General features: G+C 63.9%; 103 protein-coding genes (2 of these 103 cut by a window edge). 53 read left to right on the top strand and 50 right to left on the bottom strand.

Annotated elements, in window-relative coordinates; genetic code table 11:
• The 8 genes from F3J43_RS05165 to F3J43_RS05130 all read left to right on the top strand — a co-directional run.
• A protein-coding gene (locus F3J43_RS05165) for a RodZ domain-containing protein (protein WP_166883747.1) crosses the window boundary here: on the top strand, positions 1-956 show its 3' portion. Its footprint begins 58 nt before the window's first position; 956 of the gene's 1014 nt are visible here — the last part of the coding sequence; the start codon falls outside the window, past its left edge; it ends in the stop codon at positions 954-956.
• Between the two features lie 3 nt (positions 957-959).
• Entirely contained in the window at positions 960-2069 is a 1110-nt protein-coding gene (ispG, locus tag F3J43_RS05160; protein ID WP_166883746.1) for a flavodoxin-dependent (E)-4-hydroxy-3-methylbut-2-enyl-diphosphate synthase, read from the top strand.
• A 23-nt stretch (positions 2070-2092) separates the two neighbouring features.
• On the top strand, positions 2093-3382 hold the full coding sequence (hisS, locus tag F3J43_RS05155; RefSeq protein WP_166883745.1) for a histidine--tRNA ligase: 1290 nt from the start codon (positions 2093-2095) through the stop codon (positions 3380-3382).
• Between the two features lie 39 nt (positions 3383-3421).
• Complete coding sequence (locus F3J43_RS05150; protein ID WP_166883744.1) at positions 3422-4063, top strand: tetratricopeptide repeat protein; 642 nt, start codon at positions 3422-3424, stop codon at positions 4061-4063.
• Between the two features lie 25 nt (positions 4064-4088).
• Positions 4089-5207: an outer membrane protein assembly factor BamB gene (gene bamB / locus F3J43_RS05145; RefSeq protein WP_205297649.1), complete on the top strand. Its 1119-nt coding sequence runs from the start codon at positions 4089-4091 to the stop codon at positions 5205-5207.
• A gap of 117 nt (positions 5208-5324) precedes the next feature.
• The gene (gene der, locus F3J43_RS05140; RefSeq protein ID WP_166883742.1) at positions 5325-6788 is read left to right on the top strand and encodes a ribosome biogenesis GTPase Der; all 1464 of its coding nucleotides are present in this window, start codon (positions 5325-5327) and stop codon (positions 6786-6788) included.
• Between the two features lie 224 nt (positions 6789-7012).
• Entirely contained in the window at positions 7013-8161 is a 1149-nt protein-coding gene (locus tag F3J43_RS05135) for a pyridoxal phosphate-dependent aminotransferase (RefSeq protein ID WP_166883741.1), read from the top strand.
• On the top strand, positions 8149-8940 hold the full coding sequence (locus F3J43_RS05130; protein WP_166883740.1) for an amidohydrolase: 792 nt from the start codon (positions 8149-8151) through the stop codon (positions 8938-8940). The genes F3J43_RS05135 and F3J43_RS05130 overlap by 13 nt, the downstream gene beginning before the upstream one ends.
• A 77-nt stretch (positions 8941-9017) precedes the next feature.
• Here F3J43_RS05130 and F3J43_RS05125 read toward each other — a convergent pair whose 3' ends face one another.
• Entirely contained in the window at positions 9018-11570 is a 2553-nt protein-coding gene (locus F3J43_RS05125) for a PepSY domain-containing protein (RefSeq protein WP_205297648.1), read from the bottom strand.
• Positions 11571-11674: 104 nt separating this feature from the next.
• Positions 11675-13930, bottom strand: a complete 2256-nt coding sequence (locus F3J43_RS05120) for a TonB-dependent receptor (RefSeq protein WP_205297647.1) — start codon at positions 13928-13930, stop codon at positions 11675-11677.
• 246 nt (positions 13931-14176) lie between these two features.
• On the opposite strand from F3J43_RS05120, the gene F3J43_RS05115 reads away from it, so the two are divergent.
• The 3 genes from F3J43_RS05115 to F3J43_RS05105 all read left to right on the top strand — a co-directional run bounded on the left by F3J43_RS05115 (position 14177) and on the right by F3J43_RS05105 (position 16881).
• Positions 14177-14857: a Fe2+-dependent dioxygenase gene (locus tag F3J43_RS05115; protein WP_166883737.1), complete on the top strand. Its 681-nt coding sequence runs from the start codon at positions 14177-14179 to the stop codon at positions 14855-14857.
• A 3-nt stretch (positions 14858-14860) separates the two neighbouring features.
• Positions 14861-15631, top strand: a complete 771-nt coding sequence (locus F3J43_RS05110) for a tetratricopeptide repeat protein (RefSeq protein WP_166883736.1) — start codon at positions 14861-14863, stop codon at positions 15629-15631.
• An 887-nt stretch (positions 15632-16518) separates the two neighbouring features.
• On the top strand, positions 16519-16881 hold the full coding sequence (locus tag F3J43_RS05105; protein ID WP_166883735.1) for a hypothetical protein: 363 nt from the start codon (positions 16519-16521) through the stop codon (positions 16879-16881).
• Between the two features lie 88 nt (positions 16882-16969).
• Here the strand turns inward: F3J43_RS05105 and F3J43_RS05100 are convergent, their stop codons facing one another.
• Complete coding sequence (locus tag F3J43_RS05100; protein WP_166883734.1) at positions 16970-18133, bottom strand: type III PLP-dependent enzyme; 1164 nt, start codon at positions 18131-18133, stop codon at positions 16970-16972.
• A 651-nt stretch (positions 18134-18784) separates the two neighbouring features.
• Here F3J43_RS05100 and F3J43_RS05095 point away from each other — a divergent pair.
• The 3 genes from F3J43_RS05095 (at position 18785) to F3J43_RS05085 (ending at position 22779) form a co-directional block, all read left to right on the top strand.
• Complete coding sequence (locus F3J43_RS05095; RefSeq protein ID WP_166883733.1) at positions 18785-19273, top strand: RNA polymerase sigma factor; 489 nt, start codon at positions 18785-18787, stop codon at positions 19271-19273.
• A gap of 17 nt (positions 19274-19290) precedes the next feature.
• Positions 19291-20253 carry a FecR family protein gene (locus F3J43_RS05090; RefSeq protein WP_166883732.1) on the top strand — a complete coding sequence of 321 codons (963 nt, stop codon included), beginning with the start codon at positions 19291-19293 and terminating at the stop codon, positions 20251-20253.
• A gap of 108 nt (positions 20254-20361) precedes the next feature.
• A complete protein-coding gene (locus F3J43_RS05085; protein WP_166883731.1) occupies positions 20362-22779 on the top strand; it encodes a TonB-dependent siderophore receptor in 2418 nt (805 codons plus the stop codon).
• A gap of 98 nt (positions 22780-22877) precedes the next feature.
• Here the strand turns inward: F3J43_RS05085 and F3J43_RS05080 are convergent, their stop codons facing one another.
• Genes F3J43_RS05080 through F3J43_RS05065 form a run of 4 tightly spaced genes read right to left on the bottom strand, consistent with a single transcriptional unit; the run spans position 22878 to position 26320 of the window.
• Positions 22878-24032: an osmoprotectant ABC transporter ATP-binding protein OsmV gene (locus F3J43_RS05080; protein WP_166883730.1), complete on the bottom strand. Its 1155-nt coding sequence runs from the start codon at positions 24030-24032 to the stop codon at positions 22878-22880.
• Entirely contained in the window at positions 24029-24682 is a 654-nt protein-coding gene (locus tag F3J43_RS05075; RefSeq protein ID WP_166883729.1) for an ABC transporter permease, read from the bottom strand. Before F3J43_RS05075 ends, F3J43_RS05080 begins: the two co-directional genes overlap by 4 nt.
• Positions 24679-25593, bottom strand: coding sequence for a glycine betaine ABC transporter substrate-binding protein (locus F3J43_RS05070; protein ID WP_166883728.1), 915 nt, complete (start codon positions 25591-25593; stop codon positions 24679-24681). Before F3J43_RS05070 ends, F3J43_RS05075 begins: the two co-directional genes overlap by 4 nt.
• Positions 25594-25606: 13 nt before the next feature.
• Positions 25607-26320: an ABC transporter permease gene (locus F3J43_RS05065; protein ID WP_166883727.1), complete on the bottom strand. Its 714-nt coding sequence runs from the start codon at positions 26318-26320 to the stop codon at positions 25607-25609.
• A 654-nt stretch (positions 26321-26974) separates the two neighbouring features.
• Here F3J43_RS05065 and F3J43_RS05060 point away from each other — a divergent pair.
• Positions 26975-28558, top strand: coding sequence for a peptide chain release factor 3 (locus F3J43_RS05060; protein ID WP_166883726.1), 1584 nt, complete (start codon positions 26975-26977; stop codon positions 28556-28558).
• Between the two features lie 120 nt (positions 28559-28678).
• Here the strand turns inward: F3J43_RS05060 and F3J43_RS05055 are convergent, their stop codons facing one another.
• The 4 genes from F3J43_RS05055 to F3J43_RS05040 all read right to left on the bottom strand — a co-directional run bounded on the left by F3J43_RS05055 (position 28679) and on the right by F3J43_RS05040 (position 32456).
• The gene (locus tag F3J43_RS05055) at positions 28679-29758 is read right to left on the bottom strand and encodes a polyamine ABC transporter substrate-binding protein (protein ID WP_166883725.1); all 1080 of its coding nucleotides are present in this window, start codon (positions 29756-29758) and stop codon (positions 28679-28681) included.
• 52 nt (positions 29759-29810) lie between these two features.
• Positions 29811-30152 (bottom strand): cupin domain-containing protein, encoded by a 342-nt coding sequence (locus tag F3J43_RS05050; protein WP_166883724.1) that lies wholly within the window; start codon positions 30150-30152, stop codon positions 29811-29813.
• Positions 30153-30185: 33 nt separating this feature from the next.
• Positions 30186-31592, bottom strand: coding sequence for an NAD(P)/FAD-dependent oxidoreductase (locus F3J43_RS05045; protein WP_166883723.1), 1407 nt, complete (start codon positions 31590-31592; stop codon positions 30186-30188).
• Between the two features lie 63 nt (positions 31593-31655).
• Complete coding sequence (locus F3J43_RS05040) at positions 31656-32456, bottom strand: helix-turn-helix domain-containing protein (RefSeq protein WP_166883722.1); 801 nt, start codon at positions 32454-32456, stop codon at positions 31656-31658.
• Between the two features lie 51 nt (positions 32457-32507).
• Between F3J43_RS05040 and F3J43_RS05035 the strand changes: the two genes are divergently transcribed.
• The 4 genes from F3J43_RS05035 to F3J43_RS05020 all read left to right on the top strand — a co-directional run bounded on the left by F3J43_RS05035 (position 32508) and on the right by F3J43_RS05020 (position 39644).
• Entirely contained in the window at positions 32508-33572 is a 1065-nt protein-coding gene (locus tag F3J43_RS05035) for a hypothetical protein (protein ID WP_286184343.1), read from the top strand.
• A gap of 458 nt (positions 33573-34030) precedes the next feature.
• Positions 34031-38701, top strand: coding sequence for an RHS repeat-associated core domain-containing protein (locus F3J43_RS05030; protein ID WP_205297646.1), 4671 nt, complete (start codon positions 34031-34033; stop codon positions 38699-38701).
• Positions 38694-39023 (top strand): hypothetical protein, encoded by a 330-nt coding sequence (locus F3J43_RS05025; RefSeq protein ID WP_166883721.1) that lies wholly within the window; start codon positions 38694-38696, stop codon positions 39021-39023. The genes F3J43_RS05030 and F3J43_RS05025 overlap by 8 nt, the downstream gene beginning before the upstream one ends.
• Positions 39024-39428: 405 nt before the next feature.
• A complete protein-coding gene (locus F3J43_RS05020; RefSeq protein WP_166883720.1) occupies positions 39429-39644 on the top strand; it encodes a hypothetical protein in 216 nt (71 codons plus the stop codon).
• Positions 39645-39890: 246 nt separating this feature from the next.
• Here the strand turns inward: F3J43_RS05020 and F3J43_RS05015 are convergent, their stop codons facing one another.
• The 9 genes from F3J43_RS05015 to F3J43_RS04975 all read right to left on the bottom strand — a co-directional run bounded on the left by F3J43_RS05015 (position 39891) and on the right by F3J43_RS04975 (position 51543).
• Entirely contained in the window at positions 39891-40859 is a 969-nt protein-coding gene (locus tag F3J43_RS05015) for a peptide ABC transporter ATP-binding protein (protein ID WP_166883719.1), read from the bottom strand.
• Positions 40859-41827, bottom strand: coding sequence for an ABC transporter ATP-binding protein (locus F3J43_RS05010; RefSeq protein ID WP_166883718.1), 969 nt, complete (start codon positions 41825-41827; stop codon positions 40859-40861). Before F3J43_RS05010 ends, F3J43_RS05015 begins: the two co-directional genes overlap by 1 nt.
• Before the next feature lie 10 nt (positions 41828-41837).
• Complete coding sequence (locus tag F3J43_RS05005) at positions 41838-42764, bottom strand: ABC transporter permease subunit (protein ID WP_166883717.1); 927 nt, start codon at positions 42762-42764, stop codon at positions 41838-41840.
• A 10-nt stretch (positions 42765-42774) separates the two neighbouring features.
• A complete protein-coding gene (locus F3J43_RS05000; protein ID WP_166883716.1) occupies positions 42775-43785 on the bottom strand; it encodes an ABC transporter permease subunit in 1011 nt (336 codons plus the stop codon).
• Positions 43786-43861: 76 nt separating this feature from the next.
• A complete protein-coding gene (locus F3J43_RS04995; RefSeq protein WP_166883715.1) occupies positions 43862-45457 on the bottom strand; it encodes an ABC transporter substrate-binding protein in 1596 nt (531 codons plus the stop codon).
• Positions 45458-45529: 72 nt separating this feature from the next.
• Positions 45530-46912 carry an OprD family porin gene (locus F3J43_RS04990; RefSeq protein WP_166883714.1) on the bottom strand — a complete coding sequence of 461 codons (1383 nt, stop codon included), beginning with the start codon at positions 46910-46912 and terminating at the stop codon, positions 45530-45532.
• Between the two features lie 161 nt (positions 46913-47073).
• The gene (locus tag F3J43_RS04985; protein WP_166883713.1) at positions 47074-48666 is read right to left on the bottom strand and encodes an ABC transporter substrate-binding protein; all 1593 of its coding nucleotides are present in this window, start codon (positions 48664-48666) and stop codon (positions 47074-47076) included.
• A gap of 223 nt (positions 48667-48889) precedes the next feature.
• Positions 48890-50515 carry an ABC transporter substrate-binding protein gene (locus F3J43_RS04980; RefSeq protein WP_166883712.1) on the bottom strand — a complete coding sequence of 542 codons (1626 nt, stop codon included), beginning with the start codon at positions 50513-50515 and terminating at the stop codon, positions 48890-48892.
• A 311-nt stretch (positions 50516-50826) separates the two neighbouring features.
• Positions 50827-51543 carry an SIMPL domain-containing protein gene (locus tag F3J43_RS04975; protein WP_166883711.1) on the bottom strand — a complete coding sequence of 239 codons (717 nt, stop codon included), beginning with the start codon at positions 51541-51543 and terminating at the stop codon, positions 50827-50829.
• A 199-nt stretch (positions 51544-51742) separates the two neighbouring features.
• Between F3J43_RS04975 and F3J43_RS04970 the strand changes: the two genes are divergently transcribed.
• On the top strand, positions 51743-52999 hold the full coding sequence (locus F3J43_RS04970; RefSeq protein ID WP_166883710.1) for an ATP-binding protein: 1257 nt from the start codon (positions 51743-51745) through the stop codon (positions 52997-52999).
• Positions 52999-53559, top strand: coding sequence for a response regulator transcription factor (locus F3J43_RS04965; RefSeq protein WP_166883709.1), 561 nt, complete (start codon positions 52999-53001; stop codon positions 53557-53559). Before F3J43_RS04970 ends, F3J43_RS04965 begins: the two co-directional genes overlap by 1 nt.
• An 82-nt stretch (positions 53560-53641) precedes the next feature.
• Here F3J43_RS04965 and F3J43_RS04960 read toward each other — a convergent pair whose 3' ends face one another.
• Positions 53642-53833 (bottom strand): hypothetical protein, encoded by a 192-nt coding sequence (locus tag F3J43_RS04960; RefSeq protein WP_166883708.1) that lies wholly within the window; start codon positions 53831-53833, stop codon positions 53642-53644.
• 14 nt (positions 53834-53847) lie between these two features.
• A complete protein-coding gene (locus tag F3J43_RS04955; RefSeq protein WP_166883707.1) occupies positions 53848-55482 on the bottom strand; it encodes a phospholipase in 1635 nt (544 codons plus the stop codon).
• Between the two features lie 189 nt (positions 55483-55671).
• Here F3J43_RS04955 and F3J43_RS04950 point away from each other — a divergent pair, with 189 nt between their 5' ends.
• Both F3J43_RS04950 and F3J43_RS04945 read left to right on the top strand, forming a co-directional pair.
• A complete protein-coding gene (locus F3J43_RS04950; protein WP_166883706.1) occupies positions 55672-56613 on the top strand; it encodes an AEC family transporter in 942 nt (313 codons plus the stop codon).
• 52 nt (positions 56614-56665) lie between these two features.
• A complete protein-coding gene (locus F3J43_RS04945; RefSeq protein ID WP_166883705.1) occupies positions 56666-58021 on the top strand; it encodes an amino acid permease in 1356 nt (451 codons plus the stop codon).
• A gap of 55 nt (positions 58022-58076) precedes the next feature.
• On the opposite strand, the gene F3J43_RS04940 is transcribed toward F3J43_RS04945, so the two are convergent.
• From F3J43_RS04940 to gatC, 6 genes are all read right to left on the bottom strand, one after another.
• Complete coding sequence (locus F3J43_RS04940; protein ID WP_166883704.1) at positions 58077-58454, bottom strand: carboxymuconolactone decarboxylase family protein; 378 nt, start codon at positions 58452-58454, stop codon at positions 58077-58079.
• 10 nt (positions 58455-58464) lie between these two features.
• Positions 58465-59508: a calcium/sodium antiporter gene (locus F3J43_RS04935; protein ID WP_166883935.1), complete on the bottom strand. Its 1044-nt coding sequence runs from the start codon at positions 59506-59508 to the stop codon at positions 58465-58467.
• A 61-nt stretch (positions 59509-59569) separates the two neighbouring features.
• Positions 59570-59944 (bottom strand): septal ring lytic transglycosylase RlpA family protein, encoded by a 375-nt coding sequence (locus tag F3J43_RS04930; RefSeq protein ID WP_205297644.1) that lies wholly within the window; start codon positions 59942-59944, stop codon positions 59570-59572.
• A gap of 86 nt (positions 59945-60030) precedes the next feature.
• Positions 60031-61476, bottom strand: coding sequence for an Asp-tRNA(Asn)/Glu-tRNA(Gln) amidotransferase subunit GatB (gene gatB / locus F3J43_RS04925; protein WP_166883702.1), 1446 nt, complete (start codon positions 61474-61476; stop codon positions 60031-60033).
• 11 nt (positions 61477-61487) lie between these two features.
• Positions 61488-62939: an Asp-tRNA(Asn)/Glu-tRNA(Gln) amidotransferase subunit GatA gene (gene gatA, locus F3J43_RS04920; RefSeq protein ID WP_166883701.1), complete on the bottom strand. Its 1452-nt coding sequence runs from the start codon at positions 62937-62939 to the stop codon at positions 61488-61490.
• Between the two features lie 15 nt (positions 62940-62954).
• Positions 62955-63242 carry an Asp-tRNA(Asn)/Glu-tRNA(Gln) amidotransferase subunit GatC gene (gatC, locus tag F3J43_RS04915; protein WP_166883700.1) on the bottom strand — a complete coding sequence of 96 codons (288 nt, stop codon included), beginning with the start codon at positions 63240-63242 and terminating at the stop codon, positions 62955-62957.
• 205 nt (positions 63243-63447) lie between these two features.
• On the opposite strand from gatC, the gene mreB reads away from it, so the two are divergent.
• The 8 genes from mreB to tldD all read left to right on the top strand — a co-directional run bounded on the left by mreB (position 63448) and on the right by tldD (position 74535).
• Positions 63448-64485, top strand: a complete 1038-nt coding sequence (gene mreB, locus F3J43_RS04910) for a rod shape-determining protein MreB (RefSeq protein WP_003255163.1) — start codon at positions 63448-63450, stop codon at positions 64483-64485.
• A 146-nt stretch (positions 64486-64631) separates the two neighbouring features.
• On the top strand, positions 64632-65696 hold the full coding sequence (gene mreC, locus F3J43_RS04905) for a rod shape-determining protein MreC (protein ID WP_353618204.1): 1065 nt from the start codon (positions 64632-64634) through the stop codon (positions 65694-65696).
• On the top strand, positions 65697-66185 hold the full coding sequence (mreD, locus tag F3J43_RS04900; protein ID WP_166883699.1) for a rod shape-determining protein MreD: 489 nt from the start codon (positions 65697-65699) through the stop codon (positions 66183-66185).
• 33 nt (positions 66186-66218) lie between these two features.
• Complete coding sequence (locus F3J43_RS04895; RefSeq protein WP_166883698.1) at positions 66219-66818, top strand: Maf family protein; 600 nt, start codon at positions 66219-66221, stop codon at positions 66816-66818.
• Positions 66819-66872: 54 nt separating this feature from the next.
• Positions 66873-68330 (top strand): ribonuclease G, encoded by a 1458-nt coding sequence (rng, locus tag F3J43_RS04890; protein ID WP_166883697.1) that lies wholly within the window; start codon positions 66873-66875, stop codon positions 68328-68330.
• 88 nt (positions 68331-68418) lie between these two features.
• Positions 68419-72228, top strand: a complete 3810-nt coding sequence (locus tag F3J43_RS04885) for a YhdP family protein (RefSeq protein ID WP_205297642.1) — start codon at positions 68419-68421, stop codon at positions 72226-72228.
• Between the two features lie 13 nt (positions 72229-72241).
• The gene (locus F3J43_RS04880) at positions 72242-73093 is read left to right on the top strand and encodes a carbon-nitrogen hydrolase family protein (RefSeq protein ID WP_166883695.1); all 852 of its coding nucleotides are present in this window, start codon (positions 72242-72244) and stop codon (positions 73091-73093) included.
• A 2-nt stretch (positions 73094-73095) separates the two neighbouring features.
• Positions 73096-74535, top strand: a complete 1440-nt coding sequence (gene tldD, locus F3J43_RS04875; RefSeq protein WP_166883694.1) for a metalloprotease TldD — start codon at positions 73096-73098, stop codon at positions 74533-74535.
• Positions 74536-74609: 74 nt separating this feature from the next.
• On the opposite strand, the gene yjgA is transcribed toward tldD, so the two are convergent.
• Complete coding sequence (yjgA, locus tag F3J43_RS04870; protein WP_166883693.1) at positions 74610-75131, bottom strand: ribosome biogenesis factor YjgA; 522 nt, start codon at positions 75129-75131, stop codon at positions 74610-74612.
• 109 nt (positions 75132-75240) lie between these two features.
• On the opposite strand from yjgA, the gene pmbA reads away from it, so the two are divergent.
• The 6 genes from pmbA to F3J43_RS04840 all read left to right on the top strand — a co-directional run bounded on the left by pmbA (position 75241) and on the right by F3J43_RS04840 (position 80491).
• Positions 75241-76587, top strand: coding sequence for a metalloprotease PmbA (gene pmbA, locus F3J43_RS04865; RefSeq protein ID WP_166883692.1), 1347 nt, complete (start codon positions 75241-75243; stop codon positions 76585-76587).
• 137 nt (positions 76588-76724) lie between these two features.
• Entirely contained in the window at positions 76725-77117 is a 393-nt protein-coding gene (locus F3J43_RS04860) for a FagA protein (protein WP_166883691.1), read from the top strand.
• Complete coding sequence (locus F3J43_RS04855; RefSeq protein ID WP_166883690.1) at positions 77110-78486, top strand: class II fumarate hydratase; 1377 nt, start codon at positions 77110-77112, stop codon at positions 78484-78486. Before F3J43_RS04860 ends, F3J43_RS04855 begins: the two co-directional genes overlap by 8 nt.
• Positions 78487-78511: 25 nt before the next feature.
• Positions 78512-78973 carry a DUF2753 family protein gene (locus F3J43_RS04850; RefSeq protein ID WP_166883689.1) on the top strand — a complete coding sequence of 154 codons (462 nt, stop codon included), beginning with the start codon at positions 78512-78514 and terminating at the stop codon, positions 78971-78973.
• A 1-nt stretch (position 78974) separates the two neighbouring features.
• A complete protein-coding gene (locus F3J43_RS04845; RefSeq protein ID WP_166883688.1) occupies positions 78975-79586 on the top strand; it encodes a superoxide dismutase in 612 nt (203 codons plus the stop codon).
• Between the two features lie 26 nt (positions 79587-79612).
• Positions 79613-80491, top strand: a complete 879-nt coding sequence (locus F3J43_RS04840) for a ZIP family metal transporter (protein ID WP_205297641.1) — start codon at positions 79613-79615, stop codon at positions 80489-80491.
• A gap of 59 nt (positions 80492-80550) precedes the next feature.
• On the opposite strand, the gene F3J43_RS04835 is transcribed toward F3J43_RS04840, so the two are convergent.
• The 10 genes from F3J43_RS04835 to F3J43_RS04790 all read right to left on the bottom strand — a co-directional run bounded on the left by F3J43_RS04835 (position 80551) and on the right by F3J43_RS04790 (position 87550).
• The gene (locus tag F3J43_RS04835) at positions 80551-80823 is read right to left on the bottom strand and encodes an HPr family phosphocarrier protein (RefSeq protein WP_166883687.1); all 273 of its coding nucleotides are present in this window, start codon (positions 80821-80823) and stop codon (positions 80551-80553) included.
• Between the two features lie 20 nt (positions 80824-80843).
• Positions 80844-81698: an RNase adapter RapZ gene (rapZ, locus tag F3J43_RS04830; RefSeq protein WP_166883686.1), complete on the bottom strand. Its 855-nt coding sequence runs from the start codon at positions 81696-81698 to the stop codon at positions 80844-80846.
• 2 nt (positions 81699-81700) lie between these two features.
• On the bottom strand, positions 81701-82165 hold the full coding sequence (ptsN, locus tag F3J43_RS04825) for a PTS IIA-like nitrogen regulatory protein PtsN (protein WP_166883685.1): 465 nt from the start codon (positions 82163-82165) through the stop codon (positions 81701-81703).
• Positions 82166-82177: 12 nt separating this feature from the next.
• On the bottom strand, positions 82178-82486 hold the full coding sequence (hpf, locus tag F3J43_RS04820) for a ribosome hibernation-promoting factor, HPF/YfiA family (protein WP_166883684.1): 309 nt from the start codon (positions 82484-82486) through the stop codon (positions 82178-82180).
• 78 nt (positions 82487-82564) lie between these two features.
• Complete coding sequence (locus tag F3J43_RS04815) at positions 82565-84058, bottom strand: RNA polymerase factor sigma-54 (protein ID WP_166883683.1); 1494 nt, start codon at positions 84056-84058, stop codon at positions 82565-82567.
• Between the two features lie 174 nt (positions 84059-84232).
• Positions 84233-84958 (bottom strand): LPS export ABC transporter ATP-binding protein, encoded by a 726-nt coding sequence (gene lptB / locus F3J43_RS04810; RefSeq protein ID WP_166883682.1) that lies wholly within the window; start codon positions 84956-84958, stop codon positions 84233-84235.
• Positions 84959-85483 (bottom strand): lipopolysaccharide transport periplasmic protein LptA, encoded by a 525-nt coding sequence (gene lptA, locus F3J43_RS04805; RefSeq protein ID WP_166883681.1) that lies wholly within the window; start codon positions 85481-85483, stop codon positions 84959-84961.
• On the bottom strand, positions 85470-86042 hold the full coding sequence (gene lptC / locus F3J43_RS04800; RefSeq protein ID WP_166883680.1) for an LPS export ABC transporter periplasmic protein LptC: 573 nt from the start codon (positions 86040-86042) through the stop codon (positions 85470-85472). The genes lptA and lptC overlap by 14 nt, the downstream gene beginning before the upstream one ends.
• 8 nt (positions 86043-86050) lie before the next feature.
• Positions 86051-86575, bottom strand: a complete 525-nt coding sequence (locus F3J43_RS04795; RefSeq protein WP_166883679.1) for a KdsC family phosphatase — start codon at positions 86573-86575, stop codon at positions 86051-86053.
• Positions 86576-87550: a KpsF/GutQ family sugar-phosphate isomerase gene (locus tag F3J43_RS04790; protein WP_166883678.1), complete on the bottom strand. Its 975-nt coding sequence runs from the start codon at positions 87548-87550 to the stop codon at positions 86576-86578.
• Positions 87551-87794: 244 nt separating this feature from the next.
• On the opposite strand from F3J43_RS04790, the gene F3J43_RS04785 reads away from it, so the two are divergent.
• From F3J43_RS04785 to F3J43_RS23985, 13 genes are all read left to right on the top strand, one after another.
• Positions 87795-88604, top strand: a complete 810-nt coding sequence (locus F3J43_RS04785; protein ID WP_166883677.1) for an ATP-binding cassette domain-containing protein — start codon at positions 87795-87797, stop codon at positions 88602-88604.
• Positions 88604-89401, top strand: coding sequence for a lipid asymmetry maintenance ABC transporter permease subunit MlaE (mlaE, locus tag F3J43_RS04780; protein ID WP_166883676.1), 798 nt, complete (start codon positions 88604-88606; stop codon positions 89399-89401). Before F3J43_RS04785 ends, mlaE begins: the two co-directional genes overlap by 1 nt.
• Entirely contained in the window at positions 89401-89886 is a 486-nt protein-coding gene (gene mlaD, locus F3J43_RS04775; protein ID WP_166883675.1) for an outer membrane lipid asymmetry maintenance protein MlaD, read from the top strand. The genes mlaE and mlaD overlap by 1 nt, the downstream gene beginning before the upstream one ends.
• A gap of 9 nt (positions 89887-89895) precedes the next feature.
• Positions 89896-90549: an MlaC/ttg2D family ABC transporter substrate-binding protein gene (locus F3J43_RS04770; RefSeq protein WP_166883674.1), complete on the top strand. Its 654-nt coding sequence runs from the start codon at positions 89896-89898 to the stop codon at positions 90547-90549.
• Complete coding sequence (locus F3J43_RS04765) at positions 90546-90848, top strand: STAS domain-containing protein (protein WP_166883673.1); 303 nt, start codon at positions 90546-90548, stop codon at positions 90846-90848. Before F3J43_RS04770 ends, F3J43_RS04765 begins: the two co-directional genes overlap by 4 nt.
• A gap of 118 nt (positions 90849-90966) precedes the next feature.
• On the top strand, positions 90967-91206 hold the full coding sequence (locus F3J43_RS04760; RefSeq protein WP_003255121.1) for a BolA family protein: 240 nt from the start codon (positions 90967-90969) through the stop codon (positions 91204-91206).
• 23 nt (positions 91207-91229) lie between these two features.
• Positions 91230-92495 (top strand): UDP-N-acetylglucosamine 1-carboxyvinyltransferase, encoded by a 1266-nt coding sequence (murA, locus tag F3J43_RS04755; protein WP_166883672.1) that lies wholly within the window; start codon positions 91230-91232, stop codon positions 92493-92495.
• A 90-nt stretch (positions 92496-92585) separates the two neighbouring features.
• Positions 92586-93221, top strand: coding sequence for an ATP phosphoribosyltransferase (gene hisG, locus F3J43_RS04750; protein ID WP_166883671.1), 636 nt, complete (start codon positions 92586-92588; stop codon positions 93219-93221).
• Positions 93222-93346: 125 nt separating this feature from the next.
• A complete protein-coding gene (hisD, locus tag F3J43_RS04745) occupies positions 93347-94669 on the top strand; it encodes a histidinol dehydrogenase (protein ID WP_166883670.1) in 1323 nt (440 codons plus the stop codon).
• Between the two features lie 2 nt (positions 94670-94671).
• On the top strand, positions 94672-95721 hold the full coding sequence (hisC, locus tag F3J43_RS04740; RefSeq protein WP_166883669.1) for a histidinol-phosphate transaminase: 1050 nt from the start codon (positions 94672-94674) through the stop codon (positions 95719-95721).
• Positions 95722-95906: 185 nt separating this feature from the next.
• The gene (locus F3J43_RS04735) at positions 95907-97187 is read left to right on the top strand and encodes a CynX/NimT family MFS transporter (protein WP_166883668.1); all 1281 of its coding nucleotides are present in this window, start codon (positions 95907-95909) and stop codon (positions 97185-97187) included.
• Between the two features lie 107 nt (positions 97188-97294).
• Positions 97295-97765: a nuclear transport factor 2 family protein gene (locus tag F3J43_RS23990; RefSeq protein WP_166883667.1), complete on the top strand. Its 471-nt coding sequence runs from the start codon at positions 97295-97297 to the stop codon at positions 97763-97765.
• 43 nt (positions 97766-97808) lie between these two features.
• On the top strand, positions 97809-98099 hold the full coding sequence (locus tag F3J43_RS23985; protein WP_166883666.1) for a GIY-YIG nuclease family protein: 291 nt from the start codon (positions 97809-97811) through the stop codon (positions 98097-98099).
• A 42-nt stretch (positions 98100-98141) separates the two neighbouring features.
• On the opposite strand, the gene yejK is transcribed toward F3J43_RS23985, so the two are convergent.
• Positions 98142-99149 (bottom strand): nucleoid-associated protein YejK, encoded by a 1008-nt coding sequence (gene yejK / locus F3J43_RS04720; RefSeq protein ID WP_166883665.1) that lies wholly within the window; start codon positions 99147-99149, stop codon positions 98142-98144.
• A gap of 390 nt (positions 99150-99539) precedes the next feature.
• On the opposite strand from yejK, the gene F3J43_RS04715 reads away from it, so the two are divergent.
• A complete protein-coding gene (locus F3J43_RS04715; RefSeq protein ID WP_166883664.1) occupies positions 99540-99821 on the top strand; it encodes an HU family DNA-binding protein in 282 nt (93 codons plus the stop codon).
• A 96-nt stretch (positions 99822-99917) separates the two neighbouring features.
• On the opposite strand, the gene rlmF is transcribed toward F3J43_RS04715, so the two are convergent.
• The 5 genes from rlmF to F3J43_RS04690 all read right to left on the bottom strand — a co-directional run bounded on the left by rlmF (position 99918) and on the right by F3J43_RS04690 (position 106324).
• Entirely contained in the window at positions 99918-100853 is a 936-nt protein-coding gene (rlmF, locus tag F3J43_RS04710) for a 23S rRNA (adenine(1618)-N(6))-methyltransferase RlmF (RefSeq protein ID WP_166883663.1), read from the bottom strand.
• 108 nt (positions 100854-100961) lie between these two features.
• The gene (locus F3J43_RS04705) at positions 100962-103808 is read right to left on the bottom strand and encodes a valine--tRNA ligase (protein ID WP_166883662.1); all 2847 of its coding nucleotides are present in this window, start codon (positions 103806-103808) and stop codon (positions 100962-100964) included.
• Positions 103809-103958: 150 nt separating this feature from the next.
• Positions 103959-104345 carry a DNA polymerase III subunit chi gene (locus F3J43_RS04700; RefSeq protein ID WP_166883661.1) on the bottom strand — a complete coding sequence of 129 codons (387 nt, stop codon included), beginning with the start codon at positions 104343-104345 and terminating at the stop codon, positions 103959-103961.
• A 5-nt stretch (positions 104346-104350) separates the two neighbouring features.
• Positions 104351-104779 (bottom strand): DNA polymerase III subunit chi, encoded by a 429-nt coding sequence (locus F3J43_RS04695; protein ID WP_166883660.1) that lies wholly within the window; start codon positions 104777-104779, stop codon positions 104351-104353.
• A 51-nt stretch (positions 104780-104830) separates the two neighbouring features.
• Positions 104831-106324, bottom strand: a complete 1494-nt coding sequence (locus F3J43_RS04690; protein ID WP_166883659.1) for a leucyl aminopeptidase — start codon at positions 106322-106324, stop codon at positions 104831-104833.
• 291 nt (positions 106325-106615) lie between these two features.
• Here F3J43_RS04690 and lptF point away from each other — a divergent pair, with 291 nt between their 5' ends.
• Positions 106616-107731, top strand: a complete 1116-nt coding sequence (gene lptF / locus F3J43_RS04685) for an LPS export ABC transporter permease LptF (protein WP_166883658.1) — start codon at positions 106616-106618, stop codon at positions 107729-107731.
• Positions 107724-108785 carry an LPS export ABC transporter permease LptG gene (gene lptG, locus F3J43_RS04680; protein ID WP_166883657.1) on the top strand — a complete coding sequence of 354 codons (1062 nt, stop codon included), beginning with the start codon at positions 107724-107726 and terminating at the stop codon, positions 108783-108785. Before lptF ends, lptG begins: the two co-directional genes overlap by 8 nt.
• 95 nt (positions 108786-108880) lie before the next feature.
• On the opposite strand, the gene F3J43_RS04675 is transcribed toward lptG, so the two are convergent.
• The 5 genes from F3J43_RS04675 to gcvP all read right to left on the bottom strand — a co-directional run.
• Positions 108881-109369, bottom strand: a complete 489-nt coding sequence (locus F3J43_RS04675) for an RDD family protein (RefSeq protein WP_166883656.1) — start codon at positions 109367-109369, stop codon at positions 108881-108883.
• 92 nt (positions 109370-109461) lie between these two features.
• Positions 109462-109674, bottom strand: coding sequence for a cold-shock protein (locus F3J43_RS04670; RefSeq protein WP_166883655.1), 213 nt, complete (start codon positions 109672-109674; stop codon positions 109462-109464).
• A gap of 348 nt (positions 109675-110022) precedes the next feature.
• Positions 110023-111144: a glycine cleavage system aminomethyltransferase GcvT gene (gcvT, locus tag F3J43_RS04665; RefSeq protein WP_166883654.1), complete on the bottom strand. Its 1122-nt coding sequence runs from the start codon at positions 111142-111144 to the stop codon at positions 110023-110025.
• A gap of 26 nt (positions 111145-111170) precedes the next feature.
• Entirely contained in the window at positions 111171-112547 is a 1377-nt protein-coding gene (locus F3J43_RS04660) for an L-serine ammonia-lyase (protein ID WP_166883653.1), read from the bottom strand.
• Between the two features lie 177 nt (positions 112548-112724).
• Positions 112725-114557, bottom strand: partial view of an aminomethyl-transferring glycine dehydrogenase gene (gcvP, locus tag F3J43_RS04655; RefSeq protein ID WP_166883652.1) — the 3' portion only. The gene runs 1023 nt beyond the window's last position; only the last 1833 of its 2856 coding nucleotides appear in the window; the start codon falls outside the window, past its right edge; it ends in the stop codon at positions 112725-112727.

Below are 114557 nucleotides of genomic sequence, written 5' to 3'. Positions count from 1 at the left end.
TGCGCCAGGCCCGCGAGAAACGGGACTGGAGCCAGGCCGAGGTCGCTAAAAAGCTCAATCTCACGGTATCTTCGCTGAACCACCTGGAAAATGGCGCCTTCGACAAGCTGCCAGGGCACACTTTCGCCCGCGGCTACATCCGTGCCTACGCCAAACTCATGGACATGGACCAGGCGCCCCTGGTCGAGGCGTTCGACCAGATCACCGGCAGCCACGCCCAGGGCAGCGAAGTGCATGCGCTCGGCCGGATCGAGGAGCCGGTGCGCCTGTCGCACAACATCCTGCGCGTGGTCAGCCTGCTGCTGCTGGTGGCGGTGGTCGGGGGTGGCTTCGTCTGGTGGCAGGACCAGAGCAGCCAGCATGGCAAGGACCTGGCCAAGATCGCCCTGGAGCACGTCGAGGTCGAGAGCGCCGACGGCACCACCCAGATTCACCCGTTGGACGAGCCGGAAGATCAGGCAGTGAGTGAAGGGCAGCAGCCTGAAGGCGAGGCCTTGCCACTGCCATCGGCGCCTGCCGAACAGGCGCCGGCCAGCACCGAGGCAGCGACCGCACCTGCCGCCCCGGTGGCTCCGGCTAGCGAGCAGCAAGCGCCAGTGGCCGCTGCAGCACCGGCCGCGTCGGCGGCACCGGTAGCGCCCGCCGCGCAGGTGGTGCCAGTCGCCCCGGTGGCCACGCCGGCCCCTGCTGCCGAAGCGACGCCAGCCCCGGCCGGCAGCGCCAACGTACACATCCAGTTCACCGCCGATTGCTGGACCCAGGTCACCGATGGCAACGGCAAGGTGCTGTTCAGCGCCATCAAGCGCAAGGGCGATAGCCTGGAACTGACCGGCAAGCCACCGTTCGCGGTGCGCCTGGGCTTCGCCCGCGGCGCCCAGGTGAGCTACAACGGCCAGGCGGTCGATGTCGCTCCGTTCACCAGTGGCGAAACCGCTCGCCTGAAGTTGGGACAGTAAGTCATGCACGGCGAATCTCCGATCAAACGTCGCGAATCCCGCAAAATCTGGGTCGGCAATGTACCGGTGGGTGGCGATGCCCCCATCGCGGTGCAGAGCATGACCAATACCGACACCAATGATGTCGCCGCCACCGTGGCGCAGATCCAGCGCCTGGTCGATGCCGGCGTGGACATCGTCCGCGTCTCGGTGCCGGACATGGACGCCGCCGAGGCGTTCGGCCGCATCAAGCAGCAGGTCAGCGTGCCGCTGGTCGCCGACATCCACTTCGACTACAAGATCGCCCTGCGGGTGGCCGAACTGGGCGTCGATTGCCTGCGCATCAACCCGGGCAACATCGGTCGCGAAGACCGTGTTCGCGCCGTGGTCGATGCCGCCCGCGACCGTGGTATCCCGATCCGCATCGGCGTCAACGCCGGCTCCCTGGAAAAGGACCTGCAGAAGAAGTACGGCGAGCCGACCCCGGCCGCGTTGGTCGAGTCGGCGCTGCGTCATGTCGAGCACCTCGATCGTCTGGACTTCCAGGACTTCAAGGTCAGCGTCAAGGCCTCCGACGTGTTCATGGCCGTCGAGGCCTACCGCCTGCTGGCCAGGCAGATCGTCCAGCCACTGCACCTGGGTATCACCGAAGCCGGTGGCTTGCGTTCGGGGACGGTGAAATCCGCCGTCGGCCTCGGTATGCTGCTGGCCGAGGGCATCGGCGATACCATCCGGATCTCGCTGGCGGCCGATCCGGTCGAGGAAGTGAAGGTCGGCTATGACATCCTCAAGTCGCTGCACCTGCGCTCGCGTGGCATCAACTTCATCGCCTGCCCGAGCTGCTCGCGGCAGAACTTCGATGTGGTCAAGACCATGAACGAGCTGGAGGGGCGCCTTGAAGACCTGCTGGTACCGCTGGACGTGGCGGTGATCGGTTGCGTGGTCAACGGCCCGGGTGAAGCCAAGGAGTCGCACGTCGGCCTGACCGGCGGCACGCCCAACCTGGTCTACATCGATGGCAAGCCATCGCAGAAGCTGAACAACGACAACCTGGTCGACGAGCTGGAAAAGCTCATCCGCCAGAAAGCGGCCGAGAAGGCCGAGGCCGACGCGGCGCTGATCGCCCGCGGCTGAGCACAGATTCGTAAGGACTATTCGTGAGCAAATCGCTGCAAGCCATCCGTGGCATGAACGACATCCTGCCCGACCAGTCGCCGCTGTGGCGCTACTTCGAGGGCACCGTGGCCGGCTTGCTGGACACCTACGGCTACAGCCAGATCCGTACGCCGATCGTCGAGTTTACCGAGCTGTTCAAGCGCTCCATCGGTGAAGTCACCGATATCGTCGAGAAAGAGATGTACACCTTCGAGGACCGCAACGGCGATTCGCTGACCCTGCGCCCCGAAGGTACCGCCGCCTGCGTGCGTGCCGTGCTCGAGCATGGCATCACCGGCAACGGCCAGGTGCAGAAACTCTGGTACATCGGCCAGATGTTCCGCCACGAGCGTCCGCAGAAGGGCCGCTATCGCCAGTTCCACCAGATCGGCGTGGAGGTGTTCAACCTCGACGGTCCGGACGTCGATGCCGAGCTGATCATGCTGACCTGGCGCCTGTGGGGCCTGCTGGGCATCCAGGACGCAGTCGAACTGCAGCTCAACAGCCTTGGTACCAGTGAAGCCCGCGCGCGCTATCGTGACGCGCTGGTCGACTACCTCAGCGCCCGTCTCGAGCAACTGGACGAGGACAGCCAGCGCCGCCTGAAGAGCAACCCGCTGCGCATCCTCGACAGCAAGGACCAGAACACCCAGGCGGTACTGGTCGGTGCGCCGAAGCTGGAGGAGTACCTGGACGAAGAATCCCGCGTGCACTTCGAAGGCCTGAAGGCCCGCCTCGACGCCGCCGGCATTCCGTTCGTGATCAACACCAAGCTGGTCCGCGGCCTGGACTACTACAGCAAGACCGTGTTCGAGTGGGTCACCGACAAGCTCGGCGCCCAGGGCACCGTCTGCGCCGGTGGCCGCTATGACGGCCTGGTCGAGCAGATGGGCGGCAAGCCGACCCCGGGCGTCGGCTTTGCCATGGGCATCGAGCGCCTGATCCTGTTGCTGGAGACCCTGGGCAAGGTGCCCGAGTCGATCAGCCGCACCCTCGACGTCTACCTGTGCGCCTTCGGCGAGCAGGCGGAACTGGCCGGCCTGCGCCTGAGCGAGCAACTGCGCGATCGTCTGCCGGGCCTGCGCCTGGCGGTCAACGCCGGTGGCGGCAGCTTCAAGAGCCAGTTCAAGAAAGCCGACAAGAGCGGCGCGCTGTTCGCCCTGATCCTCGGTGACGACGAACTGGCCCAGCGGACCATTGGCTTCAAGCCCCTGCGTGGCCAGGGCGAACAACAGAACATTGCCTGGGATGCTCTTGCCGAGCACCTGGAAACCGCGATCGCTCAGGCGTGACGCGGTCCGACAACGAATAGGCGAATAGGAGTATTTGGGGTGTCGAGTACCGAAGATGAAGGCCTGGCAGCGGCCAAGGACTGGTGGAATCGCAACGGCAAGCCGCTGCTGACCGGCGCCCTGCTGGCTGGCGTGGTGGTGATGGGCTGGCAGACCTGGCACAAGTACCAGGCCAACCAGTCCCAGGGCGCCTCGGCGCTGTACCAGGCTCTGCTGGAAACTTCGCTGACGCCGGACGGCAAGCCTGACGCGACCAAGGTCGCCGAACTGTCCGGCAAGCTCAAGAGCGAGTTCGGTGGCACCGCCTACGCCCAGTACGGCAGCCTGTTCGTCGCCAAGGTGGCGGTCGACAGCGGCAAGCTGGACGATGCGGCCAGCGAGCTCAAGGGCGTGCTGGACAAGCCGGCCGACGCCACCCTGGGCGAGATCTCGCGCCAGCGCCTGGCCCGTGTGCTCGCGGCCCAGGACAAGGCCGAGGACGCGCTCAAGCTGCTCGACGGCGACGCCGACAAGGCCTTCCTGGCCAGCCGCGAGGAACTCAAGGGCGACCTGCTGGTTCAACTGGGGCGCTCCGACGACGCACACAGTGCTTACGAAAAAGCCAAGGCCGCGTTGTCCGACGACGCCGCGATCGGTGGCCTGCAACTGAAGCTGGATGACCTGGCCAAAGGGGACGCCTGAAGTGAAGGGTTGGAAACAAGCAGCAGTGCTCACCCTCGCCGTACTGGCAGCGGGTTGCAGCAGCAACAGCAAGAAGGAACTGCCCCCGGCCGAGCTGACCAAGTTCACCGAGGAAGTGGTGCTGAAGAAGCAGTGGAGCCGTTCGATCGGTGACGGTCAGGGTGAGACCTACAACACCCTGGTCCCGGCCATCGAGAACGACCGCATCTACGCCGCCGACGTCAATGGCAAGGTGTTCGCACTGAATCGCCTGAATGGCGACGTGGTGTGGAAGAAGGACCTCGAGCTGCCGGTTTCCGGTGCCGTTGGCGTGGGCTACGGCCTGGTCATGCTGGGCACGCTCAAGGGTGAAGTGGTTGCCCTGGACGCCAGCACTGGCGAAGAGCGTTGGCGCGCACGCGTCACCAGCGAGGTGCTGGCACCGCCAGCCAACAACGGTGACGTGGTGGTGGTGCAGACCCAGGACGACCGTCTGGTCGGCCTCGATGCCGCCACCGGCGACCGTCGCTGGATCTACGAGAACAGCCCGGCAGTCCTGACCCTGCGCGGTACCGGCGCTCCAGTGGTGACCAACCGCCTGGCCGTCGCCGGCCTGTCCACCGGCAAGGTGGTGGCGGTGGATATCAGCAACGGCGTGCCAGTATGGGAAAGCCGCGTGGCCATCCCGCAGGGCCGTTCCGAGCTGGATCGCGTGGTGGACATCGACGGCGGCTTGCTGCTGACCGGTGGCACCCTGTACGTCAGCACCTACCAGGGGCGTGTCGCCGGCCTGGACCTGGAAAGCGGCCGCGTGCTGTGGCAGCGCGATGCCTCCAGCTACGTGGGTGTCGCCCAGGGCTTCGGCAACGTCTATGTCAGCGAAGCGTCGGGCACCGTGGAGAGCGTCGACGAGCGTTCCTCCAGCGCCCTGTGGAGCAACGACTCGATGGCTCGCCGTCAGCTGACCGCGCCGGAAGTGTTCTCCAGCTACGTGGCGGTGGGTGACTTCGAGGGCTACCTGCACCTGCTGAGCCAGGTCGACGGCCGTTTCGTCGGCCGTGAGCGTATCGACAGCGATGGCCTGCGCGCCCGACCCCTGGTGGTCGGCGACACCATCTATGTCTTCGGCAACAGCGGCAAGCTCGAGGCACTGACCATCCGCTGAAGCTATGCTCAAGACCGCTGACGGTCTTGGGTCGCGGCGCATGATGCGCCGCCCGAACTCCGGCCGCTGCCTTGCAGCGGCCTTTGCATTTTCAAGAATTCAAGAGTGGAGAGCCGCATGGTTCCCGTAATCGCCCTGGTGGGCCGGCCGAACGTCGGCAAATCCACCATGTTCAACCGCCTGACCAAGACCCGCGATGCCATCGTCGGCGACCTGTCGGGCCTGACCCGTGACCGTCAGTACGGCGATGCCAGCTGGCAGGGTCGTTCCTACATCCTCATCGACACCGGTGGTATCACCGGTGATGAAGTGGGCATGGACGAGAAGATGGCCGAGCAGTCGCTGATGGCCATCGAAGAAGCCGACTATGTGCTGTTCCTGGTCGATGCCCGCGCCGGCATGACCGCCGCCGACCAGATGATTGCCGACCACCTGCGCAAGCGCAACAAGGAAGCGGTGCTGGTCGCCAACAAGATCGACAACATCGACCCCGATATCGCCCGCGCCGAGTTCTCGCCGCTGGGCATGGGCAACGCCATCCCGGTGGCGGGCTCCCAGGGACGTGGTATCAACGCCCTGATGGAGTCGCTGCTCGGTCACATTCCACGTGATCCTGAGGAAGAAGCGCTCGACGAGGACGTCGCCGAAGGCGAGGAAGCCACGCGCATCCCTGGCCCGAGCGAGAAGGATGGCATCAAGATCGCCATCATCGGCCGCCCCAACGTCGGCAAGTCGACCCTGGTCAACCGCATGCTCGGCGAAGAGCGCGTGGTGGTATACGACCAGCCGGGCACCACCCGCGACAGTATCTACATCCCGTTCGAGCGCGATGGCGAGAAGTACACCTTCATCGACACCGCTGGCGTGCGCAAGCGCGGCAAGATCCACGAGGAAGTCGAGAAGTTCTCGGTGGTCAAGACACTGCAGGCGATCAAGGACGCCAACGTGGTGATCTTCGTCATGGACGCCCGCGAAGGCGTGGTCGACCACGACCTCAACCTGCTGGGCTTCGCCCTGGACGCCGGCCGTGCCGTGGTCATCGCCCTGAACAAGTGGGACGGCATGGAGCCTGGCGAGCGCGACTACGTGAAGACCGAGCTGGAGCGCCGGCTGTTCTTCGTCGACTTCGCCGACATCCACTTCATCTCGGCGCTGCACGGCACCGGCGTGGGCCACCTGTACAAGTCGGTGCAGGCCGCGTTCAAGTCGGCGGTCACCCGCTGGCCGACCAGTCGCCTGACGCAGATCCTCGAAGATGCCATCAGCGTGCACCAGCCGCCGCTGGTCAACGGTCGTCGGATCAAGCTGCGCTACGCCCACCTTGGTGGCGCCAACCCGCCGCTGATCGTGATCCACGGCAACCAGACCGACAAGATCCCCAACTCCTACTCGCGTTACCTGGAAAACACCTACCGCCGGGTGCTCAAGCTGGTCGGCACGCCGATCCGTATCGAGTACAAGGGTAGCGACAACCCGTTCGAGGGCAAGAAGAACACCCTCACCGATCGCCAGGTCAACAAGAAGCGTCGCCTGATGTCGCACCACAAGAAGGCCGAGAAGAAGCGCCGCGACAAGCGCTAGTACTCGCGGGAGCCGCTTTGCGGCTCATCGCAGGCTTTGCCAGCTCCCACAGGCACAGCGCAGGCTTCAATGTTTGCGTCACCCTGCGGGAACTGGCGACAGCCTGCGATAGGGCCCGTTGACCCAGCGCAATCCCCCTATTGTTTCAGCCTTTTTCCTGACTGCTCGATCCGCTATGCTCGGACTCTACCCCGTGCCGGACAAACCCCAGGAAAGAGGGCCTCATGATCCGCAGCAAACTGCCGAACGTCGGCACGACCATCTTCACCACGATGTCGCAACTGGCCGCGCAGACCGGTGCGCTCAACCTCTCCCAGGGCTTCCCTGACTTCAACGGCCCCCAGGCCCTGCTCGATGCCGTTGGCCGCCATGTGGCCGCCGGGCACAACCAGTATTCGCCGATGACCGGCTTGCCGGCCCTGCGCCAGCAGGTGGCGGCGAAGATCGCCCGGCTGTATGGCGCGAGCGTGGATGCCGACCAGGAAGTCACCATCACTCCGGGTGCCACCGAGGCCATCTTCTGCGCTATCCAGGCAGTGATCCATCCTGGCGACGAGGTGATCGTGTTCGACCCCAGCTACGACAGCTATGAGCCGTCGGTGGAGCTGGCAGGCGGGCGTTGCGTGCATGTGCCTCTGCGCGACGGCACGTTCAGCATCGACTGGCAGGCGTTCAGCGATGCCCTGAGTCCGCGCACGCGCCTGGTCATTCTCAACTCGCCGCACAACCCCAGCGGCGCGCTGATCAGCCGCGACGACCTGGACCAGTTGGCACGGCTGATCGAAAACCGCGACATCCACCTGATCAGCGACGAGGTCTACGAACACCTGATCTACGACGGGGTGCGCCATGCCAGCGTGCTGGCGCATGCCCAACTCTACCAGCGGGCCTTCGTCATCAGCTCGTTCGGCAAGACCTACCATGTCACCGGCTGGAAGACCGGCTATGTGGTGGCGCCACCAGCGCTCAGCGCCGAGCTGCGCAAGGTGCACCAGTACGTCAACTTCTGCGGCGTTACTCCGTTGCAGTGCGCACTGGCCGATTTCATGGCCGAGCACCCGGAGCATATCGATGAGTTGCCCGGTTTCTACCAGGCCAAGCGGGACCTGTTCTGCGACCTGCTGCAGGCGTCGCGCTTTACCTTCACCCGCACCCCGGGCACCTATTTCCAACTGGTGGACTATTCGCAGATTCGCCCCGACCTCAATGATGTCGACATGGCCCTGTGGCTGACCCGGGAGCATGGCGTGGCCAGCATCCCGGTGTCGGTGTTCTACCAGCAACCCATCCCCGAGCAACGCCTGGTACGCCTGTGCTTTGCCAAACGTGAGGAGACGCTGCGACAGGCGGCGGAAAGACTATGCGCGATCTGAGTAAGTTGCCGAACCTGAAAATCGCCCTGGTGCAGACCACCCTGGCCTGGCACGACCGTGAGACGAACTTCGCGCATTTCGAAGAGATGATCGGACAGGCCGGCGAGGTCGACCTGGTGATCCTGCCGGAGATGTTCACCACCGGTTTTTCCATGCAGTCCGAGAGCCTTGCCGAGCCGGAGAACGGGCCGACCTACAAGTGGCTCAAGGCCCAGGCGAAAAAGGCCAACGCGGTGATCACCGGCAGCGTGATCATCCAGGCTGCCGATGGCAGTCATCGCAACCGCTTGCTGTGGGCGCGGCCAGACGGCGAGATCCTGCACTACGACAAGCGTCACCTGTTCCGCATGGCCGGAGAGCACAAGCACTACACCCCCGGCGAGCGCCAGGTGCAGTTCGAACTCAAGGGCTGGCGCGTGCGTCCGCTGATCTGCTACGACCTGCGCTTCCCGGTCTGGAGCTGCGACGCCCAGGACACCGACCTGCTGCTGTACACCGCCAATTGGCCAGCGGCGCGGCGCCTGCACTGGAACCGCCTGCTGCCGGCACGGGGTATCGAGAACCTGTGCTTCGTCGCGGCGGTGAACCGGGTAGGCACCGACGGCAAGGGCTTTGCCTATTCAGGGGACAGCCAGGTGCTGGACTTCCAGGGCGAGAGCCTGCTCAGTGCCGGGGAGGCCGATGGGGTGTTCACGGTGGTGCTCAGCGCGGCGGAGTTGGCGGCATATCGTGCCCGCTTCCCGGCCAACCTGGATGCCGACACCTTCGAACTGCACTGAGGCTGTTCGCCGGCAAGGCCGGCTCCTACAGGGCCAGAGGCTTCTGCAGGAGCCGGCCTTGCCGGCGAAACGGTGCTTCAGTAGACATCGCGCCGGTAGCGCCCATCCTCGATCAACTGCTGCACGGTCACTTCCCCGAGAATGCCCTGCAATGCCGCATCCACTCCCGCGGCCATCCCTTGCAGGCTGCCGCAGACATACACGCACGCGCCTTCGTCGATCCAGCGCCGCAACTCGGCGGCCTGCTGCAGCAGCACATCCTGCACGTACACCTTCTCGGCCTGGTCGCGCGAGAACGCCAGGTCCAGGCGTTGCAGATCGCCGCTGTCCAACCAGCCCTGCAACTCGTCGCCACACAACAGGTCGTGAGCCCTGTTGCGCTCGCCGAACAGCAGCCAGTTGCGCTGCTCGCCAGCGGCGATACGCGCCCTGAGCAGGCTGCGCAGACCGGCCAGGCCGGTGCCGTTGCCGATCAAAACCAGGGGCACAGGCGCTTCGGGCAGGTGGAAGCTGCTGTTGCGTCGCAGGCGGCCGCTGACCATTGCGTCCATCGGCAGATACTCGGTCAGCCATCCGGAGCCGAGGCCCAGGCTGCCGTCGGGGTGACGTTCCTGACGCACGATGAGCTCCAAGACACCGTCACTGGCGATGGAGGCGATCGAGTATTCACGACTGCCCAGTGGCACCAGCGCATCGACCAGCGCCTGGGCGTGCAGGCCGACCAGATGTTCGCGCCTGGCTGGCAACTGACGGCTGGCCAGTGCCTGCTCCAGGGTTTCGTCCAGGCCTTCGACCTGAACCGGGCTGTCAGGGGCAAGCGCGAGGCCGGCGAGCAGGGCGTCGACCTTTGCCTTGTCTTGTCGGGGAAGGATTTCTATCAGGTCACCTGCTTCCCAGCGCGTCGGTGCTTGCGCCTGCAGGCCGAGCAGGTACACCGGCGCGCCCTGGCTGCCCGGATTGAGCAGGTCGCGACGGACCAGGCGCCAGTTGGCGAAGCTCGGCGGCTGCCAGGTCGTCACCGGGCGGGCACCGGTCAGCTGGGCCAGCTCCTGCTGCCACAGTTGCAGGGCGCCAGGGTCGGCGTTGTCGACTTCGATCGGGCTGAAGGCGCTGCGGGCGCCGCGTTCGCCGAGCCAGGCCTGGAGCCGGCGGGCGAAGCCGCAGAAGTGCGGGTACTGGCGGTCGCCTAGGGCGAGCAGGGCATAGTCCAGGTGATCGAGTGGCCAGGCCTGGCCCAGCACCTTGCGTTCGAAGCCGCGGGCACTGTCGGGCGCTTCGCCGTCACCGAAGGTGCTGACCACGAACAGCGCGCGGCGCGCCTGGCGCAGCTCGGCCTCGCCCAGTTCGGCCAGCGGGCGGACCTGCACTGGCAGGCCGGCTGCCTGCAACTGGGCGGCGCTCTGCCAGGCCAGTTGTTCGGCAAAGCCGCTCTGGCTGGCGAAACCGACCAGCCAGCTGTCGGTGCCGGCCTGGGTGCTGTCGACGTTGCCACGGGCGGCACGCACCTGACGCTTCTTGCGGCGGCGGTCGAGGTACAGCAGCCAGCCGGTGACGAAGAACAGTGGCATGGTCAGGCTGGCGAGGGTGAGGATGATCCGCCCGGGCAGGCCGAAGTACTCGCCAACGTGCAGGGCATAGACGCTTTGCAGCAGTTGCGCCTTGAACGACTTGTCGGTGTAGCGCTCGTGGCGTCTCACCTGGCCGGTAGCGGGGTCGAGCACCAGGGTGTTGAAGGCGCGCGGGTGCGCGGCGCCCTCGAGCAGGTAGAACAGGTTGGCTGGCTGGCCACCTGCTGGCGGCAGGCGCAAGTTGTACATGGCCAGCTCGGGGCCCGCGGCCTGCTTGAGGTTGCTCCAGATGGCCTGGTAATCGACCTGTAGCGGCGGCGCGTGCTGGGCGGCCGGCGGTGGTCCATGGCGACCACGGCCTTCACCGCGTTTTTGCTGTTGGCCCGCTGCGGGCGCGTCGGCCAGCAGGGTGTTCAGGCCTGAGCGGTACCAGTCGTAGGACCAGAACAGGCCCGTCAGGGCGAACAGCAGGTAGAACAGCAGGCACCAGGTCCCCGCCACGGCGTGCAGGTCCCAGTTGAAGGCGCGGCCTTTCTTGGCCCACTCGAAGGTCAGCCAGGTGCGCCAGTCCAGGGCCTTGCGCGGCCAGCGCAGGTACAGCCCGGACAGACAGAAGAAGATCAGCATCAAGGTGCAGGCGCCGGTGATCTGCCGGCCGGTGTCGCCCATGGCCAGGAAGCGGTGCAGGTTGAGCATCAGGTTGAAGAAGCCCTGACCGGCGGCATCGTCCTTGAGCTCACCGGTGTACGGGTCGGCGTAGCGCAGCGCGCCGCGGCGTTCGCCCGGGGCTGGGGTGAAGAAGATCCGCGCGGCATTGCCGTCCCGCACATCCACCCACAACATCGACACCTTGTCGCCTTGCGCGGCCTCGACCCGGCGCACCAGCTCGGCTGGCGGCAGCACGCCCTCGGCACGGACCTCGACCTTGAGCACATCGGCGTTCAGCGCGCGCAGCAGTTCTTCCTGGAACGAATAGAGCGCCCCGGTGATGCCCATCAGCGCCAGCACCAGGCCAGCGCTGATGCCAAAGAACCAGTGCAGTTGGAACAGTGTCTTCTTCACCACTTCGATCACCTTGTCTTGCCGCTGGACGCCCTGCGGCGCGCATTATGCCTTGATACGCAAAAGCCCCGTTCATGGAATGAACGGGGCTCGAGGTCAGATCATCAGAAGTGGAAGTTGGTGCTGAACAGCACGGTCCTTCCAGCAGCCTGCGAGGCATAGTGGGCAGCATAGGCCTTGTCGAAGTACTTCTTGTCGAAGACGTTCTGCACGTTCAACTGGAAGTCGACATTCTTGTTCAGGCGGTAGCTGGCCATGGCGTCATAGCGCCAGTAGTCCGGTACGTATACGGTGTTGCCGACATCGCCGTAGACCTTGTCGACGTAGAACGCACCGCCGCCGATGGTCGCTTTTGGCAGTATCTGGTAAGTGCTCCAGAAGCTGAAGCTGTTGCGTGGGGTATTGGGCATGACGTTCCCATCGTTGGAGACCGCCGCGCCGTTCACCACGCCATTGCGACCGGAACGCCCTGCCTTGACCAGTTCGCTGTCGAGGTAGCTGTAGCCGGCGAATACTTGCCACTTGTCGGTCAGCTTGCCGCTGGCACTCAACTCGACACCGTCGACCCGAGACTGGCCGGCGTTGTCGTAAGTCTGGTTCGAGACCAGCACCCGGGTGTTGTCCTTGTCGGTGCGGAAGATCGCTGCAGTCAGGGACAGGCGCTCGTCCAGCAGATCCCACTTGGTACCGATTTCGTAGTTGGTGGTTTCTTCGGGCTTGAGGTTGTTGGACAGGGCGAAGTCGTCCACGGCGTTGGAGGTGTCGCCGTTGTCCAGCATGCTGCCTGGCGGAGTGGCCGAGGTGGCGTAGGACGCATAGATACTGCCGTTCGGCAGGGGTTTCCAGACCACGCCGGCTTGCCAGTTCCAGAAGTTCGAGGTGTCACTGCGTTTGGCCGATGGGCTCTTCGAGTGATCCTTGACCGACGTTTCGAAGCTGTCGAAGCGGGCGCCAAGGTTGACTTGCCACTGCTCGTTCAGGTCGATGGTGTCGAAGCCGTAAATCGCCTTGGTGGTACCGACTGTGTTGAGCGGCTTGTAGTTGCGGGTGATGCTGCCGTTCCACGGATCATGGGCGTTCGGGTTGGTCAGGCTGGTGCAGTTGTAACCGCTTGGCGCACCGATCAGCGATGGGGTGCAACGGTTGTTCTGCGCACCCAGGCCAGTCTTGGTATCGATGGTGTAGCCGTCGCGGGTGCTGTCTTCCCGGCTGAACTCGACACCGGTGCTGAAGGCGTTGCGCAGCCCACCCAGGTAGAACTCACCGAACAGGTCGGTCTGGTTGATCGCCGTGGTGGTCGTGCCAATCCGGTTGTTGTTCCGGCGCCACACCGAGCCATTGTTGATGTTGCCCTGGCTGTCATCTGGCTGGGTCCAGATGTAGTCGATGTGGCTGGTGCCGTAGCGGGTGGTGTTGCGAACGCTGAGGTTCTCGTTGAAATCGTGTTCGAAGGTGATGGTGCTGGTATCGACACGGCTTTTCTGGAAGTCACGGTTTTCCAGGCCGTAGTAGGTACCACGGCTGACATTCACCGGCTTGTCCGGGTTGTGCTTGCTGCGATCGGCGCTCTTGGCATAGGGAATGCCCGAGTCCGGGGTGTCGTCGCTTTCCAGGTGGTAGTGGCTGACGGTCAGGCGGGTGGGGCCGTTGAGACCGAAGGTCAGCGAGGGTGCAATGCCCCAGCGGCTGGCATCGACATTGTCGCGGCCAGCGACGTTGTTGTCATGGCTGAGCAGGTTGAGGCGGAAAGCGGCATTGCCGTCGAGGAATTCCTGGTTGGTGTCCAGGGTGTAGCGTCGCGTCTGATCGGAGCCGTAGGTGAAGCCGCCATTGGTGAAGTTGCCGGCCTTGGCCTGCTTGCTTACCAGGTTCAGGCTGCCACCCGCCGAGCCGCGTCCGCCAAAGGCCGAGTTCGGACCTTTGCTGACCTCGATCTGTTCGAGGTTGAAGATCTCGCGGCTCTGGGCGCCGGTATCGCGGATACCGTCGACATAGGTGTCGCTCTGTGCGTCGAAGCCCCGGATGAAGGGACGGTCGCCGGTGGGATTGCCACCTTCGCCGGCACCCATGGTGATACCTGGCACGGTACGCAGGGCGTCCTGCAGGTTCAGGGCGTTGGTGTCCTTGATCACCTGTTGCGGGATCACGGTGACCGAGCGCGGGGTGTCCACCAGCGGCGCGGTGTACTTCTGCGAGGAGGCCTTCTCGACCTTGTAGTCGGTGCTCGCCTGTTCGGCCTTGCCGTTGATGCTGGTGGCATCGAGAGTGACGGCATTGCTGGCGACAGGGTCCGCGGCATAGGCGGAGGTGGCGGTGATCGCCATGCCGATGGCGGAAACGAGAAGACGTGGTGAACTCACAGCGGTTGGCACGTGACGCATTGTTATGGACCTTCCCCAAGGTATGAAGGCCGCGAATGTTAATGTAAGCGGATGTAAGGAACAATTGAGAATCGTTACTATTCGAAAGAAATTTACATTCTTTACAATTTCACCTTACGGTTTTTGCGGGCTCATACGTCCTGGGTCAATGACGGGTGCTTGCCCTGCGTAAAAGGTAATCAATATCATTGAGGCCTCTTTCTCTGCGCATCAGGTGCCGCTGTCATGCTGCTTCATATTCCCGGGCTGTTCGACGCCGACGAGACCTCGCGCATCCGCGAGGCCCTGGAGCAGGCCGACTGGGCCGATGGTAAGGTCACTGCGGGTTATCAATCGGCCAAGGCCAAGCACAACCTGCAGTTGCCCGAGGGGCATGCGCTGGCCAAGGAGATCGGTGCGGCATTGATCGATCGCCTGTGGCGCAACCCGCTGTTCATGTCGGCCGCCCTGCCGCACAAGGTGTTCCCGCCGCTGGTCAACTGTTATCGCGAAGGCGGCAGTTTCGATTTCCATATCGACAACGCCCTGCGCCAGCCCCAAGGCAGCCCGGAGCGGGTGCGCACCGATCTGTCCTCGACCCTGTTCCTGAGCGAGCCGGACAGCTACGACGGTGGCGAGCTGGTGATCCAGGACACTTATGGCACGCAGCAGGTGAAGCTGGCCGCGGGCGACCTGGTGCTGTACCCGGGCACCAGCCTGCACAAGGTCAACCCGGTCACCCGCGGGGCGCGCTACGCGGCGTTCTTCTGGACCCAGAGCCTGGTGCGCGAGGACAGCCAGCGGACCCTGCTGTTCGAGATGGACAACGCGATCCGCCAGCTTGGCGCCGATGTGCCTGACCACCCATCGCTGCTGCAACTGACCGGCACCTATCACAACCTGCTGCGCCGCTGGGCCGAGGTCTGAGCCGTGTCCTATTCATTGCGCCGTGAAGAAGTGGTGGATGTCGCCGGTTTGCGCGCCATGCTCGAGCACAGTCCGGGCCAGGCCGCCCAGGCGATCCTGGCAGCCGCAGGGCAGGGGGCGGTCGAGGCGCAGTTGCTGCTGGGGCAGATCCTGCTCGACGGGCGCGGCATCGAGGAAGACGCCCGCGTCGCCCGGCGCTGGTTCGGCATCGCCGCCCAGGGCGGCAACGCCATGGCCCACAACATGCTCGGGCGTTGCCTGGAACACGGCTGGGGAGGCGATGTGGAACTGACCCAGGCCGCCATCCACTATGCCCAGGCTGCCGACGCCGGCCTGGACTGGGGGATGTACAACCTTGGCAACCTGCTGGCCACCGGGCGCGGGGTGCCGGTCAACCAGGTCGAGGCGCTGGCCTGCTACGAGAAGGCTGCGCAACTGGGCCATGCCAAGTCGATGAACTTGTATGGGCGCTATCTGGAACAGGGTATTGCCACGACAGCGAGTCCGGCACGGGCCGTGCGCTGGTATCGGCGCTCGGCCGAGGCGGGGGATTTTCGCGGGATGTTCAGTCTGGCGCTGGTGTTGGTCGAGCGGGGGCAGGCGGACGAAGCGCAATCGTGGTTTGAACGGGCCTGTGCCGAGGGCAACCTGAACTTCTTGCGCAGTAGTCTGGCAACCTTGCTGGCGGCCGGGCCGCTGTTGGCCGCGCAGGCGGCCGGTTATGCCGAGGTGCTTGCGCAGCGGGAAGCAGCAGGGGAAGGTCTTCTGTCTTAAGCAGACGTGGGAGGGCGGGCAGGCTGAGGTGAAAATCCCACAGGAGTTGCACCGTATCTGAACCCTACGTTACCGAAAAATCCTTCATGGCCTGCCTCAATGTGCGGGACACCAAGTACCGGGGCCTGTAGGGCGTTGGGAATATAGCCCAGGGTACAACGGTAGCGTTCGCTGGCATCAGAGTACTTGGCTGACGACTTCCCGCCAGGACCGTGACGCGTTGCTACTGTGGTTCGGTGCAGTGGAGCACGACGTTGGAACCTATGTGTACGAAGTCCGTCCGTGGACTGGCAACAGTACGCACTCGATGTACAACCAGCGGGTCGAGACCAACTGTAACGTATACCTTGGCTTCCATGAGCTGACCCCAATCGTGGGCCCTCTATGGCGTTTGGAGCCTGGCAAGAATGACACCGTGCGCATGACCACCCTGGATGGCAAAGAGGTCGGTGTGTACTGGGACAAGGCCGCTTGGACCACTGGGCCCAGGGGCCGCTATTTGTGTATGGATGGAGGCCGCTACCACATTGGATATATATGATTCGACAAGTGGTGCTTTAATTTTTCATGTGGCGGAATATTGCTCCTGAGGGGGTAGGGAAAAAATTCATGGTTAACTAATACTTTCCGATTTCGCATGATGAGTATGTGCTTTTCCTACGCATGAATATTGATGCGGCGTAGGATTTTAAAACTCATGATGTTGGAGATTGGTTGTGGAAAATAATCGATTTGTAAAGTCTTTCATTGCACCGCTGTATTGTCTGGAAAATGGAGTGCCTAAGTCGTTAAAGGTGACTACCTGGGCACCAGGTTTTTTCTCCCACTCAGGTGAAATCATCCTTGGTGAGAATTCATACCCGGGTTGGCGGGTAAGGGAGGTTGACATGAAATTCCATATTTCAAATAGCTTGACAGAGCATTCGATCTTTCGCGTGAGCTGCGCTACGGATATTGATGGCCTTCTGTATGACGTGCTCTACGCCGATCATACGGGAGCCTTCTGGTTTGCTAATGACATGTGGAGCAATCCTGAAGACTTTGATCTCGGCGCTGCTTGGGAGAGGCATGGGACAGGGGATGTCGTACAGTTTAATGGTAAAGCCCGCAAGGTGTTTGCAATGAAAAACATCGGGTATGAAAGGTGGGTCACGCAGGTTAACGACCGTTTAAAGAGTCTGCATACGGAAAAAGACGGAAAACCAGCCCTTTTCATCATCGGCGATCCCAGAGACATCGAGTATTACTGATAGTCACGGGCCTGCCCCATGATCCCTTGAATGGCTACTGCTGTATTCGCCAGTCGCGGAAGGCGACTTCCGCGACTGGCTTCGCGTATTACAGGTAGTACGCCTTCAATGGCGGGAAACCATTGAACTCCACCGCGCTGTAGCTGGTGGTGTAGGCACCGGTGGACAGCCAGTACAAACGGTCGCCGATGGCCAGGTTCAGCGGCAGGCCATATTTGTAGTTTTCGTACATGATGTCGGCGCTGTCGCAGGTCGGGCCGGCGATCACCACTTCCTCGGTTTCACCCTTCTTCTCGGTCCAGATCGGGAACTTGATCGCCTCGTCCATGGTTTCGATCAGGCCGGAGAACTTGCCCACGTCGGTGTAGATCCAGCGCTCGACCGCAGTGCGCGACTTGCGCGCCACCAGCACCACTTCGCTGACCAGGATGCCGGCGTTGGCGATCAGCGAACGGCCTGGCTCGAGGATGATTTCCGGCAGGTCGTCGCCGAAGTCTTCCTTGAGGAAGCGGATGATCTCCTCGGCGTAGGTCTCGAGGCTGTTGGTGCGGGTAATGTAGTTGGCCGGGAAGCCGCCGCCCATGTTGATCAGCTTCAGCTCGATGCCGTCTTCATCCTTCAGGCGCTCGAAGATCACCTTGACCTTGGCGATGGCCGCGTCCCACACGCTGATGTCACGCTGCTGCGAGCCGACGTGGAAGGAGATGCCGTAGGGCACCAGGCCCAGGTCGCGGGCGAGGATCAGCAGGTCCATGGCCATGTCGGTCTGGCAGCCGAACTTGCGCGACAGCGGCCAGTCGGCAGTGGTAGAGCCCTCGGTGAGGATACGCACGTAGACCTTCGAGCCCGGCGCGGCCTTGGCGATGTTGCGCAGGTCGGCTTCCGAGTCGGTGGCATACAGGCGCACGCCCTTGTCAAAGAAGTAGCGGATGTCCTTGGACTTCTTGATGGTGTTGCCGTAGCTGATGCGCTCGGCGCTCACGCCACGACCGAGCACCTTGTCCAGTTCGTAGATCGAGGCGATGTCGAAGTTCGAGCCTTTGTCCTTGAGCAGGTCGATGATTTCGACCGCCGGGTTGGCCTTGACCGCGTAGTAGACCTTGGCGAACTCGAAGCCGGCGCGCAGGTCGTCGTAGGCCTGGCTGATCATCTGGGTATCGATGAGTACGAACGGGGTTTCCTGCTTGTCGGCGAACGCCTTCATCTTCTGGAAGGTGTCGCGTGCGAAATAGTCTTCGACCTGGATCGACATGCTCAAGGGCTCCATGGGCAAACTGAAAAGGTAAGTGGCAGCAAACTGAACGTCCTCCGTATCCCCACTTTGGTTCGCCTACTTCCCAAGGCATGTCGCCGAAAGCAAAAAGGCCAACCGTGCCAGGGAAGGGCGGCGGGTGACCTTGCTGTCTCGTCGTCAGTACTTGAGCCGGATGGATCGTTTCCAGCATGGACGTTCGGCGCGCACTGTAGGACGTGAAACCGGCAATTTCAACAGGCAGTCCCGGGGTGTTTCCGCGAGATCGCCGCCCTGTCGTTGCAATAACCGACCGATGTGGGCCGAGGATGTTCCGTGAAAGGCCACAAGCGTAAAAAATTGTGGAACAGGTGGCGATCTGGCTGCGATTGGCTGAAAGCTGCGTTCTTTGGCCAATGTCCGGACTTTTGCCGCGAACATGCAAAAGAACGGGATGACGACCTTTTGTCGGGGGTGTTGCAGAGGGTGTTTCGACAGCGTCGGTGTTCATATTTATGGCCACCGCATCAGCTGGATGGGCAGGGTGAAATTGCCGATAAATTTTTTGTTACCTGGAACCCGAATAGCCCTCATCGGACGAATGACGGGACGATTGCCGCTGTTTATGAGAAGTATTACTATTCGCGACCCTGCCGCCCTGACGAACCTATCGTGTCCGGACACAAAGGCTTCCTCGACCATTACCACGAGCTGATCGGCACCTGGACGCGCAAGCTGCGCAGTCGCCAGCAGGCCGAGGATCTCACTCACGATGCCTTCGTCCGGGTGCTGGAGAACCCTCGCGAGCAGGTCGAGCAACCACGCGCCTACCTGCACCAGACCGCCCGCAACATCGCCGTCGACGGCTACCGCCGTGAAGACCGGCGCCAGGCGCTGGAGCAGGAGACCCTCATTGAAGGCTTCGCCAGCGGCGATGACCCGGAAGCCTACATGCACGCCCTGGAACTGGCCGACAGCGTCGAGCGGGCACTGGCCGAGCTGCCGGTCAATTGCCGGCGGGTATTCGTCTGGCAGAAGCTCGAGGGCCTGACCCAGGCCGAGATCGCCGAGCGCATGGGGCTGACCAGGAACATGGTCGAAAAGTATATGATCCGCACGCTCCGACATCTGCGAGAGCACCTGGATGTGTCGGCCAGATGAGTCAGGAGACCTTATCGATGAAGCAGCAGTTGCCCGATCCGGTACCCGAGCAGGCGGCCACCTGGTTCGCCCGGGTCCAGGATGCGCCGGGCGATGAAGCCGTGCGGGCAGCCTTGGCGCAGTGGCTCGGGCAACACCCGCGGCACCGTGAGGAATATCAGCGCCTGGCCGTCTTGTGGCGAGCTGCCGACCTGATCCCGGCGCAGCGTCTGGCGGCCCTTTGCGAGCCTGCGCCGGTGCGGCAGTTGCCTCGCCGGCGCCTGTTGCGCCAGGCGTTGGCTGCTGGGGTCGCGCTTGCTGCGCTGGGCCTGGGCTGGCGCGCTTGGGAGTCCCCACGGTTGCATCACCAGGCGGAACTGCAGACCGTGCTGGGGGAGCGACGCCAGGTCGATCTGCCGGACGGTTCGCATCTGCAACTGAACAGCGCGACCCGGTTGCAGGTGGCGTTCACGCCGCAACGGCGCGAGGTGCGTCTGCTCCAGGGGGAAGCGATGTTCAGCGTCGCCCACGACAGCAGTCGTCCCTTCGTGGTCAGCACGGCCCAGGGAGAGGTGACGGTCACCGGCACCCGCTTCGATGTACGCCAGGACCCGGACCGCACCCGCGTGGTGGTGGAGCAGGGTTCGGTGCGCGTCCAGGGGGCCAGTGATTCACGGGCACAACTGACGGCCGGCCAGGGTTCGCATATCGACCCGCAAGGCAAGGTCGCCGCGCCCTATGCCATCGATGCTGATGCGCTTACCGCCTGGCGCCACGGCAAGCTGGTGTTCGACAACGCCCCGCTCAGCGAGGTGGTGCGCGAAGTTTCGCGCTACCGGGTCCAGCCGCTGCGCGTCGCACCAGGCAAGGTGGCGAGCCTGCGGCTGTCGAGCACCTTCAGCAGCGACGATCCAGATGCCTTGCTGCGGGCCTTGCCGAACATCCTGCCGGTGGTCGTCCGGCAGCTCGCCGATGGCTCCAGCGAAATAATCGCGAAATAGATTCAGGTTTTTTTTCGTTCGTTCGTCTTCCTCGCCAGCTGCAACTGCCAAGCATTTCCATTTGCATGCGGTTGGCGTTTATCCCGAATCTCAGGACCTCTCGAAGACGTGAACAACAACAAGCCCCTTCTCCAGCTTCGTCGTCTGGCCCTGGCCCTGGCGGTCAGTGCCGCAGCCGGCCACAGTTACGCCGATACCTTGCAGATCCCGGCGCAATCGCTGGCTGGCGCCCTCAAGCAACTGGGCCAGCAGAGCAACCTGCAGCTGTTCTTCAGCCCGGAACTGGTGGCCGGCAAGCAGGCCCCGGCAGTGTCCGGCGACTTGTCCCCGACGCAGGCGCTGCAGCACCTGTTGCGAGACAGCGGGCTGACCTTCGAGCAGTCCGCCGATACCGTGGTGCTCAAGCCGGCCGAAAGCGCCGGCACCCTGAGCGTCGGTAGCCTGGAGCTGGCCCCCACCGATATCAAGGTGGTCGGCGACTGGTTGGGCGACGCCGACCAGCGCGTGGTGCAGAACCACCCTGGCGCGCGCACCGTGGTGCGACGCGAGGCGATGGTCGAGCAGGGCGCGATGAACGTGCGCGACGTGCTGCGCGGTATTCCGGGGGTGCAGGTGCAGGACTCCAATGGCACCGGCGGCAGCGACCTGTCGCTGAACGTCGGGGTACGCGGCCTGACCTCGCGCCTGTCGCCACGCTCAACGGTGCTGATCGACGGCATTCCGGCGGCCTTCGCCCCGTATGGCCAGCCGCAGCTGTCGATGGCGCCGATTTCCTCGGGCAACCTCGACAGCATCGACGTGGTGCGTGGCGCAGGTTCGGTGCGTTATGGCCCGCAGAACGTTGGCGGGGTGATCAACTTCGTCACCCGGGCGATTCCCGAGAAGGCCTCCGGCGAGCTGTCCACCACGCTGGAAACTTCGCGCCACGGCGGCTGGAAGCACACCGAGTCGGCCTTCGTCGGTGGCACCGCCGATAACGGCATGGGCGTGGCATTGCTGTACACCGGGGTCAACGGTAACGGTTACCGGGAAAGCAACAATGGCAACGACATCGATGACGTGATCCTCAAGACCCACTGGGCACCGACCGATGTCGATGAGTTCTGGCTGAACTTCCACTATTACGATGGCCGCGCCGACATGCCCGGCGGCCTGACCCAGGCGCAGTACGATCACAACCCGTACCAGTCGCTGCGTGACCACGACTATTTCAGCGGCCGGCGCAAGGATGTGTCGTTCAAGTGGCAGCGCCAGCTCGACGACGCCACCCAGTTCGAAGTGCTGACCTACTACACCGACAGTTTCCGTGGCAGCGCCATCGCCGCCCGCGACATGAAGACCCTGTCGTCGTACCCGCGCAACTACCACACCTTTGCCATCGAGCCGCGCTTGTCGCGGGTATTCTTCGTCGGCCCGACCACCCAGGAAGTCAGTGTTGGCTACCGCTACCTGAAAGAGGCGATGCGCGAGCAGTCCACCCGCCTGGCACTGATCGACAATGTGCCGACCGCGACCCCGACCTCCGACGGCCATGTGTTCCAGGACCGCAGCGGCGGCACCGAGGCCAGCGCCTACTACATCGATGACAAGATCGACGTCGGCAACTGGACCATCACTCCAGGCATCCGCTTCGAGCACATCAACACCGACTGGCGCGACCGCCCGGTGCTGGACGCCAACTACCGCCCGGTGCCGGAGAAGAACCGCAGCATCACCAGCAACGAGCCACTGCCGGCACTGAGCGTGATGTACCACCTGTCCGACGCCTGGAAGCTGTTCGCCAACTACGAGACCTCGTTCGGCAGCCTGCAGTACTTCCAGCTCGGTCAGGGTGGCGTTGGCGACAACACCGCCAACGGCCTGGAGCCGGAGAAGGCCAAGACCTACGAGCTCGGCACGCGCTATGACAATGGCCACTGGGCCGGCGAGCTGACGGCGTTCTACATCGATTTCGACGACGAACTGCAGTACATCAGCAACGATGTCGGCTGGACCAACCTCGGTGCCACCAAGCACCAGGGCATCGAGGCGTCGGCGCGCTATGACCTGTCCGGCCTCGACCCTCGTCTGCAAGGGTTGTCGGTGAATGCCGGGTACACCTACACCCGCGCCACCTACGAGGGCGACATTCCGGGCTTCAAGGGCCGCGACCTGCCGTTCTATTCGCGCCAGGTGGCCACCGCCGGGTTGCGCTACGAGGTCGACCGCTGGACCTGGAACCTCGATGCCTACGCGCAATCGAAGCAGCGGGCACCGGGTACCGGGATGAATGCCAATGGCAGCTTCACCGGCAACTACATCACCGAGCCGAGCGCCGACGGCCAGTATGGCGACATTCCGGGCTACGTGACCTGGCATGTGCGGGGCGGGTATGCGTTCGGGCCGCAACTGTCGAACCTGAAGCTGGCGGCGGGGGTGAAGAACCTGTTCGACAAGCAGTACTTCACCCGCTCCAGCGACAACAATGCGGGGATCTACGTGGGTGAGCCCCGCACCTTCTATGTGCAGGCCAGCGTAGGGTTTTGACCTGCGATAACCGGGGCCGCGCCGCTCCTACAGGGGAATCGCTTGCCTGTAGGAGCGGCCTTGTGTCGCGAAGGGGCGCAGAGCGCCCCCAGCGATCATCAAACCACCGCCTCGGCCGGCGAGACGATGCTGGTCTTGGCCCCGCGCGAACGCCCCGAACTCAGGTACGCGGCAATCGATTCCTGGGTCACCTCGCCTAGGAACGCCTGCTCGGCGTCCAGTACCGGCAACCAGGCCCGGTTGAACTCGTACATCCGCGACAGCAGGATGCGCAAATGCTCGTCATGCGCAGCCGTGGCGTTGAACGGCCGCAGGAAGTCGCCGCAGGTGCCTTGCTGGCGATGCATGTCGCGCCGGCGTACGTAGCCCAAGGCCTTGTTCTGCGCGTCGGTGACCACCACGTAACGCCGATCGTGCTCGTCCAGCAGTTCCAGCGCTTCGCTCACCAGCGTCTGCGGGTTCACCGCCGGCGCGTTGTCCGCCGCGTCCTCGGCTCGTACCAGCAGCAGGCGCTTGAGGGTGCTGTCCTGGCCGACGAAGTTGCTCACGAAGTCGTCCACTGGATGTGCCAGCAGGGTGTCCGGGTGGTCCAGCTGCAGCAGCTTGCCCGCGCGGAAGATGGCGATCTTGTCGCCCAGCTTGATCGCCTCGTCGATGTCGTGGCTGACCATGATCACGGTCTTGTTCAGCGCCCGCTGCATTTCGAAGAACTCGTTCTGGATCATCTCGCGGTTGATCGGGTCGACCGCGCCGAACGGCTCGTCCATCAGCAATACCGGGGCGTCGGCGGCCAGCGCGCGGATCACCCCGATGCGCTGCTGCTGGCCCCCGGACAGCTCGCGCGGGTAGCGCTGCAGGTACTGCTTGGGCTCGAGCTTGATCATGCTCATCAGCTCGCGGGCGCGGTCGTGGCAGCGCTGCTTGTCCCAGCCCAGCAGGCGCGGGACCACGGTGATGTTCTCCTCGATGGTCATGTTGGGGAACAGGCCGATCTGCTGGATCACATAGCCGATATGCCGGCGCAGGGTCACCTCGTCCAGCTCGGTGGTGTCTTCGCCATTGATGAACACCTGGCCGGAGGTCGGCGTGATCAGGCGGTTGATCATCTTCAACGTGGTGCTCTTGCCGCAGCCCGAGGGGCCGAGGAACACGCAGATTTCGCCTTCGTTGACGGTGAGGCTTACCGCGTCGACGGCTTTGACGTCCTTGCCGTTGACGTTGAAGGTCTTGCTGAGGTTCTTCAGTTCGATCATGAGCGCAGTCCTTCTGGGGTCAGGGCACGTTGCAGGGTTTGCAGGAGCAGGTCGGCGATGATCGCCAGCAGGCTGACCAGCACGGCGCCGACCAGCAGCATCGACATGTCGCTGCGGCTGATGGAGGTGAGGATGAGCACGCCCAGGCCGCCGGCGCCGATGGTCGCGGCGATGGTCATCACGCCGATGTTCATCACCACGGCGGTGCGAACGCCGGCGAGGATCACCGGTACCGCGATGGGCAGCTCGACCATGCGCAGGCGCTGGCCGAAGGTCATGCCGATGCCGCGCGCGGCCTCGCGGATGCCAGGTTCGACGTTGGTCAGGGCCAGGTAGGTGTTGCGCAGGATCGGCAGCAGCGAATAGAGGAACACCGCGGTGATCGCCGGCAGCGGGCCGAGGCCCTGGCCGAACTTCGAGTAGAACGGCAGCAGCAGGCCGAACAGGGCGATGGATGGAATGGTCAGCAGTACCGTGGCACTGGCCTGCAAGGGGCCGGCGAACACTGGGAAGCGGGTCATCAGGATCCCCAGCGGCACGCCGACGACGATGGCCAGGCCCACGGCGATACCGACCAGGGCGATGTGCTGTCCGGTCAGTTGCAGGACCAAGGCCCAGTCCAGGTGGGCGAAGGTGTCGAGCAGGCTCATGGCTGTACCTCGCTGTGCAGGGGATGCTCGCGCAGGAACGCCGCGGCGACCAGGCTCGGGCTCTGGTGCTCGACGTCGACCTTGGCGTTGAGCTGGCGCATGGTCTGGTCATCCAGTTGCGCGGCCAGTGGCTCGAGCAGGCCGGCCAGTTGCGGGTGGGCGTCGAGCACGGCCTGGCGCAGCACGGGGGCGGCGGTGTAGTCGGGGAAGTAGTGCTTGTCGTCCTCCAGCAGCTTGAGGTCGAAGGCGCTCAGGCGGCCGTCGGTGGTGTAGACCAGGCCGGCGAACACCTGGTTGTTGCGCATCGCGGTGTACACCAGGCCACCATCCATCTGGCGGATGTTGCGGCGGTCCAGCGGCAGGTCGTACAGCTCGCGCAAGCCGACCAGGCCATCGGGGCGGTTGGCGAACTCGGTGTCCAGGGCCACCAGGTGCAGTTTGTCGTGCTCGTCGCGCAGCACCTGGTTGAGGTCGCTGATCGAGTTGACCTGTGGGTAGGCCTCGGCGACCTGCTTCGGCAGGCCGAGGGCATAGGTGTTGCTGAACTTCGACGGGGCCAGCCAGACCAGGCCTTTCTTCGCGTCGAGCGCTTTCACACGGGCATAGGTGGCCTCGGCGCTGGGCATGCGTTCGTCGATATGGTTGTAGGAGACCAGCGACACGCCGGTGTATTCCCACATCAGGTCGAGCTGACCGGTTTCCTGGGCCTGGCGCGCGATATTGCTGCCGAGCCCGGTGGTCACCCGTACCTCGAAGCCGTTGGCGCGCAGGTACTGGGCGGTGATTTCGGCGAGCACGGTCTGTTCGGTGAACACCCGGGCGCCGATACGGATCAGCGGTTTTTCCGCGGCCTGGGCAAATCCTGCGCAAAGCAGGGCCGCGCCCAGGAGCAAGGCGATTGTCTTTTTCATCGGTTGCCTCTTGTCAGTGGGCCAGGCCACGTTCCAGCCAGCGTTTGCTGGAGAAACTCACCAGCGCGTCGAGCGCCAGGGCCAGCAGCGCCGTGCAGGCGGCGCCGAGCAGTAGCTGCGGCTGGTTGTTCAGGGCGATGCCGGGGAATATCAGGCTGCCCAGGCTGTTGGCGCCAATCAGGAACGCCAGCGGCGCGGTGCCCACGTTAAGTGCCAGGGCCACGCGCACGCCGCCGACGATGATCGGCACGGCGTTGGGCAGCTCGACCTGCCACAACTGCTGGCGCGGGGTCATGCCGATGCCGGTGGCGGCTTCCTTGAGCGAGGCGGGGACGTTTTTCAAGCCTTCGTAGGTGTTGCGCACGATAGGCAGGAGGGAGGCGAGGAACAGTGCGAGGATCGCGGGACCGGCGCCGATGCCCAGGATACTGAGGGCGATGGCCAGGACGGCGAGGGGAGGGATGGTGTTGCCTACGTTGAAGAACTGCATGAAGCGCTCGGCCTTGTCGACCCTGTGCGGTCGACTCAAGGCAATGCCGGCGGGGATGCCCACGGCCAGTGCCGCCGCCATCGAAGCCAGCACCAGGATCAGGTGCGCTTGCAGGTAGAACCCAAGATCGTCGCGATAGCGGGCGATCGTGTCGATGCCGATCCAGTGGACCAGCAGGGCCAGGATGACGAGCACGGCGGCCCATCCCGACAGCCCTTTTCCGTAGCGTGCAGCCACAGGCGGACTCCTTTTTTATAGTCGGCGATCACTCCCCCGTGCGGCCGGCCATTCCTGGCGGCGGGTGGTGTGCTCGCGAGTAGCAGCCCGGTCCGCACAGAAGGCGGCGACCAGGCCATGAGCCGAACCCCGTCGGGCTCGTGAAGCAGGTGAAACCAGCCCTGAACCGAAGCGGGTTGCAGGGGAGTGGACGTCTCCGTGGGGGCAAAGGTTCCCATCTGGGGCGGCATTTGGCCAGTGCTAATCACTGGCAGGCAGGAATTTATCCGCGAAAAAAAAGCGTGAATATGACGTGGAGGCGTTGAAGTACCTGCTTTCGAGGCGATAGGGCGTTTATCGCCAGAGCGTAACGCGAAGGGGAAGGCGCGCAGTCGTGGATTGCTCCGGGAAGAAAAGATGCTGGAGGTGTTGCAAAGGCACCTGGCGGGTGAGCTTGGCAATGAAAGAGACGCTGGGATGCAGTTTGTCGAGCGCTGTCCGGGCATGCTGGAGCTGACGGTTCATTGGCCTGGAGGGCGGCGTGTCGCGTTGCCAGGGTTCGACTGAGCTGCCGCTGCGATGAGGGCGCCGCAACCGATGAGTCGGGCTTTGGCCGATCGCCCGACTTCGGGTATGATATCGCCCCTTTTTGAATCCCCAGTCAGGCGATTTCCCATGACCAACCAGGCCGCCGAAGTCGCGAAGCGCCGCACTTTCGCAATCATTTCCCACCCCGACGCCGGTAAGACCACCATCACCGAGAAACTCCTGCTGATGGGCAAGGCAATCTCCGTCGCGGGTACCGTGAAGTCGCGCAAGTCCGACCGCCACGCCACCTCCGACTGGATGGAAATGGAGAAGCAGCGCGGCATCTCCATCACCACCTCGGTGATGCAGTTCCCCTACCGCGAGCACATGATCAACCTGCTCGACACCCCCGGCCACGAAGACTTCTCCGAGGACACCTACCGCACCCTGACCGCGGTGGACTCGGCGCTGATGGTGCTCGACGGCGGCAAGGGCGTCGAGCCGCGGACCATCGCCCTGATGGACGTCTGCCGCCTGCGTGATACGCCGATCGTCAGTTTCATCAACAAACTCGACCGTGACATCCGCGACCCGATCGAACTGCTCGACGAGATCGAGGCGGTGCTGAAGATCAAGGCCGCGCCGATCACCTGGCCGATCGGTTGCTACCGCGACTTCAAGGGCGTGTACCACCTGACCGGCGACTACATCATCGTCTACACCCCGGGCCATGGCCACGAGCGTACCGAGGCCAAGATCATCCAGAAGCTGGACTCGGACGAAGCCCGTGCCCACCTGGGTGACCAGTACGATTCGTTCGTCGAGCAGCTGGAGCTGGTGCAGGGCGCCTGCCACGAGTTCGACCAGGACGAGTTCATCAACGGCCAGCTGACCCCGGTGTTCTTCGGTACCGCGCTGGGCAACTTCGGTGTCGACCATGTGCTCGACGCCGTCGTCGACTGGGCACCGCGCCCGCTGGGCCGTGTCGCCCACGAGCGGACCGTGGAACCGGTGGAAGAGAAGTTCACCGGCTTCGTGTTCAAGATCCAGGCGAACATGGACCCGAAACACCGCGACCGCATCGCCTTCATGCGCATCTGCTCGGGCAAGTACGAGAAGGGCATGAAGATGCGTCACGTGCGCTTGAACAAGGACCTGCGCATCGGCGATGCGCTGACCTTCTTCTCTTCCGAGCGCGAGCAACTGGAAGAGGCCTTTGCCGGCGACATCATCGGCCTGCACAACCATGGCACCATCCAGATCGGCGACACCTTCACCGAAGGCGAGGCGCTGGGCTTCACCGGTATCCCGCACTTCGCCCCGGAACTGTTCCGCCGCGTGCGCCTGAAGGATCCGCTGAAATCCAAGCAACTGCGCCAGGGCCTGCAGCAGTTGGCCGAAGAGGGTGCGACCCAGGTGTTCTTCCCCGAGCGCAGCAACGACATCATTCTCGGCGCGGTCGGCGTGCTGCAGTTCGATGTGGTCGCCAGCCGCTTGAAGGAAGAGTACAAGGTCGAGTGCGCCTATGAGCCGATCACCGTCTGGTCGGCGCGCTGGATCGCCTGTGACGACAAGAAGAAGCTCGAGGAATTCCAGAACAAGGCCATGGAGAACCTGGCCATCGACGGTGGCGGTCACCTGACCTACCTGGCCCCGACCCGGGTCAACCTGTCGCTGATGGAAGAGCGCTGGCCGGACATCAAGTTCCGTGCGACCCGCGAGCATCACTGAGTACTGAAGGCCCAGGCCTGATTCTGTGGAAGCGGGCTTGCCCCGCGATAGCGTCGATCCAGGCAGAGGTAATGCCTGACCGGACGCTATCGCGGGGCAAGCCCGCTCCCACGAATGTTTCTAGTTCCCGGCTTTTATGCTGGTCCAGATTCGCGTCCTGATCCGGTCGATCTTCGCCGGCATCGCCTCCAGGGCATACAGCTTGCCCATCACGTCGTCGCTCGGGTAGATCATCGTGTTGCCCTTCATCGCCGGGTCCACCAGCCCATCGGCCTGCTGGTTGCCGTTGGCGTACTGCACGAAGTTGCTGATCTGCGCCATCACTTCAGGCTGCAACAGGTAGTTCATGTAGGCATACCCGGCTTTCTCGTCGGGGGCGTCGGCCGGCATGGCGACCATGTCGAACCACATCGGCGCACCTTCCCTGGGAATCGAGTAGCCCACCTTCACCCCGTTCTTCGCTTCGTCGGCGCGGTTCTTCGCCTGCAGCACATCGCCCGAGAACCCGACCACCACGCACACGTCGCCATTGGCCAGGTCGCCGGTGTACTTCGAGGAGTGGAAGTAGCTGATGTACGGCCGCACCTTCATCAACAAGGCCTTGGCCTTGTCGTAGTCCGCCGGGTTCTGGCTGTGGTGCGGCAGGCCCAGGTAGTGCAGGGCGATCGGCAACAGCTCCGGGCCGTTATCCAGTACCGCCACGCCGCAGGCCTTGAGCTTGCCGAGGTACTCGGGCTTGAAGATCAGGTCCCAGGAGTCGACGGGGGCGTTGTCGCCGAGCACCGCCTTGACCTTGTCGATGTTGTAGCCGATGCCGGTACTACCCCACAGGTACGGGAAGCCGTACTGGTTGCCCGGGTCGTTGACCTCCAGGGCCTTGAGCAGCACCGGGTTGAGGTTCTTCCAGTTGGGCAGTTGCGCCTTGTCCAGTTTCTTCAGGGCCTTGCCCTGGATCTGCCGGGCCATGAAGTGGTTGGAGGGGAACACCACGTCATAGCCGGAGTTGCCGGTCATCAGCTTGCCGTCGAGGGTCTCGTTGCTGTCGAACACGTCGTAGGTGGGGACAATGCCGGTGGCTTGCTGGAACTGTTTCAAGGTGTCGGGGGCGATATAGCTCGACCAGTTGTAGATCTTCACCGAATCGGCGGCGCCGGCCACGCCGGCGGCGAGCATCAAGGGAGCGAGAAGGAGCGTGCGCATGTCGGGTTTACCTTGCTTTGTCTGTTGTTATCGAAGGCAGGCGATCAGCGGATCAGAAGATCAGTACGTAGGTCTTGCGCACGGTCTCCTGGATATCCCAGGTGCCGAGGCTGTTGGCCGGTAGCATCAGGGCGTCGCCGGCTTCTATGGTCAGTGGCTCGCCCCCGTCGGGGGTGAAGGTGCAGCGGCCCTTGATGAAATGGCAGAACTCCTGTTGCACGATCTGCCGCCGCCAACGGCCAGGGGTGCATTCCCAGATGCCGGTTTCGACGCCGTCGTTGCGCTCGACGCAACTGACCGAGGTGATCGCGACCGGATCGCCAAGGGGCACGGCGACCGGGGTGGAGGTGTCCAGGGGAGCGCTGTCGGTGCGCTTGAACTGGGTGATGCTCATGACCGGTGAATCCTCTGTGATGATGAAGGGAAGTCAGTGCATGAAGCCTTCCATGAAGTCGGCCAGCCCGCTGGCCAGGCGCCGCCGCCAGGGGGCGCTGGCCGGGTTGGCGAGGGTCCGGTCCTCGTTGACGAAACTCTGGATGATCGCGTTGTAGCCCAGCCAGCGGCACGGCTCGGGCGGCCAGCTGGCCAGGCTCGACAGCGGCCGGTTGTCGTGCACCCAGGGCTGGGCGGTGAGGGCGTTGTGCTGGCCGAGGATCAATGCGGCGAGGGTGCGTCCGCCAAGGTTGGTGGCGCCGACACCCTCGCCACCGTAGCCGCCGGACAGGGCGATGCCGCGTTGGCGGTCGCACAGCATGTGCGGTCGGAAGCGTCGGGCCATGCCCAGGTTGCCGCCCCAGGAGTGGGTGATGCGCACATGCTTGAGCTGCGGGAACAGCTCGCCGAACAGGTAGCGGCGCAGTTCGACTTCGTTGGCGGTGAGGGTGAAGTCCTCGCGCAGCCGGCCGCCGAAGCGGTAGCCGCCGCGGGCACCGAACACCAGGCGATCGTCGGCGCTGCGCTGGCCGTAGGTGACCTGGCGGCTGCTCTCGCTGAAGGCCTGGCCCTGGCTCAGGCCGATCTGTTCCCAGGTCGATTCCGGCAGTGGCTCGGTGGCTACCAGCAGACTTTGCACCGGCAGTTGATGACGGCCCAGTGGCGGCAGGCTGGCGGCATAGCCCTCGACGGCAGGGACAACCCACTGGCTGCGGATACGCGCCAGCGGGGTGCGCACCTCACCGGCCTGCCAGTCGGTCGCCGGGGTGTTCTCGTAGATCGGCACCCCCAGGCTTTCGACCACCCGCGCCAGGCCACGCACCAGTTTCGCCGGCTGGATGGTCGCGGTGTGTGGGCTGTGGACCGCACCGTACGGGTTGCTGATACGCAACTGCGCATCCAGTTGCTCCGGGCGTAGCCAGCGGTAGTCATCCTCGTTCATGCCCTGGCGGTACAGGTCGTCGAGCCAGGCACGCAGGCTGCGTTCCTGCTCGGGGTAGCGGGCCGCGCAATAGAGCACGCCAGCCTTGCGGTAGTCGCAGTCGATGCCTTCGCGCTGGAGCACCGCGTGGACTTCGTCGGGGATGCCGTGCAGCAGGTCGACGCTGGCACGGCGCTGTTGCGGCGAGAGTGTCGCCAGCAGACGGTCCTCGCCCAGCAGGTTGCCCATCAGCCAGCCACCGTTGCGTCCGGAGGCGCCGAAACCGGCGATGTTGGCCTCGATCAGCGCGATGTTCAGCTGCGGTGCCTGGCGCTTGAGGTAGTAGGCGGTCCACAGGCCGGTGAAGCCGGCGCCGATGATGCAGACGTCGAGGTCCAGGTCCTGGCTCAGGGCCGGGCGCGCGCTCAGCGGCTCATCGAGCTGGTCCATCCACAGGCTGATCGTGCGCAAGGGTTGCATCGGGCGGGCTCCACATCCGTCAAGGTCTGTGGGCGATCCTAGTGAAGCGTCGGGTGGGCTGTCTTACGTGCGTGCACGCAGAGAAATCTGCTTGAGGTAGGCCTTGGGCGACAGCCCGGTGTGGTTGCGAAAGCACTTGTAGAACGCCGACAGTGAATTGAAGCCGGCGTCGAATGCCAGCTCATCGATGGGCGCGGTGGCGCTGGCGTTGTCCAGCTTGGCCATCAGGTGCTGCAGGCGTGCCTGGTTGACGTAGCGGTAGAAGCTCTGGCCGAGCACCTGGTTGAGCAGGTAGGAAATCTGGTTGCGGCTGTAGCCACTGTCGTCGGCGACTTGCTGCAGGTCCAGTTCCGGGTCCAGGTAGGGGCGCTGGGCCTGGAAGTAGTGCTCCAGGTCCTGGGCCATGGTCGACAGCTGGCGTGCCGACAAGCCGAGGCGACTGGTGGCCGGGCGTGGGCCGCTGGCCTGGCTGTCCCGGGGCGTTCGGCGCAGCAGGGTGGCATATTCGTTGATGCGCCAGATCAGGCCGTCCTTGACGGTGATGGCTTCGCTGGACTGGAAGGCGACCAGTCCGTCGCCGCCTTGTACCGTGACCTGGTACTGGATGAACGCGGTGCAGCCATCGACGCGGATGCGGTCGCAGTGGACGATGTCTTCGCCGGCCTGGTGGGGCAGGCTGGCACGCACGTAGTCACGTAGCTCGTCGTAGCCGAGCACGCGGTTCTGGAAGTAGTCGTGGTACTGGATGTCCGGGTGATAGAGCGCCATCACCCCGTCCAGGTCGCGATGCTTCCAGCACAGGTGGTAGCGCATGACGGTGTCGGCGGTCAGGGGCGTCTGGGCGGGGCTGTCGGGGAGCGTCATGGTCGAATCATGCCTCGGCCCCGGATCGCCTTCAAGAATGCAGAACACCTGATGCAGATCGGCGATTCGCGCATTTTGCACGGTCGCAACCTTGCACCGAAAGCTAACCCATTGATTTTCAATGGAGACATTTTTTGTCACAACTGGCATGGCCGCTGCAAAGGTTACCGCGCGAATGGAATTCTCGCTAACAACCTTTCTAAAGGCGAACACATCATGATCCCCTCTGCCGACTACCCCGTTGTCGATACCCAAAGCCGCTCAGGCGTGTCCTGGGCGGCGATCTTCGCTGGCGCCGCCGCTGCCGCTGCCTTGTCCCTGATCCTCGTGGTCCTGGGGGCGGGGTTGGGCTTTGCAGCCACTTCACCCTGGGCTGACGAGGGGGCGAGTGCGAAAGCGCTGGGCATTTCCACCATCGTCTGGCTGCTGCTCACACAGATCATCGCCTCCGGCCTTGGCGGTTACCTCGCCGGCCGGCTGCGCGTGAAGTGGGCCAACCTGCATGGTGACGAAGTGTATTTCCGCGATACCGCGCATGGCTTCCTGTCCTGGGCGGTAGCGACCCTGGTCGCGGCCATGCTGGTGCTGGGCGCCGCGGGCAATCTGGTCGGCGTGGGCACCAGTGCGGCGTCGCAGGCAGCGACCGTGACAGCCGCCGCAGGGGGCGCTGCAGCTGCTGACAAGAACAGCAACTCGATGGGGTATTTCGTCGACAGCCTGTTCCGTGGCGAGGGGCCTGCACCGGTCAGCGAAGATGCGGCCAACGGTGTAGCGGCGCGCATTCTGGCCAAGGGCATTGCCAGTGACGGTGCCCTGCCAGCCGAGGATCGGGCTTATCTGGCGCAACTGGTGGCACAGCGCACCCGCCTGACACAGCCGGAGGCCGAGGCGCGTGTCGACCAGGTGATGGCGCAGGTGCAGCAGCTGAAAGTGGATGCCAAGCAAGCGGCCGACAAAGCGGCCAAGGTGGCGGCGTGGACCGCCCTGTGGACCTTCGTCGCGCTGTTGTGCGGCGCGTTCTTCGCCAGCCTTGCAGCGCTGTACGGTGGCCGTCGCCGCGACCATGTGCAGTGGCTGGAAGGGGAATACGTGACTCACCGTACCGTTCAACGTTAAGCCAGGAGAACCGACATGCGCTCATTACTGCTGTGGATGCTTGGGGTACCGATTCCCGTGATCATCCTGATTGCACTGTTCATGCACTGAAATACCGGGGCCGCTTTGCGGCCCTTCGCGGGCTTGCCCCGCGAACACGGGCGTAGCCCGTGCCATCCCACGCGCCATCTGGAGCGCGTCTGAAGAATTTTCCTGCGCAAGCTGTCCCCTCGCGTCCTACATGCACGGGCAACTCTTTCCCCTAGGTTGTGGCCATCTGCTAGCAGCCACTGAATGAACGTACACGCACTAACCGCATGGATGCCGGGTAGTTGCCGCTGCATGAAACCTACAAAAGTCCAGGCACGACATTGTCTTGCCGCGCTCCCGAGGAGGACACGGATGTTTGCCGCCGCAAACCAGCCCCACTTCAGCTTTTACACCCGCATCCCGACCCAGCACCCGAGCGAGGTGCTGGCATGACCGACGAAACCAAGCCGCGCGAACCGCAAGTCGCCATAGCCCCCCTCAACACCATCGACAGCAAGGACGTCGGCCGCGGCGCCGCCGCCTTCGACGCCTGGCTGCAATCGGTCAGCAGCGGCTATGTCACCCTCGAACGCATCAAGACCGTGGCCGGCGCCTTGCCCGTGGTGGGCAACATCATGGCCCTGGTCGATGCCCTGGGCGATGTGGTCACCCTGGTCAAGAGCAAGAACCGCCAGGTGCTCGACTGGGTGAGCCTGGGCATCAACCTGATCGGCGTGCTGCCGGCACCACCGACCATGGCGGCGGCGCGCATGAGCCTGCGGCCGACGTTGTTCCTGGTGCGCCAGGAGCTGCGCAACAGCACCAGGATGCTGCTGGGGGATTCGCTGATCACCGTCCTGATGGGGCATCTCAATGCAACCATCGCTGGCACCCTCGATGACTTCGTGATCCAGGCCCAGCCGAAGATTGCTGGCATCCTCAAGGATGCGGGTGACCTCGGTATCAAGATGACTGACGAGATCGCCGGTGGCCTGGAGAAAGTCGTGCTGGGCCAGCTCGACGCCAAGGGCGACCAAGCAGCGGTGAGCCGGCAGATGGCGGCGGCGGGCGACCAGTTGCTCAACAACCCTAAAGCCGCGATCAGCAACTTCTTCGGTGCAGTGCATAGTGCCTACAAGGCGGCAGGTAAGGGGCTGGCCAACAGCGTTACCAGCAACCTGCTGCCCGACGAGATCAAGAAGACCGTGCTGGCCAACACCGGACAGCTGCGTGCGCTGAGTGGGGAAATGGCCACCCAGTTGAACAAGCTGGCGGACCCTGCAATGCAAATGAGCATCGGCTGGATGCTGACAGTGCTTGATGGGGTGGTGAAGGGCTATCGCAAGCGCAACAGGCATGGGCAGCCCGCCGTTGCCAAGCCAGACAAAGTGACCCGGGTGGAGCGCGAGCAGAGCAGGGGAGAACTGGCTGTCAGCCAGTCCCAGGCCAAGGCTCAAGGGACCTCCAGCCCGCTCATAGACGGCTGCCCGAAAGGCCCCAAGGCGAAATCGGACTTCAGTATCGACTTCGCCCTCGGTTCCGAATTCCTCATCCACACCGACTTCAGTTTGCCTGGCGCCTTCCCTCTGGAATGGCAGCGTGTCTACCACTCGCGCTTGGCCGAGTACGACCAGGGCAACCTGGGCGCCCGCTGGGTGACCGAGTTCACGACCTGCATCGATGTGGTCGGCAAGGGCCTGCTGTTCCATGACTTCGACGGTCGCAGCCACGCCTTCGAGCTGCCGAAAGTGGACAAGGCGCTGTTCAATGGCATTGAAGACCTGCTGCTGGTGCGCAGCCGTGAAAACGAGCTGGTCATCTGCCGTGGCTTCAACCGCAAGGAGCACTACCTGCGGGTTGGCGAGCGCTATTACCTGCACAAGATCACCCTGGAGACTGGCGCCGGCTGCATGCTGCATTACGAGCATCGTCACAATGATCGCCCCGTGCTGTCGGACATCGTCACCTACCTCGGCGATGTGAAAAATGTGCATCGCCACCTCGGCACCCTGATCGACGAGCATGGCCATATCGCCGGCCTGTGGGAAATGCGCGATGGCCAGCCCGTTCGCCAGCTGTGCGCCTACCACTACGACGAGCAGGGCGACCTGATCGCTGCCCAGGATGAATACGGTGCCGCCTGGCACTACCAGTATCAGCATCACCTGGTCACCCGTTACACCGACCGCACCGGCCGCGGCATGAACCTGAAGTGGGAAGGCAGCAGCGCTCACGCCAAGGCCATCCGCGAGTGGGCCGACGACGGCAGTTTCGACACCCGCCTGGAGTGGGACGAGCACATCCGCCTGACCTACGTCACTGACGCCCACGGCCAGGAGACCTGGTACTACTACGACATCCTCGGTTACCTGTACCGCATCCGCCATCCGGACGAGCGTTCGGAGTGGATCTTTCGCGACGAGCGCAAGCACATCGTGCGCCACGTGCACGCCGACGGTAGCGAAGACCGCTACGACTTCGACGACCAAGGCAGTGTGATCCGCCATATCCGCCCGGACCATAGCCAGACGAACTTCGCCTACGACGGTCGCCGTCACCTGATCAAGATGCGTGACGCCGAGGGCGGCTTGTGGCTGCGTGATTACGACCAGAAGGGCAATCTGGTCGAGACCGTCGACCCATTGGGCAACAAGACCGAATATGCCTACACGCCTTCGGGCCTCGTCAAGGCGATCAAGGATGCCAACGGCAACGAGAAAAAGCTGGCGTACAACGCAGCGGATCAACTGATCGAGTACAGCGACTGCTCGGGCAAGATCAGCCAGTGGGTCTATGACGATTTCGGCCATCTGGTGGCGTTCATCGATGCCGCTGGCAACAAGACGGCCTATGAACACAAGGCCGGCCAACTGTCGAAGATCACTCATCCGGACAACACCGAAGAGCGCTTCGAACGCGATGCCGAAGGCCGCCTGCTGGCCCACGTCGATGCGCTGGATCGCTGCACTACCTGGAGCTACAACGTCGCCGGCATGCTGGTCGAACGCATGGACGCCAGCGAACGGACCCTGCGCTACCGCTGGGACAAGCTGGGTCGCCTGATCGGGCTGGAGAACCAGAACGACAGCAAGGCCACCTTCCTCTACGACCCCTTGGGGCGCCTGCTGGAAGAGAAAGGCTTCGACGGCTTGGTGACGCGCTATCGCTACGACCCGAACACCGGTCGCCTGGCCAGCACGTATGTGGGCCAACGCTGCATGGACTTCTCCTTCGATGCCGTGGGCCGCCTGACGTCACGCGTGGCCGCCCTGGGAGACCAGCGCCAGGAAGAGACCTTTGCCTATGACGGCAACGGCAAGCTGATCCAGGCGGTCAACGCCGAAAGCAAGCTGCAATGGTTCTTCGATGAGGCGGGCAACCTGACTCGCGAGCATCAGTACTACCTGAAGACCGATGTACCGATGGTCGCGGTGTGGAAGCATGAATACGACGCGCTGAACCTGCGCACGTCCACCATTCGCCCCGACGGCCACAAGGTCAGCACGCTCACCTACGGCAGCGGTCATGTGCTGGGCATGACCCTCGACCAGCATGAGCTGTTGGCCTTCGAGCGCGATGACCTGCACCGCGAAGTGGTGCGGCATCAGGGCAACAAGCTGATGCAGACCCAGGCCTGGGACCCGGCAGGGCGCCTGCAGGAGCAATTGCTGGGCAGCCATGATGGCACGTCCACGATGCTCAAGCGTCAGTATCAATACGATGCTGTGGGCCAACTGACCGATATCCAGGACAGCCGCCGTGGTCATCTGGCCTATCAGTACGACCCGGTTGGCCGCCTGCTGCAAGCCACCAGCCGTTTGGGCGTCGAGACGTTTGACTTCGATCCGGCGGGTAACCTTCTCGACGAGAAGACCCAAGAGCTCAACCGTCCGCTGGAAAGCGACCCGCGCCGTAACAAGCTGATGGACAACCTGCTGCGCGAGTACGCCGGGACCCACTACAAGTACGACGAACGCGGCAACCTGATCCATCGCCTGCACAACGGCGCGCATGCCCAATTCACCTGGGATCTGTTCGACCGTCTGGTCAGCTACAACGACGACAAGCTCAAAGTCGATTACAGCTACGACGCCTTGGGTCGGCGCTTACAGAAGGCGTCCGTCGCACATTTCTGGGACAGGCCCGAAGCCGGCACGGGTTGGAACCAGATGCAGCGTGCCAAGCGCCAGCGTGAGCTCGGTTGTGGCTTCACCCTTTTCGGTTGGGATGGCGATAACCTCGCCTGGGAAAGCTCCCCGCCGCAGGATGAAGGCGATACCGGGCGCACGGTGCACTACCTGTACGAGCCGGGCAGCTTTGTGCCGGTTGTCCAGGCGCTGCGCAAGGAACCGATTCGTTTGCTGCGCCAGCCGGACTGGCGTGGTCGCGAATACGACATAGACCAGGACCCGCTGTGGCTACACGAGGTCAAGCCGCTTCCGATTGATGCGATTGCCTGGTACCAGTGCGATCACCTCGGCACACCGATGGAGTTCACCGACCACAACGGTGAGGCAGCGTGGGTTGCGCTGTACAAGGCCTGGGGTGAAATGCGCGAGGCACGGTCGGAATGGGCCAAGCAGGTCGGGATGACCAACCCGATTCGATTCCAGGGTCAATACCACGAACATGAGACAGGGCTGCATTACAACCGCTATCGGTACTATGATCCGAAGGTTGGGCGGTTTGTCAGCCAGGATCCTATCAGCTATCTGGGCGGCTTCAACCTCTATCAGTATGTGCCGAACCCGACTGATTGGATTGATCCGTGGGGGTTGGAGCGGATCAAGAACGCGGTTGAGGGAGATCGTCGTCACCAGGAATTTAATGCAGAGATTAAAACGAAGCATCCGAATGCGACGATACAAAGTGAGTGCTACTTGCGAGATGCGAGCGGGAAATCTGCCAAAGATCCAAAAACAGGTGAGCGGCGTAGGGTTGATACAGCTGTTATTGAAAATGGGCAGGCAACGACTTACGAAGTGACGAGCTTGACTGCATCTAAGATTGAGCAGCAACAGAAAGAAAGTCGAATTCTCGGAAAAGGTGGGACGTTTGTTAAAGATAGGTCTACTGGGGAGCTGGGTTGTCTAAAGTCGAAAGGAGGTTGTGATGACTGATGATTATCCCGTTTGGGATATAGATATGCTAGTGGCGTCGTATGAAAGTGCTCCGGATTGGCAAAAGAGCATAAAAATTGCGATGGAAAGCCTGTTCGTTTTTCTCGAGCGTAATAATTTGTTGACATGCCGAGTTACAGATGAGGATGGGCGGGTAGTGAAACGAATTATTATGAATAGTGAGATAACTGAAGAGGGCAATAAACTGGTTGATGGGCCAAGGAGTGCTGTGCATAGGTGGGCCAAGTCAAAAAAAATAATTAATGACCCTACCAATCTCAGCTTGCTAGAAAAAGCGTTAGCTGAGATAAGAAAAGTTTAACGACTAAGGAAGGCAGCCTATTGTGGTTGTAATCAATATGTGGTTCGCTTTTCTGAATTGCGCATACTTTCTCAGGGCCGTCAGTTGGAAAGCGCCCGGCGTCGTAACAACCTACTGCGCGAGTATACCGGTGTCCATTAATCCAGAGTGAGTGTTACTTGCGCGGATCTGACAGAAGGTCGGTTGTCGATACTGATGTGAAAGAACGCCGGTGTGCGGATATTGTAGTGATTGAAAGTAGGCAGGCCACTGCGTATGAGGTTGCCAGCATGGCCGCTGACAAACAGGCGCATATTTAGAAAGGAATTAGGATTAGAGCCAAAGGTGGAACGTTTGTGAAAGACAGGGCCACAGGGGATCTGGTGACAGTTGTCGGGATTTCTGAACTTGTGAGGAGGCCGTAATATGGATGATTATATTCTTTGGAATGTAGATGAAATAGTTGGTGCCTACTCAGAAATGCCAGCGTGGCAGCTGCGTGCAGAGGAAGGTTTTCGATATCTTTTCAAATTTCTACAAGATAATGGATTGGTTGTGTGTGAGCTGGTTGATGACAAGCTCTCTTTCATCAATAGAACCGTAAAGATCAGCGAGGTGACGGATGAGGGCAGAAATTGGTAAGCGGTGCACGGTGAGACAACCTTGGGGAAAGGTCGCTATACGGAAAAATATTATGAAGATAACAATGTCAGGATGAGCGTAGAGTCGTAGGAGCTAAGAGAGAAATGCATGCGTGGCAGCACTGAAATACCGGGGCCGCTTTGCGGCCCTTCGCGGGTAAACCCGCTCCCACAGGGACTGCACAGATTTCGAATGCTGCGCAAGACCTGTGGGAGCGGGTTTACCCGCGAAGAAGCTCACGCCGATCTAGAGGAACTGCTCGGCATAATGGCAAGCCACCTGCCGGGTACTCACCTGACGCAACGCCGGCACCTCCGTGGCACAGCGCTCTGTCGCATGCGGGCAACGTTTGTGAAACGCACACCCATCCGGTGGATTCAGTGGGTTGGGCAGCTCACCGGCAATGCGGATCTTCGGCTTCAGCGGGTCCGGGTGAATCGCCGGTGTCGCCGACAGCAGCGCTTGGGTATAGGGGTGCAGCGGCTTCTCGTAGATATCCTCCTTCGGCCCCATCTCCGCAGGGCGCCCCAGGTACATCACCAGCACCTGGTCGGCCACATGGCGCACCACCGCCAGGTTGTGGGAGATGAACACGTAGGCGGTGTTGAACTCCTTCTGCAGGTCCATGAACAGGTTCAGCACCTGGGCCTGGATCGACACGTCCAGCGCCGAAGTCGGTTCGTCCGCCACCAGCACCTTGGGTTGCAGCATCATCGCCCGGGCCAGGGCGATGCGCTGACGCTGACCGCCGGAGAACATGTGCGGATAACGCTGGTAGTGCTCGGGGCGCAGGCCCACCTGCTCCATCATCTTCTGCACTTTCTCGCGGCGCTCGGCCTTGCTCAGCGAAGTGTTGATCAGCAGCGGCTCGGCCAGTTGGTCGCCGATCTTCTGCCGTGGATTGAGCGAGGCGTAGGGGCTCTGGAACACCATCTGCACGTCGCGGCGCAACTGCTTGCGCTGCTCCTTGCTGGCGCCCTTGACCTCATGGCCGGCGATTTGCAGCGAGCCGGAGGACGGGTCCTCGATCAGGGTCAGGGCGCGGGCCAGGGTGGACTTGCCACAGCCGGACTCGCCCACCACGGCCAGGGTCTTGCCGGCCTCCAGTTCGAACGACACGCCGTTGAGCGCACGGACCAGCGCGTGGCCCTTGAACAGGCCGCGGGAGACTTCGTAGTGGCGGGTCAGCTCGCGGGCGGAAAGAACGACGGCCATCACGCCACCTCCTGGTTCAGCGGATAGAAGCAACGCACCAGGCTGTGAGCCTGCGGGTCGAGGGTTGGACGCTGCCGGCGGCAGCTCTCCTGCACATAGGGGCAGCGTGGCGACAGCAGGCAGCCCTGCGGCCGGTCATAGCGGCCGGGGACGATGCCGGGCAGGGTGGCCAGGCGCTCGGCGCCGATGCTGTGCTCGGGAATCGCCGCCAGCAGCGCTTCGCTGTAGGGATGGGCAGGAATGTCGAACAACTCCGGCACCTGGCCCACTTCGACGGCCTGGCCGGCATACATCACGCACACACGCTTGGCGGTTTCGGCGACCACGGCCAGGTCGTGGGTGATCAGGATGAGCGCCATGTTGCGCTCCTTCTGCAGGTTGACCAGCAGTTCCATGATCTGCGCCTGGATGGTCACGTCCAGCGCGGTGGTCGGTTCGTCGGCGATCAGCAGCTTGGGCTCGCCGGCGATGGCCATGGCGATCGCCACGCGCTGGCTCATGCCACCGGACAACTGGTGCGGATAGGCGTCCAGGCGGCTTTCGGCGGCCGGGATCTCGACCTTCTTCAGCAGCTCCAGCGCGCGCTGGCGCGCGGCCTTGCCCTTGAGACCAAGGTGCTGGCGCAGCACCTCCTCGATCTGGTAGCCGACGGTATAGCTGGGGTTGAGCGCGGTCATCGGGTCCTGGAAGACCATGGCGATGTCCTTGCCCACCACTTTGCGCCGTTGCCGGCCGCTGAGCTTGAGCATGTCGGTGCCGTCGAAGTTGAGCGCATCGGCGGTGATGCGTCCGGGCGCATCGATCAGGCCCATCAGGGCCATCATGGTGACTGACTTGCCGGAGCCGGATTCGCCGACGATGGCGAGGATCTCGCCGGCGTCCACCGCCAGGTCCAGGCCATCGACCACGGGTACCGCGTTGGCGTCGCCGAAGCGCACGTTCAGGTTGTTGATCTGCAACAGTGACATGGCGATCTCCTCAGGCGGCATTCTTGAGTTTCGGGTCCAGCGCGTCGCGCAGTCCGTCACCCATCAGGTTGATTGCCAGCACACTGAGCAAAATGGTCAGGCCGGGCAGGCTCACCACCCACCAGGCGCGTTCGATGTAGTCGCGGGCCGAGGCCAGCATGGTGCCCCACTCCGGGGTCGGCGGTTGCACGCCGAGGCCGAGGAAGCCCAGGGCCGCGGCATCGAGAATCGCCGAGGAGAAGCTCAAGGTGGCCTGGACGATCAGCGGCGCCATGCAGTTGGGCAGCACGGTGATGAACATCAGCCGTGGCAGGCTGGCACCGGCGAGGCGCGCGGCGGTCACGTAGTCGCGGTTCAGCTCGCCCATCACCGCGGCGCGGGTCAGGCGTACGTACGACGGCAGCGAGACGATGGCGATGGCGATCACCGTGTTGATCAGGCCTGGGCCGAGGATGGCGACGATGGCGACGGCCAGCAGCAGCGAAGGCAGCGCCAGCATCACGTCCATCAGGCGCATGATCGAGGGGCCGATGAGCCGTGGGAAGAAGCCGGCGAGCAGGCCGAGGAAGATACCGGGGATCAGCGATATCACCACCGACGACAGGCCGATCAGCATCGACAGGCGTGCGCCCTGAATCAAGCGGGAAAGCAGGTCGCGGCCCAGTTCGTCAGTGCCGAGGATGAACTGCCAGGTGCCACCTTCCAGCCACGCCGGCGGGGTGAGCAGGAAATCGCGGTATTGCTCGCTGGGGTTGTGCGGCGTGATCCACGGGGCGAACAAGGCGCAGAACACCACCAGGCACATGAACAGCAGGCCCACGACTGCGCCTTTGTTGCGCGAGAAGGCCTGCCAGAACTCTTTGTACGGCGAAGGGTAGAGCAAACTTTGGTCAACCGCGCTGGACGGGGTGACTGACTTCGGGATCGGGCTGGTCATGATGGAATCCTCAGCGCTGATGGCGAATGCGTGGGTTGACCAGGCCGTAGAGGATGTCCACGACGAAGTTGACCAGGATCACCATGCAGGCGATCAACAGGATGCCGTTCTGCACCACGGGGTAGTCGCGTGCACCGATGGCTTCGATCAGCCATTTGCCGATGCCCGGCCAGGAGAAGATGGTTTCGGTGAGCACGGCGCCGGCCAGCAACGTGCCGACCTGCAGGCCGACCACCGTGAGCACCGGGATCAGCGCGTTGCGCAGGCCATGGATGAAGATCACACGGGCGGGCGAAAGGCCCTTGGCGCGGGCGGTACGGATGTAGTCCTCGCGCAGCACTTCGAGCATCGACGAGCGGGTCATGCGGGCGATCACCGCCAGCGGGATGGTGCCCAGGACGATGGCCGGCAGGATGAGGTGCTTCAGCGCGTCCTTGAATGCCCCTTCCTCATCGCTGAGCAGGCTGTCGATGAGCATGAAGCCGGTCTTCGGCTCGATATCCATGAGCGCGTCGATGCGCCCGGTGACAGGGGTCCAGCCCAGGCTCACGGAGAAGAACATGATCAGGATCAGGCCCCACCAGAAGATGGGCATTGAATAGCCCGCCAACGAGATGCCCATCACCCCGTGGTCGAACAGCGAGCCACGCTTGAGCGCGGCGATCACGCCGGCCAGCAGGCCGACGACGCCGGCGAACAGCAGGGCGGCCATGGACAGTTCGAGGGTGGCCGGGAACAGCGTGGAGAATTCGCCCCAGACACTTTCACGCGAGCGCAGCGACTCGCCGAGGTCACCGTGGGCGAGCTTGCCGATGTAGTCCAGGTACTGGACCGGCAAGGGTTTGTTCAGGCCTAGGCGCTCCATGGCCTGGGCGTGCATTTCGGGGTCGACCCTGCGTTCGCCCATCATCACTTCCACCGGGTCGCCGGGGATCAGGCGTATGAGCGCGAAGGTCAGCAGGGTGATGCCGAAGAAGGTCGGAATCAACAAGCCCAGGCGCCGGGCAATAAAACTCAACATTTTCGTGGGTACCTCATCCAGCCGGTAAAGGCAGTGCCGCCGGCTCCCGTGCAGGCTGCCGGCGGTCGTTGTTGTTCTACTTCACCTTGGTGGTGGCGAAGTTGTTGTTGGTCAGTGGGTTGATCACATACCCCTCCACGTTCTCGCGCATGGCGGTGAACATCTTCGGGTGGGCCATGCTGATCCAGGGCTGGTCCTCATCGTACACCGCCAAAGCCTCGTTATAGAGCTTGGCGCGCTCGTCGTTGTCGATCACCTCGCGGGCCCGGGTGATCAGGTCCTGGAATTTCGGGTTGCACCAGCGTGCGTAGTTCTCGCCGCTCTTTGCCGCATCGCAGCTGAGCATGGGAGTGAGGAAGTTGTCCGGGTCGCCGTTGTCGCCGGCCCAGCCCGCCGAGACCAGGTCGGCCTCGCCCTTCTTGGCGCGACGCAGCATTTCGGCCCACTCCATCACGCGGATGTCGAGCTTGATGCCGATCTTGGCGAGGTCGGACTGCAGCATTTCGGCGGACAGGCGCGGGTTGGGGTTGGTCGGGCCGCCGCCGTTGCGGGTGAACAGGGTGATCACCGTGCCTTCCGGCACGCCGGCTTCCTTGAGCAGGGCGCGGGCCTTGTCCAGGTCATGGGGCGGGTTCTTGTTGTCGGTGTTGTAGCCGATCAGGGTCGGCGGATAGGGGTTGACCCCGACCAGGGCATTGCCCTTGCCGAACAGCTGGTCGACGTGGGTCTGGCGGTCGAAGGCCATGTCGATCGCCTTGCGCACGCGCACGTCGCTCAGGTACTTGTGCTCGGTGTTCATCGAGATGTAGGCGGTGACCAGCGCCTCGATCTCGGCGACCTTGAGCTTGGGATCGGTCTTGATGCCCGGTACGTCGTCAGGCTTGGGGTACAGGGCGATCTGGCATTCATTGGCGCGCAGCTTCTGCAGGCGCACGTTGCTGTCGGTGGCGATGACGAAGATCAGCCCGTCGCTCGGCGGCTTGCCGCGGAAGTAGTCCGGGTTGGGCTTGTAGCGGACCTGGGCATCCTTGCTGTAGCGCTGGAACACGAACGGCCCGGTGCCGATCGGCTTGCTGTTGAGGTCGCCGGTCTTGCCAGCCTTGAGCAACTGGTCGCCGTATTCGGCGGAGTAGATCGAGGTGAAGGCCATGGCCAGGTCGCGCAGGAAGGGCGCCTCGGGCCGATTGAGGGTGATCACCACGGTGTGGTCGTCGGTCTTTTCCACCGACTTGAGCAGTTCCTTGAAGGCCATGCTCTCGAAATAGGGGTAGCCGATGCTGGTCTTGTCGTGCCAGGGGTGATCCGGCCGAAGCTGGCGATTGAGACTCCACAGCACGTCGTCGGCGTTGAAGTCGCGAGTCGGGGTGAAATAGTCGGTGGTGTGGAACTTGACCCCTTCACGCAGGTGGAAGGTGTAGACCCGCCCGTCCGGGCTGATGTCCCAGCGCTCGGCCAGGGCCGGCTGGATCTCGGTGGTCCCGGGCTTGAAGTCGACCAGGCGATTGAAGAGGGCCTCGGCCGAGGCATCGGCGGTGACGGCGGTGGTGTACTGGACGGTGTCGAAGCCTTCCGGGCTTGCCTCGGTGCACACCACCAGTGGCTTGGCCGCCAGGTTCGACGCTGCGCCCAGGATGACCGCTGCCAGGGCAGCGCGTAGCGGTAACGATTTCATGGAACCTCCCTGCAGTCATTGTTCCAGCGTAGCCGCCACGGCCCGTGGGGAGTCGGGCCGTGGCGGCAGCGGTCAGAGAATGTTGAACGGAATGGTGGTGACGAGGCGGAACTCGTCGAGGCTGCCGTCGGCCTGGGCCTTGCTGGCACGGTGCGCGGTGTAGGTGGCGCGGATGCTGGTGTCCTTCAGCGGGCCGCTCTGTACCGCGTAGCTGGTGCCGATGCCCCACTCGTAGTGGGTTTCGCCGTCCATGCCGCGCACGTCATAGGCGGTGCCTTTGTAATGGGTACCGTCGATACCCCAGCCGCGGGCGTTGTAGAGGTTGAACTTCAGGCCTGGCACGCCGTAGGGCGCCATGTTCAGCACGTAGCTGATCTGCAGCGACTTCTCGTTGGGGCCGTTGAAGTCCGACAGCAGGGAGTTGGCCAGGTAGATGCCGTTGGTCTCGTGCAGGTAGTCGAAGTACTCGTTGCCGTTGACCTGCTGCCAGGAGGCGGACAGCGTGTGGGCCTGGTGGGTCAGGCCGAACGACAGGCTGTAGGTGTCGTTGTCGATCTCGCCCATCTTCTTGCGGCCTTCGTCCACGGTCTTGTAGTAGTTCAGACCGGTGGTCAGGCTCAGCACCGAGCTGTCGCCCAGCACATGGTTGGCGCCGACGTAGTACTGGTTCCAGAAGTCCTCGACCTTGGTGGCGTAGAAGCTGGTGGTCAGGCTCTTGAGCGGCTGGTAGTTGATACCGGCGGTGCTGACGCGGTCGGTCTCGACGCCGGCGGCGCCATACTCGCTGCGGAACTTGCTCAGGCTTTGCTCGGTACGCGGCGAGACACGGTCGAAGGTGCCCAGGTCGAAGGACAGGTTGTCGAACTCGGCGCTGTGCAGGAACGCGCCCTGGAAGCTCGAGGGCAGGGCGCGGTTGCCGATGTAGGCGACCATCGGCGTATCTACCGACTGGCGGCCGAGGGTCAGGGTGGTGTTGGACACCCGGGCCTTGACGTTGCCCAGGCCCATCTTGCTCCACTGGCCGATCACATCGCCGTCGCTGTGGGTCAGGGTGCGGTTGTTGGGGCCGGCCACGTCGCCACGGCCACGTTCGAGGGCGATGGCGTTGTAGGCCGCGGCCTCGACGGCGAAGCCCACGGTGCCTTCGGTGAAGCCCGAGCTGTAGTTGAGGATGGTGCCCTGCACCCAGTTGTTACGACTGTGGGTCGGGTGGCGGCTGCCGTCGCCCTTGTAGTACTTCCACAGTGGCGCGCGGGTGGCGCGTTCGTGGGCGTACCAGTTGCGGGTGGTGCCGGACAGGCTCTGGCCGTCGAGGAAGCCCTTGGCCTCGGCCTGTTCGCTGGTCGATTTCACGGTGACCGGGACAAAGTCCTGGCTGGCGGGTTCGGCCTGGGCGAGGGCGCAAAAGGCGCCGACGGACAAGGCCAGTGCGGTGGTTGTGGTGGTACGTCTCAAGATGAAAGCTCCCTTTATATTTTTTTAGTTATCCCCCGGCCTTGTGGGCCGGGTGTGCTGCGGTAACGCGGTGTTGCTGTCATCTGCCATGGGGTCGCCAGGCAAATCCGGGCTGCACGCGGTCGCGGGAGTGGGTCGCACTCCCGGCCCGCGATGCAGGGTCAATCGATGCTGACGCCGGAAAAAACGTTGCGTCCGAAGGGGCTGACCTTGAAGTCCTTGACGTTGGCACTGAGGGGCTGGTTGACCGTGGAATGGGCCACCGGGGTGATCGGCACCTGTTGCTTGAGGCGTTGCTGGGCTTGTTGGTAGAGGGCGATGCGCTGGTCGCGATCGGTGACTTGCTTGGCTTTGTTCACCAGGGTGTCGTATTGCGCGTCGCACCACAGCGAGTAGTTGTTGCTGCCGATGGCGCCGCAGCTGAACAGGGTGCCGAGCCAGTTGTCCGGGTCGCCGTTGTCGCCGGTCCAGCCGATCAGGGCGATGTCGTGCTCGCCGCTTTTCATGCGCTTGAGGTACTCGCCCCACTCGTAGCTGACGATGCGCACCTTGAAGCCGAGCTTGTTCCAGTCGGCCTGGAGCATCTCGGCCATCAACTTGGCGTTGGGGTTGTAGGGGCGTTGGACCGGCATGGCCCACAGGGTGATCTCGGTGCCTTCCTTGACGCCGGCCTGCTTGAGCATCTGCCTGGCCTTTGCCGGATCGAAGGGCGCGTCCTTGAGCGACGTGTCATATGACCATTGGGTCGGCGGCATGGCGTTGACCGCCACCTGGCCGGCATCCTGGTAGACGGCCTGGATGATCGCCTGCTTGTTCACCGCCATGTCCATGGCCTGGCGCACGTCGAGCCGGTCGAAGGGCGGATGCTGGGTGTTGTAGGCAATGTAGCCGAGGTTGAAACCGGGCTGCTGCAGGACCTGCAGCTTGTCGTCCTGCCTGAGCGCCGGCAGGTCGGCGGGGCGCGGGTGCAGGGTGACCTGGCATTCGTTCTTGCGCAGTTTCTGGATGCGTACCGATGGGTCGACGTTGATGGAGAAGATCAGGTTGTCGATCTTCACGCGCTCCGGCGCCCAGTACTCCTTGTTGCCCTTGTAGCGGATCTGCGCATCCTTCTGATAACGCTGGAACACGAACGGCCCGGTGCCGATCGGCTTCTGGTTGATGTCACTGGGCTTGCCGCTGGTCAGCAGGTGTTCGGCATATTCGGCGGAGAGGATCGAGGCGAAGGCCATGGCGATGTTCTGGATGAACGCGGCATCGACGCTGTTGAGGGTGAACACCACGGTCAGCGGGTCGGTCTTCTCGACCTTGGCGATGTTCTTGTCCAGTCCCATGCTGATGAAGTATGGGAATTCGGTGGGGTAGGCCTTACGGAAAGGGTGGTTCTTGTCGAGCATGCGGTTGAAGGTGAACAGCACGTCGTCGGCATTGAAGTCGCGGGTCGGCTTGAAGGTCTTGTTGCCGTGGAACTTCACGCCAGGGCGCAAGTGGAAGGTGTAGGCGAGGCCGTCTTCCGAGACCTGCCAGTCGGTGGCCAGGCCGGGCTGCACGGCGGTGCCGCCGCGTTCGAACTCGACGAGGCGGTTGTAGATCGGTTCGGCGGCGTCGTTGTCGGTGGCCGCGGTGTACTGGGCGGTGTCGAACCCGGCCGGACTGCCTTCGGAGCAGAACACCAGGTTGTTGGCCAGGCTGGTCGGCGCCTGGCTCAGCAGGCCAAGGGCGATCAGGGTGGGACTCAGCAGGTGGAGGCGCATGGCAGATCCTTTGTCCGTTGTCCGTGTAAGTTCTGGCCGCGCAGGCAATACGCGGCTGTGGCATCCCGTTCCTGACGATAGGGGCGTCAGGATGTGGGAGCCAGGGTTCGGATACTGGTTCGGGTGCGGGTAAGTTCTGGCGAGCGTGAGGGAATTACCCTACGTATCGCCCGACCCTGTCATCGTCCTGTCGCCAGCCGTAGCGACAGGACGGACACAGTCGTTACTTGTCCACGCTGACCCCGTAGAAGGAGTTCAGGCCGAAGGGGCTGATCTTGAAGTCCTTCACGGACGTGCTCATGGGTTGATACACGGTGGAGTGGGCGATCGGGGTGATCGGCAACTGTTCCTTGAGGATGTGCTGCGCCTGCTTGTATAGCTCGGTGCGCTTGGCCTGGTCGGGCGTGGCCTTGGCCTGCTTGATCAGGTCGTCGTAGGGTTTGTAGCACCACTTGGAGAAGTTGTTGCCGTCCATGGCGTCGCAGCCATAAAGGGTGCCCAGCCAGTTGTCCGGGTCACCGTTGTCGCCGCTCCAGCCGATCAGCATGGCGCCTTGTTCGCCGCCCTTGGAGCGCTTGATGTACTCACCCCACTCGTAGCTGACGATCTTGGCCTTGATGCCGATCTTGGCCCAGTCCGATTGCAGCATCTCGGCCATCAGCTTGGCGTTGGGGTTGTAAGGGCGCTGCACCGGCATGGCCCACAAGGTGATCTCGGTGCCTTCCTTGATGCCGGCTTCCTTGAGCAGTTGCCGGGCCTTTTCCGGATCGTACTTGGCGTCCTTGATGGTGGTGTCGTAGGACCACTGGGTCGGCGGCATGGCGTTGACCGCCAGCTGGCCGGCGCCCTGATACACCGACTCGATGATCTGCGGCTTGTTCACGGCCATGTCGAGGGCCTGGCGCACCTTGAGCTGGGCCAGCGGGTTGGGCTGATCGCTGCCCTTGAGCTTGTCCATCACGTTGTAGGCGATGTAGCCGAGGTTGAAGCCCGCCTGCTCAGGCATCTGCAGCTTCGGGTCCTGCTTGAGCGGGGCGATGTCGGCCGGGCGCGGGAACAGGGTGACCTGGCACTCGTTCTTCTTGAGCTTCTGCATGCGCACCGAGGCGTCGGTGCTGATGGCGAAGATCAGGTTGTCGATCTTCACGTCCTCGGGCTTCCAGTAGTCCTTGTTGCCCTTGTAACGGATCAGCGCGTCCTTCTGGTACTTGTTGAACACGAACGGCCCGGTGCCGATGGGCTTCTGGTTGATCTCGGCGGCCTTGCCCTGCTTGAGCAACTGGTCGGCGTATTCGGCGGACTGGATGGAGGCGAAGCTCATGGCCAGGTTCTGGATGAACGCGGCGTCGACCTGGTTGAGGGTGAAGCGGACGGTATGGTCGTCGACCTTCTCCACCTTGGCGATGTTCTTGTCCATGCCCATGTCGGTGAAGTAAGGGAATTCGGTGGGGTAGGCCTTACGGAAAGGGTGGTCCTTGTCGAGCATGCGGTTGAAGGTGAACAGCACGTCGTCGGCGTTGAAGGTGCGGCTGGGCTTGAAGTAATCGGTGGTGTGGAACTTGACGCCGTCGCGCAGGTGGAAGGTGTAGGTCTTGCCGTCGTCTGAGACGTCCCAACTGGTGGCCAGGCCCGGGATGACCTTGGTGCCGCCGCGCTCGAACTGGGTCAGGCGGTTGAACATGGTCTCGGCGGAGGCATCGAAGTCGGTTCCGGTGGTGTACTGCCCAGGGTCGAACCCGGCCGGGCTGCCTTCGGAGCAGAACACCAGATTGGTAGCGGCGAGGGCGGAGGGAGCGCCGGCTAGCAAGCCTGCGCCGACCAGAAACGGAATGACTGCGTGTTTAAGCATGGTGGCCTCATTGTTGTCATTTTTCGAATTGAGGCGGCCTCGTGAGCCGACCTGCGGATACTTATGCAGGGGCTATTCCCAATGCAACACTCAGAGGGATGGTTGGCGTCAAATAGGTGGTACGGACGTACATGGATGTCGCATCCGTATAATTTTGGCGAATGTTGATCGTTTGCGAGGGTCGTGGATGGGCTTTTTGCGGGATTTTTCAGGTGGGAAGTAGCAAGAGGATGCACCCATTTGGGGCGTAGGAAGAGTCTGAAACTGCTGTCCGAGACGGTTTTGACCGCCTCGGACATTCAATCGAGGGTTCAGGGCATCAGCACTTCGATCTGGCCATCGGCGCTCATGTTCACTTCGCTGGTGCCGGCTTCGATATCCGGCGCCGGCGCGGCTTCGTCGGCGACCTTGGCCATCATCGCCATGGGTGCGCTGCGCAGGTAGGGGCGTGGGTAGCCACTGCTGTTGAGGTTCAGGCTGATCACCTTGTAGCCCTTGCCGCCGAGAGCCTCGGTGGCGAGCTGGGCGCGGGCCTTGAACGCGGCCACGGCGTCCTTGAGCAAGGCGTCCTCGCTGGTCTTGCGGGTAGCCGGGGCGATGGAGAAGTCCATGCCGCCCATCTTGAGGTCTTGCAGCAACTCGCCGGTGAGCTTGGACAGGGCCGGGAAGTCGGCGCTTTCCAGGCGCAGTTCGGCGCGTTCGCGCCAACCGGTGATCTTCTGGCCCTTGCTGTCGTATACCGGGTAGCTGTTGCGGCTGCCCTGGCTGATCTTCACTTCCTTGACCTGACGGGCCTGTTGCACCGCCTTGTTCATGGTCTCGGTGATCTCCTTGGCCAGTTTGCCCGGGTCGCTGTTCTGGGCTTCGCTGTACAGCGTCACGACCATCAGGTCACGCGCCACTTCCTTGCTGACTTCGGCGCGCAGCGACACCTGGTTGTAGCGCGGCTCGTCGGCGGCCAGTGCCGGCAGGCTGGCGAGCATGCCGCAGGACAGGGCGAACGCGGCGCCGCGACGGGAAATGTGCATGGGGAGCTCCTTGGCAATGAAAGGCATGGAAGGACATCCGTTCCACGCATGGTCGATAGGACCGGAGAGAGTGTAGTGGGTTCAAAAGTGCCATCATGAACTTGTGACAAAGTGTGGCGCTTTGCCGCATGACTGCAGCGAGACGCCTGGCTTCGGTATACTCCAGCCGATTTTCCTGGAGCACTCATCGGGAGAGCTCATGCTCGCCGCCGTACATCCGCTGTCCGCTACACGTCAGAACCTCTGGCGCCTGACCTTCATCCGCATCCTCGTCCTGGCGGCCCAGGCCGGCTCGGTGGGCGTGGCCTACTGGACCGAACTGCTGCCCCTGCCGTGGTTTTCGCTGGCGGTGACGCTGGCACTGTCCTCGCTGCTGTGCGCCTTCACCGCCTTGCGCCTGCGCCTGTCGCTGCCGGTCACCGAGCTGGAGTACGCGATGCAGCTGGCCTGTGACCTGCTGATCCACAGTGCCCTGCTTTATTACTCGGGTGGCTCGACCAACCCCTTCGTCTCCTATTACCTGGTGCCGCTGGCGATTGCCGCGGTGACGCTGCCGTGGATCTACTCGCTGGTGCTCTCAGGCATTGCCCTGGTGGCCTACAGCCTGCTGCTGGTGCAGTTCTATCCGTTGGAAACCCTGCCGCTGGCGCGAGACACCATGCAGGTCTATGGCATGTGGCTGAGCATCGCCTTGGCCGCCGGGGTGATCACCTTCTTCGCCGCGCGCATGGCCGAGGAACTGCGCCGTCAGGAGCACCTGCGTGCCGAGCGCCGTGAAGAGAGCCTGCGCGACGAGCAACTGCTGGCCGTGGCCACCCAGGCCGCCGGTGCCGCCCATGAGCTGGGCACGCCGTTGGCGACCATGAGCGTGCTGCTCAACGAAATGCGCCAGGATCATGCCGACCCCCTGTTGCAGGAAGACCTGCAGATCCTTCAGGACCAGGTCAAGCTGTGCAAGGAAACCCTGCAGCAGTTGGTGCGCGCCGCCGAGGCCAACCGGCGTCTGGCGATCGTCGAACAGGACGTCACCGCCTGGCTCGACGAGGCGCTCAACCGCTGGCACCTGATGCGCCCCGAGGCGAGCTACCGCTTCCAGCGTCTGCGCGACGGCGTGGTGCCGCGACTGACGCCGCCACCGGACCTGACCCAGGCCCTGCTGAACCTGTTGAACAATGCCGCCGATGCCTGCCCCGACGACCTGGAGGTACGCCTGGACTGGGATGCCCAGGACATCGTCATCAGCATCCGCGATCATGGCCCTGGCGTACCGCCGGCCATCGCCGAGGCCATCGGCAAGCCTTTCATTACCACCAAGGGCAAAGGCTTCGGCCTGGGCCTGTTCTTGAGCAAGGCCAGCGTCACGCGTGCGGGCGGTTCGGTGAAACTCTATAGTCATGAGCAGGGTGGCACCCTGACCGAATTGCGCCTGCCCCATGGCAAGCGAGGAGATCAATGATGAGCGAAGAAAACCAGGTCGAAGGCGAAGAGCTGCCGCATCTGTTGCTGGTGGACGACGACGCCACCTTTACCCGGGTCATGGCCCGGGCCATGAGCCGTCGCGGCTTTCGCGTGAGCACGGCGTCGAGCGCCGAGGAAGGATTGGTGCTGGCCCAGCAGGATGTGCCGGACTACGCCACGCTGGACCTGAAGATGGACGGAGACTCCGGGCTGGTGCTGCTGCCCAAGCTGCTGGAGCTGGACCCGGAAATGCGCGTGGTGATCCTGACCGGTTACTCGAGCATCGCCACGGCGGTCGAGGCGGTCAAGCGAGGAGCCTGCAACTATCTGTGCAAACCGGCTGACGCCGACGATGTACTGGCGGCGCTGCTCTCCGAGCATGCCGACCTGGACAGCCTGGTGCCGGAGAACCCGATGTCGGTGGACCGCTTGCAGTGGGAGCACATCCAGCGCGTGCTGACCGAGCACGACGGCAATATCTCCGCCACCGCGCGGGCGCTGGGCATGCACCGGCGCACCTTGCAGCGCAAGCTGCAGAAGCGCCCGGTACGGCGCTGACCTCGAAACGCCTGCGCCTGCCCCCACTGGGTCCGAGAACCCTCGTGGGAGCGGGCTTGCCCAGCGACAGCGGCACTGGGCGTTAAGCTGTTTTCGCCCCCGAGCGGTCAACGCGCACCGCCAGCTGGCCTGTCCCCGACGGTGCCTCGAAGGTCACCAGTCCTTGCGCCGGCACCTTCGTCCGGCCGATGACCTTGCCGCCTTGCAGCAGCTCCAGAGGCATACCTTCCATCGACTGGCCCGAAGCCAGCTCCAGCTTGATCCTGATGTTCATCGGTGACCTCCTTGTCACGCGTTGCGATCGATATAAGTGGTGTTCTTGCCATCCAGGCTGGCGATCAGCTCCGGTGAACCGCCGCGGAACTGGCGGAACAGGTTGCGTCCACGCTGCTTGCCGTCCAGGGGCACCTGCACGCTTGGGTGGAACTGGTCGGTCAGCTCGGCGTAGGTGCTCCACGGACCGATGTACGATTCGTTGAGCTGCTCGGTCACGCTGAAGGCGTAACGCACGGCATTGCCTCGTTGCCAGTTGAGACCATCCGGCTCATGACGCTGCCAGCCGCTGATCGTGGGCGAACCGTTGGGCGCTTCGATATAGCCGGTGGGCTTGTTCGGTTTGTAGTCCTTGAGCAGCAGGTAGGTGCTCCAACCCCACCAGTCGGCGGTGCGCTGACGATCATTGAGGTCATTGACGTCCTTGCGTCGCAGCACGGTCTTGGCGTCCTTCACGTAGAGCGGGGCGAAGTTGCCCGGCACCAGGTCCTGCTCGGCGGCTTGCAGGTCCGGGACCAGGCGCAGCGCGGCGTAGTCCGTGCTGGCTGGCACGCGACCGTCGGCGAAAGCCTGGAATACCTCGTCGGCCGAACGTTGCACGGCGCGACCCACCTGACGGCGGTTGGCCACATCGACGCTGTCGAAGTAGCGCTTGTCGCCATAGGCGCGCCATTGTTCGCCCTCGGCATTGCGCACGGCCAGGCCATACTGGCTGTCCTCGTCATGCATGAAGCGCGAGATCAGCGAGCCGACATCGCTCGGGGTGACCGTGTCGGCCAGCGCCTTGCGTGGCACCCGCAGGTGGCCGGCGGAGAACAGGTCGGTAAGGAAGTGGTCGGCGAAGGCGTTCATCGCATAGGCCTCCTGCAGGTCGCGTTCGCTGCCACTGGCACGGGCCTTCACGGCTTGCTGCAGGGCGGCGGCGTGACCAGCCTGGTAGGCCAGCAGCGCCCAGCGGCCGAAGTGATCCCAGTTGCTGGCGGCCAACTTCAGGTAGCGGCCCAAGGGGAAGAAGTCCGAGGCGAAGCTGCCGCCTCCGGTGATGCGGTTCCAGCGTCCCGACAGGCTGTCGCCCAGGGCGTCATAGGCCTCATGGGGCTGTCGCCCGTCCTTGATGGCCTGGTTTGCCGCGCCGACCTCCTCCTGCATGACCGCGAGGATCTGCTCGGCTTCAGCCTTGGCGGCCGGTAGGCGGGCCAGCGAGTCGAAGGCCTGGGCGAAACGAGCGATACGTTCGGCTTCGCTGGCGCCATCGGCGATGGGGCGCTCGGGCAGGCCGTAGAAATCGCCGCCCAGGGCAATCACCTGGCCGTAGGTCAGGGTCAGGCCATTGGGAAGTGGCAGCGGCGCCTGATGCGCGGGGATGCCAGGCTGGCCTGCAACGAAGCGCAACAGTGTGTTGTCGCCGATGGCGGTGTGCTCGGCGCCCTCGAAGTACAGCTCGGGCCCTCGTCCAGTTGGCTTGCCAGCGTTCGCTGGCACGGCAAGACGGTGATACTTGATGGTGTGGTGGCCATGCATGACCAGCACCAGGTGGCTGTCCGGGCCGGGGAGGGCGACACCTTGTGGTTCGAACAGTTGGTCGAGGTCGGCGACGACCAGGGTAGCCTGGGCCTGGGCGGCCGTGGGCGTAGTGTGCATTCCTGACATGATTTGCTCCTTGCAATGTCTGGATAATCCATTTTGATACTGTATGCATATACAGTATTCGTCATCATATTCAGGAAATTTCTTACGTCAAGAGCTCTTTGTGCAGACAACTGCAACCTGTGGCGGGCGTAGCTCCGGGCACTGACGTATGATTGGCCCCCTAACGGCAAACCCTCAGGATCGCGTTGCATGCTTGCCCTTCTCATCCAGACACTGAACATCACGGCCCCCGTGTTCGCCATGCTGTTCATGGGCGTGCTGCTCAGGCGTATCCGGCTGATCGACGAGCACTTCAACAAGGTCGCCTCGTCGCTGGTGTTCAACGTGTGCATGCCGGCGCTGCTGTTCCTCGGCATCTACCATGCCGACCTGGCGACGGCGGTGAAGCCTGGGGTAATCCTCTATTTCATCGCCGCGACCCTGGTCTGTTTCGGGTTGGCCTGGGGCCTGGCGATCTGGCGCTGTCCGCCGGCGGACCGGGGCGTCTACACCCAGGGCGCGTTTCGCGGCAACAATGGCGTGATCGGCCTGGCACTGGCGGCCAGCCTGTATGGCGACTACGGTATATCCCTCGGCGCGGTGCTGGCCGGGCTGGTGATCCTCATGTACAACTCGCTGTCGACGGTGGTGCTGGCGGTGTACAGCCCGGATCTGAAGTCCGATCCGTGGAGTATCGGCAAAAGTATCCTCGGCAATCCGTTGATCATCAGTGTGCTGCTGGCCGCACCCATGGCCTACGGCCAGGTGCCGTTGCCCAACTGGTTGCTGACCAGCGGCGACTACCTGGCGCAGATGACCTTGCCGCTGGCGCTGATCTGCATCGGTGGCACCCTGTCGATGGCGGCATTGCGCGACAGTGGCCGGCTGGCGCTGGACGTGAGTCTGGCGAAGATGGTCTGGCTGCCGCTGCTGGGTACCCTGGGCGCCTGGTTGTGCGGCTTTCGTGGCGCCGAACTGGGGATCCTGTTCCTTTACATCGGCAGCCCGACGGCGGCGGCCAGCTATGTGATGGCGCGGGCGGCCAATGGTAACCACGAGCTGGCGGCGTCGATCATCGTGATCACTACACTGATGGCGGCGCTCACCACCAACGTCGGTATTTTCATCTTGCAATGGGGTGGATGGATCTAGCCCGTTCAACGCAAGCAAAACCTATAACACTGCCTCACCTTAAGGACATTTCATGCAAGACCAGAGCACGCCCGAGCGGTTGCAGCGCGGGCTGAAGAATCGCCATATCCAGCTCATCGCGCTGGGCGGTGCCATTGGCACCGGGCTGTTCCTGGGCATCGCCCAGACCATCCAGCTGGCCGGCCCCTCGGTGTTGCTGGGTTATGCCGTCGCCGGCCTGATGGCCTTCCTGATCATGCGCCAGCTCGGCGAGATGGTGGTCGAGGAGCCGGTCGCCGGCAGCTTCAGCCACTTCGCCCACCAGTACTGGAGCGAGTTCGCCGGGTTCGTCTCGGGCTGGAACTACTGGGTGGTGTACGTGCTGGTAGGCATGGCCGAGCTCACCGCGGTGGGTATCTACGTGCAGTACTGGTGGCCGGACTTCCCCACCTGGGCCACGGCGGCGATCTTCTTCGTGGTGATCAACGCGATCAACCTGACCCAGGTGAAGGTGTACGGGGAGATGGAGTTCTGGTTCGCCCTGATCAAGGTGGTGGCGATCGTCAGCATGATCGCCTTCGGCGTCTGGCTGCTCGGCAGTGGTGAAGGCGGGCCCGACGCGAGCGTGGCCAACCTGTGGCAGTACGGTGGTTTCTTCCCCAACGGCGTCGGTGGCCTGATCATGGCGCTGGCGGTGATCATGTTCTCGTTCGGTGGGCTGGAGCTGGTCGGCATCACCGCCGCCGAGGCGGCCAACCCGCGCGAGAGCATCCCCAAGGCCACCAACCAGGTGGTCTACCGCATCCTGATCTTCTACATCGGGGCCCTGGCGGTGCTGCTGTCGCTGTATCCGTGGCAGAAGGTGGTACAGGGCGGTAGTCCGTTCGTGATGATCTTCCACAACCTCGACAGTGACCTGGTGGCGACCATCCTCAACATCGTGGTGCTGACTGCGGCGCTGTCGGTGTACAACAGTTGCGTCTACGCCAACAGCCGCATGCTGTTCGGCCTGGCCTCCCAGGGCGATGCGCCACGCCAGTTGCTCAAGGTCAGCCGTCGCGGCGTACCGCTGACCGCGCTGGCGGTGTCGGCGTTCGCCACCGGCCTGTGCGTGCTGATCAACTACCTGATGCCGGGCGAGGCCTTCGGCTTGCTGATGGCGTTGGCGGTCTCGGCGCTGGTGATCAACTGGGCGAGCATCAGCATCACCCATCTGAAGTTCCGCCGCGCCAAGCTGGCGGCGGGCATCACGCCGTTCTACCGCAGCTGGGGGCACCCGCTGAGCAACTACCTGTGCCTGGCGTTCATCGGGTTGATCCTGGTGGTGATGTACCTCACGCCGCCGATCCGCATCTCGGTGTTGCTGATCCCAGCGTGGATCGCGGTGCTGTGGGTGGCCTTCCGCATGAAGAAGGCACGTCAGGCCTGACCGTGCGGCAAGCGCGCCCACGCATGCGGGGAGCGCGCTTGTCCGGCGATGCCTTTCAATCGCCCTGGTAGCTGTCGATCACTTCCTGTGCGGCGCGGAATGCGTCGATCGCAGCCGGAACTCCGGCATAGACCGCGCAGTGCAGCAGCGCCTCGCGGATCTCCTCCACCGTGCAGCCATTGTTCAGCGCTCCGCGCACATGCCCCTTGAGTTCCTGTGGGCACTTGAGCGCGGTCAGGGTCGCCAGGGTGATCAGGCTGCGGGTCTTCAGCGGTAGCCCATCGCGGGCCCAGACACTGCCCCAGGCATGCTCGTTGACGAAGTCCTGCAGTGGTTGGGTGAATGCGCTGGCGTTGGCAAGGGCGCGGTCGACGAAGGCATCCCCCATCACCTGGCGGCGAATGCCTTCGCCGGTCTGTTTCGAATCGGCCATGTTGTTTTCCTTAGTGTTGGCGACGCCAGGCACGGGCGGTCGTGAACAGCAACACGACACCGAGCACCGGCAGGACGTAGAACAGCATCAGGCGCTCCAGTCGCTCGGCCAGCGGCAAACCGGTGGTGAAGGCCACCACGTGCAGGCCGTAGGCCAGGTACAGGCACAGGAACACCAGGCCTTCGGCGCGGGTGACCCGGTAGCCGGAGTAGAACACTGGCAGGCACAGCGCGGCGACGCCGAGCATCACCGGCAGGTCGAAGTCCAGCGCGTTGGGCGAGATGGATAGTGGCTCGGGGGTGACTAGCGCGGTCAGCCCGAGGACCGCCAGCAGGTTGAACAGGTTGCTGCCGATCACCGTGCCCACGGCGATTTCCCGCTCGCCACGCAGGGCAGCGATCAGTGCGGCGGCCAGTTCCGGCAGCGAGGTGCAGACGGCGACCACGGTCAGGCCCATGATCCGTTCGGACAACCCCAGGTCGGTGGCGACCTCGATTGCCGCTTCCAGCAGCAGGTGCCCTGCCAGGCTGAGCAGGCCCAGGCCAAACAGGACCTGCAGCACGATGGCGCTCCAGAAGCGTGCGCGGCTGGTGTGGGCCACCCTGGGCGCAGGATAGGTGCGGGCGTAATGGCGGGACTGGTGCCAGAGCATCAACAGATACACCAGCAAGCCCAGCAACAGCGCCAGGCCTTCGATCCGGTCGAGCTGGCCGTTGCGCGCCAGCAGGTAGACCAGCCCGCTGGCGATGATCATCAACGGGATGTCCAGGCGTACCAGTTGGCGTGACACCCGCAGGGGGATGATCAGCGCGGCCAGGCCGAGAATCACCAGCACATTGAAGATGTTGCTGCCGATCACGCTGCCGACTGCAACATCCGGCGCGCCCTGGTAGGCGGCTTGCAGGCTGACGGTCAGCTGTGGCGCGGTGCTGCCGAAGGCTACCAGGCTCAGGCCGATGATCAGTGGCCGCACATGCAGGCGCGCGGCCAGGCGCAAGGCGGCGCGGACCATCAGCTCGGCGCCGATGATCAACAGCACCAGGCCCAGGCCCAGTTGCAGGAGGCTGAAGGTGGGGAGGGTGGCCAGGTCGAAAATGGCGAGGGCTCCTGTCAGGTCAATCGCTCAGACCTTGTACCCGGACTCGCGCCGTTCCGCTACGGAGCATGCCGATTTTTTCTGCCGCTGCGCGTGACAGGTCGATCAGGCGTCCACGGGTATGCGGCCCACGGTCGTTGACGCGGACGACCACGCTGCGCTGGTTGGCGAGGTTGGTGACCAGTAGCCGGCTGCCGAACGGCAGGCTGCGGTGGGCAGCAGTGAGACCATGCTGGTTGAAGGGTTCGCCGCTGGCGGTGCGTTTGCCGTGATGGCGCGAGCCGTAGTAGGAGGCGGTGCCGCTTTCGTCATAGCCGCGAGGGTCTATGTCATGGCTGGCGCAGCCGGCGAGCAGGGAAAACAGGGCAAGCGTGGTGAGGGAACGCTTCGGCAATTCGGCGGCTCCGCGGTTGCTGCGAATCATCGCAGGACGACCCACTCCCACATCAGCTGTGGGAGCGGGCCGCCCTGAGATCGGGATTACCCTTCGAGCTTGGCCTTGAGCAATTGGTTCACTTGCCCCGGGTTGGCCTTGCCTTTCGACGCCTTCATCGCCTGGCCGACGAAGAAGCCGAACATCTTGCCGCGCTTGGCCTCGTCGGCGGCGCGGTACTGTTCGACCTGCTCGGCGTTGGCGGCGAGCATCTCGTCGAGCATCTTGTCGATCGCACCGGTGTCGGTGACCTGCTTGAGGCCTTTGCTCTCGATGATGGCGTCGGCGTCGCCCTCGCCGGCGGCCATGGCTTCGAACACGGTCTTGGCGATCTTGCCGCTGATGGTGTTGTCGCGGATGCGCAGCAGCATGCCGCCGAGCTGCTCGGCGCTGACCGGCGACTGGTCGATTTCCACGCCCAGCTTGTTCAGCAGGCTGCCCAGCTCGACCATGACCCAGTTGGCGGCCAGCTTGGCGTCACCGCCGATCTTCACCACCTGCTCGAAGTACTCGGCCTGTTCGCGGCTGGAGGCCAGCACGTTGGCGTCGTAGGCCGACAGCGCGTACTGGCTCTGGAAGCGCTCGACTTTCTGCGTGGGCAGCTCCGGCAGGGCGGCGCGCACGCTGTCGAGGAAGCTCGGCTCGATGACCACCGGCAGCAGGTCCGGATCGGGGAAGTAACGGTAGTCGTTGGCTTCCTCCTTGCTGCGCATGGAGCGGGTCTCGTCCTTGTTCGGGTCGTACAGGCGGGTTTCCTGGACTACCTTGCCACCGTCCTCGATCAGGTCGATCTGGCGCTGGATCTCGCTGTTGATCGCGCGCTCGATGAAGCGGAACGAGTTGACGTTCTTGATTTCGCAGCGAGTGCCGAACTCGACCTGGCCCTTCGGTCGTACCGACACGTTGCAGTCGCAGCGCAGCGAGCCTTCGGCCATGTTGCCGTCGCAGATGCCCAGGTAGCGAACGAGCGCGTGGATCGCCTTGACGTAGGCCACGGCCTCCTTGGCGCTGCGCATGTCCGGCTCGGAGACGATCTCCAGCAGCGGCGTGCCGGCACGGTTCAGGTCGATGCCGGTGGCGCCGTTGAAGTCTTCGTGCAGGCTCTTGCCGGCGTCTTCCTCAAGGTGCGCGCGGGTCACGCCGATGCGCTTGATGGTGCCGTCTTCCAGGGCGATGTCCAGGTGGCCCTTGCCGACGATCGGCAGGTCCATCTGGCTGATCTGGTAGCCCTTGGGCAGGTCGGGGTAGAAGTAGTTCTTGCGGGCGAACACGTTGCGCGGCCCGATCTGGGCATCGATCGCCAGGCCGAACATGCACGCCATGCGCACGGCTTCCTGGTTGAGCACCGGCAGTACGCCGGGCATGCCCAGGTCGACCAGGCTGGCCTGGGTGTTCGGCTCGGAGCCGAAGGTGGTGGCGCTGCCGGAGAAAATCTTCGACTGGGTGGCGAGCTGGGTATGAATTTCCAGCCCGATCACAACTTCCCATTGCATGTGTGAATTCCTCAGAAGCCGTTGGGGGCGCGGGTGTGCCAGTCGGTGACTTGCTGGTACCGGTGCGCGACGTTGAGCAGGCGGCCTTCCTGGAAGTACGGGGCCAGCAGTTGCACGCCCACCGGCAGGCCATCGACGAAGCCGGCCGGCATCGACAGGCCGGGCAGGCCCGCCAGGTTGGCGGTGATGGTGTAGACGTCCTCGAGGTAGGCGGCGACCGGGTCGGCGCTCTTGGCCCCGAGCTTCCAGGCCGGGTTCGGCGTGGTTGGGCCGAGGATCACGTCGACATCGTTGAACGCGGCCATGAAGTCGTTCTTGATCAGGCGGCGGATCTGCTGCGCCTTGACGTAGTAGGCGTCGTAGTAGCCGGCCGACAGGGCGTAGGTGCCGACCATGATGCGCCGCTGCACTTCAACGCCGAAACCTTCGCCGCGGGAGCGCTTGTACAGGTCGGTGAGGTCCTTGGGCTCCGCGCAGCGGTGGCCGAAGCGCACGCCGTCGAAACGCGACAGGTTCGAGGAGGCTTCGGCCGGGGCGATCACGTAGTACGCCGGGATGGCGTGCTGCATGTTCGGCAGGCTGATTTCCTTGACCACCGCGCCGAGCTTTTCCAGCTCCTTGACGCTGGCCTGGACCAGGTCGGCGATGCGCGGGTCGAGGCCGGCGCCGAAGTATTCCTTCGGCAGGCCGATGCGCAGGCCCTGCAGCGAGCCATTGAGGCTGGCGCTGAAGTCCGGTACCGGCTCGTCGACCGAGGTCGAGTCCTTGGCGTCGAAGCCGGCCATGCCTTGCAGCAGCAGGGCGCAGTCTTCGGCGGTACGGGCCATCGGGCCGCCCTGGTCGAGGCTCGAGGCGTAGGCGATCATGCCCCAGCGCGAGACGCGGCCGTAGGTCGGCTTGAGGCCGGTGAGGTTGGTCAGCGCGGCCGGCTGGCGGATCGAGCCGCCGGTGTCGGTGCCGGTGGCGGCCGGCAGCAGGCGTGCGGCGACGGCGGCGGCGGAACCGCCGGACGAGCCGCCAGGCACGTGCTCGAGGTTCCATGGGTTCTTCACCGCGCCGTAGTGGCTGGACTCGTTGGCCGAGCCCATGGCGAACTCATCCATGTTGGTCTTGCCCAGGGTGACCATGCCGGCTTCGGCCAGCTTGGCGACCACGGTGGCGTCGTACGGCGCGGTGAAGTTGTCGAGCATCTTCGAGCCGCAGCTGGTGCGTACGCCGTTGGTGCAGAACAGGTCCTTGTGGGCGATCGGCGCGCCGAGCAGCGCGCCGGTTTCGCCAGCGGCGCGACGGGCGTCGGCGGCGCGGGCCTGGTCCAGGGCCTGGGCCTCGGTGACGGTGATGAAGCTGTTGATCTGCGGGTCGAGCTGCTTGATGCGCGACAGCAGGGCGCCGGTCAGTTCTTCCGAGGAGAACGACTTGTCGGCCAGGCCACGGGCGATCTCGGCCAGGGTGAATTGATGCATGGCAGGCGCTTTCCCTTAATCGATGACTTTCGGAACCAGGTACAGACCGTTCTCGGTCGAGGGGGCGACGGCCTGGTAGCGGTCGCGCTGGTTGCTTTCGGTGACCTGGTCGGGGCGCAGGCGCTGGGTGGTTTCCAGCGGGTGCGCGAGTGGCTCGATGCCTTGGGTGTCGACGGCCTGCATCTGGTCGACCAGCCCGAGAATACTGTTCAAGGCATCGGTGATGCGTGGCAGTTCGCCTTCATTCAGGCCCAGGCGGGCCAGATGGGCGATCTTTTCCACGTCGGAGCGTTGCAGCGCCATGGGGATCTCCAGGAGAAACGAAACAGCGCAATGACTGCGCAATTGAGGAACATGTCGGGATTCTGGCGGTCAAAGGGCCGCGATCATCGGCTGGCATGCTCGGAAAAACAGCCAATTTAACATATTGGCTCCTTGCCCAAAATCCCTGCCATTGTTAGAGTTTGCCGCACTTTTTTACCCACGCTTTCCCCAGGGTCACTTTCCCATGTTCAAGAAACTGCGTGGCATGTTCTCCAGCGATCTGTCCATCGACCTGGGTACTGCCAACACCCTTATTTACGTGCGTGAGCGCGGTATCGTCCTGAATGAGCCCTCGGTTGTTGCCATCCGTACCCACGGCAACCAGAAAAGCGTCGTCGCAGTCGGTACCGAGGCCAAGCGCATGCTGGGCCGTACGCCTGGCAACATCGCCGCCATTCGTCCGATGAAGGACGGCGTGATCGCCGACTTCAGCGTTTGCGAAAAAATGTTGCAGTACTTCATCAACAAGGTGCACGAAAACAGCTTCCTGCAGCCCAGCCCGCGCGTGCTGATCTGCGTGCCGTGCAAATCGACCCAGGTCGAGCGCCGTGCCATCCGTGAATCGGCCCTCGGCGCCGGTGCCCGCGAAGTGTTCCTGATCGAAGAGCCGATGGCTGCAGCCATCGGTGCCGGCCTGCCGGTCGAAGAGGCGCGTGGCTCGATGGTCGTCGATATCGGTGGCGGTACCACCGAGATCGCCCTGATCTCGCTCAACGGCGTGGTCTACGCCGAATCCGTCCGCGTTGGCGGCGACCGCTTCGACGAAGCCATCGTCACCTACGTGCGCCGCAACTACGGCAGCCTGATCGGTGAATCCACCGCCGAGCGCATCAAGCAGGAAATCGGTACCGCCTATCCGGGCGGCGAAGTGCGCGAAGTCGACGTCCGTGGCCGCAACCTGGCCGAGGGCGTGCCACGTGCCTTCACCCTGAACTCCAACGAGGTCCTCGAGGCCCTGCAGGAGTCGCTGGCAACCATCGTCCAGGCGGTCAAGAGCGCCCTGGAACAGTCGCCGCCGGAGCTGGCCTCGGATATCGCCGAGCGTGGCCTGGTACTGACCGGTGGTGGCGCCCTGCTGCGCGACCTGGACAAGCTGCTGGCCCAGGAAACCGGCCTGCCGGTGATCGTCGCCGAAGACCCGCTGACCTGCGTCGCCCGTGGCGGTGGTCGTGCACTGGAGATGATGGACAAGCACGCCATGGACCTGCTCTCCAGCGAGTGATCGCTGCAGCAGCAGAGAGCACCCTGGTTTACAGGTAGCACGCACAGTGCTACCTGTATGCGCTGTGCTGGCGCCCCTCTTGGGGCGCCGATTCCGTCAATCCGCAAGCAGGCCGGTGCGTTGCCCCATGTCCTATGACCTCCTGAATCGTCGTCCACGAGGAGCGGCCCATTAAACCGCTTTTCTCCAAGGGCCCCTCGCTGGGCGTGCGCCTGCTCGTGCTGGTGGTGCTGTCCGTTGCCTTGATGGTGGTCGACTCGCGTTTCGACCTGCTCAAGCCGGTGCGCAGCCAGATGGGCCTGGTGCTGATGGAATCCTACTGGATCACCGATCTGCCCCAGCGCATGTGGCAGGGTGTGGCCGGCCAGTTCGGCAGTCGTACCGAGCTGATCGCCGAGAACGAGAAACTCAAGACCGAAGCCCTGCTGCTGCAGGGGCGCCTGCAGAAGCTGGCGGCCCTGACCGAGCAGAACGTGCGCCTGCGCGAGTTGCTCAACTCTTCGGCGCTGGTCAACGAGAAGGTCGAGGTCGCCGAGCTGATCGGTGTCGACCCCAACCCGTTCACCCACCGCATCCTGATCAACAAGGGCGAGCGCGACGGTGTGTTCCTAGGCCAGCCGGTGCTCGATGCCCGCGGCCTGATGGGCCAGGTGGTCGAGCTGATGCCGTACACCTCGCGGGTGCTGTTGCTCACCGACACCACCCACAGCATTCCGGTGCAGGTCAACCGCAACGGCCTGCGCGCCATTGCCAGCGGCACCGGTAACCCGGAACGCCTGGAGCTGCGTCATGTGGCCGACACCGCCGATATCAAGGAAGGCGACCTGCTGGTCAGTTCCGGCATGGGCCAGCGTTTCCCGGCGGGATACCCGGTGGCCACGGTCAACGAAGTGATCCACGATTCCGGCCAGCCTTTCGCCATCGTGCGTGCGATTCCTACCGCCGCGCTCAATCGCAGCCGCTACATGCTGCTGGTATTCAGCGACCGGCGCACGCCGGAGGAACGTGCCACCGAAGCGGCGATTGCCCAGGAAGAAGCTGACCGCCAGGGGGCGGCGAAGCCGGGCCAGCCTGCGGCCAATCCTCCCGCGGCCCCCGCCGCAGTTGACAACGGTCAGCCTGCGCCTGGCGCTACACCGGCTGCCGCACCCTCGGTGCCCGCCGCCCCGGCCCACCCGGCGGCAGCGCCTGCTCAACCCCGGAGACAATGAATGGCCAGCACCCGTAGCAGAAACGGCTGGGCCATCTGGGTGACCTTTGCCATCGGCTTGTTGCTCAGCGTTTCGCCCATGCCACAGTTCATGGAAGTGTTCCGGCCCATGTGGCTGGCGCTGTTGCTGGCCTTCTGGACGCTCGCCGTGCCCAGCAAGGTCGGCATGACCACCGCGTTCCTGCTGGGACTGGCCGAGGACGTGCTGTACGGCACGCTGCTGGGGCAGAACGCGCTGATTCTCACCCTGATCACCTTCCTGGTGCTGTCGTTGCAGCAGCGTCTGCGCATGTTCCCGATGTGGCAGCAGAGCCTGGTGATCCTGGTGGTGTTCGGCATTGCCCAACTGATCCAGCTGTGGCTCAGTGCCCTGACCGGCAATCGCCTGCCGACCCTGGCGCTGGTCTGGTCGGCGGTGATCAGCGCGCTGCTCTGGCCGTGGGTCAGCTTCGCCCTGCGCGGCCTGCGCCGTCGCTTGCATATTCACTGACGCGCACCGCCAACGACAGGGAGATGTCCGTAGATGATCCAGCTGTACCTTGCCTCCGGCTCACCGCGTCGACGTGAGCTGCTGACCCAGATCGGCGTGCCGTTCACCGTCGTCAGCGCCCCGGTCGATGAAAGCCCGCTGCCTGGCGAGGCGCCGGCCGCCTATGTCGAGCGCCTGGCGCAGGCCAAGGCCGTGGCAGGTTTCACCCGGATCGACGGCTCTGGTGTGGTGCTGGGGGCCGACACCACCGTGGTGCTCGACGGCCAGATCCTTGGCAAGCCGGAGAACCGCGAGCAGGCGCTGGCCATGCTCGGCGACCTGTCCAAGCGCGAGCACCAGGTGCTCACCGCCGTGGCGCTGACCGATGGCCAGCGCAGCCTGAGCTGCTGCGTCAGCACCACCGTGCGTTTTCGCACCATCTCCTTCGAGGAAGCGCTGCGCTACTGGGCCAGCGGCGAGCCCGCCGACAAGGCTGGCGGCTATGCCATCCAGGGGCTGGGCGCGGTGTTCGTCAGCGCCATCGAGGGCAGCTACTCGGCCGTGGTCGGCCTGCCCCTGAGCGAAACCGCCGAGCTGCTCGAGCAATTCGCGATTCCTTGTTGGCAACTGCACGAGGATTCCGCACAGCGCTAGCCAGCCACACCGCAGCAATCCATCATTACCCCAGACCACTGACGAGAACGCGCCATGAGTGAAGAGATCCTGATCAACATCACCCCGATGGAGTCGCGTGTGGCAGTGGTGGAGAACGGTGTCCTGCAGGAGGTGCACGTCGAGCGCACCCAGCGCCGCGGCATCGTCGGCAACATCTACAAGGGCAAGGTGGTGCGGGTGTTGCCAGGCATGCAGGCGGCGTTCGTCGACATCGGCCTGGAGCGCGCGGCGTTCATCCATGCCTCGGAGATTTCCCAGCGCGAGGGTTCGGCGGTGGAGACCATCACCGCGCTGGTCCACGAGGGCCAGGCGCTGGTGGTGCAGGTCACCAAGGACCCGATCGGTACCAAGGGCGCACGCCTGACCACCCAGCTGTCGATCCCGTCGCGCTACCTGGTGTACATGCCGCGCAGCAGCCATGTCGGCATTTCCCTGAAGATCGAGGAAGAAGCCGAGCGCGAGCGTCTCAAGCAGGTCGTCACCGACTGCATGGCCCAGGAAGACATGAAGGACGCCGGTGGCTTCATCCTGCGCACCGCCGCCGAAGGCGCCCGGGCCGAGGACATTCTCCAGGACATCCGCTACCTGCGCCGCCTGTGGGAGCAGATCGGCTCGCAGATCCAGACCTGCGGCGCGCCGACCGTCATCTACGAGGACCTTGGGCTGGCCCTGCGCACCCTGCGCGACCTGGTCAACCCGAAGATCGAGAAGATCCGTATCGACTCCCGGGAAACCTTCCAGAAGACCACGCAGTTCGTCGCCGAGCTGATGCCGGAGATCGCCGACCGTCTGGAGCACTATCCTGGCGAGCGGCCGATCTTCGACCTGTATGGCGTCGAGGACGAGATCCAGCGCGCGCTGGAGCGCAAGGTGCCGCTCAAGTCCGGAGGCTACCTGGTGGTCGACCCGGCCGAGGCGATGACCACCATCGATGTCAACACCGGGGCCTTCGTCGGTCATCGCAACCTCGAAGAGACCATCTTCAAGACCAACCTCGAGGCGGCCACCGCCATCGCCCGGCAGCTGCGCCTGCGCAACATCGGCGGGATCATCATCATCGACTTCATCGACATGGAGGACGAGGAGCACCAGCGCCAGGTCCTGCGAACCTTGGAGAAGCAGCTCGAACGTGATCACGCCAAGACCAACATCATCGGCATTACCGAGCTTGGCCTGGTGCAGATGACCCGCAAGCGTACGCGGGAAAGCCTCGAGCAGGTGTTGTGCGAACCCTGCGCCGCCTGCCAGGGGCGGGGCAAGCTGAAAACCCCCGAGACCATTTGTTACGAAATTTTCCGTGAAATCCTCCGGGAGGCGCGTGCCTACCAGGCGGAGGGTTACCGGGTGCTCGCCAACCAGAAGGTGGTCGACCGCCTGCTCGACGAGGAGTCGGGCAACGTCGCCGAACTGGAGGCGTTCATCGGCAGAACGATCCGCTTTCAAGTGGAGTCCATGTATTCCCAGGAACAATACGATGTGGTGCTGCTCTGACCGGTTCTGATATCACCTGCCGCGACGGCGGGCTGGCAAAGCCAGGTTCCCCGACCATAGTTAAGGAACGACTTGGAGGGCCATGGCCATGGAACGTCTGACCCGCGTTCTGAGCGCCGTGACCCGCTGGGGGCTTGGCATCTGTGCCTTGCTGGCGGTGCTCGTGGCGCTGTACGTCAGCCTCGGCCGCGAACTGGTGCCGCTGGTGGCCGAGTACCGTGCCGATATCGAGCTCAAGGCCGAACAGGCGTTGGGCCTGCCTGTGCGCATCGGTGCGTTGGAAGGCCGCTGGAGCGGCCTGGCGCCGGTAGTGCAGGTGCGCGACCTGCAGCTTGGTGAAGGCAACGCGGCGCTGCGTCTCGACGAAATCAAGGTAGTGCCTGACCTGTGGGCCAGTCTCAAGGCGCGCGAGGTGCGCCTGGCACGTCTGCAACTGGCAGGCCTGCAACTGATCCTGCGCGAGGACGAGCAGGGGGGCTGGGCGCTCGAGGGGCTGCCGCACAATGACGACACGCCATTCGATGCACAGCAACTGCTCGACCGCCTGGGGCAACTGGGCCGTGTCGATGTGTTCGACAGCCAGGTCACCCTGCGGCCCTGGCAGCGTGATCCGCTGACCCTGACCTATGTCAGCCTCGGCCTGCATGCCGACAGCGGGCGCCAGTTGCTCGATATGCGCGCCACCTTGCCGGACGGCCAGCCGCTGGCCTTGAGCGCACGCACCCGGGGCAGCCTTGACGCCTGGCGCGAAGGTCGCATGGAGGCCTACCTGAGCCTGCCGCAGAGCGACTGGTCGCGTTGGCTGCCACCGCGGCTGCTGGGGCAGTGGCAGGCCAAGGCGCTGCTTGCCGGTGGCGAGTTCTGGATCGATTGGAACAAGGGGCAGTTGCAACGGGCAGTGGTGCGTCTCAACGCGCCGCAACTGCGCGGCGCCTACACGGGGCGCAAGCCGGTAACCCTGGACAACCTGGCGTTGTCGGCCTGGTTCCAACGTAGCGGCCAGGGTTTCGATGTCGTGGTCGACTCCCTCGCCGCCAGTATCGGCAAGAGCCGTTGGGAATCGCACCTGCAGTTGGCTCAGCGCCCGGGTGCCACGCCGAGCGAGGAATCCTGGCAGGTCCAGGCCGACCGGCTGGACCTGACCCCGCTGACCCCGCTGATCAAGGCGCTGGCACCACTGCCGGAGGGCGTGATGACGGCGGTCGACGCGCTCAAGGTCAGCGGCGCCTTGCGCAACGTGCGCATGGAGTTCCGGCCCAAGGCCGAGGGTGACCAGCGCCTGCAGTTTGCCGCCAACCTGGAGAACGTCGGTTTCGATGCCTATCACTATGCGCCGGCGGCCGGCAACGTCAACGGCGCCATCAGCGGTGACCTGGGGCATGGGGAACTGCGCCTGGATACTGATGCGTTCATGCTGCATCTGTACCCGATCTTCGGCAAACCCTGGCATTACCAGAAGGCCAATGCGCGCCTGACCTGGACCCTGGACAAGCAAGCCTTCACCCTTGTTGCCCCTTACATCAAGGTGTTGGGCGAGGAAGGCAAGATCGCCGCCGACTTCCTGATCCGCATCCACCTGGAACCGGGACACGAGGACTACATGGACCTGCGGGTCGGGCTCACCGAGGGCGATGGTCGCTTCACGGCCAAGTACCTGCCCGAGGTGCTCAGCCCAGCCATCGACGAGTGGTTGCGCAGCGCCATCGTCAAGGGCAGCGTCGACGAGGGCTATTTCCAGTACCAAGGCTCGCTGCACCACGATGCGCCAGCCCATGCCCGTGACATCAGCCTGTTCTTCAAGGTGCATGACGCCGCCCTGGACTTCCAGCCGGGCTGGCCTCAGGTGCAGCAGGTCGACGGCGATGTCTATATCGAGGACACCGGGGTACGCATCAAGGCCCGTCGCGGCCTGTTGCTCGGCACCAAGGTCAGCGACGTCAGCGTCAGCATTCCCCATGTCGAGGGCGACCAGCATAGTCACCTCTACCTGGATGGCGATTTCGACGGCAGCCTGGTCGATGGCCTGAAGATTCTCAAGGAAGCGCCGATCGGCACCGGCGAGATCTTCGCCGGTTGGGGAGGCGAGGGACCGCTCAAGGGCAATGTCAAGCTCGACGTTCCCCTGGCCCACGGCCAGCGCCCGAAAGTGCTGGTGGATTTCAGCACCCAGGACGCCACGCTCAAGATTGCCTCGCCCAGCCTGGAGCTGAGCCGCCTGAAAGGCAATTTCACCTTTGATTTCGACAAGGGCCTGAGCGGCAGGAACATCGCCCTGCAGGCGTTCGGCAAGCCTGTTGCAGCGCAGATCGTCGCCGAGGGGCAGGGGGGGCAGATCCAGAGTCGTATCAATGCCAGCGGGCAGATCGGGCTGAAGACGCTCACCGACTGGCTACAGTTCCAGCAAGCGCTGCCCGCCCGTGGCGACCTGCCTTATCAGTTGCAGGTCAACCTGGGCTCCCGTGACAACCGCCTGAGCGTCAATTCCTCGCTCAAGGGCCTGGCCATCGACCTGCCGCCGCCATTCGGCAAGGCGGCCCAGGACAGTCGCAACAGCCGTTTCAGCATGACCTTGCAGGGGCCGGAGCGTCGTATCGATGCGAGCTACGCCGACCTGGCCCGCTTCGCTTACGCCGCGCCAGCCGACAACCTGGCCCAGGGGCGTGGCGAACTGGTGCTGGGCGGCGGGGATGCCAGTCTGCCCGCAGGCCAGGGGCTGCGTGTGCGTGGGCGCCTGGATGCGCTCGACCTGGCACCCTGGCAGCAGCAACTGGAGCGCTACGCGGGTCAGGACGCTGGTGGCAGCGCCCGGCAGAGCTTGCAGAGCGTCGACCTGAGCATCGGCCAGCTCAAGGCCTTCGGTATCGACCTCAACCAGGCCGTGGTGCGCCTGGCCCGGGGTGGTCCGGCCTGGGACCTGCGCCTGGACAGCAGGGAAGTGATCGGCAACGCACGGTTGCCCGATGCCAAGGGCGTGCCGATCAACGTGCGCCTGCAGACCTTGCGCCTGCCAGCGGCGGACCCGGACCCGGCCAAGGCCGAGAACGCTCCCGATCCGCTGGCCGGCTTCGATCCGCGCAAGGTGCCGACGCTGGATCTGGCGATCGACAAGCTGTACCGCGGCAATGACCTGTTCGGCAGCGCCGCGCTCAAGCTGCGCCAGACGTCGCGCGGTGTCGCCATCAATGACATCGGCCTCGACCTCATGGGCCTGCGCATCAACGGTAGCGGCGGCTGGGACGGCGATGCGGTGGGCAGCGCCAGCTGGTTCAAGGGCCGCGTGGAAGGCAAGAACCTCGCCGATGTCCTCAAGGCCTGGGGCTTTGCGCCGACAGTCACCAGCCGCAACTTCCACATGGATGTCGACGGCCGTTGGGCCGGCTCTCCGGCCGGGGTCAGCCTCAACCGTTTCTCCGGCAGCCTCGATGCCTCGCTGCGTACCGGCCAGTTCGTCGAAGTCGAGGGCAGTGCCCAAGCCCTGCGGGTGTTCGGCCTGCTCAACTTCAACTCGATCGGCCGCCGCCTGCGCCTGGACTTCTCCGACCTGTTCAGCAAGGGCCTGGCCTACGACCGGGTCAAAGGCCTGCTGGTGGCCAGCAATGGTGTCTATGTGACCCGCGAGCCGATCACCGTGACCGGGCCGTCGAGCAACTTCGACCTCGATGGCACCCTGGACTTCGTTCGCGACCGGGTCGATGCCAACCTGCAGGTGTCGCTGCCGGTGACCAACAACCTGCCACTGGCGGCGCTGATCGTCGGTGCCCCGGCGGTGGGCGGGGCGTTGTTCCTGGTCGACCGTCTGATCGGCGATCGGGTATCGCGTTTCGCCAGCGTGCACTATCGCGTCGAAGGTCCGGTCAAAGAACCTAGAATCACCTTTGTGAAACCTTTCGACAAATGATCCCGGGGTGGCCATGAAGTCAGCGGTAATCCAGATGGTCAGCCAGGACGATGTCCTGGCCAATCTGCAACGTGCCGGTGCGCTGCTGGAACAGGCCGCCGCCGGTGGCGCCCGCCTGGCGGTACTGCCGGAGAACTTCGCTGCCATGGGCCGGCGTGACGCCGCGGCGATCGGCCGGGCCGAGGCGTTGGGCGAAGGCCCAGTCCTGCCCTGGTTGAAACGCGTGGCCCGCGACCTCAGGTTATGGATTGTCGCCGGTACCTTGCCGTTGCCGCCGGTCGGCCAGCCTGAGGCCAAGGCCCATGCCTGCTCATTGCTGATCGACGAGCACGGCGAGATCGCCGCGCGTTACGACAAGCTGCACCTGTTCGACGTGGATGTGGCCGACAATCGCGGACGTTACCGTGAGTCGGACGACTATGCCCACGGCAGTCAGGTGGTCGTGGCCGATACGCCGGTCGGCCGCCTGGGGCTGTCGGTGTGCTATGACCTGCGCTTCCCCGAGCTTTACAGCGCCTTGCGCGCCGCCGGGGCCGAGCTGATCAGCGCACCGGCGGCGTTCACTGCGGTGACGGGGGCTGCGCACTGGGAGGTGCTGATCCGCGCCCGGGCCATCGAGACCCAGTGCTACGTGCTGGCGGCGGCCCAGGGCGGCTTGCACCCCGGCCCGCGGGAAACCCATGGCCAGGCTGCGATCGTCGACCCCTGGGGGCGAATCGTCGCGCAACAGGCGCGGGGGGAGGCGGTCTTGATCGCCCCCCGCGATCCTGAAGAACAGGCGTCCATCCGGGCGCGCATGCCGGTGCTCAGCCATCGGCGCTTTTTCTCGCAGGACGCCTTGCGGCCTGCGCACACCTCGGAGTGACTATGAGCCAGATGTTAACCACCGTCAGCGAGCAGCTCCTGGCCCCGGGTGGGCTGGGGCTGGAAAGCCTGCAGGCTGTGCTGGGCGAGCTGGCAGGGCCCGGCATTGACGCCGCGGACCTGTACTTCCAGGGCCAGATCTCGGAAACCTGGGCGCTCGAGGACGGTATCGTCAAAGAGGGCAGCTTCAACCTCGACCAGGGCGTGGGCGTGCGTGCCCAGTCCGGTGAGAAGACCGGCTTCGCCTATAGCAACGCCATCAACCTCGAGGCGCTCACGTCGGCGGCGCGGGCCGCGCGTTCGATTTCGCGTGCCGGCCAGGAAGGCAAGGTTCAGGCCTTCCGTAGCCAGGACGTGACCGCGCTGTACGGCCAGGACAACCCGCTGGATGTGCTCAGCCGCGCCGAGAAGGTCGAGCTGCTCAAGCGCGTCGATGCCGCCACCCGCGCGCTGGACCCGCGCATCCAGCAGGTCAGCGTGAGCATGGCCGGTGTCTGGGAGCGCATCCTGGTGGCCGCCAGCGATGGTAGCCTGGCGGCCGACGTGCGCCCGCTGGTGCGTTTCAACGTCAGCGTGATCGTCGAGCACAATGGCCGCCGCGAGCGCGGCGGACAGGGCGGCGGCGGGCGCACCGACTACCGCTATTTCACCGAGGAGCGGGTCATGGGCTATGCCCGTGAAGCGTTGCGCCAGGCGTTGGTCAACCTCGAGGCGATTCCCGCACCGGCCGGTACCTTGCCCGTGGTGCTGGGACCGGGTTGGTCCGGCGTGCTGCTGCACGAGGCGGTCGGCCACGGCCTGGAAGGCGACTTCAATCGCAAGGGCAGCTCGGCCTACAGCGGCAAGATCGGCCAGCAGGTGGCGTCGAAGCTTTGCACCATCGTCGACGACGGCACCCTGGAGGGGCGTCGTGGCTCGCTGAGCGTCGATGACGAAGGCACCCCGACCGAGTGCACCACGCTGATCGAGAACGGCATCCTCAAGGGGTACATGCAGGACAAGCTCAATGCTCGCCTGATGGGCATGGCGGTGACCGGCAACGGCCGTCGCGAATCCTACGCCCACCTGCCCATGCCGCGCATGACCAACACTTACATGCGCGCTGGCGACAGCGACCCGCAGGAAATCATCGCTTCGGTGAAGAAAGGCATCTATTGCGCCAACCTTGGCGGTGGTCAGGTGGACATCACCAGTGGCAAGTTCGTGTTCTCCACCAGTGAGGCCTACCTGATCGAGGACGGCAAGATCACCGCCCCGGTCAAGGGCGCGACCCTGATCGGCAACGGCCCGGAGGCGATGAGCCGGGTGTCGATGGTCGGTAACGACCTGGCGCTGGACAGCGGCGTGGGCACCTGTGGCAAGGATGGACAGTCGGTGCCGGTGGGAGTGGGTCAGCCGACCCTGAAGCTGGATGCGATCACTGTCGGTGGTACCGGCGCGTGATCGGTGATCGCGGGGCAAGCCCGCTCCCACGGCCAGTGAAGGCGACGTGGGAGCGGGCTAGCCCCGCGATGGCCTCAACGCAGGCCGCGCTGGACCTCGTCGAGGTCGCGGATGTACTTGAACACCTTGCGCGCCGCGGCAGGCGGCTTGTTACGCGCCTTCTCGTGCTGGGCATGGCGGATCAGCGAGCGCAGGTGCTGGCGATCGGTGTCGGGGTACTCGTTGACGAAGCGCTCGAGGTCTTCGTCGTTGCCGTCGATCAGGCGGTCGCGCCAGCGTTCGAGGCCGTGGAAGCGTTCGTTGTACTGGCGGGTCGAACTGTCGACCTGCTCGAGCACGGCATGAATCGCGTCCAGGTCTTGCACGCGCATCAGCTTGCCGACGAACGACATGTGGCGTTTGCGGGCGCCATGGGCAGTGTGTCGCGAGGCCTCGTCCAACGCCTTGCGCAGCTCGTCGGTCAACGGCAGGCGGGCCAGGGTATCGGCCTTCAGCGTGGTGAGGCGCTCGCCGAGTTCGACCAGCGCATGCAGCTCGCGCTTGATCTGGGTTTTGCTTTTTTCGCCATCGAAGGCGTCGTCGTAAGAATCAACCATGGGGGCAGTCCGCAGGAAATCGCCGCCATGATAACCAGTCGGGGGCCGCTTGTCCGGCCCGGTCGTAGAATGACCCAAGCCGTACGCAGAATTTTCAGTGGAGAGAACCATGAGTGCAGTCCAGAGCGTAGGTCCCAAGGACCTGCCGGCGTTGCAGGAACAGGTCGAGGCGATCGTCGCCGAGGCGCGCCGCCAGGGCGCCAGCGCCTGCGAAGTGGCGGTGTCGCTGGAGCAGGGGCTTTCCACCACGGTGCGTCAGCGTGAAGTCGAGACCGTCGAGTTCAATCGCGACCAAGGCTTCGGTATCACCCTCTATGTGGGTCAGCGCAAGGGCTCGGCCAGCACCTCGGCCAGTGGCCCGGACGCCATTCGCGAAACCGTCGCGGCAGCCCTGGCGATTGCCAGGCACACCTCCGAGGACGAATGCTCGGGCCTCGCCGATGCGGCGTTGATGGCCCGTGACATGCCTGACCTGGACCTGTACCACGATTGGGATATCGAGCCCGAAACGGCCATCGAGATGGCGCTGGCCTGCGAGGCCGCGGCGTTCGACGCCGACAAGCGCATCGTCAACGCCGACGGTACCACCCTCAATACCCACCAGGGGGTACGGGTCTATGGCAACAGCCACGGCTTCATCGGTGGCTATGCCTCAACCCGGCACAGCCTGAGCTGTGTGATGATCGCCGAGGGCGACGGGCAGATGCAGCGCGACTACTGGTATGACGTCAATCGTCAGGGCCAACTGCTGGCTGATCCACGCAGCATCGGTCAGCGCGCAGCCCAGCGTGCCGCCAGCCGCCTGGGCGCCCGCCCGGTGCCGACCTGCGAAGTGCCGGTGCTGTTCTCGGCGGAGCTCGCCGGGGGGCTGTTCGGCAGCTTCCTGTCGGCTATCTCGGGCGGCAACCTGTACCGCAAGTCGTCGTTCCTCGAAGGTACCCTCGGCCAGCGTCTGTTCCCTGGCTGGCTGACCCTCGACGAGCGCCCGCATATCCCACGAGCCCTGGGCAGCGCATCCTTCGATGGCGATGGCCTGGCAACCTATGCCAAGCCGTTCGTCGACAAGGGCGAGCTGGTGTCGTACATCCTGGGCACCTATTCCGGGCGCAAGCTGAAGCTGCCGAGCACCGCGAACGCAGGTGGCGTGCACAACCTGTTCGTCACCCATGGCGTGGAAGACCAGGCCGCCCTGATCCGGCGCATGGGCCGTGGCTTGTTGGTCACCGAGTTGATGGGCCATGGTCTGAACATGGTCACTGGCGATTATTCCCGTGGCGCGGCGGGCTTCTGGGTCGAGAATGGCGAGATCCAGTTCCCGGTCCAGGAGGTCACCATTGCCGGTAATATGAAGGACATGTTCCAGCAGATCGTGGCCATTGGCAGCGATATCGAGACCCGTAGCAATATCCACAGCGGTTCGGTGCTGATCGAGCGGATGACCGTGGCAGGCAGCTAAGCCGCCTGTTCCCAGGCGACCTGCACAAACGACCCGGCCCCAGTGCCGGGTTTTTCAGGCCTGTGATCTGGCTTGAAATGATTCTGGTTATCAATTAATAATGAATATCATTACCCAGTTGCTCGGCGATGATGTTCATGAAACCAGTCCTCCACGAACTGCCCTACCTGGAAAACTGGCGCTGGCTCAGCCGGCGCATTCGTTGCGCGCTCGATCCTGACGAGCCGCGTCTGATCGAGCACTACCTGGCCGAAGGCCGCTACCTGGTGTGCTGCACCGAAACCTCGCCCTGGACGGTCGCCCTGACCGCCTTGCGCCTACTGCTGGATACCGCCAACGACCGCATGCTGCCCTGGCACTGGCGTTGCCTGTGCCTGGACCAGGCCTGGCGCCCGTTGCTGGACCTGCGCAACCTCGATCGCCAGGCGCAGAACCAGCGCTGGCAGCCCTATGCGATGCAGCTCGCCAACTGCGTGCTGCTGCCGTCGATTTCTCCCGAAGAACTGATGCAAGGACTTGAAGATGAGTAATACCCGTATCGAGCGCGACAGCATGGGCGAACTGCAGGTGCCGGCCCAGGCCCTGTATGGCGCCCAGACCCAGCGCGCGGTGGACAACTTCCCGGTCAGCGGCAAGCCGATGCCGGCCCAGTTCATCCGTGCCCTGCTGCTGGCCAAGGCGGCGGCGGCCAAGGCCAACGTCGAACTCGAGCAACTGAGCGCGGGGCAGGGCGATGCCATCGTCCAGGCGGTGGGACAGCTGTTGGCGGGGGATTTCCTCCAGCACTTCCCGGTGGATGTGTTCCAGACCGGCTCCGGCACCAGCTCGAACATGAACGCCAACGAGGTGATCGCCACCCTGGCCAGCCGTGTGCTCGGTGAACCGGTCAATGCCAACGATCACGTCAACTGCGGCCAGAGCAGCAACGACATCATCCCCACCACCATCCACGTCAGCGCGGCATTGGCCCTGCACGAGCAACTGCTGCCGGCCCTGCGCCACCTGACCCAGGTGATCGAGGCCAAGGCGGTCGAAGTACACCGTTTCGTGAAGACTGGCCGTACCCACCTGATGGACGCCATGCCGGTGCGCATGAGCCAGGTGCTCGGAGGTTGGGCTGCACAGATCAAGGCTGCCCAGGCCTGCCTCGAGGCAACGCTGCCGAGCCTGCAGGCCTTGGCCCAGGGCGGTACTGCGGTCGGTACCGGGATCAATGCCCACCCACGCTTCGCCGCCGGCTTCGCCCGTCAGTTGAGTGGGTTGACCCAGGTCGAGTTCACCCCTGGCGAGAACCTGTTTGCCCTGATCGGCTCCCAGGACACCGCCGTGGCACTGTCCGGCCAGCTCAAGACCACCGCCGTGGCGTTGATGAAGATCGCCAACGACTTGCGCTGGATGAACTCAGGACCATTGGCCGGGCTCGGCGAGATCGAGCTGCAAGGGCTGCAACCGGGTTCCTCGATCATGCCGGGCAAGGTCAATCCGGTGATCCCCGAGGCCACCGCCATGGTTGCAGCGCAGGTGATCGGCAATGACGCCACCATCGCCGTGGCCGGCCAGTCGGGCAACTTCGAGCTCAACGTGATGCTGCCAGTGATCGCCCGTAACTTGCTGGAGAGCATCGAGCTGATGGCCAACGTCAGCCGGCTGCTGGCCGACAAGGCCATCGCCAGCTTCAAGGTCAACGAAGGCAAGCTCAAGGAGGCGTTGTCGCGTAACCCGATCCTGGTCACTGCGCTGAATCCGATCATCGGCTACCTCAAAGCCGCCGAAATCGCCAAGACCGCCTACCAGCAGGGACGTCCGATCATAGACGTGGCGCTGGAGCACACCGACTTGTCGCGCGACCAGCTCGCGGCGTTGCTGGATCCGGAAAAACTCACCGCCGGCGGCATCTGAATCCGGGGCGCCCAGGAGACCGTTCATGCAGCACTGGAGACGCACCACCGACACCGCCAATCGTCTGTTCGAGCAGGGCGCGCTGGTCGATGCCCGGGAGCATTACCTGCAGGCGCTGGCCCTGGCCCAGGTGCTGTTCGAGCGCTGGCATGACGTCGACGAAGCGGTGGCCGTGTTGGTCATCGCCCACCATAACCTGGCCGACCTGCACTTGCGCCTGAACCAGCCCCACGAAAGCGCCGACTATCTGTGTGCCGCGCACCAGAGGTTGCTGCAGGCCGCTCAGGACCCACGCCTGCCGCGCCCGCTGCGTGACGCGGCCTTGCGTCACAGCGGGCGCACCTACACCGAGCTGCTGAGCTTCATCGCCGAATACGGCCAGTACCCGCGCACCGAGCGCCTGCTCCATCGGCAGGTGCCGGCGGCCAGCGAATTGCTCGCCTGCGTGGACATTACCGATTGCATCCCAGCCTACGGAATCCACTGACATGCCTCATACCTTGCCTGCATTGCCCTATACCTACGATGCGCTGGAGCCGCACATCGATACCCAGACCATGGAGATTCATCACAGCAAGCACCACCAGACCTATGTCAACAATCTCAATGCCGCCATCGAGGGCACCGAATGGGCCGAATGGCCGGTGGAGCGATTGGTGGCTGCGGTGAAGCAGTTGCCGCAGCAGCTGCAGGGAGCGGTCGTCAACCAGGGGGGCGGACACGCCAACCACAGTCTGTTCTGGAGAGTCATGTCGCCTCAAGGGGGTGGTCAGCCCCAAGGCCGGCTGGCCCGGGACATCGATGAACAGCTCGGTGGCTTCGAGGCGTTCAAGGAGGCCTTCACCAAGGCAGCGCTCACCCGTTTCGGCAGCGGCTGGGCCTGGCTCAGCGTCACCCCGGACAAGCAACTGGTGGTGGAGAGCAGTGGCAACCAGGACAGCCCGCTGATGCACGGCAACACGCCTGTGCTCGGCCTGGACGTGTGGGAGCACGCCTACTACCTGAAGTACCAGAACCGTCGTCCCGAATACATCGGCGCCTTCTACAACGTGATCGACTGGGCCGAAGTGCAACACCGCTATCTTGAAGCCCTGAAGTGAGCCAGGCCGGTATGCGCTCGGAGGTGATGTCCGTCAGCAGTGTACGCCTGTTCCGACTGGCACTTGGGACCGTGTTGTTGCTGGTCGGCACCGCGCTGCTGGTGGCGCGCGGGATCGCCTGGCTGGATCTGGAACCGCGCATGTTGCGCGCCCTGCAGGGCGGTGCCTTGTGTGCCTTGGGCACCGCCCTGGGCGCGGTACCGGTGCTGGTGATCCGCAATATGCCGGTGGCACTGGCCGATACCTTGCTTGGCTTCGGCGCTGGAGTGATGCTGGCCGCCACTGCATTCTCGCTGATCATTCCAGGCCTGGATGCTGCCCAGGCGATCGGCTTCAGCGCCTGGGGCGCAGGTGGCGTGATCAGCGGCGGCCTGATGCTCGGTGCCCTGTGCCTGTTCCTGGTCGACTTGAAAGTCTCGGGGGCTTCGCCAGAGGCTCTGGTCGGTACCGCGCAGCAACCAGTCATCGCGACGCGGATCTGGTTGTTTGTCATCGCCATCATTGCCCACAACATTCCCGAAGGCATGGCCATCGGTGTTTCCGCCGGTGGCGGCATGCCTGATGCCGACAGCCTGGCGATGGGGATCGCGTTGCAGGATGTGCCTGAAGGGCTGGTGATTGCGCTGGTCTTGGCAGGGGCCGGGATGTCGCGCTTCAAGGCCTTTGTGGTCGGCGCAGCGTCCGGGTTGGTCGAGCCGCTGGCCGCAGTAGTCTGCGCCTGGCTGGTGAACATTGCCGAACTGCTGCTGCCACTGGGGCTGGCTTGTGCGGCGGGGGCAATGCTGTTGGTGGTGACCCAGGAAATCATCCCCGAGTCACGCAGCAACGGCCATCATCGGTTGGCCAGCCTGGGGCTGTGCGTAGGGTTTTGCCTGATGATGGTGATGGACACGGCGATGTCGTAAACCGTGTAGGAGCGGCGTTGTGTCGCGAAAGGGCTGCCTCTGCGGCGCATGAGCGAATCTTATTCGCCTTCGTCGAAGAAGTTGTCGATCAGTTCGACCAGCGCAGCCATCGCCTCGCCATCCTGCTCGCCTTCGGTATGCAGGTGCACCTGGGTGCCTTTGCCGGCGGCGAGCATCATCACCGCCATGATGCTCTTGCCGTCCACCAGCTTGTCCGGTGCGCGGCCGACGCGTACCTGGCAGGGAAAGCGTCCGGCCACGCCGACGAACTTGGCGGCTGCCCGGGCATGCAAGCCCAGCTTGTTGATGATGGTGATTTCGCGGGCGGGCATCGAGGTGCGGATCCTGTGGGCTAGAGGTCGCGGTGGCGGACCTGGACATTTTTCAGGGTTGGCTGGAGCAGTTGGCCAAGTCGCTCGGTGATGTAGACCGAGCGGTGGTGCCCGCCGGTGCAGCCGATGGCGATGGTGACATAGGCGCGGTTGCTGGCGGCGAAGCGGGGCAGCCATTTGAGCAGGTAGCTGGAGATGTCCTGGAACATTTCCTCGACGTCCGGCTGGGCGGCCAGGTAGTCGATGACCGGTTGTTCGAGCCCGGAGTGCTCGCGAAGTTCCGGCTTCCAATATGGGTTGGGCAGGCAGCGCACATCGAACACCAGGTCGGCATCCACCGGCATGCCACGTTTGAATCCGAATGACTCGATGAGGAAGGCCGTGCCAGGTTCGGGCTGGTTGAGCAGACGCAGCTTGATCGAGTCGCGCAGTTGGTAGAGGTTCAGCTTGGTGGTGTCGATCTTGAGGTCGGCCAGGTCGGCAATCGGGCCGAGCAGCTCGCTTTCCACATGGATCGCCTCGGCCAGCGAGCGGTTGGCGTTGGTCAGTGGGTGACGGCGGCGTGTTTCGGAAAAACGCTTGAGCAACGTCTCCTCGTCGGCGTCCAGGTACAGCACGTCGCACTGGATATGCCGTGCGCGGGCTTCCTGCAACAGCTCGGGGAAGCGTGACAGATGGCTGGGCAGGTTGCGTGCATCGATCGAGACGGCCACTTTGGGCTGCAGCAGCTCGGTGTTGATCAGCGCATTTTCCGCCAGCTCTGGCAACAGGCCGGCCGGCAGGTTGTCGATGCAGTAGAAGCCATTGTCTTCCAGCACATCAAGGGCTGTACTCTTGCCGGAACCGGAGCGACCGCTGACGATGATCAGGCGCATGTTCAGTGCTCGTTCTGTGCGTCCAGGACGACCTGGTAAAGTGTCTCGCTGCTGTCGGCGCCGCGCAGGCGATCGCGAACGTCCTTGCGATCGAGCATGCTGGCGATCTGGCGCAGCAGTTCAAGGTGGGCATCGGTGGCGGCTTCCGGGACCAGCAGGACGAACAGCAGGTCGACCGGGGCGCCGTCGATGGCATCGTAATCGATGGGGGCATCCAGGTGCAGCAGGGCGCTTACCGGCGCGGTGCAGCCTTCGAGCCGGCAGTGGGGAATGGCGATGCCATTGCCGAAGCCGGTGGAGCCCAGTTTTTCGCGAGCGACCAGCTTTTCGAAGACGTCTTGCATCTCCAGCTCGGGTACTTGCTCGGCAATCAGGTTGGCGACTGTTTCCAGGGCGCGCTTCTTGCTGCCACCCGGCACGTTCACCAGGGAACGGCCGGGGGTCAGGATGGTTTCAAGTCGGATCATGGATGAGGGGGATCAGCGGGCGGCTGCGCCTTGCAGCAGGCTTTGCTGTTTTTCCTTGTGTTTTTTCAGTTGGCGATCGAGTTTGTCGGCCAGAGCGTCGATCGCGGCATACATGTCTTGGTGTTCGGCGTTGGCGACGACTTCACCACCGGGAATCTGGAGTGTGGCTTCGATTTTCTGCTGTAGCTTCTCGACCTTCATGATCACCGTTGCATTGGTGATCTTGTCGAAATGCCCCTCCACCCTGGCGAGCTTCTCAAGCACGTAATCGCGCAGTGGCTGGGTGACTTCTACATGCTGTCCACTGATGTTGACTTGCATACAGCTTCTCCTTTGTTGCCCGTGCATAAAGAGGCAGGTATTGCACCTGCCACTGAAACGCTGTGGCACATCCCGGGGCTACATCAGTCGCTTGCGCTCGCTCGATGGGGCGATGCCCAACGATTCGCGGTATTTGGCGACGGTGCGACGGGCTACCTGGATGCCTTGTGCCTCCAGTAAACCAGCGATCTTGCTGTCACTCAATGGCTTTTTCTGATTTTCCGCCGCCACCAGTTTCTTGATGATCGCGCGGATCGCCGTGGAGGAGCATTCACCGCCTTCGGCCGTGCTCACATGGCTCGAGAAAAAGTATTTCAACTCGTAGATGCCACGCGGAGTGTGCATGTATTTCTGCGTGGTGACCCGGGAAATGGTCGACTCATGCATGCCCACCGCCTCGGCAATATCATGCAGCACCAGCGGTTTCATGGCTTCGTCGCCGTAATCGAGGAAGCCGCGCTGGTGCTCGACGATCTGCGTCGCCACCTTCATCAGCGTCTCGTTGCGGCTTTGCAGGCTCTTGATGAACCAGCGTGCTTCCTGCAACTGGTTGCGCATGAAGGTATTGTCGGCACTGGTGTCGGCGCGGCGGACGAAGCCGGCGTATTGCGGATTGACCCGCAGGCGTGGGATGGCCTCCTGGTTGAGTTCGACCAGCCAGCGATCGTTGTCCTTGCGCACGATGACATCCGGCACGACGTACTCGGGCTCGCTCGACTCGATCTGCGAGCCAGGGCGCGGATTGAGGGTCTGGACCAGTTCGATGACCTGGCGCAGTTCGTCCTCCTTGAGCTTCATGCGGCGCATCAGCTGGCTGTAGTCGCGGCTGCCGAGCAGGTCGATGAAGTCAGTGACCAGGCGCTGGGCCTCTGCCATCCAGGGCAGGGAGGCGGGGAGCTGGCGTAATTGCAGCAGCAGGCATTCGCCCAGGTTGCGTGCGCCGATGCCTGCCGGCTCGAATTGTTGGATGCGGTGCAGTACCGCCTTGACTTCGTCCAGCTCGATGTCCAGCTCAGGATCGAAGCCGGCGCAGATTTCTTCGAGGGTGTCTTCCAGATAGCCCTGCTCGTTGATGCTGTCGATCAGGGTGACGGCGATCAGGCGGTCAGTGTCGGACATCGGCGCCAGATTGAGCTGCCAGAGCAGGTGGCTCTGCAGGCTTTCGCCAACCGACGTGCGGGTGGTGAAATCCCACTCGTCGTCGTCGCTGCTGGGCAGGCTGCTGGCGCTGGTCTGGTAGATGTCTTCCCAGGCGGTGTCGACCGGCAGTTCGTTGGGGATACGCTCGGCCCACTCGCCTTCTTCGAGGTTTTCGCTGTTGTTGGTGGTTTCCTGGAAACTGGTGTCCTGGACTTCAGCGACCGGCTTGCTTTCGGCGTTGTCCGCCATCGGGTCGCTGTTGTCGAAGTCTTCGCCGTCTTCCTGACGTTCGAGCATCGGGTTGGATTCCAGCGCCTCCTGGATTTCCTGCTGGAGGTCCAGTGTGGAGAGCTGAAGCAGGCGGATGGCCTGTTGCAACTGCGGGGTCATCGTCAGTTGCTGGCCCATTTTTAGGACGAGCGATGGTTTCATGGCAGGAACTTAATACCTTGTTCGCCGGCGCGCATGCGCCATCCACTACATGAAGGGCGCTTCGGCGCCGATTTTAAGCAAGTTATATGCCTGAAAATGCAGCATTTGCCTAGAGCACTGTAACATTTAGGTGCCCTTTCTCGGGCGGCGCCAGTGCTCCGGGCTGGCGCGGGGTCAGAGGCGGAACTCGTGGCCCAGGTAGACTTCCTTGACCAGCTGGTTGGCCAGGATCGCCTCGGCGTCGCCTTCGGCGATCAGCTGACCGTCGTTGACGATATAGGCCGTTTCACAGATATCCAGCGTCTCGCGCACGTTGTGGTCGGTGATCAGTACACCGATGCCCTTGTTCTTGAGGTGGTGGATGATCTGCTTGATATCGCCCACGGAAATCGGGTCGACACCGGCGAAGGGTTCGTCCAGCAGGATGAACTTGGGTGCGGTGGCCAGGGCGCGGGCGATCTCGACGCGGCGGCGTTCGCCACCAGAGAGGCTCATACCGAGGTTGTCGCGGATGTGGCTGATGTGGAACTCCTGCAGCAGGCTTTCCAGTTCCTTGCGGCGGCCTTCGCGGTCGAGGTCCTTGCGGGTCTCGAGGATGGCCATGATGTTGTTGGCCACCGACAGCTTGCGGAAGATCGAGGCCTCCTGCGGCAGGTAGCCGATACCCGCCTGGGCACGACCGTGCATGGGCTGGTGGCTGACGTCGAGGTGGTCGATCAGGACGCGGCCCTGATCGGCCTGGACCAGGCCGACGATCATGTAGAAGCAGGTGGTCTTGCCGGCGCCGTTGGGGCCGAGCAGGCCGACGATCTGGCCACTGTCGATGGACAGGCTGACATCGCGGACGACTTGCCGGCCCTTGTAGCTCTTGGCCAGGTGCTGGGCTTTCAGGGTTGCCATTTACTCGGCCTTTTTCTTCGGTTGAATGACCATGTCGATGCGCTGACGTGGTGCAGTCACGTTGCCACCGCGACCTGCGGTCGCCACCTGGGTCTTGGTGTTGTAGACGATCTTCTCGCCTTCGGTGGTGTTGCCTTCGTTCTCGACCTTGGCGCGATCGGTGAGGATGACGATGTCCTTCTGCGCCTGGTACTGGATGGTCACGGCCCAGCCTTTCATCTTGTCGGCCTTGGCGGCGCTCTGCTGCTGCTCGAAATAGGCCAGGTTGCCCACCGAGGTGACCACGTCGATGTCGCCATTGGCGGCACGGGTCATGGTCACGGTATTGCCTTTGATCACCATCGAGCCTTGGGTGATGATCACGTCGCCGGTATAGGTGGCCACGCCTTGCTTGTCGTCCAGGTGGGCGTTGTCCGCCTGGATGCGGATCGGCTGATCACGGTCGTTCGGCAGGGCGAAGGCGCTCGCGCTTCCCAGTGCTACGCCCAGGCTGAGCAGAAAGGGGATGGTTTTAACGAGCCTCATACTGTCCTCTTACGTTAGAGAGCAGGTCCATCCTGCCTTCTTTCAAATACGCTTTCATTCCTTTGCCCGTAGTTGTGCCACCGGCGCCGTCGATTCTAACGGCTTGCTCGGTCTGCGCATATTCCTTCTGCGGGAACACGGTCATGCGCGTGCTGGTAATGATGGTTTCACGCTGCTTTTCGTCGGTCCGGGCCACGCGCACGTTGTCGATCAGTTCCACCTCGGTGCCGTCCGGGTTGACTTCGGCGCGGGCGCTTTGCACGTGCCATGGGTAGGCGGTGCCACGGTACATGTGCAGGTCGGGGGTGGTCAGCAGGGTGACTTCGCTGGCCTTTAGGTGCTCGACCTTGTCCGCGGTCATTTCGTACTGCAGCTTGCCGTCGGGCAGGAACTGCACGCTATGGGCGTTGATCGCGTAGTAGTCGATGGCGCTTTCGTCGACCTGGGCTGCAGGTTGATCGAGGAAGCTCTCCGGGCTGACGTTCCAGTAGCCGACGGCCACGAGTACCGCGGCGATCGCGCCGAGCAGCACAACATTCTTGATCTTCTTGCTGAACATGGGCGGCCTTACAGATAGTGGGCGTTGGCAGCATCCAGGGTACCCTGGGCCTGCATGATCAGTTCACAAAACTCCCGGGCGGCGCCTTCACCGCCGCGTGCCTGGGTGACGCCGTGGGCGTGCTGGCGGACGAACGGCGCGGCATTGTGCACCGCCATGCCCAGGCCCACCCGGCGAATCACCGGCAGGTCGGGCAGGTCGTCGCCCAGGTAGGCGACCTGTTCATAGCTTAGATTGAGTTCGGCGAGCAGGCCGTCGAGAACCACCAGTTTGTCCTCGCGGCCCTGGAACAGGTGGGGAATCCCCAGGTTCTTCGCCCGGCGCTCGACCACCGGGGTCTTGCGTCCGCTGATGATCGCCGTGGTCACCCCAGAGGCCATGAGCATCTTGATGCCCTGGCCGTCGAGGGTGTTGAAGGTCTTGAACTCACTGCCGTCCTCGAGGAAGTACAGGCGGCCGTCGGTGAGCACGCCGTCGACGTCGAATACCGCGAGCTTGATGGCCTGGCCACGTTGCATGAGGTCGTTGTTCATTCACATCACTCCGGCGCGCAGCAGGTCGTGCATGTTCAGGGCGCCGGTCGGGCGGTCGGCCTGATCCACCACCACCAGTGCGCTGATCTTGTGGTCTTCCATGATTTTCAGGGCCTCGGCGGCGAGCATCTCGGCGCGGGCGGTCTTGCCATGCATGGTCATGACCTCGTCGATCAGGGTCGTGTGCACGTCGATATTGCGGTCGAGGCTGCGGCGCAGGTCGCCGTCGGTGAAGATGCCGGCCAGCTTGCCGTCGTTTTCCAGGACCACGGTCATGCCCAGGCCCTTGCGGGACATTTCCAGCAGAGCGTCCTTGAGCAGGGTGCCACGTTGTACCTGGGGCAGTTCCTCGCCGGTGTGCATCACGTTTTCCACCTTCAGCAGCAGGCGGCGGCCCAGGGCGCCGCCGGGGTGCGAGAAGGCGAAGTCTTCGGCGGTGAAGCCGCGTGCCTCGAGCAGGGCGATGGCCAGGGCGTCGCCCAGTACCAGCGCCGCGGTGGTGGAGGAGGTCGGCGCCAGGTTTAGCGGGCAGGCTTCCTGGGCGACGGTGGCGTCGAGGTTGACCTCGGCGGCCTGGGCCAGGGGCGAATCCGGGTTGCCGGTCAGGCTGATCATCTGGATGCCCAGGCGCTTGATCAGCGGCAGCAGGGTGACGATCTCGGCGGTGCTGCCAGAGTTGGACAGGGCAAGAATGACATCGTCGCGGGTGATCATGCCCATGTCGCCATGGCTGGCCTCGGCCGGATGCACGAAGAATGCCGGGGTGCCGGTGCTGGCCAGGGTGGCGGCAATCTTGTTGCCGATATGTCCGGACTTGCCCATGCCGACCACCACGACCCGGCCCTTGCTGGCCAGGATCAGCTCGCAGGCCTTGACGAAATCACCGTCGATGCGGGCCAGCAGCGCTTCCACGGCCTCGAGTTCGAGGCGCAGGGTACGCTGGGCGGATTGGATCAGCTCGCTGGATTGGCTCATGTCGAAAACGCAATGCCTGATGAAAAGGCGGCGATTATAGCCGCAATGTGTGAAACGCTCATCCTTCGAATGTCATATGAATGTCGCTTCTGCCTGTCTGGGGGCTGAACGAGTGGGGGAGTCCCTTGGGGAGAGCCTATCTGCGGTGCTATAGTTCGCCGCTATTCGGCCCGCCTGGGACCAGTGTGCCTCCAAGATGGAGGCGGACGTCCATGGACACGAGGCTGTACTGCAAGGAGTCTAGATGAGTGTGGATAGCGCCTACGCGGTCGAGCTGAAGGGGGTTACCTTCAAGCGCGGTTCGCGGAGCATTTTCAGCAACGTGGACATCCGCATTCCCCGCGGCAAGGTGACCGGCATCATGGGGCCTTCCGGATGCGGCAAGACCACCCTGCTGCGCCTGATGGGCGCCCAGTTGCGGCCAACCTCCGGCGAAGTCTGGGTCAATGGCCAGGACCTGCCGTCGCTGTCGCGCAGCGACCTGTTCGACGCACGCAAGCAGATGGGCGTGCTGTTCCAGAGCGGCGCCCTGTTCACCGATCTCGATGTCTTCGAGAACGTCGCGTTTCCGTTGCGCGTGCATACGCAGCTGTCGGACGAGATGATCCGTGACATCGTGCTCATGAAGCTGCAGGCCGTGGGCCTGCGCGGCGCCATCGACCTGATGCCCGACGAGCTTTCCGGCGGCATGAAGCGCCGTGTGGCGCTGGCCCGGGCAATCGCCCTCGATCCGCAGATCCTCATGTACGACGAACCGTTCGTCGGCCAGGATCCGATCGCCATGGGGGTGCTGGTGCGCCTGATTCGCCTGCTCAACGATGCGCTCGGCATCACCAGCATCGTGGTCTCCCACGACCTGGCGGAAACCGCCAGCATCGCCGACTACATCTATGTGGTCGGCGATGGCCAGGTGCTCGGGCAGGGTACACCGGATGAGCTGATGGGCTCGGACAACCCGCGCATCCGTCAATTCATGAAGGGCGACCCGGATGGCCCGGTACCCTTCCACTTCCCTGCGCCTGACTACCGCGCCGATCTGTTGGGGACGCGTTGATGCGCAAGAAATCCATACTCGAACGTATTCGCCTGTTCGGCCGTTCGGCCATCGACGTGCTGGCCGTGCTGGGTCGCTCAAGCCTGTTCCTTGGCCATTCGCTGGCCGGACGCAGCGGTACCGGTGGCGGTTTCCAACTGCTGGTCAAGCAGTTGTACTCGGTCGGCGTGCTGTCGCTGGCGATCATCGTCGTGTCCGGTGTGTTCATCGGCATGGTGCTGGCGCTGCAGGGCTACAGCATCCTGACCAAGTACGGCTCCGAGCAGGCCGTCGGCCAGATGGTCGCGCTGACCTTGCTGCGCGAACTGGGGCCGGTGGTTACCGCCTTGCTGTTCGCCGGTCGCGCAGGTTCCGCACTGACCGCCGAAATCGGCAACATGAAGTCCACCGAGCAGTTGTCGAGCCTGGAAATGATCGGCGTCGACCCGCTCAAGTACATCGTCGCGCCACGTCTGTGGGCCGGTTTCATCTCGCTGCCGCTGCTGGCGCTGATCTTCAGCGTGGTCGGCATCTGGGGTGGCTCGTGGGTCGCCGTGGACTGGCTCGGCGTCTACGAAGGCTCGTTCTGGGCCAACATGCAGAACAGCGTTTCCTTCAGCGACGACGTGATCAACGGGCTGATCAAGAGCCTGGTGTTCGCTTTCGTCGTGACCTGGATCGCCGTATTCCAGGGGTATGACTGCGAGCCCACCTCAGAAGGGATCAGTCGTGCCACCACCAAGACCGTGGTCTATGCCTCGTTGGCAGTCCTGGGTCTGGACTTTATTCTGACCGCCTTGATGTTTGGAGATTTCTGATGCAAAACCGCACCCTGGAAATCGGTGTCGGCCTGTTCCTCCTGGCCGGGATCCTGGCGCTGCTGCTGCTGGCCCTGCGTGTCAGCGGGCTGTCGGCCAGCCCGAGCAGCGACACGTACAAAGTTTATGCTTACTTCGACAATATCGCCGGTTTGACGGTCAGAGCTAAAGTGACCATGGCCGGTGTGACCATCGGCAAGGTCACGGCAATCGATCTGGACCGTGACTCGTACACCGGTCGGGTGACCCTGCAACTGGACAAGAGCGTCGACAACCTGCCGACCGACTCCACTGCCTCGATCCTGACCGCCGGCCTGCTGGGCGAGAAGTACATCGGCATCAGTGTCGGTGGCGAAGACACGGTACTCAAGGATGGCAGCACCATCCACGACACCCAGTCGGCGCTGGTGCTGGAAGATCTGATCGGCAAGTTCCTGCTCAACACCGTGGGCAAGGAACCGAAAGAAGCGCAACCCGCTAATTAAGGAGTCTCCATGATTTCCATCCTGCGACGCGGCCTGCTGGTCTTGCTGGCGGCCTTCCCACTGCTGGCCATGGCGGCGCCCGGGCAATCGGCCCGTGACGTCATCCAGGGCACCACCACCCAGTTGCTCAGCGACCTGAAGGCCAACAAGGCGCAGTACAAGGCCAATCCGGAGGCGTTCTACAACGCGCTCAACGCCAACCTTGGCCCGGTGGTCGATGCCGATGGCATCTCCAAGAGCATCATGACCGTCAAGTACTCGCGCAAGGCCACGCCTGCGCAGATGCAGCGCTTCCAGGAAAACTTCAAGCGCAGCCTGATGCAGTTCTATGGCAATGCCCTGCTGGAATACAACAACCAGGGCATCACCGTCGATCCAGCGCGTGCCGAGGACGGCGATCGCACCACGGTCGGCATGAAGGTCACCGGCACCAACGGCGCGGTCTATCCGGTGCAGTACACCATGCAGAATATCGATGGCCAGTGGAAGGTGCGTAACGTCATCGTCAACGGCATCAATATCGGCAAGCTGTTCCGCGATCAGTTCGCCGATGCCATGCAGCGCAACGGCAACGACCTGGACAAGACCATCGACGGCTGGGCTGGCGAGGTGGCCAAGGCCAAGGAAGCCGCCGACCAATCGCCGGATAAGGAAGTCAAATGAGTGATGCGGCCGTAACCATGGCCGAGCCTGGCGTGCTCGCCCTGGCTGGCGTGCTGGATTACCGCAGCGGCCCGGCCCTGCGCAAGCAGGGCAAGGCGTTGATCGCCGGCAGTCGCGAGCCGCGCCTGGTGTTCGACTGTTCGGCGGTGGTCAAGTCGAGCAGCGTCGGCCTGTCGTTGCTGCTGGCCTTCATGCGCGACGCCCAGGCGGCCGGCAAGGCCTGCGAGCTGCGCGGGATGCCGGCGGACATGCGGGAAATCGCCGAGGTCTACGACCTCGATGAAGTACTGGCAGGCTGATGGCCTGCCCGATGGTGAAAGCCCCTCGGTCAGCGAGCCCACGCATGGGCTTCGCAGGCGAGGGGCTTTTTTGTATGATGGCCGACCCGCGCGCGTTGGGCGCCGATCGAGGTTGAGCATGCAGGCCGTAGAAGTTAAAAGCTTTCTGGAAGAGAAATTGCCGGGATCCCGGGTCGAAGTTGAAGGCGAAGGCTGCAACTTCCAGTTGAACGTGATCAGCGACGAGCTGGCCGGTCTGAGCCCGGTCAAGCGCCAACAGGCGATCTACGCTCACCTCAATCCCTGGATCGCCAACGGCAGCATCCACGCGGTAACCATGAAATTCTTCAGCAGCGCAGCCTGGGCTGAGCGCACCTGAGCCTACTTGGCGGCGAGACACGAATGGACAAACTGATTATCACTGGCGGCGAGCGCCTCGACGGCGAAATCCGCATTTCCGGCGCAAAGAACGCAGCCCTGCCGATTCTCTCGGCGACCCTGCTGGCTGACGGCCCGGTCACGGTCGGCAACCTGCCGCACCTGCACGACATCACCACCATGATCGAGCTGTTCGGGCGCATGGGCATCGAGCCTGTGATCGACGAGAAGCTTTCGGTGGAAATCGATCCGCGCACCATCAAGACCCTGGTAGCCCCCTACGAGCTGGTCAAGACCATGCGCGCCTCGATCCTGGTGCTCGGCCCGATGGTCGCCCGCTTCGGCGAGGCCGAAGTGGCCCTGCCCGGCGGTTGCGCCATTGGCTCGCGCCCGGTCGACCTGCACATCCGCGGCCTGGAAGCCATGGGTGCGAAGATCGACGTCGAGGGTGGCTACATCAAGGCCAAGGCGCCTGAAGGCGGTCTGCGCGGCGCGCAGTTCTTCTTCGATACCGTCAGCGTGACCGGCACCGAGAACATCATGATGGCCGCCGCACTGGCCAAGGGCCGCAGCGTGCTGCAGAACGCCGCCCGCGAGCCGGAAGTGGTCGACCTGGCCAACTTCATCAACGCCATGGGCGGCAAGATCCAGGGCGCTGGCACCGACACCATCACCATCGATGGCGTCGAGCGCCTGCACTCGGCCAGCTACCGCGTCATGCCTGACCGCATCGAGACCGGTACCTACCTGGTTGCCGCTGCCGTGACCGGTGGTCGCGTCAAGGTCAAGGACACCGATCCGACCATCCTTGAAGCGGTCCTCGAGAAGCTCAAGGAGGCCGGCGCCGACATCAATACCGGCGAAGACTGGATCGAGCTGGACATGCACGGCAAGCGGCCGAAGGCGGTCAACCTGCGTACCGCGCCGTACCCGGCGTTCCCGACCGACATGCAGGCGCAGTTCATCTCCCTGAACGCTGTCGCCGAGGGCACTGGCGCGGTGATCGAGACCATCTTCGAGAACCGCTTCATGCATGTCTACGAGATGCACCGCATGGGCGCGCAGATCCAGGTCGAGGGCAACACGGCCATCGTCACCGGCGTCACCACCCTCAAGGGTGCTCCGGTCATGGCCACCGACCTGCGCGCGTCGGCCAGCCTGGTGCTGTCGGCACTGGTCGCCGACGGTGACACCCTGATCGACCGCATCTACCACATCGACCGTGGCTACGAGTGCATCGAGGAAAAACTGCAGATGCTGGGCGCGAAGATCCGTCGCGTACCGGGCTAGTCGTCTGTACGGCGCAGGGACGCGCCCCGATTTCATTGCGGCCGGGCCCGGGGCCCGGCTGGCTATAGCTGCTTAAGGACCGACGTTCCAATGTTGACCATCGCGCTATCCAAGGGCCGTATTCTCGACGACACCCTGCCGTTGCTGGCTGAAGCCGGCATCGTGCCGACCGAGAATCCGGACAAGAGCCGCAAGCTGATCATCCCCACCACGCAGGACGATGTCCGCCTGCTCATCGTGCGTGCCACCGACGTGCCGACCTATGTCGAGCATGGCGCCGCCGACCTCGGGGTGGCCGGCAAGGACGTGCTGATGGAATACGGCGGCCAGGGCCTGTACGAGCCCCTGGACCTGCAGATCGCCCAATGCAAGCTGATGACCGCCGGTGTCACCGGCGCGCCTGAGCCCAAGGGCCGGCTGCGGGTGGCCACCAAGTTCGTCAACGTGGCCAAGCGCTACTACGCCGAACAGGGTCGCCAGGTCGACATCATCAAGCTGTATGGCTCCATGGAGCTGGCCCCGCTGATCAACCTCGCCGACAAGATCATCGACGTGGTCGACACCGGCAACACCCTGCGCGCCAATGGCCTCGAGCCACAGGACATGATCGCCACGATCAGCTCGCGCCTGGTGGTCAACAAGGCCTCCATGAAAATGCAGCACGCCCGTATCCAGAGTCTGATCGACACCCTGCGCAACGCCGTCGAATCGCGACACCGCGGCTGACTTCTGCGCGCGACCTCCGCTGTCGCGCCCGTCTATCCGCGTCATAGCCAATTTCTCAGGTGCCCGCGCGGATGGACTGGTAGCTTTAGGGCGCCTGAACATCCGCTAATAACGAGGCCCTCGCCATGACCGTGTCCACTGCAATTGCCCGTCTCAACGCCGCTGACCAGGATTTCGCCCGACATCTGGATCATCTGCTGAGCTGGGAAAGCGTGTCCGATGACGCGGTCAACCAGCGCGTGCTCGACATCATCAAGGCTGTGCGCGAGCGCGGTGACGCGGCGCTGGTGGAGTTCACCCAGCGTTTCGATGGTGTCGATGCCCAGTCGATCGATGACCTTATCCTCGATCGCGAGCGCCTGGAACTGGCCCTGACCCGCATCAGCGCGACCCAGCGCGAAGCCCTGGAGAAAGCCGCCAGCCGCGTGCGCATCTACCACGAGCGGCAGAAGCAGGATTCCTGGCAGTACACCGAGGCCGATGGCACCGTGCTTGGCCAGAAGGTCACCCCGCTGGACCGCGCCGGGCTGTACGTGCCAGGTGGCAAGGCATCGTACCCGTCGTCGGTACTGATGAACGCCATTCCGGCCAAGGTCGCCGGCGTCAGCGAAGTGGTGATGGTGGTGCCGACCCCACGTGGCGAGGTCAATGAGCTGGTGCTGGCGGCCGCCTGCATCGCCGGTGTCGACCGGGTCTTCACCGTCGGTGGCGCCCAGGCTGTCGCGGCCTTGGCCTACGGCACCGAAAGCGTGCCGCAGGTGGACAAGATCGTCGGTCCGGGCAACATCTACGTGGCCACCGCCAAGCGCCATGTGTTCGGCCAGGTCGGTATCGACATGATCGCCGGCCCGTCGGAGATCCTCGTGGTGTGCGATGGCCAGACCGACCCGGACTGGATCGCCATGGACCTGTTCTCCCAGGCCGAGCACGACGAGGACGCCCAGGCGATCCTGGTCAGCCCGGATGCCGAGTTCCTCGACCGTGTCGCGGCCAGCATCGACAAGCTGCTGCCGACCATGGAGCGCGCCGGGATCATCGAGAAGTCGATCAACGGTCGTGGCGCGCTGATCCAGGTTCGCGACATGCAACAGGCCATCGAGGTGGCCAACCGCATCGCGCCCGAGCACCTGGAGCTGTCGGTGGCCGACCCGCAGGCCTGGTTGCCGCAGATTCGCCACGCCGGTGCGATCTTCATGGGTCGCCACACCAGCGAGGCGCTGGGCGACTACTGCGCAGGCCCCAACCATGTGTTGCCGACTTCCGGCACCGCACGGTTCTCGTCGCCGCTGGGGGTGTATGACTTCCAGAAACGTTCCTCGATCATCTTCTGCTCCGAGCAGGGCGCGTCGGAGCTGGGTCACACCGCATCGGTGCTGGCCCGTGGCGAATCGCTGACCGCCCACGCGCGCAGCGCCGAATACCGCATCCTCAACGAGAAGGGGAACTGAGCATGAGTCGATTCTGGAGTCCCTTCGTCAAGGACCTCGTACCCTATGTGCCGGGCGAGCAGCCCAAGCTGGCGCGGCTGGTGAAACTGAACACCAACGAAAACCCTTACGGCCCTTCGCCCAGGGCGCTGGAGGCCATGCGCGCGGAGCTGGGCGACAACCTGCGGTTGTACCCGGACCCGAACAGCGACCGGCTCAAGCAGGCCGTGGCCGAGTATTACAGTGTCACGCCGGCGCAGGTGTTCGTCGGCAATGGCTCGGACGAGGTGCTGGCGCACATCTTCCACGGCCTGTTCCAGCATGCCCGTGGCCCGCTGCTGTTCCCCGACATCAGCTACAGCTTCTACCCGGTGTATTGCGGCCTGTACGGCATTGCACACGAGGCGGTGGCACTGGACGCGCAGTTCCAGATCCAGGTGGCGGACTACAGCAAGTCCAATGCCGGGATCATCTTCCCCAACCCCAACGCGCCGACCGGTTGCCTGCTGCCGCTGCAGGCGGTGGAGCAGCTGCTGCAGGCGAACCGTGACTCGGTGGTGGTGGTGGACGAGGCGTACATCGATTTTGGTGGCGAGACGGCCATCAGCCTGGTGGACCGCTACGACAACCTGCTGGTGACCCAGACCCTGTCCAAGTCGCGTTCGCTGGCGGGGCTGCGGGTTGGGCTGGCAGTCGGGCATCCGGAGCTGATCGAGGCGCTGGAGCGCATCAAGAACAGCTTCAACTCCTATCCGCTGGATCGCATGGCGATCGTCGGGGCGGCCGCGGCCTTCGAGGACCGTGACTACTTCGACGAGACCTGCCGCAAGGTGATCGAGAGCCGCGAGGTGCTGGTCGAGGCCTTGGTGGCGCGCGGGTTCGAGGTGCTGCCCTCGGCGGCGAACTTCATCTTTGCCCGGCATCCGCAGCAAGATGCGGCGGCGATCGCGGCGCGGCTGCGGGAGCAGGGGGTGATCGTGCGGCACTTCAAGCAGGCGCGGATCGCGCAGTTCCTGCGGATCACGATCGGGACGCCGGAAATGAACCAGGCGTTGCTCGACGCCTTGAATTGATGGGCAAGGCCGGGGCGGGCGCTGTTGGTCCTGCTCCGATCGGCCTTGCCTCATCATGGCGGTCGGGCATTGATACGGGCCTTTGATGGCGTTCGCCGGCAAGGCCCGGATCGATCGCCGACGCGCAGAACAACACCGTCCGCAGCGGGCTTGCGCCTGAGCCGGGCCTTTATCGAATCCTGACCATGGCCGAACAGATGACCCATCCCCACAGCCCCCGGGAACCCGAGCTCGACGAGCTGCTGATCGACGCCGAAGTCGACGACGAGCAGGTCCAGCAACAGCCGCTGCGCCTGCAGCGGCCCTGGTTGCTGCTGCTGGGCCTGGTGCTGGTGGCGTTGAATCTGCGCCCGGCGTTGTCGAGCATGGCCCCAGTGCTCGGCCAGGTTTCTGCAGGCCTGGGGCTCAACGCCTCCCAGGCTGGCCTGCTGACCACCCTGCCGGTGCTCTGCCTGGGGCTGTTCGCGCCCCTGGCGCCGGCCCTGGCACGCCGTTTCGGCAGCGAGCGGGTGATCCTCGGCATTCTCCTGACCTTGGCGCTGGGCATCCTGCTGCGCAGTGCCCTTGGCGTGGCCGGGGTGTTCCTCGGCAGTGTCATGGCCGGGGCGAGTATCGGCATCATCGGCGTGCTGCTGCCAGGCATCGTCAAGCGCGACTTCCCGCAACAGGCCGGAACGCTCACCGGGGTCTACACCATGGCCCTGTGCCTCGGCGCGGCGATGGCGGCTGGAGCGACCGTTCCGTTGAGCCAGCACTTCGACAACAGTTGGGCACTAGGCCTGGGCTTCTGGCTGCTGCCGGCATTGCTGGCGATGCTGGTCTGGCTGCCCCAGGCTCGCCAGGGCCATGGCCTGCACAAGGTCGCCTACCGAGTGCGCGGCTTGTGGCGCGATCCGCTGGCCTGGCAGGTGACGTTGTACATGGGCCTGCAGTCGTCGCTGGCCTACATCGTCTTCGGTTGGTTGCCGTCGGTCTTGATCGGTCGCGGGCTGAGCCCGACCGAGGCGGGGCTGGTGCTGTCCGGCTCGGTGATCGTGCAGTTGGTCAGTTCGCTGGGCGCGCCGTGGCTGGCGACCCGTGGCAAGGACCAGCGCCTGGCCATCGTGATCGTGATGCTGGTGACTCTTGCCGGGCTGTTCGGTTGCTTGTACGCCCCTATTGATGGCCTGTGGGGCTGGGCGGTGGTGCTGGGCCTGGGGCAGGGCGGCACCTTCGCGCTGGCGCTGACCCTGATCGTGTTGCGCTCGAAGGACGCGCACGTGGCCGCCAACCTGTCGAGCATGGCCCAGGGAGTGGGCTACACCCTGGCGTCCATGGGGCCGTTCGCGGTGGGGCTGGTGCACGACCTGACCGGGGGCTGGAACGCGGTTGGCTGGATTTTCGCAGTGCTGGGCGTGGGCGCCATCCTGTTCGGACTCGGCGCCGGACGGGCGTTGCATGTGCAGGTAGAGAGCGAGCGGGTCTGATCGTCAGAGCAGCCAACTCCCGTGGGCATTCATGACGCAAATGGAGATGGCGTTCGCCCAGGTGGCGGATTATCGTGCGCTATCCCGCCCTGGTTCAGGATCCTCCCATGAGCGATGCCAACAACGCCCTGATCACCCGTTTCTACCAGGCCTTCCAGCGCCTGGACGCCGAGGCCATGGTGGCCTGCTACAGCGCCGATATCACCTTCAGTGACCCGGTGTTCGGCACCTTGCGTGGTCGCGATGCCGGCGACATGTGGCGCATGCTCGCGAGCCGGGCGAAGGACTTCACCCTGAGCTTCGACAATGTTCGCAGCGACGAGCGCAGCGCAGGCGCGCACTGGGTGGCGACCTACCTGTTCAGCCAGACCGGGCGTGTGGTGGTCAACGATATCCAGGCGCGTTTCGTGATCCGCGACGGGTTGATCTGTCAGCATGACGACAGCTTCGACCTGTGGCGCTGGAGCCGTCAGGCCCTGGGCATGCCGGGCGTGCTGCTGGGCTGGTCGCCGATGTTGCAGAACAAGGTGCGACAGCAGGCCTTCAAGGGCCTGCGCACATTCCAGCAGGGGCGCTGAGCGGGTAAGCTGGCGGGCATCTTCAGTTGTATCGAATCGAGCCGTGAGCGAAACACTTCCATCCGCCGAGGGCAAACCCTGGTACGTCTACCTGGTGCGTGCGGCCAACGGGTCACTGTACTGCGGTATCAGCGACGATCCGCAGCGGCGCTTCATCAAGCACCAGAAGGGGCAGGGGGCGCGTTATTTCAAGACCAGTCCGGCGCAGGCGCTGGTGTATGTCGAGCAATGGCCAGACAAGGGCGAGGCGTTGCGCCAGGAGCGCCTGGTGAAGAAACTGTGCAAGGCGGCGAAGGAGGCCTTGGTAGCGTCCTATGCCGCTATTGGGGGCTAGCAGCCGCTCTTTCGCTCCTGCAGGCGCGAGAGGCTGCCAGTCTCAATCCTTGCGGCGCTTGAGCTGATCGATCAGTTGGGTCGGCAGGCCCTTGATCACCAGTGTCCCGGCTTCCTCGTCATATTCCACCTTCGAGCCCAGCAGATGCGCCTCGAAGCTGATCGACAGCCCTTCGGCGCGCCCGGTGAAGCGGCGGAACTGGTTGAGGGTGCGCTTGTCGGCTGGAATCTCCGGCGACAGCCCGTAGTCACTGTTGCGGATGTGATCGAAGAACGCCTCGGGGCGGTCTTCGTCGATCAGGCTGGAGAGCTCCTCCAGGGTCACCGGCTCGCCCAGCTTGGTCTGGGTGGTGGCGTAGTCCACCAGGGTCTGGGTCTTCTCCCGGGCGGCCTCTTCGGGCAGGTCTTCCTTCTCGACGAAATCACTGAAGGCCTTGAGCAGGGTACGCGTTTCGCCCGGGCCGTCGACGCCTTCCTGGCAACCGATGAAGTCACGGAAGTAGTCCGAAACCTTCTTGCCGTTCTTGCCCTTGATGAACGAGATGTACTGCTTGGAGTTCTGGTTGTTCTTCCATTCCGACAGGTTGACCCGCGCGGCCAGGTGCAACTGGCCCAGGTCCAGGTGGCGTGACGGCGTCACGTCCAGTTCGGCGTTCACCGCCACGCCTTCGCTGTGGTGCAGCAGGGCGATGGCCAGGTACTCGGTCATGCCTTGCTGGTAGTGGGCGAACAGTACATGACCGCCGGTGGACAGGTTGGACTCTTCCATCAGCTTTTGCAGGTGTTCGACCGCGATGCGGCTGAAGGTGGCGAAGTCTTTTTCCCCATCCTGGTACTGCTTGAGCCAGCCGCTGAACGGGTAAGCGCCAGATTCGCCGTGGAAGAAGCCCCAGGCTTTGCCTTGCTTGGCGTTGTAGCTGTCGTTGAGGTCGGCCAGGAGGTTCTCGATGGCGTCGGACGCTGCCAGTTCGCTGTCGCGGGCATGGAGCACGGCGGGGCTGCCGTCGGGCTTCTTGTCGATCAGGTGAACGATGCAATGTCGGATTGGCATGGAATTCTCGGTGTCGTGGGCGGTGGGGGCCGCGCTGCAAAAGTCGCCCAGTTTACCTCAGCGTGGGGACGATGCAGTGGCCAGATGTTGGCGGAAATGCCGGTTGTTCGTTTTTTGTTCAATTTTTTGCGGTTTTTCCGAAAACCCCCGAAAAACCTGCACAAAATCGAAGCTGGCAGCGGATATTTATCGATTCATGTGGTAGCTTTGCGCGGTCTTGCGCCCCTTGGGTGGCGCATTGCTGGCAGATCGCTTGCGGGGTGTCGAACCAAACGCCGATTTGTGTATCTACATACGCGATCGACGCGGCCTCTGGATTGTCCCGGGCTGGCCCGACCACCGACCAAGCACGCTGCACAACCTCTGATTTGATAGGGAAGGAACACCACCATGGCACTGACCAAAGACCAACTGATTGCCGATATCGCTGAATCGATCGACGCGCCGAAAACCACCGCGCGCGCTGCTCTGGAGCAACTGGGCCAGATCGTTGCCGACCAACTGGAAAACGGCGCCGAAATCACCCTGCCAGGCATCGGCAAACTGAAAGTCTCCGAGCGTCCTGCCCGTACCGGCCGCAACCCTTCGACTGGCGCTGCCATCGAAATCGCTGCCAAGAAAGTCGTCAAGTTCGTTCCTGCCAAGGTTCTGAGCGACGCCATCAACAAGTAATTGTTGCTGCGTTGACGAAACCGCGTCCGGCTTGCCCGGGCGCGGTTTTTTAATGCCTGCGATTCATGCCGTGCGACCTCGGCAGGAGCGGCAATCTTATCTGGCCAGCCACGCCTTGCGCGCTTCATCGTCATGGAAGCTCCAGGCGACCATGCGGCTCTGCTTCTGCCCCTGGCCCATCTCGACGATGCGCAGGGCTTTCACGCCGGCCTTCTTCAGGGCCGTCTCGATGCCCGGCAGGTTGCTGGCCTTGGACACCAGGCTGGTGAACCACAATACCTGCGCGGCGCAGGGCACGCTCTCGGCGACCAACTGGGAAACGAAGCGGATCTCGCCGCCCTCGCACCACAGCTCGTTGTTCTGCCCGCCAAAGTTCAGCACTGGCAATTTGCGCTTGGGGTCCTGCTTGCCGAGGTTCTTCCACTTGCGCTGGCTGCCACGGGTGGCCTCTTCGCGTGACGCATGGAACGGCGGGTTGCACAGGGTCAGGTCGAAACGCTCGTCGGTTTGCAGCAGGCCGCCGAGGATGTGCTTGCGATCAGGTTGCAGGCGCAGGCCGATGGCCTTGTCGAGCTTGTTGGCCTGGACGATGGCCTTGGCCGAGGCCAGGGCGACGCTGTCGATGTCCGCGCCGAGGAAGCGCCAGCGGTAGTCACTGTGGCCCAGCAGCGGGTAGATGCAGTTGGCGCCGACGCCGATGTCCAGTACGCGCACCTGAGCGCCACGCAGAACCTCGCCGCCGTTGTCTTCGGCGAGCAGGTCGGCGGCGACATGGATGTAGTCGGCCCGGCCGGGAATCGGTGGGCACAGGTAGTCGGCGGGGATGTCCCAGTGCTCGATGCCGTACTGGGCCTTGAGCAGGGCACGGTTGAACACGCGTACGGCCTCGGGGTTGGCGAAGTCGATGCTGGGTTTGCCGTGGGGGTTGGTGATGGTGAAGCGCGCCAGGTCAGGGTGGGCCTTGATCAGGCTGGGGAAGTCGTAGCGGCCCTGGTGGCGGTTGCGCGGGTGCAGGGTGGGTTTTTCGGTCATGGTTTCGGTCCTGTAAAGCATCGCGGGGCAAGCCCGCTCCCACGTCCTCGCCCCAGAAGTGGAGGATGGCGTGGGAGCGGACTTGCCCCGCGATGGCTTCACTGAATATTACAGTGCGGCAATCCGCGCATGCTGCTCGGTGAAGTTGGCCAGGGCCTGTTCCGACTCGGCCAGCTTGGCGCGTTCCTTCTCGATCACCGCAGGCGGGGCCTTGTCGACGAAGGCAGCGTTGGACAGCTTGCCACCCACGCGTGCCACTTCGCCTTGCAGGCGCTGGATTTCCTTGTTCAGGCGCGCCAGTTCGGCATCCTTGTCGATCAGCCCGGCCATCGGCACCAGCACTTGCAGGTCGCCCACCAGCGCGGTGGCCGACAGCGGCGCCTCGTCGGCGTCGCCCAGTACGGTGAACGACTCGACCTTGGCCAGCTTCTTGAGCAGGGCTTCGTTTTCCTGCAGGCGACGCTGGTCGTCGGCGTTGGCGTTCTTCAGGAACAGTGGCAGCGGCTTGCCCGGGCCGATGTTCATTTCGGCGCGGATGTTGCGCAGGCCGACCATCAGTTCCTTGAGCCACTCGATGTCGCCTTCGGCGGCGGCGTCGATGCGGGCCTCGACCGCTACCGGCCACGGTTGCAGCATGATGGTCTTGCCTTCGATGCCGGCCAGCGGCGCGATGCGCTGCCAGATCTCTTCGGTGATGAACGGCATGAACGGGTGGGCCAGGCGCAGGGCCACTTCCAGCACGCGTACCAGGGTGCGACGGGTGCCGCGGGCGCGTTCGACTGGAGCGTTCTCGTCCCACAGCACGGGCTTGGACAGCTCCAGGTACCAGTCGCAGTACTGGTTCCAGATGAACTCGTACAAGGCCTGGCTGGCCAGGTCGAAGCGGAACTGCTCGAGTTGGCGGGTCACTTCGGCTTCGGTGCGCTGCAACTGCGAGATGATCCAGCGATCGGCCAGCGACAGCTCGTAGGCTTCGCCGTTCTGGCCGCAATCCTCGCCCTTGTCCAGCACGTAGCGGGCGGCGTTCCAGATCTTGTTGCAGAAGTTGCGGTAGCCTTCGACGCGGCCCATGTCGAACTTGATGTCACGGCCGGTGGAGGCCAGCGAGCAGAAGGTGAAGCGCAGGGCGTCGGTACCGTAGCTGGCGATGCCTTCGGGGAACTCGGCCTTGGTCTGCTTGGCGATCTTCTCGGCAAGCTTGGGCTGCATCATGCCGCTGGTACGTTTCTCCAGCAGGGCGTCGAGGGTGATGCCGTCGACGATGTCCAGCGGGTCGAGCACGTTGCCCTTGGACTTGGACATCTTCTGGCCCTGGCCGTCACGCACCAGGCCATGGACATAGACGGTCTTGAACGGAACCTGCGGGGTGCCGTCCTCGTTCTTGATCAGGTGCATCGTCAGCATGATCATCCGGGCGACCCAGAAGAAGATGATGTCGAAGCCGGTGACCAGCACGTCGGTGGAGTGGAATTTCTTCAGGAACTCGGTCTGTTCCGGCCAGCCCAGGGTGGAGAAGGTCCACAGGCCCGAGCTGAACCAGGTGTCGAGCACGTCGTCGTCCTGGCGCAGGGTCACGTCGGCGCCGAGGTTGTGCTTGGCACGGACTTCCTGCTCGTCGCGCCCGACATAGACCTGGCCGGCCTCGTCGTACCAGGCCGGGATACGGTGGCCCCACCACAGTTGGCGGCTGATGCACCAGTCCTGGATGTCGCGCATCCAGGAGAAGTACATGTTCTCGTACTGTTTCGGCACGAACTGGATGCGACCGTCTTCCACGGCGGCGATGGCAGGCTCTGCCAGCGGCTTGGTGGAGACGTACCACTGGTCGGTCAGCCACGGCTCGATGACGGTGCCGGAGCGGTCGCCCTTCGGTACCTTCAGGGCGTGGTCGTCGATGCTGACCAGCAGGCCCTGGGCGTCGAGGTCGGCGACCATCTGCTTGCGCGCGACGAAACGGTCGAGGCCGGCGTACTGGGCCGGCAGCGAGGTGTCGAGCTGCTCGTTGACGCTGCCGTCGAGGTTGAACGCCTGCACGGCGGCCAGCACGGTGGCGTTCTTGTCGAAGATGTTCAGCAGCGGCAGGTTGTGACGCTTGCCGACTTCGTAGTCGTTGAAGTCGTGGGCCGGGGTGATCTTCACGCAGCCGGTACCGAACTCCGGATCGCAGTAGTCGTCGGCGACGATCGGGATGCGACGGCCGACCAGCGGCAGTTCGACGAACTTGCCGATCAGTGCCTGGTAGCGCTCGTCGTTCGGGTTGACGGCGATGGCGACGTCACCGAGCAGGGTTTCCGGACGGGTGGTGGCGACCACCAGGTGGTCCTTGCCTTCGGCGGTCTTGGCGCCGTCGGCCAACGGGTAGCGCAGGTTCCACAGGTGGCCCTTCTCGTCGTGGTTTTCCACTTCGAGGTCGGAGATCGCCGTGTGCAGCTTGGTGTCCCAGTTGACCAGGCGCTTGCCGCGGTAGATCAGGCCGTCCTCGTGCAGGCGCACGAAGGCCTCCTTGACCGCTTCGGACAGGCCGTCGTCCATGGTGAAGCGTTCGCGGCTCCAGTCTACCGACGAGCCGAGGCGACGGATCTGACGGCTGATGTTGCCGCCCGACTGGTCCTTCCATTCCCAGACCTTTTCCAGGAACTTGTCGCGGCCCAGGTCGTGGCGATTCTGGCCCTTGGCTTCCAGTTGGCGTTCCACCAGCATCTGGGTGGCGATACCGGCGTGGTCGGTGCCTGGCTGCCACAGGGTGTCGCGACCCTGCATGCGGCGGAAGCGGATCAGGGCGTCCATGATCGCGTTGTTGAAACCGTGGCCCATGTGCAGGCTGCCGGTCACGTTCGGCGGCGGGATCATGATGGTGTAGGACTCGCCTGCACCTTGTGGAGCGAAATAGTTCTCGGACTCCCAGGTGTTGTACCAGGAAGTTTCGATGGCGTGCGGCTGGTAGGTCTTGTCCATGCGCGGCGGGACCCTATGGCATTTGTTCGGGAAAGCCGGGAAGTATAACGAAGCTGCGCGTTTCAAGACAGGTGTAGGTCCCATCCCGGGGCAAGCGCGCTTGCACGCGTTACCGTGGCGGCGCGCTTGCCCCGGGATTCGGACGAATGATCACTCGGGGCGCTTGAGCAGGCGCTCCAGGCGTGCATCGAGACGGCGCTTGATTTCGGTCTCGATGTGCGGGGTGAAGTCGTTGATCACATCCTGCATGATCAGTTGCGCGGCGGCGCGCAGTTCGGCATCCAGGTGCAGCAGGGTGTCCTGGCGGCGCGCTTGGGCATCTTCTTCCGGCGTCGTGGTCACCGGGGGTGGCGCAGGTGTGGCTGCCACGTTGACGGGCGCGGCCACGGCGGGCTCGTCGAGCAGCAGCGGAATCTGTTCCACCGTCTCGGTCAGCAGCGGCGGCTGCAGGTCGGCGTCTCCCAGCAGCTCGCGGATCGATTCCAGATCGTCGAGCAGGTGGGCGGAATGGGTGAGGGAGGAGAGCTGCTTGTCCATCGTCGTCAAAGTCGCTGTAAGCGGTGGTCTTGCAGAGCATAGCCCTGTTCGCGGTAGAAACGGAATCGTTCGCGGGCGGCCTGGCGGATGGCCGGTTCCTCGACGACGATTTCGGCGACCCGTTCGAAGCGCCCGACAAAGCCGGGCACATCGCCGCCGAGGTTGATCAGCAGGTCCCGGTGCGGGCCGGGATCGTCGCCGATGCCCAGCGCGACAAGGGCATCCGGGTGCGTTTCGGCATGATCGTGGGGAATGAAGGCTTCGCCCTTGAAGCGCCACAGGCGCTCATCCAGCTCATGACGCTGGGCCTCATCCTGGCAGTGCAGGTAGATTCGGTGGCCGAGGCGCCAGGCCTTCTCGCACAGCTTGCAGGCAAAATCCAGCCGCAGCGACAGCGAGTCGGTGGGCAGGATGTAGAAATCGACTTGGCTCATGGTTCGTCAATGCCCGCCGATGGCGCGAAAAGGCGCCATCGGCGTGCGCCGTCAGGCGCCGGCGCGGTCCAGCAGGTACTGGGTCAGCAGCGGGACTGGACGGCCCGAGGCACCTTTGTCCTTGCCGCCACTGATCCAGGCGGTGCCGGCGATGTCCAGGTGGGCCCAGTTGTAGGCCTTGGCGAAGCGCGACAGGAAGCAGCCGGCGGTGATGGTGCCGGCTTTCGGGCCGCCGATGTTGGCGATGTCGGCGAACGGGCTGTCCAGTTGCTCCTGGTACTCGTCGAACAGTGGCAACTGCCAGGCGCGGTCGTCGGCGCGCTTGCCGGCGTCCAGCAGTTGGCCGACCAGCTCGTCGCTGTTACCCATCAGGCCGGAAGTGTGGCTGCCCAGGGCGACGATGCAGGCGCCGGTCAGGGTGGCGATGTCGATCACCGCCTGCGGCTTGAAGCGCTCGGCATAGGTGAGGGTGTCGCACAGCACCAGGCGGCCTTCGGCGTCGGTGTTGAGGATCTCGACGGTCTGACCGCTCATGGTGGTGACGATGTCGCCCGGACGGGTGGCGCCGCCGCTTGGCATGTTCTCGGCACAGGCCAGCAGGCACACCAGGTTGATCGGCAGCTTCAGATCGAGCACGGCGCGCAGGGTACCGAACACGCTGGCGGCGCCGCACATGTCGTACTTCATCTCGTCCATGCCGGCGCCCGGCTTGAGGCTGATGCCGCCGGTGTCGAAGGTGATGCCCTTGCCGACCAGCACGAAGGGCTTGTCGCTCTTCTTGCCGCCCTGGTAGTTGAGGACGATCAGGCGTGGCGGCTGGTCGCTGCCCTGGCCGACCGCGTAGAACGCACCCATGCCCAGGTCCTTGATCTTCTTCTCGTCGAGGATCTCGACCTTGAGCCCTTTGTGCGCCTTGCCCAGGTCCTTGGCCTGTTCGGCGAGGAAGCTCGGGTGGCAGACGTTCGGCGGCAGGTTGCCCAGGTCGCGGGTGAAGGCCATGCCGGTGGCGATGGCGGTGGCATGCTTGACCGCACGCTCCGCGTCGCCCTGGCCGGCCTTGTCGGTGATCAGGGTGACTTTCTTCAGGGCACGGGGCTCGGCTTTCTGGCTCTTGTAGCGATCGAACACGTAGTCGCTGTCGAGCAGGGTCTCGGCCAGCAGGCGATACTTGCCGTAGTGGCCGTCGCGACCGTTGACGGCGACGTCGTCCAGGGCCAGTACCGCATCGCTGCCGCCCAGGGTCTTGAGCACGCCGGCGACGCTGGCCACCAGCTTGCGCCAGGCACGATCACCGAGGGCCTCGTCCTTGCCGCTGCCGACCAGCAGTACGCGCTCGGCCTTCAGGCCCGGCAGGCTGTGCAGCAGCAGGGTCTGGCCCGGCTTGCCGGCCAGGTCGCCGCGCTTGAGCACGGCGGCAATGGCGCCGTTGCTGGCCTGGTCGACGGCCTTGGCGGTGGCGCCGAGCTTGCGGCCTTCGCCCACCGGTACGACCAGGGTGGCGGTCTTGACGGAAACAGCGGCTACGCTTTTTACAACCAGTTCCATGTCTGGGGTCCCCGTAATGATCTGTCAGTTGGCGCTGTCTTTCGCAGGCGCTCGGAATACACGGCCGCCAAGCCTGGCTGGCCAGCGGCAAAGGCGTCAGTTTGAGCCTGCGGTGTCCCGCATGACAACCCCGACATGCAACGTCATGCGCGGCCAAGTGACAGGCGCTGTCAATCACAGGATAATGCGCGCACTTTACATGGAGGTTCGCCCCTGGCGAACCGGCATTGATCTTGGCTGTCCGAATCGTTCGTTTGGCTGTCCGCCCCTGACAACCCAGGAGTGTCTGGTTTGATCGTCTTCCGTTATCTATCCCGCGAGGTCCTCGTGACCTTGAGCGCCGTCAGCGCCGTGCTGCTGGTGATCATCATGAGCGGGCGCTTCATCAAGTACCTGGCCCAGGCGGCCCAGGGCGTGCTCGACCCGGGCGTGCTGTTCATGATCATGGGCTTCCGCTTGCCGGGGTTCCTGCAACTGATCCTGCCGCTGGGGCTGTTTCTCGGCATCCTGCTCGCCTATGGCCGGCTGTATCTCGAGAGTGAGATGACCGTGCTGTCGGCCACCGGCATGAGCCAGCAACGCCTGCTGGCCATGACCATGGCACCGGCGGCGCTGGTCGCGCTGCTGGTGGCCTGGCTGAGCATGAGCCTGTCGCCCCTGGGCGTGGCCCAGGTGCAGAAGATCGTCGCCCAGCAGGATGCCCTGACCGAGTTCGACACGCTGGTGCCGGGTCGCTTCCAGACACTGCGCGACGGTTCGCGGGTGACCTACACCGAACAGTTGTCCGATGACCGGATCAACCTGGGCGGCGTGTTCATCTCCGAGAAGCGCTTCAACCAGGACAAGACCAAGGACCGCGCGCCTTCGGTACTGGTTGCCGAGAAGGGCCACCAGGAAGTGCAGGCCGATGGCAACCGTTACCTGGTACTGGAAAATGGCTATCGCTACGACGGCAACCCAGGCCAGGCCGACTACCGGGCCATCAAGTACGACACCTATGGCGTGCTGCTGCCCAAGCCGGAGGTCGCCGAGGAGGTGACCGACCGCGAGGCGATCCCGACCCTGGAGCTGTTCGGCCACGAGGGGACGCGTGAGCGTGCCGAGCTGCAGTGGCGCCTGTCGCTGCCGCTGCTGGTGTTCGTGGTCACCCTGCTGGCCGTGCCGCTGTCCCGTGTCAATCCGCGCCAGGGCCGCTTCCTCAAGCTGCTGCCGGCGATCCTTCTGTACATGGCCTATCTGACGATGCTGATTTCCGTGCGTGGCGCCCTGGAGAAAGGCAAGCTGCCTATCTCGCTGGGTATCTGGTGGGTCCATGGCCTGTTCCTGTTGATCGGCCTGGCGCTGATGTACTGGGAGCCGCTGCGTCTGAAGCGCGCCGCCCGCCGTGCGGAGGTGGCCCGTGGTTAAACTGGATCGCTACATTGGCCAGAGCGTGCTGCTGGCCATCTTCGCCGTGCTGGGCATCATCCTCGGCCTGGCATCGCTGTTCGCCTTCATCGACGAGATGAGCGACCTGAGCGACACCTATACCGTGATGGACGCCAGCGTCTACGTCCTGCTCACCGCGCCACGGCGGCTCTACGACATGCTGCCGATGGCCGCGCTGATCGGCTGCCTGATCGGCCTGGGCAGCCTGGCCAGCAGCAGCGAGCTGACCATCATGCGTGCCGCCGGTGTGTCCATCGGCCGTATCGTCTGGGCGGTGATGAAGCCGATGCTGGTGCTGATGCTGGTGGGCCTGCTGGTTGGCGAATATGTTGCCCCGGTCACCGAGAACAAGGCCCAGGCCGATCGTTCGCTGGCCCAGGGGGGGGGCGAGGCGCAGAGCTCCAAGCGCGGCATGTGGCACCGTCAGGGCGAGGAATTCGTGCACATCAACGCCGTGCAGCCTAATGGCCTGCTGCTGGGCGTGACCCGCTACCGCTTCGACGACCAGCGCAAGATCCAGACCTCCAGCTTCGCCCGCAAGGCGCTGTACCAGGATGGCAAGTGGGTGCTGAGCGAGGTGGCCACCACCTACTTCCATGGCGACCGCACCGAAGTGGTCAATGTGCCGGAGGAAGTCTGGGATGTCTCGGTGACCCCGGAGCTGCTCAACACCGTGGTACTGGCCCCCGAGTCGCTGTCGATCACCGGGCTGTGGGATTACATCCACTACCTGGCCGACCAGGGGCTGAACAACTCGCGTTACTGGCTGGCGTTCTGGACCAAGGTCCTGCAGCCGGTGGTGACTGCGGCACTGGTGCTGATGGCGATTTCCTTCATCTTCGGCCCGCTGCGTTCGGTGACCCTTGGCCAGCGCGTGTTCACCGGTGTGCTGGTGGGTTTCGCCTTCCGTATCGTCGGCGACTTGCTGGGGCCATCGAGCCAGGTGTTCGGTTTCCCGCCGTTGCTGGCGGTGCTGATCCCGGCGGCGGTCTGTGCGGTGGCGGGTGTGTGGTTGATGCGACGGGCCGGTTGATAGCCTGGGCCGCACAAAAAAGCCGACCTCATGGTCGGCTTTTTTGTGCCTGTCGCACTCGCCAGCAAGGCTGGCTCCGGCAGGATGCGGCAAGGCTACTTCTTGCGCTTGGGCAGGCGTACCAGCTGGGTTTCGGAGTAGATGTCGTGCCAGCTACGCTGGCGCTTGTCGAACAGCGACCAGAGGAAGCCCAGTCCCAGGCACAGCCAGGAGGCGATCGACACCACGAAGCGCAGCAGCGCCTGCCACAGACTGATGGCGCTGCCATCGGCGTTCTGCACCCGCACGCCCCACACTTGCATGCCGAGGGTCTGGCCTCCGTGGGTCCAGAACTTGGCGAAGAAGCCGAACAGGGCGAATAGCAGGATCGTCGACAGCAGCGGATCGCCATCCAGCGCCCCTGCCTCGGTCAGCTCGCGCATGCGCGCTTCGCCGATGATCGCCATCTGGATCAGCTTGTAGGCGCCGGCGGTGACGATGAGCAGGGCGGTGCACAGCAGGAAATCGTAGAACATCGCGGCCAGGCGACGGCCCAGGCCGACTGGTGGGTAATCACCCTGGGGATTGAGCAGAGGCTTGGACATGCATGACAGCTCCAGATGGCAAAGGCCCATTCTATGGAATTGCAGGCATAAAAAAGCCCCTGTGCGTCAACACAGGGGCTTTTTCAAGGAAGTCACGCTTCTGGAATGACTTCGTCAGCTTGCATGCCTTTCTGGCCCTGCACAGCGATGAAGGTCACTTTCTGGCCTTCTTTCAGGCTCTTGAAGCCGTTGCCTTGGATAGCGCGGAAGTGTACGAACAGATCCGGACCGCTTTCTGGGGTGATGAAGCCGTAACCTTTTTCGTCGTTAAACCACTTGACGGTACCGTTCTGACGAGTCGACATTGTCTTTCTTCCTATGGAACTCAATTTTAATGACAGTTACTTTCGCATCATTCTGTAAGCGAAAGATTACCGGGCTGGGTTGCAGGAAAGTAAGAGACGTCGAACGGGTTGTAGCAGATTGCAGCTACTGGCCCAGGTCACGAACTGTTGCGACCCATGCAAACACAGTGCAGTGACTCTACGCCAACTGCCGAGCGAAAAACAAGCCCTCCGGACACGCGAAAATCAGGCTTTTCCCGATAACCGAACGATTTGTCGGAAACGGCGTGGCGCCTGGCCTGGCGCTATGTTCAGAAGTTATTGGGCAGGTTCGAAAACGAATATGTCGAGCCTGCCCGATCCACTCATTCAGCCACGGTAGTAACGCTGTGCCACGAAAGGCATTTTGCTGACTTTCAAGGCAACTTGCTTGCCGCGCACCAGGGCGAACAAGGGGGTATCCAGCGCGGCATGTTCGCTATCGACATAACCCATCGCCACGGGGGCGCCGAGTGTCGGGCCGAAGCCACCGCTGCACACCTGGCCGACGCTCTTGCCGTCGGCATCGACGATTTCGGCGCCCTCACGCACCGGTGTGCGCTCCTGGGGCAGCAGGCCCACGCGCTTGCGCTGCACGCCCAGCTGCTGCTGGGCAAAGACCGTCTCGGCGCCAGGGAATCCACCGGCACGGGCGCCATCGGCGCGGCGCACCTTGGAGATCGCCCACAGCAGGCTGGCTTCGATCGGGGTGGTCTCGGTGTTCATGTCATGGCCATACAGGCACAGGCCCGCTTCCAGGCGCAGCGAGTCGCGTGCCCCCAGGCCGATGGGCTGCACTTCGGGTTCGGCCAGCAGGCGACGGGCCAAGGCCTCGGCGGCGGCAGACGGCACCGAGATCTCGTAGCCGTCCTCACCGGTGTAGCCCGAGCGGCTGACGAAGCAATCCTGGCCCAGCAGCTGCACCGGGCGGAACTGCATGAAGGTCATGCCGGCGACTTCCGGGGCCAGGCGCTCCAGCACCTTGACCGCCGCCGGGCCTTGCAGGGCGAGCAGGGCGCGATCCTCGAACAGGGGCTGGATCTCGCAGCGATTGCCGATGTGCTGGCGCAGGTGGGCCAGGTCCTGGTCCTTGCAGGCGGCGTTGACCACCAGGAACAGGGTGTCGTCGCCCAGGTTGGCGACCATCAGGTCGTCGAGAATGCCGCCCTGCGGATTGGTGAACATGGCGTAGCGCTGCATGCCCGGCGGCAGGTCGAGGATGTCCACCGGTACCAGGGTTTCCAGGGCTTGGGCGGCGTCGCTGCCACGCAGGACGATCTGGCCCATGTGCGAGACGTCGAACAGGCCGGCCTGCTCACGGGTGTGCAGATGCTCCTTGAGCACCCCCAGCGGGTACTGCACGGGCATGTCGTAGCCGGCGAACGGCACCATGCGCGCGCCCAGTTCCAGGTGCAGGGCGTGCAGCGGGGTCTTGAGCAGTGTTTCGGACATCGGTGACTCCTTGGTTTTTGTTCGGGTCAACATTCGATGATGTTGACGGCCAGACCGCCGCGGGCGGTCTCCTTGTATTTGCTTTTCATGTCGGCGCCGGTCTGGCGCATGGTGCGGATGACCTTGTCGAGGGACACGTAATGTTGCCCGTCGCCACGCAGGGCCATGCGCACCGCGTTGATCGCCTTCACCGAGCCCATGGCGTTGCGCTCGATGCAGGGCACCTGGACCAGTCCGCCGATGGGGTCGCAGGTCAGCCCCAGGTTGTGCTCCATGCCGATCTCGGCGGCGTTCTCCACTTGTTGCGGGGTACCGCCCATCACTTCGCACAAGGCGCCGGCGGCCATCGAGCAGGCGACCCCGACCTCGCCCTGGCAACCGACCTCGGCGCCGGAAATCGAGGCGTTCTCCTTGTAGAGGATGCCGATCGCCGCCGCGGTGAGCAGGAAACGCACTACGCCGTCTTCGCTGGCGCCGGGGACGAAGCGCATGTAGTAGTGCAGCACGGCGGGGACAATGCCCGCCGCGCCGTTGGTCGGTGCGGTGACCACGCGCCCGCCGTAGGCGTTCTCCTCGTTCACCGCCAGGGCGTAGAGGTTGACCCAGTCGAGCACCGACAGCGCATCGCGCAGGCTGGCCTCAGGATGGCGGCTGAGCTGGCGATACAGCGCCGGGGCCCGGCGCTTGACCTTGAGGCCGCCTGGCAGAATGCCCTCGTGCCGGCAGCCGGCCTCGACGCAGTCCTGCATCACCTGCCAGATGCGCAGCAGGCCGGCACGGGTCTCGGCTTCGGACCGCCAGGCCGCCTCGTTGGCCAGCATCACCTGGCTGAACGACAGCTGCTGCATGGCGCAATGGCCGAGCAGTTCCTTGCCGGTGCGAAACGGGTAGGGCAGTACGGTACTGTCCTCGACGATGCGGTCCTGCCCGGCAGCGCCCTCGTCGACCACGAAACCGCCGCCCACCGAGTAGTACTCGCGGCTGCGGATCTGCAGCCCGGCGGCATCGAAGGCGCGGAAGATCATGCCATTGGGATGGTAGGGCAGGGGCTTGCGGATCATCGCCAGGTGCTGCTTTTCGACGAAGGCGATGGCGTGCTCGCCGAGCAAGGTGAGCACGCCGCTTTCACGAATGGCTTGCAGGCGGGCGGGGATGGCTTCGGTGTCGACGGTGTCGGGGTGCTCGCCCTCGAGGCCGAGCAACACCGCCTTGTCGCTGCCATGGCCCTTGCCGGTGGCGCCGAGCGAGCCGTACAGCTCGACCTTGATGCTGACCGTGCTGGCCAGCAGGCCATCGCGGCGCAGCCCTTCGGCGAAGCGCGCGGCGGCGCGCATCGGGCCGACCGTGTGCGAACTGGAGGGGCCGATGCCGATCTTGAACAGGTCGAAGACGCTCAGGGACATGTCGGTGCTCCTCGATCAGGCTGACGATTGGCATGATCGGGACCGCTTCGCGGTCCATCGCAGGCTTCGCCAGCTCCCACAGGTATAGTGCTGAGCTCAAGGGCATGCACAATCTTGTGGGCGCTGGCGAAGCCTGCGACGGGCCGCAGAGCGGCCCCGCCTGCTTGTACAGGGCTATCAGACGTCCTGATAGCTCTCGATCGACGGGCAGGCACAGACCAGGTTGCGGTCGCCGAACACGTTGTCGACGCGGCCCACCGGTGGCCAGTACTTGCCTTCCACCAGGCTCGGCAGTGGATACACCGCTTGCTCGCGGCTGTAGCCGTGGCTCCACTCGCCTGCCAGTTCCGCCGCGGTGTGCGGGGCGTTCTTCAGCGGGTTGTCGTCCTTGTCCAGGCTGCCGTTCTCCACTGCGCGAATCTCCTCGCGGATCTGGATCATGGCCGCGCAGAAGCGGTCCAGCTCCTCTTTGGACTCGCTTTCGGTCGGTTCGATCATCAGCGTGCCGGCCACCGGGAAGGACATGGTCGGGGCATGGAAACCGAAGTCGATCAGGCGCTTGGCGACGTCGTCGACGCTGATGCCGCTGGTGTCCTTGAGCGGCCGCAGGTCGAGGATGCACTCATGCGCCACCAGGCCGTTGCCGCCGGTGTACAGCACAGGATAGTGCTCTTCCAGGCGACGGGCGATGTAGTTGGCGTTGAGGATCGCCATCTGCGAGGCGCGCTTGAGGCCGGCGCCACCCATCATGCGAATGTACATCCAGGTGATCGGCAGGATGCTTGCACTGCCGAACGGTGCGGCGCACACCGCGCCGGTGGTGTTTTCCAGCGTCGCGTGACCGGGCAGGAATGGCGCCAGGTGCGACTTGACGCCGATCGGGCCGACGCCCGGGCCGCCACCGCCGTGGGGGATGCAGAAGGTCTTGTGCAGGTTCAGGTGCGAGACGTCGCCGCCGAACTTGCCTGGGGCGCACAGGCCGACCATGGCGTTCATGTTGGCGCCGTCGATGTACACCTGGCCGCCGTTGTCATGGATGATCGCGCAGATCTCGCCGATGGCTTCCTCGAACACGCCATGGGTCGACGGGTAGGTGATCATGATCGCGGCCAGGCGCTCGCGGTGCTCGATGGCCTTGGCCCGCAGGTCCTCGACATCGACGTTGCCACGGGCGTCGCAGGCGGTGACCACCACGCGCATGCCGGCCATGTGCGCGGTGGCCGGGTTGGTGCCGTGGGCCGAGGACGGGATCAGGCAGATGTCGCGATGGCCTTCGCCGCGGCTGCGGTGGTAGGCGCGGATCGCCAGGAGGCCTGCGTATTCGCCCTGGGAGCCGGCGTTGGGTTGCAGCGACACGGCGTCGTAGCCGGTGGCGGCGCAGAGCATGGCTTCCAGCTCGCGGGTCATCTGCAGGTAGCCCTGGCTCTGTTCGGCGGGCGCGAACGGGTGCAGGCCGCCGAATTCGGCCCAGGTCACCGGGATCATCTCGCTGGCGGCGTTGAGCTTCATGGTGCACGAGCCCAGCGGGATCATGCTGCGGTCCAGCGCCAGGTCCTTGTCGGCCAGGCGGCGCAGGTAGCGCATCAGTTCGGTTTCGCTGTGGTAGCGGTTGAACACCGGGTGTTCGAGGATCGCCGACTGGCGCAGCAGCTTGGCTGGCAGGCGCGGGGCGACGTGCGCAGCCAGGGCGGCGAAGTCCGGGCTGGGCTGGCCGTCGGCGAACAACTGCCACAGGGCCTCGACGTCGGCCTGGTTGCTGGTTTCATCCAGCGACAGGCCGATCTGGGTAGCGTCGACCTGGCGCAGGTTGATGCCCTGGGAACGGGCTTTGGCGTGCAATCCAGCGGTGGCGGCGCCGGTGGCCAGGGTCAGGGTGTCGAAGAAATCGCCGGTGACGACCTTGACCCCCAGCTTGGTCAGGCCGGTGGCGAGGATCGCGGTCAGCGCGTGGGTGCGCTCGGCGATGCGCTTGAGCCCGGCCGGGCCGTGGTACACGGCGAACATGCTGGC

Origin of the sequence: Pantoea sp. Cy-639, from assembly GCF_011752525.1 — a bacterium.
Taxonomy (GTDB): Bacteria; Pseudomonadota; Gammaproteobacteria; order Pseudomonadales; family Pseudomonadaceae; genus Aquipseudomonas.
Note: the sequence above shows the minus strand (reverse complement) of the source record. Positions and strands in the feature narration are given on the sequence as shown.

Excerpts from the sequence above, each read along its gene's own strand:
- ispG (WP_166883746.1), top strand. The coding sequence starts at position 960 with ATGCACGGCGAATCTCCGATCAAACGTCGCGAATCCCGCAAAATCTGG.
- der (WP_166883742.1), top strand. The coding sequence starts at position 5,325 with ATGGTTCCCGTAATCGCCCTGGTGGGCCGGCCGAACGTCGGCAAATCC.
- F3J43_RS05135 (WP_166883741.1), top strand. The coding sequence starts at position 7,013 with ATGATCCGCAGCAAACTGCCGAACGTCGGCACGACCATCTTCACCACG.
- F3J43_RS05130 (WP_166883740.1), top strand. The coding sequence starts at position 8,149 with ATGCGCGATCTGAGTAAGTTGCCGAACCTGAAAATCGCCCTGGTGCAG.
- F3J43_RS05115 (WP_166883737.1), top strand. The coding sequence starts at position 14,177 with ATGCTGCTTCATATTCCCGGGCTGTTCGACGCCGACGAGACCTCGCGC.
- F3J43_RS05105 (WP_166883735.1), top strand. The coding sequence starts at position 16,519 with ATGAAATTCCATATTTCAAATAGCTTGACAGAGCATTCGATCTTTCGC.
- F3J43_RS05100 (WP_166883734.1), bottom strand. The coding sequence starts at position 18,133 with ATGTCGATCCAGGTCGAAGACTATTTCGCACGCGACACCTTCCAGAAG.
- F3J43_RS05090 (WP_166883732.1), top strand. The coding sequence starts at position 19,291 with ATGAAGCAGCAGTTGCCCGATCCGGTACCCGAGCAGGCGGCCACCTGG.
- F3J43_RS05080 (WP_166883730.1), bottom strand. The coding sequence starts at position 24,032 with ATGATCGAACTGAAGAACCTCAGCAAGACCTTCAACGTCAACGGCAAG.
- F3J43_RS05075 (WP_166883729.1), bottom strand. The coding sequence starts at position 24,682 with ATGAGCCTGCTCGACACCTTCGCCCACCTGGACTGGGCCTTGGTCCTG.
- F3J43_RS05070 (WP_166883728.1), bottom strand. The coding sequence starts at position 25,593 with ATGAAAAAGACAATCGCCTTGCTCCTGGGCGCGGCCCTGCTTTGCGCA.
- F3J43_RS05060 (WP_166883726.1), top strand. The coding sequence starts at position 26,975 with ATGACCAACCAGGCCGCCGAAGTCGCGAAGCGCCGCACTTTCGCAATC.
- F3J43_RS05055 (WP_166883725.1), bottom strand. The coding sequence starts at position 29,758 with ATGCGCACGCTCCTTCTCGCTCCCTTGATGCTCGCCGCCGGCGTGGCC.
- F3J43_RS05050 (WP_166883724.1), bottom strand. The coding sequence starts at position 30,152 with ATGAGCATCACCCAGTTCAAGCGCACCGACAGCGCTCCCCTGGACACC.
- F3J43_RS05045 (WP_166883723.1), bottom strand. The coding sequence starts at position 31,592 with ATGCAACCCTTGCGCACGATCAGCCTGTGGATGGACCAGCTCGATGAG.
- F3J43_RS05040 (WP_166883722.1), bottom strand. The coding sequence starts at position 32,456 with ATGACGCTCCCCGACAGCCCCGCCCAGACGCCCCTGACCGCCGACACC.
- F3J43_RS05035 (WP_286184343.1), top strand. The coding sequence starts at position 32,508 with ATGCAGATCGGCGATTCGCGCATTTTGCACGGTCGCAACCTTGCACCG.
- F3J43_RS05030 (WP_205297646.1), top strand. The coding sequence starts at position 34,031 with ATGACCGACGAAACCAAGCCGCGCGAACCGCAAGTCGCCATAGCCCCC.
- F3J43_RS05025 (WP_166883721.1), top strand. The coding sequence starts at position 38,694 with ATGACTGATGATTATCCCGTTTGGGATATAGATATGCTAGTGGCGTCG.
- F3J43_RS05020 (WP_166883720.1), top strand. The coding sequence starts at position 39,429 with ATGGATGATTATATTCTTTGGAATGTAGATGAAATAGTTGGTGCCTAC.
- F3J43_RS05015 (WP_166883719.1), bottom strand. The coding sequence starts at position 40,859 with ATGGCCGTCGTTCTTTCCGCCCGCGAGCTGACCCGCCACTACGAAGTC.
- F3J43_RS05010 (WP_166883718.1), bottom strand. The coding sequence starts at position 41,827 with ATGTCACTGTTGCAGATCAACAACCTGAACGTGCGCTTCGGCGACGCC.
- F3J43_RS05005 (WP_166883717.1), bottom strand. The coding sequence starts at position 42,764 with ATGACCAGCCCGATCCCGAAGTCAGTCACCCCGTCCAGCGCGGTTGAC.
- F3J43_RS05000 (WP_166883716.1), bottom strand. The coding sequence starts at position 43,785 with ATGTTGAGTTTTATTGCCCGGCGCCTGGGCTTGTTGATTCCGACCTTC.
- F3J43_RS04995 (WP_166883715.1), bottom strand. The coding sequence starts at position 45,457 with ATGAAATCGTTACCGCTACGCGCTGCCCTGGCAGCGGTCATCCTGGGC.
- F3J43_RS04985 (WP_166883713.1), bottom strand. The coding sequence starts at position 48,666 with ATGCGCCTCCACCTGCTGAGTCCCACCCTGATCGCCCTTGGCCTGCTG.
- F3J43_RS04980 (WP_166883712.1), bottom strand. The coding sequence starts at position 50,515 with ATGCTTAAACACGCAGTCATTCCGTTTCTGGTCGGCGCAGGCTTGCTA.
- F3J43_RS04975 (WP_166883711.1), bottom strand. The coding sequence starts at position 51,543 with ATGCACATTTCCCGTCGCGGCGCCGCGTTCGCCCTGTCCTGCGGCATG.
- F3J43_RS04970 (WP_166883710.1), top strand. The coding sequence starts at position 51,743 with ATGCTCGCCGCCGTACATCCGCTGTCCGCTACACGTCAGAACCTCTGG.
- F3J43_RS04965 (WP_166883709.1), top strand. The coding sequence starts at position 52,999 with ATGAGCGAAGAAAACCAGGTCGAAGGCGAAGAGCTGCCGCATCTGTTG.
- F3J43_RS04960 (WP_166883708.1), bottom strand. The coding sequence starts at position 53,833 with ATGAACATCAGGATCAAGCTGGAGCTGGCTTCGGGCCAGTCGATGGAA.
- F3J43_RS04955 (WP_166883707.1), bottom strand. The coding sequence starts at position 55,482 with ATGTCAGGAATGCACACTACGCCCACGGCCGCCCAGGCCCAGGCTACC.
- F3J43_RS04950 (WP_166883706.1), top strand. The coding sequence starts at position 55,672 with ATGCTTGCCCTTCTCATCCAGACACTGAACATCACGGCCCCCGTGTTC.
- F3J43_RS04945 (WP_166883705.1), top strand. The coding sequence starts at position 56,666 with ATGCAAGACCAGAGCACGCCCGAGCGGTTGCAGCGCGGGCTGAAGAAT.
- F3J43_RS04940 (WP_166883704.1), bottom strand. The coding sequence starts at position 58,454 with ATGGCCGATTCGAAACAGACCGGCGAAGGCATTCGCCGCCAGGTGATG.
- gatB (WP_166883702.1), bottom strand. The coding sequence starts at position 61,476 with ATGCAATGGGAAGTTGTGATCGGGCTGGAAATTCATACCCAGCTCGCC.
- gatA (WP_166883701.1), bottom strand. The coding sequence starts at position 62,939 with ATGCATCAATTCACCCTGGCCGAGATCGCCCGTGGCCTGGCCGACAAG.
- gatC (WP_166883700.1), bottom strand. The coding sequence starts at position 63,242 with ATGGCGCTGCAACGCTCCGACGTGGAAAAGATCGCCCATCTGGCCCGC.
- mreB (WP_003255163.1), top strand. The coding sequence starts at position 63,448 with ATGTTCAAGAAACTGCGTGGCATGTTCTCCAGCGATCTGTCCATCGAC.
- mreD (WP_166883699.1), top strand. The coding sequence starts at position 65,697 with ATGGCCAGCACCCGTAGCAGAAACGGCTGGGCCATCTGGGTGACCTTT.
- F3J43_RS04895 (WP_166883698.1), top strand. The coding sequence starts at position 66,219 with ATGATCCAGCTGTACCTTGCCTCCGGCTCACCGCGTCGACGTGAGCTG.
- rng (WP_166883697.1), top strand. The coding sequence starts at position 66,873 with ATGAGTGAAGAGATCCTGATCAACATCACCCCGATGGAGTCGCGTGTG.
- F3J43_RS04885 (WP_205297642.1), top strand. The coding sequence starts at position 68,419 with ATGGAACGTCTGACCCGCGTTCTGAGCGCCGTGACCCGCTGGGGGCTT.
- F3J43_RS04880 (WP_166883695.1), top strand. The coding sequence starts at position 72,242 with ATGAAGTCAGCGGTAATCCAGATGGTCAGCCAGGACGATGTCCTGGCC.
- tldD (WP_166883694.1), top strand. The coding sequence starts at position 73,096 with ATGAGCCAGATGTTAACCACCGTCAGCGAGCAGCTCCTGGCCCCGGGT.
- yjgA (WP_166883693.1), bottom strand. The coding sequence starts at position 75,131 with ATGGTTGATTCTTACGACGACGCCTTCGATGGCGAAAAAAGCAAAACC.
- pmbA (WP_166883692.1), top strand. The coding sequence starts at position 75,241 with ATGAGTGCAGTCCAGAGCGTAGGTCCCAAGGACCTGCCGGCGTTGCAG.
- F3J43_RS04860 (WP_166883691.1), top strand. The coding sequence starts at position 76,725 with ATGAAACCAGTCCTCCACGAACTGCCCTACCTGGAAAACTGGCGCTGG.
- F3J43_RS04855 (WP_166883690.1), top strand. The coding sequence starts at position 77,110 with ATGAGTAATACCCGTATCGAGCGCGACAGCATGGGCGAACTGCAGGTG.
- F3J43_RS04850 (WP_166883689.1), top strand. The coding sequence starts at position 78,512 with ATGCAGCACTGGAGACGCACCACCGACACCGCCAATCGTCTGTTCGAG.
- F3J43_RS04845 (WP_166883688.1), top strand. The coding sequence starts at position 78,975 with ATGCCTCATACCTTGCCTGCATTGCCCTATACCTACGATGCGCTGGAG.
- F3J43_RS04840 (WP_205297641.1), top strand. The coding sequence starts at position 79,613 with ATGTCCGTCAGCAGTGTACGCCTGTTCCGACTGGCACTTGGGACCGTG.
- F3J43_RS04835 (WP_166883687.1), bottom strand. The coding sequence starts at position 80,823 with ATGCCCGCCCGCGAAATCACCATCATCAACAAGCTGGGCTTGCATGCC.
- rapZ (WP_166883686.1), bottom strand. The coding sequence starts at position 81,698 with ATGCGCCTGATCATCGTCAGCGGTCGCTCCGGTTCCGGCAAGAGTACA.
- ptsN (WP_166883685.1), bottom strand. The coding sequence starts at position 82,165 with ATGATCCGACTTGAAACCATCCTGACCCCCGGCCGTTCCCTGGTGAAC.
- hpf (WP_166883684.1), bottom strand. The coding sequence starts at position 82,486 with ATGCAAGTCAACATCAGTGGACAGCATGTAGAAGTCACCCAGCCACTG.
- F3J43_RS04815 (WP_166883683.1), bottom strand. The coding sequence starts at position 84,058 with ATGAAACCATCGCTCGTCCTAAAAATGGGCCAGCAACTGACGATGACC.
- lptB (WP_166883682.1), bottom strand. The coding sequence starts at position 84,958 with ATGGCAACCCTGAAAGCCCAGCACCTGGCCAAGAGCTACAAGGGCCGG.
- lptA (WP_166883681.1), bottom strand. The coding sequence starts at position 85,483 with ATGAGGCTCGTTAAAACCATCCCCTTTCTGCTCAGCCTGGGCGTAGCA.
- lptC (WP_166883680.1), bottom strand. The coding sequence starts at position 86,042 with ATGTTCAGCAAGAAGATCAAGAATGTTGTGCTGCTCGGCGCGATCGCC.
- F3J43_RS04795 (WP_166883679.1), bottom strand. The coding sequence starts at position 86,575 with ATGAACAACGACCTCATGCAACGTGGCCAGGCCATCAAGCTCGCGGTA.
- F3J43_RS04790 (WP_166883678.1), bottom strand. The coding sequence starts at position 87,550 with ATGAGCCAATCCAGCGAGCTGATCCAATCCGCCCAGCGTACCCTGCGC.
- F3J43_RS04785 (WP_166883677.1), top strand. The coding sequence starts at position 87,795 with ATGAGTGTGGATAGCGCCTACGCGGTCGAGCTGAAGGGGGTTACCTTC.
- mlaE (WP_166883676.1), top strand. The coding sequence starts at position 88,604 with ATGCGCAAGAAATCCATACTCGAACGTATTCGCCTGTTCGGCCGTTCG.
- mlaD (WP_166883675.1), top strand. The coding sequence starts at position 89,401 with ATGCAAAACCGCACCCTGGAAATCGGTGTCGGCCTGTTCCTCCTGGCC.
- F3J43_RS04770 (WP_166883674.1), top strand. The coding sequence starts at position 89,896 with ATGATTTCCATCCTGCGACGCGGCCTGCTGGTCTTGCTGGCGGCCTTC.
- F3J43_RS04765 (WP_166883673.1), top strand. The coding sequence starts at position 90,546 with ATGAGTGATGCGGCCGTAACCATGGCCGAGCCTGGCGTGCTCGCCCTG.
- F3J43_RS04760 (WP_003255121.1), top strand. The coding sequence starts at position 90,967 with ATGCAGGCCGTAGAAGTTAAAAGCTTTCTGGAAGAGAAATTGCCGGGA.
- murA (WP_166883672.1), top strand. The coding sequence starts at position 91,230 with ATGGACAAACTGATTATCACTGGCGGCGAGCGCCTCGACGGCGAAATC.
- hisG (WP_166883671.1), top strand. The coding sequence starts at position 92,586 with ATGTTGACCATCGCGCTATCCAAGGGCCGTATTCTCGACGACACCCTG.
- hisD (WP_166883670.1), top strand. The coding sequence starts at position 93,347 with ATGACCGTGTCCACTGCAATTGCCCGTCTCAACGCCGCTGACCAGGAT.
- hisC (WP_166883669.1), top strand. The coding sequence starts at position 94,672 with ATGAGTCGATTCTGGAGTCCCTTCGTCAAGGACCTCGTACCCTATGTG.
- F3J43_RS04735 (WP_166883668.1), top strand. The coding sequence starts at position 95,907 with ATGGCCGAACAGATGACCCATCCCCACAGCCCCCGGGAACCCGAGCTC.
- F3J43_RS23990 (WP_166883667.1), top strand. The coding sequence starts at position 97,295 with ATGAGCGATGCCAACAACGCCCTGATCACCCGTTTCTACCAGGCCTTC.
- yejK (WP_166883665.1), bottom strand. The coding sequence starts at position 99,149 with ATGCCAATCCGACATTGCATCGTTCACCTGATCGACAAGAAGCCCGAC.
- F3J43_RS04715 (WP_166883664.1), top strand. The coding sequence starts at position 99,540 with ATGGCACTGACCAAAGACCAACTGATTGCCGATATCGCTGAATCGATC.
- rlmF (WP_166883663.1), bottom strand. The coding sequence starts at position 100,853 with ATGACCGAAAAACCCACCCTGCACCCGCGCAACCGCCACCAGGGCCGC.
- F3J43_RS04705 (WP_166883662.1), bottom strand. The coding sequence starts at position 103,808 with ATGGACAAGACCTACCAGCCGCACGCCATCGAAACTTCCTGGTACAAC.
- F3J43_RS04700 (WP_166883661.1), bottom strand. The coding sequence starts at position 104,345 with ATGGACAAGCAGCTCTCCTCCCTCACCCATTCCGCCCACCTGCTCGAC.
- F3J43_RS04695 (WP_166883660.1), bottom strand. The coding sequence starts at position 104,779 with ATGAGCCAAGTCGATTTCTACATCCTGCCCACCGACTCGCTGTCGCTG.
- F3J43_RS04690 (WP_166883659.1), bottom strand. The coding sequence starts at position 106,324 with ATGGAACTGGTTGTAAAAAGCGTAGCCGCTGTTTCCGTCAAGACCGCC.
- F3J43_RS04675 (WP_166883656.1), bottom strand. The coding sequence starts at position 109,369 with ATGTCCAAGCCTCTGCTCAATCCCCAGGGTGATTACCCACCAGTCGGC.
- F3J43_RS04670 (WP_166883655.1), bottom strand. The coding sequence starts at position 109,674 with ATGTCGACTCGTCAGAACGGTACCGTCAAGTGGTTTAACGACGAAAAA.
- gcvT (WP_166883654.1), bottom strand. The coding sequence starts at position 111,144 with ATGTCCGAAACACTGCTCAAGACCCCGCTGCACGCCCTGCACCTGGAA.
- F3J43_RS04660 (WP_166883653.1), bottom strand. The coding sequence starts at position 112,547 with ATGTCCCTGAGCGTCTTCGACCTGTTCAAGATCGGCATCGGCCCCTCC.